We start from the raw sequence: 113,928 nt of genomic DNA, 5'->3' as shown, positions 1-113,928 counted from the left end.
CATCCCGTACAGGTGATCGCCGTGACCGGTGGCAAAGGTGGCGTCGGCAAGACTAACGTTTCAGTGAACCTGTCGCTGGCGCTGGCCGAACTCGGCCGCCGGGTGATGCTGCTGGACGCCGACCTTGGCCTGGCCAATGTCGACGTGCTGCTGGGGCTGACCCCCAAGCGCACCCTGGCCGATGTCATCGAAGGCCGCTGCGAGCTGCGCGATGTACTGTTGCAGGGGCCGGGCGGGGTGCGCATCGTGCCGGCCGCCTCCGGCACCCAGAGCATGGTGCACCTGGCGCCGGCGCAGCATGCCGGGCTGATCCAGGCGTTCAGCGAGATCGGCGACAACCTCGACGTGCTGGTGATCGACACCGCTGCGGGGATTGGTGACTCGGTGGTCAGTTTTGTTCGCGCCGCCCAGGAAGTGCTGCTGGTGGTGTGCGACGAGCCGACCTCGATCACCGACGCCTACGCGCTGATCAAGCTGCTCAACCGCGACTACGGCATGAATCGTTTCCGCGTGCTGGCCAACATGGCCCAGAGCCCGCAGGAAGGGCGCAACCTGTTCGCCAAGTTGACCAAGGTCACCGATCGCTTCCTGGATGTCGCCCTGCAGTACGTCGGCGCCGTGCCCTACGACGAGTGCGTGCGCAAGGCCGTGCAGAAGCAGCGCGCGGTGTACGAAGCCTTCCCGCGCTCCAAGTGCGCCCTGGCCTTCAAGGCCATTGCGCAGAAGGTCGACAGCTGGCCGCTGCCGGCCAACCCGCGCGGGCACCTGGAGTTCTTCGTCGAGCGCCTGGTGCAGCCCACCAGCGCAGGGCCGGTGCTATGAGCGCGAGCGGATTCAAGATGTACAGCAAGGCGTCGAAGGACGCCCAGTACGAGCTGGTCGAGCGCTATGCGCCGCTGGTCAAGCGCATCGCCTACCACCTGCTGGCACGCCTGCCGGCCAACGTGCAGGTCGAAGACCTGATCCAGGCCGGCATGATCGGCCTGCTCGAAGTCGCCAACAAATACGACGCCAGCAAGGGCGCCAGCTTCGAGACCTACGCCGGCATCCGCATCCGCGGGGCGATGCTCGACGAGGTCCGCAAGGGCGACTGGGCACCACGTTCGGTGCACCGCAACACGCGCATGGTCAGTGATGCGATGCGCGCCGTCGAAGCAAGAACGGGCCGCGACGCTAAAGATCATGAAGTTGCTGCCGAACTCCAGTTGAGTCTCGATGATTACTACGGGATTTTGAACGATACCCTGGGCAGCCGCCTGTTCAGCTTCGACGACCTGTTGCAGGACGGCGAGCACGAGGGCCTGCACGAGGATGGCGCCAGTGGCCAGATCGAGCCGTCACGCGACCTGGAGGACGAGCGCTTCCAGGCTGCCCTGACCGATGCGATCGCCAACCTGCCGGAGCGTGAGCGGCTGGTGCTGGCGCTGTACTACGACGAAGAGCTGAACCTCAAGGAAATCGGTGAGGTCCTGGGCGTCAGCGAGTCGCGGGTCAGCCAGTTGCACAGCCAGTGTGCCGCGCGCCTGCGCAGCCGCCTGGGGGAATGGCGGGCGCGTTGAGCCTGGGGTCGTTGCAGTCGTTTTCCACGTACGTTTTCCACGTTGCACCGAATTGAATGAATGCGCGCGCTCGGGGCCGAGCGCGTTTGAGACTGCTTGGAGGTCTACTTGAACAAAGATATGAAAATCCTCATCGTTGACGACTTTTCGACGATGCGGCGGATCATCAAGAACCTGTTGCGTGACCTGGGCTTCACCAACACCGACGAGGCCGACGACGGCACCACCGCGCTGCCGATGCTCGAAAGCGGCCACTACGATTTCCTGGTGACCGACTGGAACATGCCGGGCATGTCCGGTATCGACCTGCTGCGCAAGGTCCGTGCCCACGAGCGCCTCAAAGGCATGCCGGTGCTGATGGTGACCGCCGAAGCCAAGCGTGACCAGATCATCGAAGCGGCCCAGGCCGGCGTCAATGGCTACGTGGTCAAGCCGTTCACCGCCCAGGTGCTCAAAGAAAAGATCGAGAAGATCTTCGAACGCGTCAACGGCTGAGTCGGGTCAGGGGGCGCCATGGAGTCATCAAACACGTCCTTGGGGGAGTTCGAAACGACCCTCAAGAAGCACGCGCAGGAACTGGTCGAGAGCCTCGAAAAGGGGCGCTTCGGCGATGCCGTGCAGCTGATTCATCAGCTGAACCAGACCCGCGACCGTGGCCTGTACCAGGAAGTCGGCAAGCTCACCCGTGAGCTGCACAGCGCGATCGTCAGCTTCCAGATCGACCCGCGCATGCCGCAGGCCGAGGAAGTCTCGCAGATCACCGACGCCACCGAGCGCTTGTCCTACGTGGTCAAGCTCACCGAAGGCGCCGCCAACCGCACCATGGACCTGGTCGAGCAGAGCACCCCGGTGCTCAACGACCTGGCGGCCGAGGCGCAGACCCTGAGCGTCGACTGGCAGCGCTTCATGCGCCGCGAAGTCGCAGCGCCGGAGTTCCGCGAACTGGTCAAGCGCGTCGACAGTTTCCTGACGCACAGTGCCGAGGGCAACCGCCAGGTCGCCGGGCATCTCAACGACATTCTGCTGGCCCAGGACTATCAGGACCTGACCGGCCAGGTGATCAAGCGCGTCACCGCGCTGGTGACCGAAGTCGAAAGCAATCTGCTCAAGCTCGTGCTGATGGCCAGTCAGGTCGACCGTTTTGCCGGTATCGAACATGACCACCAGCAGCTGCGCGCTGAAAAAGATCAAGAAAAACATCCGACTCGGGGTGAAGGTCCGCAGATTCATGCCGATAAGCGTGAAGACGTCGTGTCCGGTCAGGACGACGTCGACGATCTGCTGTCCAGTCTGGGTTTTTAAGGAGCACGTTTAATGAGCTTCGGCGCCGATGAAGAAATCCTTCAGGATTTCCTGGTAGAAGCCGGCGAAATTCTTGAGCAACTGTCCGAGCAACTGGTCGAGCTGGAAAGCCGGCCCGACGATGCCGACCTGCTCAATGCCATCTTTCGCGGTTTCCACACTGTAAAAGGGGGCGCCGGCTTCCTTCAGCTCAACGAGCTGGTGGAGTGCTGCCATATTGCCGAGAACGTGTTCGACATCCTGCGCAAAGGTGAGCGCCGGGTCGACGCGGAACTGATGGACGTGGTGCTCGAAGCACTGGATACCGTCAACAGCATGTTCGGCCAGGTGCGCGAGCGCACTGACGTGACCCCGGCCACGCCCGAGCTGCTGGCGGCGCTGTCGCGCCTGGCGGAACCGGCCAGCGCCGACGCGCCGGCGCCGGTGGTCGCGGCTGCGCCTGAACCTGTGGCCGCCGAGCAGGACATCACCGACACCGAGTTCGAGCAACTGCTCGACTCGCTCGATGCGGTCAAGGCCGAAGCGGCTGCCGCCGAAGTCGATGCGCAGCTGCAGGGCGAGACCCTGGTCGGCGGCGGTGACGACATCACCGATGCCGAGTTCGAATCGCTGCTCGACCAGTTGCACGGCAAGGGCCAGTTCTCGCCGGAAGTCGCGGCGGCCGAACCGGTGGCCTCGGCAACGGCCCCGGCCAGCGACGAAATCACCGACGAAGAATTCGAGTCGCTGCTGGACCAGTTGCACGGCAAGGGCACCTTCCAGGCCGACGTCTTGCCGTCGGCTGCCGTGGTCGCCGAAAGCCCGGCACCCGCCGCTGGCGACGAGATCAGCGAGCACGAATTCGAAGCGCTGCTGGACCAGCTGCACGGCAAGGGCAAGTTCTCCGGCGATGCTGTCACCGCCGAGGCGCCTGCCGCCGTTGCCGCCCCTGTTGCGGCCAAGGTCGACAGCAAGCCGGTCGCCAAGCCGGCTCCGGTTGCCGCTCCTGCCGCCGCCAAGCCGGCTGCCCCGGCTCCGGCCCGCGCCGCGGCCGCGCCTGCCGAGAAGCACGCCAGCGAAGCGGAAACCACCGTGCGCGTCGACACCGCGCGCCTGGACGAGATCATGAACATGGTCGGCGAACTGGTGCTGGTGCGTAACCGCCTGGTGCGCCTGGGCCTGAACAGCGGCGACGAGGCCATGTCCAAGGCCGTGTCCAACCTCGACGTGGTCACCGCCGACCTGCAGACCGCGGTGATGAAGACGCGCATGCAGCCGATCAAGAAAGTCTTCGGCCGCTTCCCGCGCCTGGTCCGCGACCTGGCCCGCCAGTTGAAGAAAGAGATCAACCTGGAACTGGTCGGCGAAGAGACCGACCTCGACAAGAACCTGGTCGAGGCCCTGGCCGACCCGCTGGTGCACCTGGTGCGCAACGCGGTCGACCACGGCGTCGAGATGCCCGACGAGCGCGAGGCCTCGGGCAAGGCCCGGACCGGCCGCGTGGTGCTGTCGGCCGAGCAGGAAGGCGACCACATCCTGCTGTCGATCTCCGACGACGGCAAGGGCATGGACCCCAACATCCTGCGCGCCAAGGCCGTGGAAAAGGGCCTGATGGACAAGGACGCGGCCGATCGCCTGAGCGAATCGGACTGCTACAACCTGATCTTCGCTCCGGGCTTCTCGACCAAGACCGAGATTTCCGACGTGTCCGGCCGCGGTGTCGGCATGGACGTGGTGAAGACCAAGATCTCCCAGCTCAACGGCTCGATCAACATCTACTCGGCCAAGGGCCAGGGTTCGAAGATCGTCATCAAGGTGCCGCTGACCCTGGCGATCATGCCGACCCTGATGGTGATGCTCGGCAACCAGGCATTCGCCTTCCCGCTGGTCAACGTCAACGAGATCTTCCACCTCGACCTGTCGCGCACCAATGTGGTCGACGGCCAGGAAGTAGTGATCGTGCGCGACAAGGCGCTGCCGCTGTTCTACCTCAAGCGCTGGCTGGTCCAGGGCCAGGTGCACGAAGAGCAGCACGAAGGCCATGTGGTGATCCTCTCGGTCGGCACCCAGCGCATCGGCTTCGTGGTCGACCAGCTGGTGGGCCAGGAAGAGGTGGTGATCAAGCCGCTGGGCAAGATGCTGCAAGGCACCCCGGGCATGTCCGGCGCCACCATCACCGGTGACGGCCGCATTGCGCTGATCCTCGACGTGCCGAGCATGCTCAAGCGTTACGCGGCACGGCGTATCTGATTTTCGGCGGCGCACCCTGGCGGGTGGCGCCGCCTAATGGAGTGTTTATGGCAGTCAAGGTCCTGGTGGTGGATGATTCCGGTTTCTTCCGCCGCCGCGTTTCGGAAATCCTCTCGGCGGACCCGACCATCCAGGTCGTGGGTACCGCGACCAACGGCAGGGAAGCGATCGACCAGGCGATGGCGCTCAAGCCCGATGTCATCACCATGGACTACGAAATGCCCATGATGGACGGCATCACTGCGGTGCGGCACATCATGCAGCGCTGCCCGACGCCGGTGTTGATGTTCTCTTCGCTGACCCACGAAGGCGCGCGGGTCACCCTCGACGCGCTGGATGCCGGCGCGGTGGACTACCTGCCGAAGAACTTCGAGGACATCTCGCGCAACCCGGAAAAGGTCAAGCAACTGCTGTGCGAGAAGGTGCACACCATCTCCCGCAGCAACCGCCGCTTCGGCGGCTATTCGAGCTCGGCGCCAGTAGCCGCGCCTGCGCCTGCCAGCAGCCATGCCCCGGCCAGCAGCCTGAGCAGCGCAGCGCCGGCGCGCACTGCCGTGCCTGCCCGCGCGCCGGCAGCGGCGCCTGCCGCGACGCACTCGCCAGCGCCCAAGCGCAAGCCCTACAAACTGGTCGCCATCGGTACCTCGACCGGCGGCCCGGTGGCCTTGCAGCGGGTGCTGACGCAACTGCCGGCCAGCTTCCCGGCGCCGATCGTGCTGATCCAGCACATGCCGGCGGCGTTCACCAAGGCTTTTGCCGAGCGCCTCGACAAGTTGTGCAAGATCAACGTCAAGGAAGCCGAGGACGGCGACGTGCTGCGTCCGGGCCTGGCGCTGCTGGCCCCTGGCGGCAAGCAGATGATGATCGACGGCCGCGGCACGGTGAAGATCCTGCCCGGCGACGAGCGCCTGAACTACAAGCCGTGCGTGGACATCACCTTCGGCTCGGCGGCCAAGTCCTACGGCGACAAGGTGCTGTCGGTGGTGCTCACCGGCATGGGCGCCGACGGCCGAGAAGGCGCGCGTCTGCTCAAGCAGGGCGGCAGTACCGTGTGGGCCCAGGATGAGGCCAGCTGTGTGATCTACGGCATGCCCATGGCCATCGTCAAAGCCAACCTGGCGGACGCGGTGTACAGCCTGGATGAAATCGGCAAACACCTGGTCGAGGCTTGTGTCTGATGGACGTGCTTAGCCTGATAGGCCTGATCCTGGCCTTCGTCGCCATCGTCGGCGGCAACTTCCTCGAGGGCGGCCACGTCGGCGCCCTGCTCAACGGCCCGGCTGGCCTGATCGTGCTCGGCGGCACCCTGGCGGCGGCGCTGCTGCAGTCGCCGCTGTCGGCGTTCAAGCGCGCCTTGCAGATCCTGCGCTGGATCTTCTTCCCGCCGCGGGTGGACCTGGCCGGCGGCATCGACCGGGTGGTCAACTGGAGCCTGGTGGCGCGCAAGGAAGGCCTCCTGGGCCTGGAAGGCGTGGCCGATGCCGAGCCCGACCCCTACGCGCGCAAGGGCCTGCAACTGCTGGTCGATGGCGCCGAGCCGGAGTCGATCCGCAGCATCCTCGAAGTCGACTTCCTGACCCAGGAAAGCCGCGATATCCAGGCTGCCAAGGTGTTCGAGAGCATGGGCGGCTACGCGCCGACCATCGGTATCATCGGCGCGGTGATGGGCCTGATCCACGTGATGGGCAACCTCGCCGACCCGTCGCAGCTGGGCAACGGCATCGCCGTGGCCTTTGTCGCCACCATCTACGGCGTGGCCAGCGCCAACCTGATCCTGCTGCCCGTCGCCAACAAGCTCAAGGCCATCGTCATGCGCCAGTCGCGCTACCGCGAGATGCTGCTCGAGGGCCTGCTGTCGATTGCCGAGGGTGAGAACCCACGCTCGATCGAGTTGAAGCTGCAAGGCTTCATGGAGTAATCATGCGTCGCCGCCGTCATACCGAGGAACACGAGAATCACGAACGCTGGCTGGTGTCGTACGCCGACTTCATCACCTTGCTGTTCGCCTTTTTCGTGGTCATGTACTCGATCTCCTCGATCAACGAGGGCAAGTACAAGGTCATCTCCCAGGCGCTGCTGGGGGTGTTCAACGACCCCGAGCGGAGCATGAAGCCGATCCCCATCGGCGACGAGCAGCCGCTGTCGGTCAAGCCGGCCGAGCCGCTGATCAAGGACAGCGAGCAGACCGACGCGGGCCTGGCGCAGACCAACGTCGACCCGCTCAAGACCATCAGCGACGACGTGCGCGATGCCTTCGGCGACCTGATCAAGTCCGACCAGATGACCGTGCGCGGCAACGAGCTGTGGGTGGAGATCGAGCTCAACTCGTCGTTGCTGTTCGGCAGCGGCGATGCCATGCCCAGCGACCAGGCGTTCAACATCATCGAGAAGGTCGGCAGCATCCTCAAGCCGTTCGCCAACCCGGTGCACGTGGAGGGCTTCACCGACAACCTGCCGATCCGCACGGCGCAGTACCCGACCAACTGGGAGCTGTCGGCGGCGCGGGCGGCGAGCATCGTGCGCCTGCTGGCCATGGAAGGGGTGAACCCGGCGCGCATGGCGTCGGTGGGCTACGGCGAATACCAGCCGGTGGCCAGCAACGACACCGCCGAGGGCCGCGCGCGCAACCGCCGGGTGGTGCTGGTGATTTCCCGCAACCTCGAGGTGCGCCGCAGCCTGACCGGCACCGGCAGCGCCAATGCCACACCGGATGCGGCCCTGCGCCGCGCTGGCACACAAAGTGCACCGGCAGCCCCAGCAGCGACGGCGGCACCGTGAGCCGTCAATTCTCCGTCACCGCGGATTTCTCAATGGGGGCAATTGTCTTGTTAGGTTTATCGAAGCTTACGCGACCATTGTGGGAGCGGGTTTACCCGCGAACACGGGCGAAGCCCGTGCCATCCACCGCGTCGCCTGCTTCGCGGGTAAACCCGCTCCCACAGGGGTTTTGTGTTACCCATCAGACAAGAGTTGTCCTATGAGAGTGTGGGCAGTAGCCAATCAAAAAGGTGGAGTCGGCAAGACCACCAGCACCATCGCCCTGGCCGGCCTGCTGGCCGAGGCGGGCAAGCGCGTGGTCGTGGTCGACCTCGACCCGCATGGCTCGATGACCAGCTATTTCGGGCACAACCCCGACGCCCTGGAGCACAGCTGCTACGACCTGTTCCTGCACAAGGGCAGCGTGCCCGAGGGCCTGCCGGGGCAGCTGCTGCTGCCGACCAGCGACGAGCGCATCTCGCTGCTGCCGTCGAGCACTGCCCTGGCGGTGCTGGAGCGCCAGTCGCCGGGCCAGAGTGGCCTGGGCCTGGTGATCGCCAAGAGTCTGGCGCAGCTGTGGCAGGACTTCGACTTCGCCTTGATCGACAGCCCGCCGCTGCTCGGCGTGCTGATGGTCAATGCCCTGGCCGCCAGCCAGCAACTGGTGATTCCGGTGCAGACCGAGTTTCTGGCCGTCAAAGGCCTGGAGCGCATGATCGGCACCCTGGGCATGGTCAACCGCTCGCGCAGGCAGGCGTTGCCGTACCAGATCGTGCCGACCCTGTTCGACCGCCGCACCCAGGCATCGCTGGGCACCCTCAAGGCGCTGCGCGATACCTATGAAGACCAGGTGTGGCAGGGCTACATCCCGGTCGACACGCGCCTGCGCGATGCCAGCCGCAACGGCGTCACGCCCTCGCAGTTCGACGGCAAGAGCCGCGGCGTGATCGCCTACCGGGCGCTGCTCAAGCACCTGCTCACCTACAAGCCCGCCGTGCAGGTGGCCTCATGAACCGGCCCGTCGGCAGCAAGCCGCAACTGGCCCTGCAGTCGTACCTCGACGGTTTGCTGCAAGAGGCCACCGAGGCCGAAGACATCATCGAGGCGCCGGTGCTCGCCACCGTCGCCGCGCCAGCAGCCAGCGATGAATTCGCCGCTGCCGTGCGCGAAGAACAGGCCCACGATGCCCGCCAGCCCACGCCCGTGCCGCTGGCCCGGCCATTTGCCGAACCGAAACGCCCGGTGCTGACAACCGTCATGCCGGTGGAGAAGCCGGTGGTGACGGTGGTCGAAGCCGAGGTGGTGGCCGAGGCCAGCATTCCGGTACTGACCGAGGTCGAGCCCGCCGTGCCGCTGGTCGAAGTGCACCTGCCAGCGGCCAATGTACCGACGCCACCGGCCACGGTCGATGGCCGCCCGCACTGGGCCGCCGAGCCGTTCGAATGCCTGCTGTTCGACGTTGCCGGGCTGACCCTGGCGGTGCCGCTGGTGTGCCTGGGCTCGATCTACACCCTCGAGGGCCAGGAGCTGACGCCGCTGTTCGGTCAGCCCGACTGGTTCCTCGGCATCCTGACCTGCCAGGCCGGCAACCTGAAGGTGCTGGACACCGCGCGCTGGGTGATGCCCGACCGCTACCGCGACGACTTCCGCCAGGGCCTGAACTACGTGATTTCCGTGCAGGGCTACGAATGGGGCCTGGCGGTGCACCAGGTCAGCCGCTCGCTGCGCCTGGACCCGAACGAGATCAAATGGCGCAGCCAGCGTGGCCAGCGCCCGTGGCTGGCCGGCACGGTCATCGAACACATGTGTGCGCTGCTCGACGTCGCCGAGCTGGCCGAGCTGATCGCCAGCGGCGCGGTCAAGCAGCTGCACGCCAAACAGAAATGACACCGAACACAACCGCCAATGGCGGATTTAGAGGGCTAGGGGAATGAAAAAGTCGTCTGCGCAAGGTTCTGAAGATCCGATCCTGCAGTGGGTAACCTTCCGTCTGGACAACGAGTCCTACGGCATCAACGTCATGCAGGTGCAGGAAGTCCTGCGCTACACCGAAATCGCCCCGGTACCGGGTGCGCCGAGCTATGTGCTGGGCATCATCAACCTGCGCGGCAACGTGGTGACGGTGATCGACACCCGCCAGCGCTTCGGCCTGATGCCATCGGACGTGACCGACAACACCCGCATCGTCATCATCGAGGCCGACAAGCAAGTGGTCGGCATCCTGGTCGACAGCGTCGCCGAGGTGGTCTACCTGCGCCAGTCGGAGATCGAGACCGCGCCGAACGTAGGCAATGAAGAATCGGCCAAGTTCATCCAGGGCGTGTGCAACAAGAACGGCGAACTGCTGATCCTGGTCGAGCTGGACAAGATGATGACCGAGGAAGAGTGGTCCGAGCTGGAGAACATCTGAGTTGATCTTCGAGGTGGCGGTAATCTTCCTGGCCTTGCTGTGGGCCTTGAGCCTGTGGTTCTTCCTCAACTACAGCAAGCGCCAGCGCGAGCTGGCGGCGCAGCAGGCCTTGGGCGACGCCCTGCGCGACCAGCGCATCAAGGACCTGGCCAAGCGCCTGGACGACTACCAGAACGGTACCGTGCGCATGGGCGAGGCCATCCATGAGCTGCGCGCCGCCGTGGCGCCGCTGCCCGAGCGCGTCCAGCAACTGGAGCAGCGCGACCCCAACAGCGTGACCTTCACCCAGGCTGCCAAGCTGGTGGGCATGGGTGCGAGCGTGGCGGAGCTTACCGAAACCTGCGGCCTGACCCAGGCCGAGGCGGAGCTGATGAGCAAGCTGCACCGCAGCGAGTGAACCGACACGCACCCGGCCCTGTTGCTGAAAACCCGCAACAGGGCCAGGTGGCAGTCACAGCACCCAGGATTGGTTGGTGCCGATCTTCGCCAGGCGGTTCAGTGGCAGCAGGTGGCGCATGGCCGCATGGTAGCGTTCGCCATCGACGAACGCTGCGAAGCCGCGCTGGCTCATCGCCCCGGCCTGGCTGATCTGGCGTAGCAGGCGCAGTTCAGCCAGGTGCTGCGTCACCACGTCGGTCAGCAGCCCGGGCCCGGAAATCTGCGACAGCCGTTGGGCATAGGCCCTGAACGCCCATCTGTCGTCCCGCTCGCGGGGCAACTGGTCATAGAACTCCGGCGTCTGGCGGTAGCGGGCCCGCATTTCATTCGAGATCGCGTCCAGTGTCGGGTTGCCGGCATGGCTGCCGATCAGGCTGTTGTTGAACATGTTGCCGTTGGCCATGGTTTCGTTGCACACCGGCGGGAACAGCAGCACGCCGTCCTCGGTGGTCGCCAGGGGAACATTGGCCAGGCCCTCGCCGGGCGGACCGAAGCCTTCGCCGTTGCGGACCTCGGGGTGCTCGCCCGGTTTCAGCAAGGTATCGTCCAGGTCCATGTACAGGCCACCTTCGGCATGCAGCAGGCGGTAGCGCAGCACGTCGGCGGCCGACGCATAATGCGCGGGGCCCTTGCCGTTGCCGGTAAGCGCCGCCTGATACTGTTCGTGGTAGGGCGACTGGCGGAAGTCTTCGAACACGGCCTGCTCTTCCAGCGGCAGGATGCGCAGCGCCGGTGCTTTCGCCTGCAGCAACTGCAGGTTCTGCGCATAGGCATCGGGGTTGGCATTGGACAGGTAGAGGGTGAGCGTGTAGTCGGTGTCGGCCAGTTGCGTGACATTGTGGGCGATATTGTCGACCAGTGACGGGCTCAGTACCTTCTCGCCGATCCACAGGCTGAGGATGTTTTTCGGGATCGGCCGGGCCTCTTCGAGGGGAACCGCCGGCAGGTTCACGGGCAACTGCAGGTCCACGCCCAGGGCGCGCAAGGTGCCCGTGCGCATCTCGTCGGTGACGGGCCGGTTGTCGACGTCAACCGACACCAGGCCGCGGCCTTTCCCTGGCTCCGCCGGCCGGAAATACTCCGGGTCGACTTCGTTTTCGTCGCTGGCGCGCAGGAACGCGTCCGCCTGCACGTCGTAGATCAGGTCGTCGAAGTAACCGGCGATTTCCCCGCGCAGGGTATCCGGTTCGATGGTGTAGGTAGGCGTGCGCAGCACTGCGGCGTGCACCCCAGGGTCGGCACCGGGCAGTGCTGCGACATTGTCGGGGTCATGGAAGAAATGGGCGATGTCATCTGCGGGCAGCCGCGGCGGGTCGAGCGGGCTCATGGCATAGCCGAGCTGGCCGTTGATCTGCCGCGGCACGACGAAGCCCTCATGCCTGAAGCGCCAGAGCCTGACCGCCTTGCCCGCCCATTCGCCTGCCAGTGGCGCGGCGTTGAGCAGGCCGAAGACTACGCCGTCCACGCCACTGGCCTTTTCTGCCAGGGTCTTGCCTTCGATGGCCCGATCCAGCCCGATGCCGAACTGGGCCGCGCCGCCGATGGCGAACAGCGGCGCCAGTGCCGGCACCACCAGCGCCAGGGGCGCCAGGTAGTTGATGGCCGAGCTGATGTAGTTCTGCCAGCGGGCCTTGGTGACCTGGGCATTGCTGGTGATCAGCTGGTCCGCATCGCTGTAGCTGCGCTGTTTCAGGCGCTGGGCCAGGTGCTCGAACAGATCGCCCGCGATCAACGGGTTGTAGGTCTGCTCCTTGTAATTGACATACTCCCGGGGCGGCCAGAACCCTTCGGCGCTGAAGCCAGGCCGGTTCGGGTCCAGGTGGTTGCGTTCGGGGTATGCCGCCAGGCCATCGAGCGCGGTCGCCAGCCCGCTGTAGTCCAACCCGTCAGGCACATCGGCGGCGCTGAAGTGAGCCATCAGCGCGGCGCGCTTGCCCAGGTCCTTGCATTGTGTGGCCACCCAGTCCTGCATCTGGCCAGGGTCGGCGAACTCGTGCAGCGGCGCGGCATTGCCGGGAATGAACAGCAGCGTTCGCGGCTGCTGCTCGCGCCTGAAGTAGAAGATGTCGGTGGCGACGTACCCGTAGACGTTCAGCGCCCGCACCTGCAAGCCCGGGCTTGCCTGGTTCAGGCCCGCCACCTCCCAGGCCAGCGCGGTGCCCTCGGGGCTGAGGCTGCGCTGGCCGGCCTGCAGGTTGCAGGCAGCGACGAAATTGAGCCGGGCGCAGCCGCCGTAGCTGTCGAGCTGGCCGGACCAGTACTGATCGAGCATGGCTTTGTAGTGGCTGTGCAGGTCCAGGTTCCAGATGAACGACTGGAACGCTTCGGCCGGCAGGTCGATCAGGGTGGTGCTGTCATAGACCTGGGGCGTGCTGCGGCGGAACAGGCCATTGAAGACCTGGTAGTCCGAGGCATTGCTCAGCGAGCCGTGGCCGCGCAGGCTGTCGACCAGGTGGATCGTTCCCGGCCAGTGCCCGGCCCAGGGTTCCCGGAACAGGGTGCCGATCAGGTTGCTGTCCGATTCCCCTTGCCAGTTGTCCAGCAGTGCCAGGGTCAGGCTCTGGCGCTGCATGATCACGGCGTCGACAGGGTGGTCGGTGCCCGGCTGGTGATGCAGTGTGACGACATCGACCTGGTCAGGATCGAGTTCGACGCCGCGCTTGGCCGCCCACTGGCGCACGGCATCGGCGGCGGCACGGTCGGGGCGGGGGAAGCTGGCAAGGTGATCGACGACGTGGCGAACACCTTGCGGGTTGAGGTGAGGAATGCGCATGGGAGCTCCTGGCTGACAGTGGAGCCGCCAAGGTGCCACCCGCTGGCGGGGGGCAAGTGTCAATTATGTAGTGCCGACACTTCGGTCTGCTCTGCTCGGGACACGCTCCTGGCCCAGCTGTGCGCACTGCCCATCTTCGCGATCTGGTCCAGCGGCAGCTGTTCGCGCATGACCTGGCTGAACTGGCTCAGGTCGAGCGCGGCATGCAGGTCGTGGATCGGGCTCGCCAACAGGTTGCAGATCTCCCGCAACTGCTTGAGCGCCGGCAGATGCTCGTCGATGATCGCATTGAACATGGCCGGGCCGCTCAGCAGGCTGAGCCGCTTGCCATAGCGGCGGAACAGCGCGGGCTGCAGCATCGGGTCGGGGCGGCGGGCATAGAAATCCGGAACCAGGCTGAAACGCCGGAGCATTTCATCCGAGAAGGCGGTCAGCGTGGGGTTGCCTGGGTGGCTGCCGATCATGCTGCTGTTGAACTGGATGAACATGCCCAGCTGTTCATTGGAAACCGGTGGCGCCAGCAGCAGGCCTTTGGCAGTGGTCTTCAGCGTGAGCCTGGTGATCGGCGCGGGGGTGCCTGCTTTGTTGGCAAGCAGCAGCTGGTCATCGGCGTCCAGGTACAGGCCGCCCTGGTGATGCAGCAAGCGGTAGCGCAGGATGTCGCAGGCCGAGGCAGGGTTGGGCGCGCCGCCGCTCAATGCGGCCTGGTACTGCGCGAAGTAGGGCGAGCGCTGGAAATCCTCGAAAAAGCCCTGGTCCTCCAGGGGCATGAGCAGCGCACCGGGTGCCTGGGTACGCAACGTGTTGAGGTTGAGCAGGTAGCTGGGCCGGTGTTGCCGCGAGAGCAGTATCTGGAAGCGATAGCCGCTGTCCCTCAGCACCTGGGCGTTATGCGAGAGGGCCTCGAGAAATTCGCCGTCAACAGGTTGGTCACCCAGCCAGATGCTGCTGACCACCTTGGGAATGGGGCTGCTTTGCAAGCCGCCGAACGCGGCGTAGTCGATGGGCAGTTTCACATCGATGCCCAGCGCTTGCAGGGTGGCCATGCGTTGCTGGGCGGTGGCGACCTGGGGCGGGCCGCAAGGGCGCAGCGGGGTGTCGCCGCGGCCGGTGGCTTTCCAGCGTGGCGGGTTGGCCTGGCCGGCCTCGCGGCTGCAGATGAAACTGTCGGTGGCGAATTCATATTCGACCGATTCGATGATGACCTGTCGCTCGGTTTGCAGGCGTGCCATGAAGCGGTGTTGCTGGGCGGCGTCCACGCGAATCACCACCCCGCCCACGGGGTGGGGTGAAAGTACCGACTGCTCGTGGAACACCTGTTCTGCCAGCTCCACCTCCTCGGCTACCGGTGCGGCGCCAAGCGGTCTGCCGAGCACTTCCGGCAGGCGCGCAGGGGTGAAGAATCCGCGCCTGACGTAGCGGTACAGGCCGCCAGGTCCGGCTAGCACGCCGCCAGGTACCGCGGCGGCATTCAACAGGCCGTAGAGCTGGTCGCTCACACCTTGGGCCTTGGTGTCCAGGTCCTTGCCGTTGATCGTCTGCTCCAGCGCGAGGCTGAACTGTGCCAGGCCGCCAAGGGCCAGCAAGGGGGAGAGCTCGGGAAACACGATCACCAGCGGCGCGAGCAGGGCGGTGGCCAGGCTGAGGTAGTTGCTCCAGCGCGTTTTATCGATGTCGTGATTGCTGGTGATCTGGCTGTCGGCATCGGCATAGGCGCGCTGTTTCTGCCGCAGCGTCAGGTACTCGAACAGGTTCCCGGTCAGCCGCGGGCTGTATTTCTCAGGCTGATAGTCGATGAACGTCTGAGGGTCCCAGAAGCCGCTGCTGGCAAAACCCGGGTGGTTGCTGCCGAAGCGGTGCGCACGCGGGTACAGGCCCAGGCCTGTCAGCGCAGTGCGCAGGCCGCTGAAGTCGAGGCCGTCCGGCCAGTCGGCGCGGGCGAAATGGGTCATCAGATGGCAGCGCGTCTGCTCGCTGCGGCATTGCTCGGCGAACCAGCGTTTCATGTGCGCGGCATCGTCGAACGCGTGCAGCGGGGCGGCATTGCCAGGGATGTAGAGCAGCACGCGCCCCTGGGCGCCCTCGTCGATGCGCAGGATGCTGGTGGAGCTGTAGCCGTAGACATTCAGCATCGACAGCCGGGTATCGCCCAGGGGCAATACCCCTGCTGCCTTCCAGGCCAACTGGCGTGCCGCTTCCGAGAGCCGGCCCTGGAGCAGCTGCTGATTGCAGGCCGCGAGGAAGGCGATGCGCAGTGCCTGCTGATAGTGCGCCTCGCGGCTGGCCCAATAGCTGTCGAGCTTTGCCTTGAAGCTGTGGTGAAAATGCAGGCTCCAGATGTAGATCTGAAAGTCTTCGGCACGCAGCGCCAGGCGTGTGTCCGGCGCGTAACGGGGCGGGTCGCTGCGCCGGTAGAGGCCATTGAAGACCAGGTAGGGCGAGGTGTTGGCAAACACGCTCACAGGTTCCAGGCGCTCGACCAGGGTCAACGGGCCGGTAGGGGCGACACCTGCCCAGTCACCGTAGTGAAAGCCGCCGTAACCGGCGGCGCTCTCACCTTGCCAGTTGCTCAGCAAGGCTTCGACCAGGTTCATTTTCTGGGTGATGACCGCGACTTGCGTGTGGGCCGGCCCGGGCTGGTGATGGAAGGTGACGACGTCGAGCTGCTGCGGGTCGCCTTCGATCTGCAACTGCTGCAACCAGTTGGCCATTTTCTCCCGGGCCAGTTCATCCGGGCGCGGAAAGCCCTGCAGGACCTGGCGCACCAGGTCCTGGTTTTCGAGGGGGATGGGGGTCATGTGCGGGTAGCCCTGAAGTGGTGGAGGGCTACAGGGTGATGACCGGGGGTTTTATTGGGTATTACATAGATCAACCCATCGTGTGGGCTGGCTATTGTTCAGGTATCAAAGATCCTCGCCAAGTGTGCAAGAGTTCTGCTTGATGTTGATTGTTATTTTGAAGTGAAAGGCTGAAAACCCAAAAAGTTAGATAATGATGTGAATATCCCATAGGATCCAATTGGTAGGGATTGTTCTGGGAGTTAAGTTTATCGTGATGCGCGTAATGGGTTGGGTTGTGTTTAGGTATTGGATGTACCTGTAGTTGCCGAAATCTCGATAGTTCTGAACGGATAATAGCTTCTGATCGTTGTAGAATTGGATGGTGCCTTTGAAGGTGCCTATCGAGTTTATGCTTGCAATTTTTATAAAGCGGACGGGTTGTTTGGGAGTGACTTCAACGACTGACGCTCCTGTTGCATTACCTGTCAGCGTGATTTGACCTTCGTCGGAAGCAGTCGTCATGACGGTGTTGGGGCTAACAAGCGTGAAAGTTGTTGCGTCCAGGACTTCGCCAGGGCGCCATGTCTTCTGCGGAACACCAGCCAGTGTGTTGGTCAACAACTCCATTCCGCTGAACAGCAACGACAATGACAGCGGCGGCAATGCCGCCTGATTTTGCTCGTCATTGGAACCGTCAAATGTCAGTTGCGCCATGATCGTCACCCCACTGTTGATTTTGAGCTTTGCCAACTCCTCCCGCGGCCAGTTGGCCCTGACGCCATTGACCAGGTCCGCAGCTGTCACCACTTGGCCAACGCTGATCGGGAAGACATGCGGAGTGCCGTCGGCCAGAACGCCCGAAGCACTGATCCAGTAGCGCTGGCCCTCGGCGATCAAAGGCCAGGGCGCGATATAGACCTGGGCATCGCCCGGGAACAAGCCCAGGTCCAGCTCGCCGGTTTGCTGATTGGCTTGCGGTACCATCGGCGTGGGCAGCGCAGTTTGTGGCAGTTGCCCCACGTCCAGGATCAGCGGCTGCGAGGGCTGTGCAGGTTGGCCGGTGGGAGTCACCTCATAGGTCACGGTAATGGCCTTGCCCTGGCTGGCCGCTATTACCTTGATCGGGATGGTGAAATCGACATGGCCGGAAGTGCTGCCATCTTGCGGGCCGACCCGCACGCTGTCGGCGCCGCCTTCGCCGGCCCAGGTCACGGTGATGCTGTCGCTGGCCTGCATGCCGGCGTACTGCACACGCACGGTCGCACCGTGGCGTGCCCGAAGCGGATCGAGCAGGTTGTCGTTGGCTTCGATGACGCTAGGTGGGCCTAGTATCTGGGTTTGTTGTCGCACCTGAAACAGCAGTGGAGCTGAGATGGTAGCCATGGCGACTCCTGCGAAGTGTGGGAACACGCAGAAGAGTGTGCATGCAGTGGGAGAAAGCCGAAACTGATAGAAATGCTAGGTATCCATCAGCGGCCGTCAGGCGCGGGCAGGCCCGAAATTGGCGGCGTGACATCGCGCGGCTGCGCCGGCGAGTCGTCGAAGCCTGCAGGCACCTTGCCGCGCAGTTGCCAGGCAAACGCGATGATCTCGGCGATGGTCAGGTACAGCGCCTCGGGGATCTGTTCGCCCAGCTCCAGGCGCGCCAGCAGGCGCACCAGTTCGGCGTTCTCGTAGATCGGCACTTCGTGTTCGCGGGCCAGGGCCAGGATGGCTTCGGCCAGTTCGTCATCGCCCTTGGCCGTGAGCGTCGGTGCCTGCTGGCCGTCGTAGTTGAGGGCGATGGCCTGTCGGGGTTGCTTGTGGGTCATGCGGTTTCGTCCACCCAGCGTTGTTCTACCCGCGTGCGCGGGCCATGGGGAGGAATGCCGGGGTGGCACTCCAGGTTGCCGACCTCCAGGCCGCGGGCCAGCAGGCGTTCACGCAGGGCGCCGAGCTGGCTGTCGATCAGCCGTGCGGTCTGCTCGCGCTCGGCCCATAGCTGGCCGGACAGCCGCCCCTGGGCCAGCTGGGCCTGGACCTGCAGCGGGCCCAGCGGTGCAAGGTCGAATGCCAGGTCGATGCGCCACAATGCCTGCAACGGATCTGGTTGGTCGCGCTGCTGGCGCTCGGCCTGTTGTTCCGGGGTTTCCTCACGCTGCAGTTTCACTTGCAGGGGGATGAACTCCTGGCCATGGCGGATCGGCACTTCGGTCTGCCAGGTGGTCTGCAGGTTGCCGTTTTCCAACGTTCCGGACTGTTGCAGGCTGCTCAAGGCATGGCTCTGCAGGCGCGATATGGCGGCGGCGGCCAGGCGCAGCAGCTGTTGCAGGTCGCCTTCGTTTTCCATGGCCTGCAACAGCCTGGAGGGCAGCGGGAATGCCCCGGGCGGTGTTCTTGGGCTGACCCGGTCGAGCATGCCCAGTGCGCTGCGGGCCAGGGCCGGTAGCGCCTGGGCCAGGACCACGGGCGAGGCGGCTACCAGCGGACTGGCCGGCACGCTTGCCGAGGCCTGGGCGACCAGGCGGATCAATTGCGCCTTGAGGTCGGTGGCTACGGCGCTGCCAAGGCCGCCCAGTAGTTTGGCTTCGAGGAAGGCTCCGCTGTTGTTGAGGGCCTGGCCAAGTGCCTTGCCATCGCTCAATTGACGGGCGTCCGACAGGCTGGCCAGCAGGTTGTTGGCGATGCTGCGCAGTTCGCCATCGCCGGACGGGTTGCTGGCGATCTGTTGCAGGGCGCTGAGCAGGCCGGGCAGGGAAGCCTGGCGGCCTTGCTGGGTCAGCAGTTGCTGGGCGATGTTGAGCTGCTCCTGGCGCCCGCTGAGGGGCACGAAACGCAGCGACTGGTCACCCTGCACCAGGGCGCTGAGCAGGCTGCCGACCGGCAGTGGGCGCGGGCTGTCGATGGTCAGCGTGGCGCCGGCCTGGGCGGTGTTCAGCAGGCTGACCAGGGAGCGGAAGGTGGTTGCCTGGCCCGGCGTGAGCGTCGGCAACGCCTGGTTGGTCAGGACCTTGCCTTGCAGCAAGGTGCCCACCGGGACCTTGCCGGTGTCCAGTTGGGTGAGGGTGGCGACATTGCTGGCGCTGGCCTGCTGCACCAGCACCGCCAGGCGGTTGACCTCGGGTTGGCTGATGGTGATCTGGCTGCCCTGGGGGAACGGCTGGCTGGCCGTGGCCTGCACCTGGGTCTGGCTGCCGTTGGCCTGCAGCACCTGCAACACCATCTGGAAGGTGCTGCCGGTCTGGCGCAGGGTCAGTACCTGGGCCTGGGCGGTTTCGCCGGGCTTGAGCAGGCCGGGCTGGGCCTGGGTCAGGTCGAGCAGCGCGGCGGTCAGCTGGGCCTTGATCGCCTGCGGGTTGAGGGCGGTTTGTGCGCCGAGACTATTGATTTCAGTCATGATTGTATACAACCTGTCGAACCCGTCATCTTGCTGGACGGACAGGCATGTATAATGCCGACCGCACGTCACTGGCCAGTATAACGGCAGCGTGATGGGCGACTTGAGACACAGGGCTCAGGATCGGCGTCGCCTTCTTCGCGGGTAAACCCGCTCCTACAGGGATTCGTGCAGTTCCTGTGGGAGCGGGATTGCCCGCGAAGAGGGCGACGCCGATCCCGAGCCAGGCATAGAAAAGGCGAACCCGTGACCCTTCACCTCCAAGCGGCAGGCCTGGCCTGCGAGCGCGACTGGCGCCTGCTGTTCGAACACCTGGATTTCGAACTGCACCCGGGCGACATGCTGCAGATCAGCGGCCCCAACGGCAGCGGCAAGACCAGCCTGTTGCGCCTGCTGGCCGGGCTGATGCAGCCGACTGCCGGGCAGATCCTGCTCGGCGGCCAGCCGCTGGCCGAGCAGCGCCATGCCCTGGCCAGCATCCTGCTGTGGATTGGCCACGCCGCCGGCATCAAGGACCTGCTGACCGCCGAAGAGAACCTCACCTGGCTCTGCGCCCTGCACCAGCCGGCGACCCGCGATGCCATCTGGGCAGCGCTGCAGGCGGTCGGACTGCGCGGCTTCGAAGATGTGCCTTGCCATACCCTGTCGGCCGGCCAGCAGCGCCGCGTGGCGCTGGCCCGGCTGTACCTGGCCAGCCCGCCGCTGTGGATCCTCGACGAGCCCTTCACTGCCCTCGACAAGCAGGGCGTGGCCCAGCTCGAAGCGCACCTGGCGGCCCACTGCGAGCAAGGCGGCACCGTGGTGCTGACCACCCACCATAGCCTGGCGCGCAAGCCGTCCGGTTACCGCGAACTGAACCTGGGGCAATGGGCGGCATGAGCGTATTCATCCTGTTGCTGCGCCGCGAAGCGCGCCTGCTGTTCCGCCGCCCGGCCGAACTGGCCAACCCGCTGGTGTTCTTTGCCATCGTGGTGGCGCTGTTCCCGCTGGCGGTCGGCCCGGAAAGCCAATTGTTGCAAACCTTGTCGCCTGGCCTGGTCTGGGTCGCGGCGCTGCTGGCCGTGCTGCTGTCGCTGGACGGCCTGTTCCGCAGCGATTTCGAGGACGGCTCGCTGGAGCAGTGGGTACTGTCGCCGCACCCGCTGGCCATGCTGGTGCTGGCCAAGGTGCTGGCACACTGGATCTTTTCCGGCCTGGCACTGGTATTGTTGGCGCCGTTGCTGGCGCTGATGCTGGGCCTGCCGAGCCATTGCCTGCCGGTGCTGCTCGGCTCCCTGCTGCTGGGCACCCCGGTACTGAGCCTGCTGGGCGCGGTGGGCGCGGCGCTGACGGTCGGTCTGAAGCGCGGCGGTTTGCTGCTGGCGTTGCTGATTCTGCCGTTGTATATCCCTGTATTGATCCTGGGCAGTGGCGCGTTGCAGGCGGCATTGCAGAATATGCCGGCTACCGGCCAATTGCTCTGGCTCGCCAGCCTCACGGCGCTGGCGGTGACCCTGGCACCCTTTGCGATAGCGGCCGGCCTGAAGATCAGCGTCGGCGAATAACGAGTTCCGGGCAACCAAGCCCGGCTAATACCCTGGATGTACCTGATGAAAATAAGCTGGACGTGGTTCCACAAACTGGGCTCGCCGAAATGGTTCTACGCCATCAGCGGGCGCATGCTGCCCTGGCTGGCCGTTTCCGCCATCCTGCTGCTGGTCACCGGCGTGGTCTGGGGCCTGGCCTTCGCTCCCGAGGACTACCAGCAGGGCAACAGCTTCCGCATCATCTATATCCACGTGCCGGCGGCGATGCTGGCGCAATCCTGCTACGTGCTGCTGGCGGTGGCCGGGGTGGTGGGGCTGGTGTGGAAGATGAAACTGGCCGACGTCGCCCTGCAGTGCGCAGCGCCCATCGGTGCCTGGATGACCGCCGTGGCGCTGGTCACCGGGGCGATCTGGGGCAAGCCGACCTGGGGCAGCTGGTGGGTGTGGGATGCGCGGTTGACCTCGATGCTGATCCTGCTGTTCCTGTACTTCGGCATCATCGCCCTGGGCCAGGCCATCAGCAACCGCGACAGCGCGGCCAAGGCCTGCGCGGTGCTGGCCATCGTAGGGGTGATCAACATCCCGATCATCAAGTACTCGGTGGAGTGGTGGAACACCCTGCACCAGGGCGCCACCTTCACCCTTACCGAAAAGCCGGCGATGCCGGCCGAGATGTGGCTGCCGCTGCTGTGCACGGCGTTGGGCTTCTATTGCTTCTTCGGCGCCGTGCTGCTGCTGCGCATGCGCCTTGAAGTGCTCAAGCGCGAGGCCCGCGCCAGCTGGGTCAAGGACGAGGTGATGAACAGCCTGGGGCGGAGGGCCGCACGATGAGTTTCGCTACTTTCGGCGATTTCCTCGCCATGGGCCATCATGGCCTGTACGTCTGGTCGGCCTACGGCATCTGCCTGACGGTGCTGGCGCTGAATGTCGCCGCGCCCCTGCTGGCCCGCCGTCGCTACCTGCAAGAAGAGGCGCGCCGTCTGCGCCGGGAGAACAACCAGTGAATCCGCAGCGCAAGAAACGCCTGTTCCTGATCCTCGGCCTGCTGGTCGGGGTCGCGGTGGCCGTGGGCTTTGCCCTGAGCGCCCTGCAGCAGAACATCAACCTGTTCTATACGCCGACCCAGATCGCCAACGGCGAGGCGCCGCTGGACACGCGCATCCGCGCCGGCGGCATGGTCGAGAAGGGCTCGCTGCAGCGCTCGTCCGATTCGCTCGACGTGCGCTTCGTGGTCACCGACTTCAACAAGTCGGTACCCATCACCTACCGCGGCATCCTGCCTGACCTGTTCCGCGAAGGGCAGGGCATCGTCGCCCTGGGCAAGCTCAACGCCGAGGGCGTGGTGGTGGCCGACGAAGTGCTGGCCAAGCACGATGAAAAATACATGCCGCCAGAAGTGTCCAAGGCCCTGAAGGAAAGCGGCCAGGCAGCTGCCGGCGCGGAGGCCAAGCCATGAACGCGGCCCTGCTGATCCCCGAACTCGGCCAGCTGGCGATGATCCTGGCCATCTGCTTTGCCGCCGTGCAAGCCACCGTGCCGCTGCTCGGCGCCTGGCGTGGCGACCGCCTGTGGATGAGCCTGGCGCGCCCGGCGGCGTGGGGGCAGTTCGCCTTCCTGGCGTTTGCCTTCGCCTGCCTGACCCACGCCTTCATGACCGACAACTTCTCGGTCGCGTATGTCGCCAGCAACTCCAACAGCGCCTTGCCCTGGTACTACAAGTTCAGCGCCGTGTGGGGCGCCCACGAAGGTTCGCTGCTGCTCTGGGCGCTGATCCTCGGGGGCTGGACCTTCGCCGTGTCGATCTTCTCGCGCCAGCTGCCGCAGGTGATGCTGGCCCGGGTGCTGGCGGTGATGGGCATGATCAGCGTGGGCTTCCTGAGCTTCCTGATCATCACCTCCAACCCGTTCCAGCGCCTGCTGCCGCAGGTGCCGACGGACGGGCGCGACCTCAACCCGCTGCTGCAGGACTTCGGCCTGATCGTCCACCCGCCGATGTTGTACATGGGTTACGTAGGCTTCTCGGTGGCCTTCGCCTTCGCCATCGCCGCGCTGCTCGGCGGGCGTCTGGACGCGGCCTGGGCGCGCTGGTCGCGGCCTTGGACCATCGTCGCCTGGGCCTTCCTCGGCGTCGGCATCACCCTGGGCTCCTGGTGGGCCTACTACGAACTGGGCTGGGGCGGCTGGTGGTTCTGGGACCCGGTGGAAAACGCCTCGTTCATGCCCTGGCTGGTGGGCACGGCGCTGATCCACTCGCTGGCGGTGACCGAGAAGCGTGGGGTGTTCAAGAGCTGGACCGTGCTGCTGGCGATCGCCGCGTTCTCGCTGAGCCTGCTGGGCACCTTCCTGGTGCGCTCCGGGGTGCTGACCTCGGTGCACGCATTCGCCTCCGACCCTGCGCGCGGCGTGTTCATCCTGATCTTCCTGCTGTTCGTGGTCGGCGGCTCACTGACCCTGTTCGCCCTGCGTGCCCCGGTGGTCAAGAGCCAGGTCGGCTTTGCCCTGTGGTCGCGGGAGACCCTGCTGCTGGCCAACAACCTGATCCTGGTGGTGGTGGCCTCGATGATCCTGCTCGGCACCCTGTACCCGCTGGTGCTCGACGCCCTGACCGGGGCCAAGCTGTCGGTCGGCCCGCCGTACTTCGATGCCCTGTTCCTGCCGCTGATGGCGCTGCTGATGGTGGTGCTGAGCGTGGGCGTGGTGGTGCGCTGGAAGGACACCCCGCGCAAGTGGCTGGCGAGCATGATGACCCCGGTGCTGATCGGCAGCGCGGTGTTGGCGCCGATCGCCGGCTTCATCGTCGACGACTTCGACTGGCCGACCCTGAGCGCCTTCGCCCTGGCCGCCTGGGTGGTGCTGGGCGGCGTGCGCGACATCCTCGACAAGACCCGCCACAAGGGCCTGGCCAAGGGCATGCGTGGCCTGACCCGCAGCTACTGGGGCATGCAGCTGGCGCACCTGGGCCTGGCGGTGTGCGCCCTGGGCGTGGTGCTGTCGAGCAACAACAGCGCCGAGCGCGACCTGCGCATGGCGCCGGGCGAAAGTGTGGAACTGGGCGGTTACCAGTTCCTGTTCGAAGGCGCCAGGCACTTCGAGGGGCCGAACTTCATCTCCGACCGGGGCACCATCGTGGTCAGCCGTGACGGCCGTGAAGTGACCACCCTGCACCCGGAAAAGCGCCTGTACACCGTGCAGCAGTCGATGATGACCGAGGCCGGCATCGATGCCGGCTTCACCCGCGACCTCTACGTCGCCCTCGGCGAGCCGCTGGAAAACGGCGCCTGGGCGGTGCGTGTGCATATCAAGCCTTATGTCCGCTGGATCTGGCTGGGTGGTCTGCTGACCGGCCTGGGCGGGTTGCTGGCGGCCCTCGACCGGCGCTACCGCGTCAAGGTCAAGACCCGGGTGCGTGAGGCCCTGGGCGTGTCTGGAGCAGCTGCATGAAGCGTTGGATCATGGTGGTGCCACTGGCGGTATTCCTGCTGATGGCGGTTTTCCTCTACAAGGGGCTGTTCCTCAAGCCTGAAGAACTGCCTTCGGCAATGATCGGCAAGCCGTTCCCGGCGTTTTCCCTGGCCTCGACCCAGGGTGACCGCACCCTGACCCAGGCCGACCTGCACGGGCGCCCGGCGCTGGTCAACGTGTGGGCCACCTGGTGCCCGTCGTGCAAGGTCGAGCACCCGTACCTGAACCAGCTGGCCGGGCAGGGCGTGGTGATCCTCGGGATCAACTACAAGGACGACAACGCCGCCGCGCAGAAGTGGCTGGCCGAGTTCCACAACCCCTACCAGCTGGACATCCGCGACGAGCAGGGCAGCCTGGGCCTGGACCTGGGTGTGTACGGTGCGCCGGAAACCTTCCTGATCGATGCCAAGGGCATCATCCGCTACAAGCACGTCGGCGTCGTCGACGCCACGGTGTGGCGCGAGCAGCTGGCGCCGCTGTACCAGGGCCTGGTCGACGAGGCCACGCCATGAAGCGCTGGCTGGCAGCTGCCGTGCTGGGCATGAGCCTGGCCGGCGTGGCCAGGGCGGCCATCGACACCTACCAGTTCCGCGACGACGCCGAGCGCGAGCGTTACCAGCAACTGACCAAGGAACTGCGCTGCCCCAAGTGCCAGAACCAGGACATCGCCGACTCCAACGCGCCGATCGCCGCCGACCTGCGCCGGGAGATCTTCCGCATGCTCGGCGAGGGCAAGAGCAACACCCAGATCGTCGACTTCATGGTCGACCGCTATGGCGACTTCGTGCGCTACAAGCCGGCGCTGAGCAGCCGCACCTGGCTGCTGTGGTTCGGCCCGGGCATCCTGCTGGCCGGTGGTTTCGTGGTGCTGGCGGTGATCGTCCGCCGGCGCCGTGGGCCGGCGGCCCTGGGTGCGGAGGCACTGTCCACCGACGAACGCGAGCGTCTCGCCAAACTGCTGGAAAAAGAACAGACCCATGATTGAATTCTGGCTTGGCGCGGGCCTGCTGCTGCTCGCCGCCCTCGGCTTTCTGCTGATCCCGATCCTGCGTGGCCGTCGCCAGCAGCAGGAAGAAGACCGCACCGCCCTGAACGTGGCGTTGTACCAGGAGCGTATCGATGAGCTCGCCGCGCAACAGGCCGCCGGCGTGCTCGACGACGCGCAGATGGCCAAGGGCCGGGACGAAGCCGCGCGCGAGCTGCTGGCCGACACCGAGGGCGCCGAGCCGGCGCGCCAGGGCAACCTGGGCAAGGCCTTGCCATTGCTGGCTGCGGTACTGGTACCGTTGCTGGCGCTGGGGCTGTACCTGCACTTCGGTGCTGCGGACAAGGTCGAGCTGACCCGGGAGTTCGCCGCCGCGCCGAAGACCATGGAGGAGATGACCACGCGCCTGGAGCGCGCCGTCGAGGCCCAGCCGGACTCCGCCGAGGGCCTGTACTTCCTCGGCCGCGCCTACATGGCCGAGCAACGCCCGGCGGATGCCGCCCGTGCCTACGAGCGCGCCGTGGCCCTGGCCGGTCGCCAGCCCGAACTGCTGGGCCAGTGGGCCCAGGCGCTGTACTTCGCCGCGCAGAAGCAGTGGAGCCCGCAGGTGCAGGCGCTGACCGACGAGGCGCTCAAGGCCGACCCGCACGAAGTCACCAGCCTCGGCCTGCGGGGCATTGCCGCGTTCGAAGGCCAGCGTTACCAGGAGGCGATCGACTACTGGCAGCGCCTGCTGGCGCAACTGCCGCAGGGCGATGCCTCGCGGGCCGCTTTGCAGGGCGGCATCGACCGCGCCGCCGAGCGTCTGGGTGGCGCGCTGGCCAAGCCGGCGGCCACCGACACCGCGCGGCTGAAAGTGCGGGTGGAACTGGCGGCGGCGCTCAAGGACAAGGTCAAGCCCGACGACACCGTGTTCATCTTCGCCCGTGCCAGCAACGGCCCGCCGATGCCGCTGGCGGCCAAGCGGGTGACCGTGGCGCAGTTGCCGCTGGAAGTGGAACTGTCCGACGCCGACGCGATGATGCCGCAGATGAAACTGTCCGATTTTGCCGAAGTCCAACTGGTTGCACGTGTCTCCCGCGCCGGTCAGCCGACCCGTGGCGAATGGATTGGCCAGGGCGCGCCGCTGGCGAGCAAGACCCAGGCCACCCAGCACCTGACCATCGACAGCCCTGACCAGTAAGAGAGCCCTGCCATGCACAGCACCGTACGCCTGACCCTCATCACCCTGGCCCTGGGTTTGTCCGCGTGTACGGTGCAGCAGCCGTATGAACAGCCATCGCCGCCGATCGAACGCCTGCCACCGCACCCGGGGCCGGCGGTCAAGCCGCTGCCGGGCGGGCAGCCGGCAGGGCAGCCGAGCAAGCCGGCGGCGATTCCCAAGCCGATGCCGCGCACCTCTGCCAGCTTCGCCCCGCCTCCGGGTGGCGCCAGCCATTGGGACCCGAAGATGGGCGTGTATGTGCTGGAGAAGAAGCCCAACACCTTCTACCGCCAGCGTACCTACTATCGCTATGACGGTGGCTGGAGCTGGTCGCTGAGCCCCGACGGGCCATGGCAGGAAACCGACAGCAGCGGCGTGCCGGGCGGGTTGGGGCGGGCGTTCGCGCAATAAGCCCGTACAGCACAGTTGGCCGCTGTTTTTCCGATTGACTGTACCGCCTGCCGACTCCGCATAATGCCCCTCTGACATCAAAGGAGGGTGGCATGCGCAAGACAGTCCTGGTACTGGTCGAAACCGTCGACGATTACCTGTCGTTACTCGAACAGGCCGGTTATCGGCTGATCCGTGCCCAGTCACCGCAGCTGCGCAGCGAGGCCATCCAGCGCCACGCCGGCGAGATCGACGCCGTGCTCACCCGCGGCCCGCTGGGCCTGACCGCCGCTGAAATCCAGGCGTTGCCCAAGCTGCAGATCATCTGCGTGATTGGCGCCGGTTACGAACAGGTCGACCTGGCTGCCGCCGCCGCCCGTGGCATCACCGTCACCAACGGTGCCGGCGCCAATGCTGCGGCCGTTGCCGACCACACCCTGGCCCTGCTGCTGGCGCTGCTGCGCGACATCCCGCGCGGCGATGCCAGCACCCGCCGTGGCGAGTGGAACCGGGTCATCAGCCCTTCGGTAAGCGGCAAGCGCCTGGGGCTGCTCGGCCTCGGCGCCGTCGGCCAGGCCATCGCCAAGCGCGCCAGCCTCGGCTTCGACATGAACATCAGCTACCACAGCCGCACCCCACGCCAGGACGTGCCCTACACCTGGTACGACAGCCCGCTGCACCTGGCCGATGCGGTCGACATCCTGGTGGTCGCCACCCCCGGCGGTGCCAGTACCCGCCACCTGGTCGATGCCCAGGTGCTCGCTGCGCTGGGCGCCGAGGGCTACCTGGTGAACATCGCCCGCGCCAGCGTGGTCGACACCCAGGCCCTGGTTGCCGCCTTGCAGCAGGGCCAGCTGGCCGGCGCCGCGCTCGATGTGTTCGATGACGAGCCACAGGTGCCCGTCGCCCTCAAGGCCCTCGGCAATACCGTGCTGACCCCTCACGTGGCCGGCCAGTCGCCGGAGGCCGCGCGCGACACCGTGTCCCTGGTGCTGCGCAACCTGCAGGCCTTCTTCGCCGGCGAGCCGGTGCTCACCCCGGTCCAGCCCTGATCCATTCGATAGCGCCCGGCAGGTGCCGGGCTACAAGGAGCGTTTGCATGCAACTCGAGATCTTCCAGGTCGATGCGTTTTCCGCCGAACCCTTCGGTGGCAACCCGGCAGCCGTGATTCCACTGGACCGCTGGCTGCCGGACGACGTGCTGCAACGCATCGCCGAAGAGAACAATCTCTCGGAAACCGCCTACTTCGTGCGTAATGGCGAAAGCTACGACCTGCGCTGGTTCACCCCCACGGTCGAGGTCGACCTGTGTGGCCATGCCACCCTGGCCTCGGCTTACGTGCTGTTCGAGCAACTGGGCGAGCAGGCGCAAGTGCTGCGCTTCAACACGCGTAGCGGTGAGCTGCGGGTCAGCCGCGGCGCCGACGGCCTGCTGGCGATGGACTTCCCGGCCAAGCAGCCGGTGGCGGTGGAGGCGCCGTCGGGCTTGTTGGAGGCGTTGGGCCTGGAGAGTGCCAAGGCCGTCTACCGCTCCGACGATTACGTGGTGGTGATCGACGACGTGACGTCGATCGCCTCGCTCAAACCTGATTTCGTTGCCCTGTCGGCATTCGACGTGCGCGGCATCGCGGTCACCGCCGCTGGCCGTGGCTACGATTTCGTCACCCGCTGGTTCGGCCCGCGGGTAGGGGTCAACGAAGACCCGGTGACCGGTTCGGCGCATACCTCGCTGGCGCCGCTGTGGGCCGGGATGCTGGGCAAGTCGGTACTGGCCTGCGAGCAGGGCGGGGCGCGCAAGGGGCAGTTGCACTGCGAAGTGCCGGGCAATGGCCGGGTGATCATCAGCGGGCGTGCGGCACTGTACCTGCGCGGCAGCGTCTTCATCTGACGGCGAGGCGGCGTTCGACCGGTCCGATCGGGCCGGGCGAACTTGCCAAACCCGCGCATTCCTGAGAAAACGGCGCCCTCGAATCACAGCTTGGAGCCTGCCCATGAGCAGCGAACTGCAGATCACCGACCTCGTCGAAGGCGACGGCAAGGCCGCCGTCAAAGGCGCCCTGATCACCACCCAGTACACCGGCTGGCTGGCCGATGGCAGCGAGTTCGACTCGTCCTGGTCGCGCGGCAAGCCGTTCCAGTGCGTGATCGGCACCGGCCGGGTGATCAAGGGCTGGGACCAGGGCCTGATGGGCATGCGCGTGGGCGGCAAGCGCCGGCTGCAGGTGCCGGCGCACCTCGGTTATGGCGAGCGCAGCGTGGGCAAGATCCCGCCCGGGTCGGACCTGACCTTCGAGATCGAGCTGCTGGAAGTGCTGACGCGGGATGATTGAGGGCGGTTGTGCGGGCGGGTGCCTGCCTTGAGGGTCGTAGCGTCCATGAGATCGAGCGCCGCCCGCGCGGCGCATCGCGAGCAAGCTCGCTCCTACGTTTGTTTCGGGCCAATGTTTCCTGGGGAATTTGCGCGCGAACGCCTTGGCGCATGGCGCTATATCGTGTCGTACTAACAAGGCGGTCGCGCGCGCCATTCACAGGCGTTACTGGCCTGAAGCAAACGTAGGAGCGAGCTTGCTCGCGATGCGCCGCGCGGGCGGCGCTCGATCTCGAAAACGACACAGCGCCCAAGGCGAACACTTCAGGCTTTACATAATTGTGCAACTTAGTTGCTTTAACGTGAGCCTTGCCTAGGGAACGGCATCCACACCCAGGGATGAACCAAACGGGTTGCGAGCACTCTGACTCCTACGCGTTGCCAGGGACGGCATTCACTACAGGGACGCCCTGCGGCTTCGGCCGCGGGGCTATGTGGCGGGTGAACCCGATTCCCAATGCCTCAAGAGCCTGCCCCGATGAAGTTGCTCCGTTTCTTCCGGCGTCCTCGCCACCTGTTGCCGACGCTGGCGCTCATTGCTGCTGCCGTGCCATTGGCCCTTGATATCGTCGAAAGCCGGACGCAACCGGTCGACGGGACTCAGACGCTGGTTTTCCTGCGTCACGCCGAGAAGCCCGGTGAAGGCCTGGGGCAACTTAACTGCCAAGGGCTCAACCGCGCCATCGACCTCTCCACGCTGCTGCCCGAACGGTTCGGCAAGGCCGATTACGTCTTCGCGGCCAATCCCTCGCGGCATGTGCAGGAGGGTAGCCAGGACCGGAGCTACAGCTACATCCGCCCGTTGATGACCATCACCCCGAGCGCCATTCGCCTGGGCCTGCCGGTGAACATCGACTACGGCGCCAACGACACCGGTGCCCTCGCCGACGAACTGCTCAGCGAGAAGTACCGCAACGCCACGGTCTACACCGCCTGGTCCCACGGCTACCTGCCCGAGCTGATCAACACGGTCGCCGGCAAGGCGCTGGGTGACGACCGGGTCATCACCCAGGACTGGAACGGTGACGATTTCGATACGCTCTACGTGCTGACCCTCACCTGGCACAACGGCAAGGCCAGCCTGCTCAGCCGCAACGTGCGCCAGGGCCTCGATGGCGGTGCCCATAGCTGTCCGACCTGACTGGCGGCCGGTACAGCTCAAGCAGCTCTACCGCCCGAAGCGCATCGGCCAGCCCACCACCTTCTTCGCCCGCGGCGTGGCATAGGTGCGCACCTTGGAGGTGCTCAAGCCCATCCGCACCAGCGACTCGGCAATGGTCACCGCCGCGCTGACGCCATCCACCACCGGCACCCCGGTGCGTTGGCGGATCTGTTCATCCAGCCCGGCCATGCCGCCGCAACCCAGGCAGATCACCTCGGCCTTGTCATCGCGCACGGCACGTTCGGCCTGCTCGACGATGGCTTCCACGGCGCGCAGCGGGTCTTCTTCCAGTTCCAGTACCGCCAGGCCGCTGGCGCGCACCGAAGCACAGCGGTCATACAGCCCGGAAAGCTTCAGGCGGTCCTCGATCAATGGCACGGTGCGGTCCAGGGTGGTCACCACCGAATAGGCGTGCCCCAGGTACATGGCGGTGCTGGCGGCGGCGTCGGTGATGTCCACCACCGGCACGTTCAGCAACTCCTGCAGGCCTTCGCGGCCATGTTCGCCGTAGCCGGCCTGAATCACCGCATCGTACGGCCCCTCGTAGGCCAGCACGCGGTCCATCACGGCGATGGCGGCCAGGTAGCTTTCGAAATTGCCTTCCACCGACTCGGCGCCGAACCAGGGCGTCAGGCCGATGATTTCGGTGCCAGGCGCGGCCACGCTGCGGGCCTGCTCGGCAATGGCTTCGGTGATGGCTTCGGTGGTGTTGACGTTGGCGATCAGAATTCGCATGGACAGTCCTCCCTGATCAATGGTTGCTGTGGTCGACGGCGATGCACTCGCCGCTGACGTCGTGATAGAGGCGTTTGCGTGGCGCGATCAACAGGTAGACCGCCGCCGCGATGCCGGCACCGATCAGCCAGGAGAACGGCGCGATGCCCTGGAAGTTGGGCACCAGTGCGAGGACGATGGCCAGCAGTGCGGCCGGCACGAAGGCGGCCACGGCGCGCAGGTTGATGCCCTTGCTGTAGTGGTAGGCGCCGGCCGGGTGTTCGGTGTACAGCTCCGGCACGTTGATGCGGCCTTTGCGCAGCAACCAGTAGTCGGCCATGATCACCCCGTACAGCGGGCCGAGCAGGGCGCCCAGGCCGGACAGGAAATACACGATCACCAGCGGGCTGTTGTACAGGTTCCAGGGCAGGATCAGCACCGCCAGGGTGGCGCTGATCAACCCGGCGCGGCGGAAGTTCAGGTGGCGTGGCGCCAGGTTGCTGAGGACGAAGGCCGGGGCGACGAAGTTGGCCATGATGTTCACCGCCACGGTGACGATGAGGAAGGCCAGGCAGCCGAGCACCAGGAATGGCGTGCTGGGGATGCTGGCGACGATCTGGGTCGGGCTGTCGATGATCTGGCCGTTGATCTGGAACTGCGCGCCGCACAGCACCACGGTGATCATGGCGAACACCAGGATGTTCACCGGCAGGCCCCAGAAGTTGCCGACGCGGATGGTCCTGCGGCACGGCGAGGAGCGGGCGAAGTCGCAGAAGTTCAGCACCAGGGTGCCGTAGATCGCCAGCCACAGGGCGCCGCCGGCGAAGATGTTGCGCCACATCTCATAGCCGCTCAGCGGCTCGGCCACCGACCAGGCAATGCGCGCATCGGCCTTGAAGTACATGAACACTGCCAGGCTGGCCACGGTCAGCAGGATCACCGGGCCGGCGAAGGCCTCGTAGCGGCGCACCATCTCCATGCCGTAGGCGAGGATCACCAGCTGTACCAGCCAGATCGCCACGAAGCACACCCAGCCCAGGCTCGACAGGCCGAGGATGCTGTCGTGGTCATAGGCCGCCACTTGCGGCCACACGGCGCTCAGCAGCACGCGCAGCACCACCGAGGCCAGGTAGGTCTGGATGCCGAACCAGGCGATGGCGATCACCGCGCGGATCAGCGCCGGCACCTGTGCGCCGTGGATCCCGAAGGCGATGCGGCTGATCACCGGGAACGGTACGCCGGTCTTCTGCCCCATGTAGCCGGACAGGTTCATGAAGAAGTACACCAGTGCCGCGCCGATGGCCAGCGACAGGAGGATCTGCCAGCCGCCCAGGCCGAGGGCGAAAAGGCCCATGGCGAACGAGTAGTTGGCGATGTTGTGCACATCGTTGGTCCACAGGGCGAAGATGCTGTAGCCGCCCCAGCGGCGGCCCTGCGCCTTGGTCGGCGCGAGGTCGCGGTTGTGCAGGCGCGGGCTGAGGCCGAGTTGCGGCATGTCGCCGGCAAGTGTGGCGCTGGGGTGGGTGCTGGCGACGGATAGTTCAGGGGCAAGGTCGAGGCTGGTACTCATTCCGGCAGGCTCCTGATGCACGTGGACTGCGATGAGCGGGCATGCGCACGGGCTCGCCATCTCGTCGGTGCAGCTTGGCATCACTGGGTTCTGGGCGCGGCGGCCAGCGTGGGCTGGCGTCGCGGGTTCTTGTGTATTTATGTTTTGCTTGGTTTGTATACAAAACACGAACACACAAAAGCGAGTTCCATGCCAGGGGAAAAGCGATGTTTAGATGGTCATTGTTTTGAATCTAACTAGTTGAGATATAAGTTAATGAAAAGAATGGAATATAACTTGACCAATTGAACAGGTATTAATTTCAAATGGTTCTTTAGTTGATCGTTTGGTCAGAATTTATTTAGCTATCGGTGTAACGTATTGGGGCGTAATTTTGTAAAGTGCACACAAAAATGGCACTTAAGGTGACATTTGTGTGTACAAAAATTAGTCAGCTTTTTCAGGCCTGGCCTTTTCGCGGCTAAAGCCGCTCCTACAGGTGTTTCGCAGTACCTGTGGGAGCGGCTTCAGCCGCGAAGAGGCCGGTGCAGGGAAAACTCAATCCATCGGCGGCAACCGCCGCTTCACCGGGCTCTTCTTGATGATCGCGGTATTGGTCTCGGCCAGCACATTGATCCGGTCGAGCAAGGTGTCGAGCTGCTCCATCGAGCGCACATGCAGACGCGCGATGAAGCAGTCCTCGCCGGTCACCTTGTCGCACTCGGTGAACTCGGGGATGGCGATGATCTGCCGTTCCACCTCCTGCAACTGCCCCGGCAACGGGCGGATGCGCACGATGGCCTGCAGCTGGTAGCCGAAGCAGCGCGGGTCGACCTCGACGGTGTAGCCGCGCAGCACGCCGCGCTCTTCCAGGCGGCGCAGGCGTTCGCTGACGCTGGGGGCGGAGAGGCCGCTGAGCTGCGCCAGCGCCTTGAGCGAGCGGCGCGAGTCTTCCATCAGGGCGTTGATCAATAGTTGGTCGATGGCATCGGTCATGTGCACCTCGTCAGGCATTTGTCTGAGTTTGCCTTGATAGTAAAGGTGATCTTGCCGATTGACCTTTCTTATCCGCTGGAAGGTACGGGCCGACCCTCCGCATACTGTTGCCATCGTCAACGGGAGGTGTGAGATGGACAGTTCGATGCGCCGCGGTTCGCTGGAAATGGTCGCTGCCATGCTGATTTCCGGGACCATCGGCTGGTTCGTGCTGGTGTCCGGGCAGCCGGTGCTGGAGGTGGTGTTCTGGCGCTGCGTGTTCGGCACCGGAACCTTGCTGGTGATCTGCGCACTGTTCGGCTTCCTCAAGCCGGGCGTGATCAGCCGCCCGGCTTTCCTGCTGGCGATCGCCAGTGGCGTGGCCATCGTCGGCAACTGGGTGTTGTTGTTCGCCTCCTACTCGAAGGCATCGATCGCCATCGGCACGGCGGTGTACAACGTCCAGCCGTTCATGCTGGTGGGGCTGGCGGCGGCGTTTCTGGGCGAGAAGATCACGCTGGTCAAGGTCACCTGGCTGAGCGTGGCGTTTCTCGGCATGCTGGCGATCGTCAGCGCCCATGGCGCGGGGCAGGGCAGTGGCGAGGATTACCTGCTGGGCATCGCCCTGGCCCTGGGCGCGGCGTTCCTGTATGCCATCGCTGCGTTGATCATCAAGCGCCTGAAAGGCACGCCGCCGCACCTGATCGCGCTGATCCAGGTGGCCACCGGCGTGTTGCTGCTGGCGCCCTGGGCCAGGGTGGGCGGATTGCCGGGCGAGCCGTCGGCGCTGGCCAGCCTGCTGACCTTGGGTGTGGTGCACACCGGCGTGATGTACGTGTTGCTCTACAGCGCCATCCAGCGCCTGCCGACCGCACTCACCGGGGCCTTGTCGTTCATTTACCCGATCGCGGCGATCCTGGTCGACTGGGTGGCCTTCGGGCATCGCCTGGCGCCGCTGCAATGGCTGGGGGTGGTGCTGATCCTGCTGGCGGCGGCGGGGATGCAGCAGGGCTGGTGGTTTCGTTCGGCGCAGGTGACGGCCAAAGGGTAGAATGGCGGTTTTTACCAGCTTGCGACCCGCCATGACCTCGCCGATCCAGACCCTCGAGCAGCACTTGCTCACCGCCCTCGACCCCGCCCCCGTGGAAACCCGCCGCCTGTTCCACGGCCGCGGCCGTTGCTGGGAGGGCCTGGAGCAGGTCACGGTGGACTGGTTGCAGGGCGTGCTGTCGGTGGCGCTGTTCCGCGAGCCGCCCGAGGGCCAGCTGGCTGAACTGGAATCCATGCTGCGCAGCCTGGCCGAACGCCCGCAGTGGGCCGGCCAGGCGATCCTCATCCAGCACCGCTACCTGCCCGACAGCCCGGGCCAGTGGCTGCTGGGCGAGCCCTGCCAGCAGCGCGAGGTGGTCGAGGACGGGCTGACCTACCTGCTCGACCTCGGCGTGCGGCAGAACAACGGCCTGTTCCTCGACATGCGCTACGGCCGCCGCTGGGTGCGCGAGCAGGCGGCAGGCAAGCGTGTGCTCAACCTGTTCGCCTACACCTGTGGCTTCTCGGTCGCGGCGATTGCCGGCGGTGCCGAGCAGGTGGTCAACCTGGACATGGCCAGGTCGGCGCTGTCGCGCGGGCGCGACAACCACCGCCTCAACGGCCATGATGCGTCGCGGGTGGCCTACCTGGGGCACGAGCTGTTCAAGTCGTGGGGCAAGGTGCGCAAGTACGGGCCTTATGACCTGGTCATCATCGACCCGCCGACCTTCCAGCGCGGCAGCTTCGTGCTGACTCAGGATTACGCGAAGATCCTGCGGCGCCTGCCGGAGTTGCTCAACGAGGGCGGGACGGTGCTGGCGTGCGTCAACGATCCGGGGATCGGGCCGGAGTTCCTGATCGAAGGGATGGCCGAGCAGGCACCATCCTTGGCCTATGTCGAGCGGCTGGAGAACCCGCCGGAGTTTCCCGATGTGGACCCGGCGGGGGGGCTTAAAGCCTTGGTATTCCGCCAGGTGTGATGTCGCCTGGGCCGGCCCTTTCGCGGGCAAGCCCGCTCCCACAGGTACGGTGCAAGGTTTGAATGCTGTGCGGTCCCTGTGGGAGCGGGCTTACCCGCGAAGAGGCCGGCACAGGCTGACATCAGGCTGAGATCCCGCGCACCGGCAGCGGATACACCTGGGCAAAACTCACATTCTCCGTCTGGTCCACGCGCTTCTTCAGCCGCTCGTTGAATGCCCGGCTCACCGCATACTGCCCGCCGGAAATGGTGCGGAACTGCGCCGTCAGCACGAACCCGTTCAAGTCCATGCGATCGACCCCGAACACCTGCAATGGCCCTTGCAGGTTGATGCGCAGCAGCGGGTCCTGGCTGATCGACTGCCCCACCTCATGGATCAGCCCCAGCGACTCATCCACGTCGCTGTCGTAGGTGAACTGCACCGAGAAGAACGCATAGGCGAACTGCCGTGACTGGTTGGTGACCGCCTTGATCTGCCCGAACGGCACCGAGTGCACGAAGCCCTTGCCATCGCGCAGACGCAGGGTGCGGATGGTCAGGCTCTCGACGGTGCCGGCGTGGCCGGAATCGAGCACCACCCAGTCACCGATCGAGATGGTGTCCTCGATCAGGATGAACAGCCCGGTGATCACGTCCTGCACCAGCTGCTGCGAGCCGAAGCCGATGGCCAGGCCGATCACCCCGGCACCGGCCAGCAGGGGCGCGACGTTGATGCCCAGGTTGGCCATGGTGGTGATGGTGCAGATGACGATCAGGATCACCTTCAGCGCATTGCGCAGCATCGGCAGGATGGTCCGTACCCGGGTGCTCGGCTGGCGCGTGGCACGGCGGCCGACCGCGGGCTTGAGCGCCTCTTGGATGGCGGTGTCGAGCACCACCCAGAGCAGCCAGGTGACCAGCAGGATCAGGCCGATGCTCGACAGCGAATTGCTGATCGCCTGGCCCAGGCTGTTGCTCAGGGCGAAGTCGATCACCGAGAAGCCCCAGATGCGCCCGAGCAGTTCGATGAAGGCGATTGCCATGGCAATGCGCAACAGCGCGTGGGCGAGGCTGCGCAGCAATTCCTTGTAGGGCCGAACCCGCTGCGCCGGGTCGCTTTCGTGCGGCGCCAGCAGGTGTTGCAGCAAGGTGCTGAGGAACACGGTCGAGACCAGCAGCACGGTGGTCAGCAGGGCTTTCTGCAGGGCCTTCTGGCTTTCTTCGCCGGCACCGACCAGGTGGACGGCCGAAACCAGGATCATCAGCAGAATCGGCAGGTACCACACGGCCGAGAAAATGCGCAGGGTCTCCTGCACAGCGCGGTGCTGCACCCGGTCCTTGTAGCGGCGGTTGCGGATCAGCTGGGCCACCGGGCGGCGCAGGCGGATCACCAGGCTGGCGAAGATGAACGTGGCGGTGAGGCCGGTGAGCACGGCGATGCTGGCGGTGATGTTGCCGCCCAGTTGGCGGGCGATCTGCGGGCTGGTCAGGGCGTCGCTCCAGGCCGCGAGAAAGCCGATCAGGAACAGCGGACGCGGCGCCAGGCGCTTGATCGCCGCGACGGCCGGGCGCTTGTGACCGGCGTCGAACAGGGTGATCAGGCAGAGGATGATCGAGGTCGAGAACAGGCCGCTGCTGGTGGCGTAGGCCAGGCTCAGGCCCAGTGCGCGGGCCACCGAGGGGTCGAGGAAGCGGCTGACGTAGAGGGTCAGCGGCAGGCTGGCCAGGGCTGGCAAGGTGTAGCGCAGCAGGTAGCCGAGCAGGCTGCTGGCGCGTTTGCGTGCGCGTAGCCAGGGGGTGTCGGCGGTACGCCGGGCAACCCAGCGGCCGAGAGTGGTGAGCAGAGCGAAGCTGGCGGCCCAGCTGAGGGTCAGGAGGATGAAGTTGCCGGCCAGTTGCAGCGAATCGGTGGCCGAATGGCGGTCGACCAGGCGTTCCACCTCCTGGGCGGCGCGGTCGGTGCGCAGGCGCCAGGCGTCGACCAGGTGGGCGTCGAGGTCGAGCTCCTGGGCGGCGTTGTCCAGGCTATCGGCCAGGGCGCCGAGCAGGCCGCCTTGCAATACTGGCTCCGGTTCGCTGGAGGGTTCGTCGACGGGGGCGGGGTCTGCGGCCAGCAGGTGGGTGCTCAGCAGGCAGCCGAGCAGCAGGGTGGAGAGGAAGCGCAGCACTGGAGTACTCCTTGGGCCGGGTGAGCGGGGCAGGGGTTACTCAAGGAACTGAGGAGAGATGGCTGGGAAAGTTCGATTGGTATTGTCTGTGCCGGCGTCTTCGCGGGTAAACCCGCTCCTACAGGGGGCGTGCAAACCCCTGTAGGAGCGGCTTTAGCCGCGAAGAGGCCGGGCCTGGTTACATCATTTACTGCTGGTTGGTGTAGATCTGGTCGAACACCCCACCATCATTGAAGTGGGTCTTCTGCACGGTACGCCAGTCACCAAAGGTCTTCTCCACTGACAGGAAATCCACTTTCGGGAAGCGGTCGGTGTACTTGGCCAGCACTGTCGCATCGCGCGGGCGCAGGTAGTTCTGCGCGGCGATCTCCTGGGCCGCCGGCGACCACAGGTACTTCAGGTATTCCTCGGCCACGGCCTGGGTACCTTTCTTGGCGACTACCTTGTCGACCACGCTCACCGGCGGCTCGGCCTCGGCCGACACGCTCGGGTAGACCACTTCGAACTGGTCGCGGCCGAACTCGCGGGCGATCATTTCGGCTTCGTTCTCGAAGGTCACCAGCACGTCGCCGATCTGGTTGGTCATGAAGGTAGTGGTGGCGGCGCGGCCGCCGGTGTCGAGCACCGGTGCCTGCTTGAACAGCTTGCCGACGAAGTCGCGGGCCTTGGCTTCGTCGCCGCCTTGCTTGAGCACGTAGCCCCAGGCCGACAGGTAGGTGTAGCGGCCGTTACCGGAGGTCTTGGGGTTGGGCACGATCACCTGCACGCCGTCCTTGAGCAGGTCGGGCCAGTCCTTCAGCGCCTTGGGGTTGCCCTTGCGCACGATGAACACGGTGGCCGAGGTGAACGGCGCGCTGTTGTTCGGCAGGCGGCTGACCCAGTTGTCCGGCACCAGCTTGCCGTTGTCGGCCAGGGCATTGATGTCGGTGGCCATGTTCATGGTGATGACATCGGCCGGCAGGCCGTCGATCACCGCCCGCGCCTGCTTGCTCGAGCCGCCGAAGGACATCTGCAGGTTGACCTTCTCGTTGTGCTCGGCTTCCCAGTGTTTCTGGAACGCCGGATTGTAGTCCTTGTAGAAATCGCGCATCACGTCATAGGAAACGTTCAGCAGGGTCGGGGCCGCCTGGGCCAGGTTGCCCAGGGCCAGGCCGGCGGTCAGCAGCGAGGCGGAGAGGAGTCTTTTCACATTGCGTCCTTGTTATTGATTAGAAGTTGGCAGTTTGATGGCGACTATAGCGGGTGGGTTTATGTGGGCTAAAGAACAAAAATGACTTTGGTTATGCTGTTGCCTGTTCAGGCCTCTTCGCGGGTAAACCCGCTCCCACAGGTACGGTGCAAGGTTTGAATGATGTGCGGTCCCTGTGGGAGCGGGTTTACCCGCGAAGAGGCCGGCACGGTCAAGCATCACTGTTTGGGAAACAGCGCATTGCCACAGCGTGAGCAGAACGCCGCGCCATGTTCGTGGGTTTTCTTGTTGCAGGTCGGGCAGTCGTGCTGCAGCTGTTCGCCGCGCATGGCGTTGGCCAGTTCGGCGGTGAAGATCCCGGTCGGCACGGCGATGATCGAGTAACCGGTGATCATCACCAGCGACGACAGCACCTGCCCCAGCGGCGTCTTCGGCACGATGTCGCCGAAGCCCACCGTGGTGAGGGTGACGATGGCCCAGTAGATGCCCTTGGGGATGCTGGTGAAGCCATGCTCCGGCCCTTCGACCACGTACATCAAGGTGCCGAACACGGTCACCAGAGTCGACACGCTGACCAGGAACACGATGATCTTCTGCTTGCTGCCGCGCAGCGCATCGAGCAGGTAATGGGCCTGCTTGAGGTAAGGGCTGAGCTTGAGCACGCGGAAGATCCGCAGCATCCGGATCACCCGGATGATCAGCAGGTACTGGGCGTCGCTGTAGTACAGGGCGATGATCCCCGGCACGATCGCCAGCAGGTCGACCAGGCCGTAGAAGCTGAAGGCATAGCGCAGCGGTCTGGGCGAACAGTAAAGGCGGCTCAGGTATTCGACCAGGAAGATTGCGGTAAAGCCCCATTCGATGGCGGCCAGCAGGCCGGCGTAGCCCTTGTGCACGTCGTCGATGCTGTCGAGGATCACCGTGACCAGGCTGGCGAGGATGATCAGCAGCAGCACCTTGTCGAAGCGTCTTCCAGCCACGGTGTCGGTCTGGAAGACGATCACGTAGAGCCGCTCGCGCAGGCTCGCAGGGTTGTTCATTGGCTCGTTCCACAGTGGCGATGGGCTGAGCCTAGGGGCTGCGTTTCAGCTGTGCAAGCGGCGGGCGTTGCCCTGCCGGGGCTGGGCCAGGTGGCTGCCCAGGTGCATCAGCCAGCAGGCCGCGACGAAGGGCGCGGTCAGGCCTGCCACCGGCAGCAGCTTGAACAGCGGTTGCAGCAGCAGGGCCAGGGCGATCGCCAGCAGGGTCACCCAGGGTTTCTCGCCCTGGCGGCTGAAGGCCAGCGCCGCGAGGGCAGCATTGAAGCCGTACAGCCCCAGCCACGCCGCCTGGGGCTGGTCGGCGAGCAGCGCCACGCCACCGCCGATGGCCGAGGCCAGCACCGCCCACAGTGCGGCATAGGGGTTGGCGATGCACATGCCGACGATGATCAGCAGGCCGGCCAGCGGCTGGTCGAGCAGGAAGATCTGCCCGACGCCGCGGGCCAGGGCATACAGCGGGTCCGCCTCGACGAAGCCGCTGGGCGCGGGGCTGGCGAACAGCAGGGCAACCCAGCCGAGCAGCACGAACGGCGCGGTGTAGGCGACCAGCAGCTTGCCGCCGCGCTTGCGCCATTGGTGGGTGATGATGCTCGACAGTCCGCCGGCGGCGATGATCAGCGGCGGCAGGATCGCCGACCAGGGCAGCACGGCGCTGATCAGGATGCCGATCAGCACGCCGTTGTAGCAGTACAGCCCGGCCTGGCGGTCGGCCCGGTCGTAGCCGCGACGCTGGGCGGTGAGCAGGCCGGCGAGGGCGCCGAGCAGGGCGCCGCCGACCAGGTCGGGGGCGGTGAGCAGGATGGCCAGCAGGCAGCACAGGCCGCACAGGGGGTTGCGCAGCAGCAGCACCTGGCTGAAGCCGTTGAGCAGTGCCGTGGCCCAGTCGGGGCACGGGTTGGTGAAATTCTTGGTGTACATGGGCAGTCAGTGAGGTGGGTGGGAGAGCGGTGGGCCTCTTTGGGCCTCGGTTTTCCGCAGGTTCGGTTTAGTTGGGAGGGCTTTGCCCTCCTTTCGCGACACAAGGCCGCTCCTACAAGGGATCGAGGTTTCTGTAGGAGCGGCCTTGTGTCGCGAAAGGGGCGCAAAGCGCCCCCGGCGATCTCAGACCAGGGTCTCGATCCGCAAGGTATTGGTCGAACCCGGCTTGCCGAAAGGCACACCGGCGGTGATCAGCAGCGTGTCGCCACGGCTGGCCATGCCTTGCGCCTGGGCAATCTCCAGGGCGGTGGAGACCACCTCGTCGACCTGGCGCAGGCGGTCGTTGACCACCGAGTGCACGCCCCAGGCCACGCTCAGGCGGCGGGCGGTCTTCAGGTTCGGCGTCAGGTTGAGGATCGGCGCCCGTGGCCGTTCGCGCGCCGCACGCAGGGTCGAAGTGCCCGACTCGCTGTAGTTGACCAGCACCGCCACCGGCAGGATGCCGCTGATGCGGCGGATCGCGCAGCTGATGGCGTCCGACACGGTGGCCTCGGCCTTCGGCCGGCCGACGTCGAGCTGGGCCTGGTAGTCCGGGCCGTTCTCCACCTGGCGAATGATCTTGCTCATCATCTGCACGGCTTCCAGCGGGTAGTCGCCGGAGGCGGTCTCGGCCGACAGCATCACCGCGTCGGCGCCTTCGGCCACGGCATTGGCCACGTCGGTGACTTCGGCGCGGGTCGGGGCCGGCGAGAAGCGCATGGATTCGAGCATCTGGGTCGCCACCACCACCGGCTTGCCCAGCTGGCGGCAGGTGCCGATGATGCGTTTCTGGATCTGCGGCACGCTCTCGGCCGGCACTTCCACGCCCAGGTCGCCGCGGGCGACCATGATCGCGTCGGACAGCTCGGCGATCGCCTGCAGTTGCTCGACCGCCGAAGGCTTCTCGATCTTGGCCATCAGGTAGGCGCGATCGCCGATCAGCTGGCGCGCCTCGACGATGTCTTCAGGGCGCTGCACGAACGACAGGGCCACCCAGTCCACGCCCAGTTCCAGGCCGAAGCTGAGGTCGCGGCGGTCCTTTTCGGTGAGCGGGGAGAGGTCGAGCACCGCCTGTGGCACGTTGACGCCCTTGCGGTCGGACAGCTCGCCACCGTTGAGCACTTCGGTGTCGATGGCGTCGCTGTGCTTGGCGGTCACCCGCAGGCGCAGTTTGCCGTCGTCGAGCAGCAGGTCCATGCCCGGCTGCAGCGCGGCGATGATTTCCGGATGCGGCAGGTTGACCCGGCGGCTGTCGCCCGGGGTCTTGTCCAGGTCCAGGCGCAGGGCCTGGCCGCGTTGCAGCTGGACCTTGCCTTCGGCGAAGCGGCCCACGCGCAGCTTCGGCCCTTGCAGGTCCATGAGGATGCCCAGCGGGTAGTTCAGCTGCTGCTCGACTTCGCGGATCCACTGGTAGCGCAGGGCGTGGTCGGCGTGCTCGCCGTGGCTGAAGTTGAGGCGGAAGATGTTCACCCCGGCTTCGACCAGCTGGCGGATGTCGTCGATGCCTTCGATCGCAGGGCCGAGGGTGGCGAGGATCTTTACTTTTTTATCAGGCGTCATGATTGGGCAGTCTCGAGGATCAGGATGGCGCGGAAGTCGTTGACGTTGGTGCGGGTCGGTTCGGTGACGATCAACGCATCGAGCGCGGCGAAGTAGCCGTAGCCGTTGTTGTTGTCGAGCTCGTCGCTGGCCGACAGGCCGAGGGCTTCGGCGCGGGCATAGCTGGTTGGCGTCATCAAGGCGCCGGCGTTTTCTTCCGAGCCGTCGATGCCGTCGGTGTCACCGGCCAGGGCGTACACGCCCGGCAGGCCCTTGAGGCTTTCGGTGAGGCTGAGCAGGAACTCGGCATTGCGCCCGCCACGGCCATTGCCGCGCACGGTCACGGTGGTCTCGCCGCCGGAGAGGATCACACACGGTGCCTTCAGTGGCTGGCCGTGCAGGACGATCTGCCGGGCGATGCCGGCATGCACCTTGGCCACTTCCCGCGACTCGCCTTCCAGATCGCCGAGGATCAGCGGGCTGAAGCCGGCCTGGCGGGCTTTCACCGCGGCGGCCTCGAGCGACTGCTGAGGTTTGGCGATCAGTTGGAAGTGGCTGCGGGCCAGGGCCGGGTCATCGGCCTTGACGGTTTCCGAAGCGGGGTTGTTGAGCCAGTCGATGACGGCTTTCGGCGCGTCGATGTCGTAGCGCTTGAGGATCGCCAGGGCATCGGCCGAAGTGCTCGGGTCGGCCACGGTCGGGCCGGAAGCGATGACGGTGGCCAGGTCGCCCGGCACGTCGGAAATGGCATAGGTGTAGACGCTGGCTGGCCAGCAGGCCTTGGCCAGGCGGCCGCCCTTGATCGCCGAGAGGTGCTTGCGCACGCAGTTCATCTCGCCGATGGTGGCGCCGGACTTGAGCAGGGCCTTGTTGATCTGTTGCTTGTCGGCCAGGGTCAGGCCTTCGGCGGGCAGCGCAAGCAGCGCGGAGCCGCCGCCGGAGAGCAGGAAGATGACGCGGTCGTCTTCGTCGAGGTTGCTGACCAGTTCCAGCACGCGCTTGGCCACGGCCAGGCCGGCGGCGTCGGGGACCGGGTGGGCGGCTTCGACCACCTCGATCTTCTGGCAGTTGGCGCCGTGGCCGTAGCGGGTCACGACCAGCCCGGAGACTTCGCCCTGCCAGCACTTTTCGACCACTTCGGCCATGGCGGCTGCGGCTTTGCCGGCGCCGATGACGATAACCCGGCCGCTACGGTCGGCGGGCAGGTAGGGTTCGAGGACTTGGCGTGGGTGGGCGGCGGCGATGGCTGTGTCGAACAGGTCGCGGAGAATTTTTTGCGGATCGACCGACATGGCAGGCTCCCAGTTATTGTTGTTCTGCGGAATCGAAAACGCCCCTGGAACTGCCTCCGTGCAGGCCGAACCAGGGGCGGGTGTTGCTCGGGTTCACCGCTGGGCCTGTGGTCGCAGGTTCAGCGGTGTGGGATCTGGAATTTTGGGGGCGCTTTGCGCCCCTTTCGCGACACAAGGCCGCTCCTACAGGAGACCGCGATCTCCTGTAGGAGCGGCCTTGTGTCGCGAAAGGGCTGCGCAGCAGCCCCAGGATTCAAATCACTGCTCGTCGCGGATCGAGAAGTTGGCCATGTGCTCCAGGCCTTTGATCAGCGCCGAGTGGTCCCAGTTGCCGCCGCCCAGGGCCTGGCAGGTGTTGAACACTTGCTGGGCATTGGAGGTGTTGGGCAGGTTGATGCCCAGTTCCTTGGCGCCTTGCAGGGCCAGGTTCAGGTCCTTCTGGTGCAGGTTGATGCGGAAGCCTGGGTCGAAGGTGCCCTTGATCATGCGCTCGGCGTGCACTTCGAGGATCTTCGACGAAGCGAAGCCACCCATCAGCGCTTCACGCACCTTGGCCGGGTCGGCGCCGTTCTTGGCGGCGAACAGCAGGGCTTCGGCAACGGCCTGGATGTTCAGGGCGACGATGATCTGGTTGGCCACCTTGGCGGTCTGGCCGTCGCCGTTGCCACCGACGCGGGTGATGTTCTTGCCCATGGCTTCGAACAGCGGCAGGGTGCGCTCGAAGGCTTTCGGGCAGCCACCGACCATGATGCTCAGGGTCGCGGCCTTGGCACCGACTTCACCACCGGACACCGGGGCGTCCAGGTAGGCGGCACCGGTAGCCTTGATCTTCTCGGCGAAGGCTTTGGTGGCGGTAGGGGAGATCGAGCTCATGTCGATCACCACCTTGTTCGGGCCGACACCCTCGGCGACGCCGTTTTCACCGAACAGGACGCTTTCGACCTGAGGGGTGTCCGGGACCATGACGATGATGAACTCGGCTTCCTGGGCAACCTCTTTCGGGTTGGCCAGGGCCACCGCGCCCGCGGCGATCAGGTCGGCCGGGGCTGCGTCGTGGTGGGTGGAGACGAACAGGCTGTGACCTGCTTTCTGCAGGTTCTGCGCCATGGGCTTGCCCATGATGCCGGTGCCGATGAAACCGATTTTAGCCATGAGAACTTACCTCTTTGTATTTGTTCGCAGTCCCAGTGGGAGCAGTGATTCAGATCGCGTTGTGCGTTTTCAGCCAGCCCAGGCCCGCTTCGGTGGTGGTCAGCGGCTTGTACTCCGCGCCCACCCAGCCCTGGTAACCGATGCGGTCCAGGTGCTCGAACAGGAAGCGGTAGTTGATCTCGCCGGTGCCTGGCTCGTTGCGGCCGGGGTTGTCGGCCAGCTGCACGTGGTTGATCAGTTTCAGGTTGGCTTCCAGGGTGCGGGCCAGGTCACCTTCCATGATCTGCATGTGGTAGATGTCGTACTGCAGGAACAGGTTGTCGCTGCCGACTTCGGCCTGGATTTCCAGGGCCTGTTTGGTGGTGTTCAGGTAGAAGCCGGGGATGTCGCGGGTGTTGATCATTTCCATGACCAGGCGGATCCCGGCGGCCTTGAGCTTGTCGGCGGCATAGCGCAGGTTTTCCACGAAGGTCTTGCGCACGTCGGCGCACTGCAGGCCTTGTGGGCGAATGCCGGCCAGGGCGTTGACCTGGGTGTTGCCCAGGACCTTGGCGTATTCGATGGCCTTGTCGACACCGGCGCGGAATTCCTCGACGCGGTCGGGGTGGCAGGTGATGCCGCGTTCACCCTTGGCCCAGTCGCCCGCCGGCAGGTTGAACAGCACCTGGGTCAGGCCGTTGGCGTCCAGCTGCTGCTTGATTTCGGCGGCGCTGAAGTCGTACGGGAAGAGGTATTCGACGCCGCTGAAGCCAGCGTCGGCGGCAGCCTTGAAGCGGGCCAGGAAGTCCTGTTCGGTGAACAGCATGGACAGGTTGGCAGCGAAGCGAGGCATGGGTTGTCTCCTTGCGATGAAGGCCCCCGGGGCAAACCCGGGGGCGTCAGGCGATCAGTCCAGCAGCGAGATGGCGGTTGGCGCGTCGTTGCCGACCAGGGCCAGGTCTTCGAACTCGTTGACCGCGTTGATCTCGGTGCCCATGGAAATGTTGGTCACACGCTCGAGGATCACTTCGACCACCACCGGCACGCGGAACTCCTCGGCCATCTTCTGTGCCTTGAGCAGGGCAGGGGCAATCTCGGCCGGCTCGAACACGCGGATGGCCTTGCAGCCCAGGCCCTCGACCACGGCGACGTGGTCGACCCCGTAGGTGGCGGCGTCGGTCGAGTTGATGTTCTCGAACGCCAGTTGTACACAGTAATCCATGTCGAAGCCACGCTGCGCCTGACGGATCAGGCCCAGGTAGGCGTTGTTCACCAGCACGTGGACGTACGGCAGGTTGAACTGCGCGCCCACGGCCAGCTCTTCGATCATGAACTGGAAGTCGTAGTCACCCGACAACGCCACGACCTTGCGCTTCGGATCGGCCTTGACCACGCCGAGGGCGGCAGGGATGGTCCAGCCCAGCGGGCCGGCCTGGCCGCAGTTGATCCAGTGGCGTGGCTTGTACACGTGCAGGAACTGCGCGCCGGCGATCTGCGACAGGCCGATGGTGCTGACGTAGCAGGTGTCCTTGCCGAAAACCTGGTTCATCTCTTCGTAGACGCGCTGCGGCTTGACCGGCACGTTGTCGAAGTGGGTCTTGCGCTGCAGGCTGGCCTTGCGCTGCTGGCAGTCTTCCAGCCAGGCCTTGCGGCACTTCAGCTTGCCGGCGGCTTTCCACTCGCGGGCCACTTCGAGGAACACGTCCAGTGCCTTGCCGGCATCGGAAACGATCCCCAGGTCCGGGGTAAAGACGCGGCCGATCTGGGTCGGTTCGATGTCCACGTGCACGAACTTGCGGCCTTCGGTGTAGACGTCGACGGAACCGGTGTGGCGGTTGGCCCAGCGGTTGCCGATGCCGAACACCAGGTCGGACTTGAGCAGGGTGGCGTTGCCGTAGCGGTGCGAGGTCTGCAGGCCGACCATGCCGACCATGAGGGCGTGGTCATCGGGGATGGTGCCCCAGCCCATCAGGGTCGGGATCACCGGCACGCCGGTCAGTTCGGCGAACTCGACCAGCTTGTCGCTGGCGTCGGCATTGATGATGCCACCACCGGCCACCAGCAGTGGGCGCTCGGCGTCATTGAGCATGGCCAGGGCTTTTTCGGCCTGTACGCGGGTGGCGGACGGCTTGTTGACGGCCAGTGGCTCGTAGGCGTCGATGTCGAATTCGATTTCGGCCATCTGCACGTCGAACGGCAGGTCGATCAGCACCGGGCCCGGGCGGCCGGTACGCATTTCATAGAAGGCCTTCTGGAAGGCGTAAGGCACCTGGCCTGGCTCCAGAACGGTGGTCGCCCACTTGGTCACCGGCTTGACGATGCTGGTGATGTCGACGGCCTGGAAGTCTTCCTTGTGCAGGCGGGCACGTGGGGCCTGGCCGGTAATGCAGAGAATCGGGATGGAGTCGGCCGAGGCGCTGTACAGGCCGGTGACCATGTCGGTGCCGGCAGGGCCTGAGGTGCCGATGCACACGCCGATGTTGCCCGGGTTGGCGCGGGTGTAGCCCTCGGCCATGTGCGAGGCGCCTTCGACGTGGCGAGCGAGGACGTGATCGATGCCACCGACTTTCTTCAGGGCCGAGTACAACGGGTTGATGGCAGCCCCCGGGATGCCGAACGCGGTATCTACACCTTCACGGCGCATGACCAGAACGGCTGCATCGATTGCTCTCATTTTGCTCATGGTTTGTGCCTCATCGATTTTGTAATTGTATACAACTTTCTTTGTGCCAGAGTGTATTCACGGCTGGCGGCTCAGGTCAACGGGTTTTCGTCGGGTAAGCCCGCTTTCGTCCGAGCACCCGAGAAAACGGCTGTTTGCGCACTCGCATACGATCGTTTCAATTTATTGTATACAAAATTATCTGTAGTTGTGTTCTATTGAGCTATCGGTTTTCAACTGCCCTCAGGGCTTCTCACAACAAGAAGAGGACCTTTCCATGAACGCTTTGAACCTGAAAGTCGCTGTCGGCCTGGTGAATGCCGCGCTGGCGGCCGGTCGCAAGATCAACGCAGCGCCGCTGACCGTGGCGGTGCTGGATGCCGGCGGGCACTTGCTGGCCTTGCAACGCGAGGACGGCGCCAGCCTGATTCGTCCGGAGGTGGCCACCGGCAAGGCCTGGGGTGCGATTGCCCTGGGCAAGGGTTCGCGCCTGCTGGCGCTGGACGCGCAGCAACGGCCGGCGTTTTTCGCGGCGTTGAACGGCTTGGGCGAGCGGCCGGTGGTGCCGGCGCCAGGGGGCGTGTTGATTCGTGATCAGGACGGCAAGGTGCTGGGTGCGGTGGGGATCAGCGGCGATACGTCGGATATCGACGAGCAGTGTGCGATCAGTGCGATCGAGGAGGTGGGGTTGAAGGCGGATGCGGGGGTAGCAGCGTAAGGTTCGAAATTGCTGGGGCCGCTATTCGGCCCTTTCGCGACACAAGGCCGCTCCTACAGGACTACACCATCCTTGTAGGAGCGGCCTTGTGTCGCGAAAGGGCTGCAAAGCAGCCCCACCGGTCGGCTCAGGCCACCTCGGGCTCACAGCCCTTGAGCACCAGGCGGATGATGGTCTCGGCCGCCGCTTCGTAATCACTGTCGGCCAGCTTGGCCTTGCCGGTGATCACCGAGATCTGCCAGTCGAAGTCGGCATAGGTCTGGGTCGCCGCCCAGATGCTGAACATCAGGTGGTGCGGGTCGACCTTGGCGATCTGGCCACGTTCGATCCAGCGCTGGATGCACTCGATGTTGTGGTGCGCCTGGGCGTTCAACTGCTCCACCTGGCTCGGCGACAGGTGCGGCGCGCCGTGCATGATCTCGCTGGCGAACACCTTCGAGGCATGGGGCAGGTCGCGCGAGATGCGGATCTTCGAGCGAATGTACCCGCTCAACACCTCTTTCGGATCACCGTCGGCATTGAACGGCGTCGATGCCTGCATGATCGGCGCGATGATGCTTTCCAGGACCTCGCGGTAGAGGTTGTCCTTGGACTTGAAGTAGTAATACACGTTCGGCTTGGGCAGGCCGGCCTTGGCGGCAATGTCGCTGGTCTTGGTGGCGGCGAAGCCCTTGTCGGCAAATTCTTCACTGGCTGCGCGCAGGATCAGTTCCTTGTTGCGCTCGCGAATGGTGCTCATGGTCAGGGATCTTCCTCGTGTCTGGCCACCTCAAAGAGGGATCGGGCATGGTATCACCGCGCCCGATGGGCGCTCAAGGCAGCGGCTTTGGGCTAGAATCCGGCAAATTGACTCATTTGGATACAAGCAAACATGGCAGGAAGCAGTCTACTGGTACTGATCGACGACATCGCCACGCTGCTCGACGATGTGTCGTTGATGACCAAGGTAGCGGCGAAGAAGACCGCCGGCGTGCTCGGTGACGACCTGGCGTTGAATGCCCAGCAGGTCACGGGCGTGCGTGCCGACCGTGAGTTGCCGGTGGTCTGGGCGGTGTGCAAGGGCTCGCTGGTGAACAAGGCGATCCTGGTGCCGGCGGCGCTGTTGATCAGCGCGTTCATCCCGTGGGCAGTGACCCCGCTGCTGATGCTCGGTGGCGCCTACCTGTGCTACGAAGGCTTCGAGAAGCTGGCGCACAAGTTCCTGCACAGCGAGGAAGAGGACCAGGCGCAGCATGCGGCGCGCAAGGAGGCGGTGGCGGATGCCAGCGTCGACCTGGTGGCGTTCGAGAGCGCCAAGATCAAGGGCGCGGTGCGCACCGACTTCATCCTGTCCGCCGAGATCATCGCGATCACCCTGGGCACCGTTGCCGATGCGCCGTTGAGCCAGCAGATCATCGTGCTCTCGGGGATCGCCATCGTCATGACCCTGGGTGTGTACGGGCTGGTCGGGGGAATCGTCAAGCTCGATGACCTGGGGCTGTGGATGACGCAGAAGTCGTCGAGCCTGGCGCGTACGGTGGGCAACGGCATCCTGCGTGCGGCGCCGTACATGATGAAGAGCCTGTCGGTGATCGGCACCGCCGCGATGTTCCTGGTCGGGGGTGGGATCCTGGTGCACGGTGTGGCGCCGCTGCATCACGCCGTCGAGGCGTTCAGCGACGGGCGCGGCGGGGCGCTGACCAGTGGCTTGCTCAATGGCGTGGCGGGTGTCGTGGCCGGGGCGGTGGTGCTGGCGGTGGTGGCGGTTGCCGGGAAGCTGTGGCGCCTGGTCCGGCCGGCCAACTGAGGCGGTATGGCCGGGGCTTCGCCCCGGTTCGCGGGTAAACCCGCTCCCACAGGGATTCGCGCCAGCTTTTAGAAATTGAGCAAGACAGTTGCTCCCACATTCTGGACTGCCCCCAAGGGTTGGATTGGTGTCCAGCTTCTTGGGGGCAGTCCATTGATCTGTGGGAGCGGGTTCACCCGCGAACACCGGCGTAGCCGGTGCCATCCCTCGCGTTCAGTTGCAGTGCATCAGAAGTGCACTTTGACCAGCAGACTGGCGGTGTTCTGGTCGGTGGTGAAGGCATCGCTGTCCTTGATGCCGTACTTGTTCTTCCAGTAGTCGTATTCGAAACCGACATACAGCTGCTTCTCACCCAGGTGCAAGGCCTTGCCCAGGTCGTACTTGACCTGCGGGTTGAAGTGCAGGTTGGCCTGGTAGGTGCCGTGGCGGTTTTCGTCGTTGTCCACCACCCAGTCCATGAAGCCATCGATCAGGATGTCGGACGAGCCCACAGGAATGGTGTAGGACCATACCGGGGTGATCTGCCAGACATTCCGGCCAGCGCGGCTGCCTTCGGGCATGCGGTTGTAGAAGTTCAGCTGGAAGTAGTCGAAGCCCGGGATGGCCAGGTCGAAGCCCGGGCCGATCAGGTAGGCCTCGGTGTCACCCTCGCCGAACTCGTAGGTCGCGGCCAGCAGCACGTCCTTGACCGGGCCGAATTCGAGCTTCTGGTCGAAGATCTTGCCGAACGACAGGCGCGGGCTGAACTCGCCATAGTAGGTGTTGGGGCCGTTGCCGGCGTCTTTCTTGCCCTGGTAGAAGATCTTGTCGATGAACAGGAAGTTGTCACCGTACTTCCACGCGTCGGCGTGCTCGAAGGTGAAGGTCTGCTGGGTATCGGGGTTGACCTTGAAGTTCTTGCCCCACAGGTAGGTCAGGCTGTTGTTCTGCCACTGCAGCAGGTCACCGGCGAAGGTGGTGCCGCAGGCCAGCAGGCCGCCGGCAAGCATCAGGCTTTTGATGGTACGCATTGCGAGTGTCGCTCCCTTGATTGATCTGTTGTCAGCGCTCGTGATGGCGCCTGTTTTGTTGTCTTTTGAGTCAGCTTTTTACGATTGCCCACAGTTGTTTGGCAAGAGCTGCGCCAACTTTCCGGGTTGGCTACAACCTTCCTGCTCGACTCGTTCTGAACGTTTGAAAATGGGTATTTCAGGCTGGCAACACGTTGGCCAACCGCCCGAATTCATTGACTGAGCGGTCAGTAAACGCAGGCAGAATCCATCCTGCCCTGATCGAGGGGGCGCGCAGATTACTGGCTTGCGCGCCACGCCTCAAGTGCTCTGTCCTGGAGCACGGTGATTCATACCTGGGCATTCGATCAGGTTTTCAGAAATGCACCTTGATCAGCGCACTGGCGACACTCTGGTTGCTCTCCAGGTTGCCGCGGCTGTCGATGCCGTACTTGTCCTTCCAGTAGCTGTATTCGAAGCCGACGTAGAGCTGTTTGGCGCCGATGTTCAGGGCCTTGCCCAGGTCGTACTTGACCTGCGGGTTGAAGTGCAGGTTGGCGTGGTAGGTGCCGCGGCTGTTCTGGTCGTTGTCGGGTACCCAGTCCATGTAGCCGTCGATCAGAATGTCGGATTTGCCCACCGGGATGGTATAGGACCAGCCGGGAGTGATCTGCCAGACATTGTCACCGGGGCGGCCGCCTTCGGTGTTGCGCAGGTAGAAGTTCAGGGTGAAATAGTTGAAGCCGGGAATGTCCAGGTCGAAGCCAGGGCCGATCAGGTAGGCCTCGTTGTCGCCTTCACCACGTTCGTAGGTCATGGCCAGCAGCACGTCCTTGACCGGGCCGAAGGCCAGCTTCCTGTCGAGGATCTTGCCGAACGACAGGCGCGGGCTGAACTCGCCGTAGTAGGTGTTCACGCCTTTGCCCGGGTCTGCCTTGCCGTTGTAGAAGATCTTGTCGATGAAGAGGAAGGTGTCGCCGTACTTCCACTTGTTGGCGTGCTCGAAGGTGATGGTCTGCTGGATATCGGGGTTGATCTTGAAGTCCTTGCCGTACAGGTACGTCAGGCTTTCGCCGTGCCACAGCAGCCAATCGCCTGCATGCGCGGGGAGGGTGGCCAGCAGGCTGCTGCCCAGCAGCAGGGATGAGGTGATGCGCTTCATGTTGTGATTCCCGGACTTATTGTTTTTGTTGGCGGTTTTTTCGGCGCGCAGGCGCCCCGAGCGGCCCATTCCGGCGGGTCGACGGTGAAGCGTTTACTGCAAGAACAAGAAGGGGCGGCAGGATGCGCCGCCCCTGGACGGGCTCAATGGCCGTGGCAGGCGTCGTTGTGCACGGCGCGCTCGGCACCACCGAGGATGTTGAACAGCACGTTCAGTACCAGGGCACTGATCGTGGCCATGGCGATGCCGCTGTGGGTGATCGGTTCCATCCACTGGGGCATCTGCGAGAAGAACTCCGGCTTCACCACCGGGATCAGGCCGAAGCCTACGCTCACCGCCACCAGCAGCTGGTTGCGGCGATCGCCGATGTCGGCTTCCTGGAGGATCTTGATCCCGGTGGCGGTGACCATGCCGAACATGGCGATGGACGCGCCGCCCAGTACCGCAGGCGGGATCGAGGCGATCAGGAAGGCCGCCTTGGGCAGCAGGCTGAGGAGGATCAGCAGGCCGCCGGCGGTGACCGTGACGTAGCGGCAGCGCACGCCGGTCATCTGCACCAGGCCGATGTTCTGGGCGAACGAGGAGTGGGTGAAGGTGTTGAAGAAGCCGGCAATGAACGATGCACCGGCATCGCACAGCAGGCCGCGACGCAGCATCCCTGGCGTCACTTCACGGTCCGTCACCTTGCCCAGGGCGAGGAACATGCCCGTGGACTCGACGAAGATGATCACCACCACCAGGCACATCGACAGGATCGGCGCCAGGCTGAAAGTCGGCATGCCGAAGTGCAGGGGGGTGACCACCTGCAGCCACGGCGTTGCGGCCAGGCCCGACAGGTCGACCATGCCGATGGAACCGGCCAGGATGTAGCCCAGGCCCATGCCCACCAGCACCGACACGTTGACCCAGAAACCGCGCATGAAGCGGTTGATCAGCAGGATCACCGCCAGCACCAGGCTGGCCACCAGCAGGTAGATCGGCGAGCCGAAGTTGGGCGCCTGTTGGCCGCCACCGGCCCAGTCGACCGCCACCGGGAACAGCGACAGGCCGATGGAGGTGATCACCGTGCCGGTGACCAGCGGCGGGAAGAAGCGCACGACCTTGGACATGAACGGCGCGACCAGCATGCCGAAGAACCCGGCAGCGATGGTCGCGCCGAAGATCCCCTGCAGGCCGACGCCGGGCATGCCGGCCATGGCCACCATGCTGCCGACGGCCGCGAAGCTGGCACCCATCATCACCGGCATGCGGATCCCGACCGGGCCGATGCCGAACGACTGGATGATGGTGGCGACGCCAGCAACCAGGAGGTCGGCGTTGATCAGGAAAGCGACTTCTTCGCGAGACAATCCCGCGGCCTGGCCGATGATCAGCGGCACGGCAATCGCGCCTCCGTACATCAGCAGAACATGTTGCAGGCCAACCAGGATCAGTTGGAACAGGGACAGAGGCTGTCGCGGCGGCGCAACTGGGATGTACGCCTTGCGTGACTCGGACATGCAGCACCTCGAGTTTTGTTTTTATTCTCGGATCCAAGCGCCGGTTGCAGGCGGCAGGCCCGGTGAAGGCAGCCTGGGGTTCCCGCTTGCGGTCGAACGCTCGATGCTTGCTTGTTGCGTATGTCTTGAAACAGAGGCCGGATTTACCGGCCTCTTCGCGGGCAAGCCCGCTCCCACAGGGTGGGGCGGGATGCCCGATTCATCAGTTGACCTGGGCGCCCTTGGCGATCCAGTCACCGACGAGCTTGCGCTCTTCGGCGGTCATCTGGGTGATGTTGCCCAGCGGCATGATCTGGCTGGCGACCGCTTGCGCCTGGATGCGCGCGGCCTGGGCCTGGATCTGCTGCGGGGTGTCGAACATCACGCCGGCAGGGGCTGCGCTGAACAGTGGGCTGGTCGGTTTCGACGAGTGGCACACGCTGCAGCGTTCCTGGATGACCTTGTGGATCTTGTCGAAGTCGCCACCGGCGGCCTGCGCGGTCGCCTGGGCCGGAGCCTCGGCTGGCGCGGCTGGGGCTTCGGCGGCCTTGGCGGCTTCCTCGGCGCGCAGCTCGGCGGCGGTCTTGCCACCCACGGCGGTGGCTGGCAGTGGCTGGTACTCGACCTTCGCCGCGGCCTGTTCAGGGCTTGTGGCCAGCGGTTTCGGACCGGTGACGTAGGCCAGGCAGATCATCGCCAGGGCACCGACCGGCAGGGTCCAGGCGTACTTGGCGCTGTCGTGGCGGGTGTTGAAGTAGTGGCGGATCAGAACCGCGGCTACAGCGATACCGGCCAGGATCAGCCAGTTGTACTGGCTACCGTAGGTGCTCGGGAAGTGGTTGCTGATCATGATGAACAGCACCGGCAGGGTGAAGTAGTTGTTGTGGCGCGAGCGCAGCAGGCCCTTGGCCGGCAGCACCGGGTCGGGGGTCTGGTTGTTCTCGATCGCCGCCACCAGCTGGCGCTGGGCCGGCATGATGATGCGGAACACGTTGCCGACCATGATGGTGCCGATGATCGCGCCGGTGTGCAGGTAGGCACCACGGCCGCTGAACACCAGGCTGAAGCCGAAGCAGGCAGCGATGATCAGCACGAACAGCACGGCGCCGAGCAGGGCAGGGTGCTTGCCCAGTGGCGAGTCGCACAGGAAGTCGTAGATGAACCAGCCGGCCACCAGCGAACCGATACCGATGGCCACGCCCTCGGCACCGCTCAGGGTGCTGCCGGGTGCCAGCAGGTACAGGGTCGGGTTCCAGTAGAACACCACGCACAGCAGGGCGATACCGGACATCCAGGTGAAGTAGGCTTCCCATTTGAACCAGTGCAGGTTCTCGGGCATTTTCGGGGGCGCGAGCTTGTATTTCTCCAGGTGGTAGATACCACCGCCGTGAATCGCCCAGAGATCACCCGACAACCCATCGCGCGGGTTGCTGCGGTTCAGGTGGTTCTCCAGCCAGACGAAGTAGAACGATGCACCGATCCAGGCGACACCGGTGATCATGTGAACCCAGCGAATGCTCAGGTTCAGCCATTCGTGAAGGTGTGCTTCCACAGTATGTACCTCTGCCGACCACCGTGAACGATGATCGACCTTTTCTTATTGGTGGGGATTGAGGATCAGCATCTGTTCCTCGGTGAAGTAATGCTCATCGCAGTTGTTGCCAGAACCGCTGCGATCAACCACCAGGAAGTCATCCCGCTTTTCGATCGTCAGCACCGGGTGGTGCCAGACGCCGCGATGGTAATTGATGCCCTGCCTGCCGTTACTGCGGAAGGCGCGGACCAAGCCTGATACAGGTGCATCGCCAACGGGCGCGACCACGATCAGAAAGGGGTTGCCGAGCAGCGGGATGAAAGCCTGGCTGCCCAGCGGATGGCGTTCCAGCATGCGCACGGTCAGCGGCATGTCCAGCGCGTCGGCGCGGAAGATGCTGATGATCGCCTTGTCTTCAGGCTCGGCGGTCTCGACCGTGGCGAGCTTGTGAAAGCGCATGGTCGAGCCGTTGTTGATCATGAAGTGGTCGCTGCCATCGGTTTCGATCACGTCTCCGAAGGGGGCGAAGGCTTCTTTGGTCAGGGGCTCGATCATCAGGGTGCGCATGCGGTTATCTCTTCTATTGTTCGTTGTTCTGAATGACGTTCGGCTGTTGCTTACAGCTGCAGCAGGCGGAACAGGGCGATCAGGTTGATCTGCGCCAGGGCTTCCTTGAATTCGGCATCGCTGTCGTTGTGGATGCGTTTTTCGAAGGCGGCGAGGATCTGGTGCCGGTTGCTGCCTTTCACCGCCATGATGAACGGGAACTGGAACTTGGCCTTGTAGGCGTCATTGAGCTCGGTGAAGCGGGCAAATTCTTCGGCGGTGCACTGGTGGATGCCGGCGCCGGCCTGCTCGTTGGTGCTCGATTCGGTCAGCTCGCCCTGGATGGCGGCCTTGCCGGCGAGGTCCGGGTGAGCGTTGATCAGGGCCAGCTGGTCGGCAGGGTTGGCGCTGAGCAGGATGTCGCTCATGCGCTGGTGCAGCACCTCGATCTCGTCCAGCTCGCCCAGCTGGCCCAGGTCATAGGCTTTTTCGGCGACCCACGGCGAGTGCTCGTAGATGTCGGCGAAGGCCGCGACGAAAGCGTCACGGCTCAGGGCGGAGGGCTTGAGGGTGTTGAAGGCGGTCATCAGGCGTTCTCTTTCTTGTACGGGTGGGTGGCGTGCCAGTGGCGGGCGATGTCCACGCGACGGGCGAACCAGACCTGGTCATGGCTTTTGGCGTAGTCGACGAAGCGCTTCAGCGCGGCCAGGCGCGCCGGGCGGCCGACCAGGCGGCAGTGCAGGCCGATGGAGAGCATCTTCGGTGCTTCGGCGCCTTCGGCGTAGAGCACATCGAAGGCGTCCTTGAGGTACTGGAAGAACTGCTCGCCGCAGTTGAAGCCCTGTACCTGGGTGAAGCGCATGTCGTTGGTGTCCAGGGTGTAGGGGATCACCAGGTGCGGCTTGTCGGTGGGGTTGTTCGGCTCCCAGTAGGGCAGGTCGTCGTCGTAGGTGTCGCTGTCGTAGAGGAAACCACCTTCCTCCATCACCAGGCGGCGGGTGTTCGGGCCGGTGCGGCCGGTGTACCAGCCGACCGGGCGCTCGCCGGTGATTTCGGTGAGGATGCGGATGGCTTCGAGCATGTGCTCGCGCTCCTGGGCCTCTTCCATGTTCTGGTAGTCGATCCAGCGATAGCCGTGGCTGCAGATTTCATGGCCGGCTGCGGCCATGGCGCGGATCACGTCGGGGTGGCGCTGGGCGGCCATGGCCACGGCGAAGATGGTCAGCGGCACGCCGCTGTCCTTGAACAGCTTGAGCAGGCGCCAGACGCCGGCGCGGCTGCCGTATTCGTAGAGCGATTCCATGCTCATGTTGCGCGCGCCCTGCAGTGGTTGGGCGGCTACCATTTCGGACAGGAAGGCTTCGGATTCCTTGTCACCGTGCAGGATGTTGCGCTCGCCGCCTTCTTCGTAGTTGAGGACGAAAGACAGGGCGATGCGGGCATTGCCCGGCCATTGCGGGTGAGGAGGGTTGTTGCCGTAACCGATCAGGTCGCGAGGGTAGTCAGCGCTCACTGCAGTCTTCCTTCTTGTGCGTTTGTGCGAGGGTGGGCGGGCCGCGTCGGGATGTCGCACCACCGGATGGGCTGATTGTATACAACTTCTGAAATCTTTTGTAAGCCTGTTTTTCCGCATTTCTTCCCATTTGTCGCCTGAGAATGCATTGCAAGAAACCTGCCTGATTGGTCAGATAAGAGCGTTGGCCTCTTTATGGCGCCTGTATTTGCGATTGGTGGCGTGATTGCGGGGGTGACGACGGAATGGATCAAAAAATTGTGTACAATCTGGCATTGAAATGTCTTAATGGTGTCATTCCCGCACATCGCACGCCCTGTTCCGGGGCACGAGCTGTGTATTTTTTGCCCATAGATTGAACAAGAGGCGACAAGCAGATGGGACGTTTGACCACACACGTACTGGATGCCGCGCATGGCTGCCCAGGCAGCTCGATCAAGGTCGAGCTGTATCGCGTCGAAGGCCAGCAGCTGGAGCTGGTGAACACTGCCCTGACCAACAGCGATGGCCGTGTCGACGCGCCACTGCTGCAAGGGGATGACTACCGTACCGGCGTCTACCAGCTGCAGTTCAGTGCTGGCGCCTATTACCGTGCCCGCGGCGTGCAGCTGCCGGACACGGCGTTCTTGGATGTTGTCGTGCTGCGCTTCGGCATCGATGAACAGCAGGAGCACTACCACGTGCCGCTGTTGATCTCGCCGTACAGCTATTCGACCTATCGCGGAAGCTAGTTGGTCGCTAGAAGAATCTTCGTAGGTCCTTTGGCCCGCTCCCACACTGGCGGGCTTTTTTTCGTCTGCTGTTTTTGTATGGCCAGTGCCGGCCCTTTCGCGGGCAAGCCCGCTCCCACAGGATGTGTGGTGACCCTGTGGGAGCGGGCTTGCCCGCGAAAGGGCCGGTACAGGTCTGTCAATAAAGAAAGGGCGCCTAGGCGCCCTTGGTGGGTGAAGCAGGGTTCAGAGGAACACGAACTTGGCGATGAAGATCGCGCAAAGCACCCACAGACTGGCCGAGATTTCCTTGTACTTGCCGGTACCCGCCTTGAGTGCCACGTAACTGATGAAGCCCAGGGCAATGCCATCGGCCACCGAGAAGGTCAGTGGCATCATGATCACCGTGACGATCGCCGGAATGCTGTCGGTGGCTTCGTCCCAGTGGATGTGCGCCATGCTGCCCATCATCAGCATCGCCACGTAGATCAGCGCGCCCGCCGTCGCGTAGGCCGGGATCATCCCGGCCAGCGGGGCGAAGAACATCGCCGCGACGAACAGCAGGCCGACCACCACGGCGGTCAGCCCGGTGCGCCCGCCCGCCGCCACGCCGGCAGCACTTTCCACATAGCTGGTCACTGGCGGTACACCGACCACTGCACCGAACACGCTGGAGGCACTGTCGGCCTTCAAGGCCCGCGACAGGTTTTCGATGCGCCCGTCCGGTGCTACCAGGTTGGCCCGCTGGGCCACGCCCATCAGCGTGCCGGCGGTGTCGAACATGTGCACGAAGAGAAACGCCAGCACCACGCTGATCATGCTGACATTGAACACCCCGGCCACGTCCATGGCCATCCAGGTCGGTGCCAGGCTCGGCGGCATTGACATCACCCCGCCGAACTTGACCAGGCCGAGGCCCCAGCCGGCCAGGGTGACGCCAATGATGCTGATGAGGATCGCGCCGAACACCCGCTTGTAGCTGAGGATGGCGATCAGCAGGAAGCACAGCGCCGCCAGGAGTGGCCCTGGCTCATGCAGCGAGCCCAGCTTGATCAGGGTGGCCGGGCTGGCGACGATGATGCCGGCGGTCTTCAGGCCGATCAGCCCGAGGAACAGGCCGACGCCGGCGCCCATGGCATGGCGCAGGCTCACCGGAATGCTGTTGAGCAACCATTCGCGCACCCGTGACAAGGTCAGGAACATGAACAGCACGCCCGAGACGAACACCGCCCCCAGCGCCGTTTCCCAGTTGTAGCCCATGGTGCCGACCACGGTGTAGGTGAAGAAGGCGTTCAGCCCCATGCCCGGCGCCAGGCCCACCGGCCAGTTGGCGTACAGGCCCATCAGCAGGCAGCCGAGGGCGGCGGCGATGCAGGTGGCGACGAACGCCGCACCATGGTCGATGCCGGCGTCGGCCATGATGTTGGGGTTGACGAAGATGATGTAGGCCATGGTGATGAAGGTGGTCACCCCGGCGATCAGTTCGGTTCTGACGGTGCTGCCGTGTTGCTTGAGTTTGAAAATCCGTTCCAGCCAGCTCGTTTCGAGCGGCGGGGCGAGATCCAGCGTAGGGGCTTCGGATTTGCGGCTTTCCACAGCGAGTACTCCTCAAGTCTTTCTTGTTGTTGTTGGAGCCAGGTTCCTGCGCAATGCACTTGGCGGCTCCACGAGGGAAGGCAGACGTCTGACCGCTTGTTGACTCGCGGGTCAAGAAGTTGCTCGATGGATTATGCTTTTGTGTACAAAGAAAGCAAATAATGTTTTATCTTTTGTGTGCGCAATGCGTCGTACAACGGCTATATAGCTAAAACGCCTCCTGCGGAATCGCCTCAGCCTGTGTACAATGGCGCCATACTTTCTCTTCGTGCCTCGAGAGCCCATGAACGAACAGCTGCAACCTCTGAAGAAACCTGCGCGTGCCGGCAAGGCTGGCCGCAGTGGTACCCAGGACGACATCGTCTACGCGCACATCTTCGAGGCGATCCTCGAGCAGCGCCTGGCACCAGGCACCAAGTTGAGCGAGGAAGCGCTGGGCGAGATCTTCGGCGTCAGCCGCACCATCATCCGCCGCGCCCTGTCGCGCCTGGCCCATGAAAGCGTGGTGCTGCTGCGGCCCAACCGCGGCGCGGTGGTGGCCAGCCCGACGGTGGAGGAGGCGCGCCAGGTGTTCTTCTCGCGGCGCATGGTCGAACGGGCCATCACCGAGCTGGCCGTGCAGCACGCCACCGCCGAGCAATTGAACGAACTGCGCCAGATGGTCCGCGAGGAGCGCGACAGCTTCTCCCGGGGTGATCGCGGTGCCGGCATCCGCCTGTCCGGCGAATTCCACCTGAAACTGGCCGAGGCGGCGGGCAACGCACCGCTGGTGAGTTTCCAGCGCAGCCTGGTGTCGCAGACCTCGCTGATCATCGCCCAGTACGAAAGCGGCAACCGCTCGCACTGCTCCTATGACGAGCACATGCAGCTGATCGACGCCATCGAGGCGCGCAATGCCGAACAGGCAGTGAGCCTGATGATGCACCACATGGATCATATCGACAGCAAGCTCAACCTCGACGAGGAGAGCGCTTCGGACGATCTGCACGCGGTGTTCTCGCACTTGCTGAAAAAGCCCAAGGCGTCCGCCAAGGGTTGATCGTTTGCCTAGCTGATCTGGGGCCGCATAGCGGCCCCTTGCGCTATCAGCGCTGATGCACGCAACGCCCGGCAGCGTAAGTCTCGCGCACGGTGCGGTCATCCCCCAAGGTCGTCAGCACGAACAACGTCTCCTCGATGCTGCTGGACTGCTGAATACGGTAGTCCAGCAGCGGCGTGGCCTTGTAGTCGAGCACCACGAAGTCGGCGTCGTTGCCCGGGCGCAGGCTGCCGATGCGGTCGTCCAGGCGCAGCGCGCGGGCGCCGCCGAGGGTGGCCAGGTACAGCGACTTGTACGGGTGCAGGCGTGCGCCCTGCAGCTGCATCACCTTGTACGCTTCGTTCAGGGTGTTGAGCAGCGAGAAGCTGGTGCCGGCGCCGACATCGGTGCCCAGGCCCACGTTGACCTTGAAGCGCTCGGCCTGGGGCAGGTTGAACAGGCCGCTGCCGAGGAACAGGTTGGAAGTCGGGCAGAACGCCACGGCCGAGCCGGTTTCGGCCAGGCGCTGGCATTCGCTGTCGCACAGGTGCACGCCATGGGCGAACACCGAGCGCTCGCTCAGCAGCTCGAAGTGGTCGTACACGTCCAGGTAACCGTTCTGCTCGGGGAACAGCTCCTTGACCCAGTCGATCTCCTTGAGGTTCTCGGAGAGGTGGGTGTGCATGTACAGCCCTGGATATTCCTTCAGCAGCTGGCCGGCCAGGGTCAGCTGCTCCGGCGTGCTGGTAGGCGCGAAGCGTGGGGTAACCGCATAGTGCAGGCGGCCCTTGCCGTGCCAGCGCTCGATCAGCTGCTTGCTTTCGGTGTAACCGGACTCGGCGGTGTCGGTCAGGTAGTCCGGGGCGTTGCGGTCCATCATCACCTTGCCGGCGATCATCCGCAGGTCCAGGCGCTCGGCTTCTTCGAACAGGGCATTGACCGACTGCGGGTGCACGCTGCCGAACACCAGGGCGGTGGTGGTGCCGTTGCGCAGCAGTTCCTGCACGAAGATCTTCGCGACCTTGTCGGCATGGTCCTTGTCGGCGAACTGTTTTTCGCAGGGGAAGGTGTAGGTATTGAGCCAGTCCAGCAGTTGCTCGCCGTAGGAGCCGATCATGCCGGTCTGCGGGAAATGGATGTGGGTATCGATGAAGCCCGGGGTGATCAAGGCGTCCTGGTAGTGCACCACCTCGATGTCGGCGGCCAGGGTCGGCAGCAGCTCGCTGGCCGGGCCGACGGCGCTGATGCGGCCGTCGTCGATCACCAGCAGGCCGTCCTCGAAGTACTCATGGGAAGCTTCCAGGCCCACCTCGGCCGGGTCGGCGATGCTGTGCAGGATGGCGGCACGGTAGGCTTTGCGGGTAACGGTCATAACTCACTCGTCAAATGGCTGGGCTGCGCCGGGAGGGCGGCAGCAACTGGGCAATGGGGCCGGCGTTCACGGCAGCGTCGTGCTGGCCGAAGCAGGCGTTGTAGGTGGCAATGATTTCACCGGCGATGGACACGGCGATCTCGATCGGCAGCTTGCCCTTGACCTCGGCCAGGCCCATCGGGCAGCGCATGCGCGCCAGGGTTGCGTCGTCGTAGCCGCGCTCGCGCAGGCGGTGCTCGAACTTGACCCGTTTGGTCTTCGAGCCGATCAGGCCGAACCAGGTGAAATCGTTGCGCTTGAGAATGGCGGCGGTCAGTTCCAGGTCGACCTGGTGGTTGTGGGTCATGACGATGCAGTAGCTGCCTGGCGGCAGGTCCGCGACCTCGTCGACCGGCTCCTCACTGACCACCTTGGTCACCCCGTTGGGGATGAGCTCGGGGAATTCCTGTTCGCGCGAGTCGATCCAGCGCACCCGGCAGGGCAGCGCGGCGAGCAAGGGTACCAGAGCGCGGCCGACATGGCCCGCGCCGAACACGGCGATGTGCGCCTGCACCGCGGCCATCGGCTCGAACAGCAGCACGGTGGCGCCGCCGCAGCACTGGCCGAGGCTGGCGCCGAGGCTGAAGCGCTCCAGGTGCGGGGTGCCGCGGTGCTCCTCGAGCATCTGCCGGGCGATGTGCAGGGCCTTGTATTCCAGATGGCCGCCGCCGATGGTGTCGAACAGGCCGGTGGCGCTGACGACCATCTTCGAGCCGGCATTGCGCGGGGTCGAGCCGCGCTCCTCGATGATGGTCACCAGCACGCAGGCTTCGCCACGGGACTGGTGGTCGGCGAGGGCGTTGATCCATTCATGCATGATTTAGCCTCTCTCGGTCCATGTGGGAGCGGGTTTGCCCGCGAAGGCGGCGGTAAGGCCTCAATCGCATTCGCGGGTGAACCCGCTCCCACAGGGTTCCTCGCTGTCAGTGGGTGACGGTTTCCAGTTCGTGTTCGGTCGGTTGCTGTTCGGCCAGCGCCTTGCGCATCTGTTCGCAGCCCCACAACACCCGCTCCGGTGTTGCCGGCGCATCCACCTGCGGCTGCACGCGGTAGTCGGCGAGGCTGGCCACGGCGTCCTTGATCGCACACCAGGCGGCGATGCCGAGCATGAACGGCGGCTCGCCCACGGCCTTGGAGTGGAACACAGTGTCTTCCGGGTTCTTGCGGTTCTCCACCAGCTTCACCCGCATGTCCAGTGGCATGTCGGCCACCGCCGGGATCTTGTAGCTGGCCGGGCCGTTGGTCATCAGCTTGCCCTTGGCGTTCCACACCAGTTCCTCGGTGGTCAGCCAGCCCATGCCCTGGATGAAACCACCTTCGACCTGGCCGATGTCGATGGCCGGGTTCAGCGAGTCGCCCACGTCGTGCAGGATGTCGGCGCGCAGCATCTTGTACTCGCCGGTCAGGGTGTCGACGATCACCTCCACGCAGGCGGCGCCGAAGGCAAAGTAGTAGAACGGCCGGCCGCGGGCCTGGCTGCGGTCGTAGTAGATCTTCGGCGTGCGGTAGAAGCCGGTGCTCGACAGCGACACCTGGCCGAAGTAGGCCTGCTGCACCAGTTGTTCGAAGCTGAGGATCTGCTCACGCACGCGCACATGGCCGTTGCGGAACTCGACGTCTTCCTCGGTCACCTGGTAATGCCGGGCGGCGAATTCGGTGAGACGCTTCTTGAGGATCTCGGCGGCGTTCTGCGCCGCCTTGCCGTTCAGGTCGGCGCCGCTGGAGGCCGCCGTCGGCGAGGTGTTGGGCACCTTGTCGGTATTCGTGGCGGTGATCTGGATGCGACTGAAGTCGACCTGGAACACCTCGGCCACCACCTGCGCGACCTTGGTGTTCAGACCCTGGCCCATCTCGGTGCCGCCGTGGTTGAGGTGGATGCTGCCGTCGGTGTAGATGTGGATCAGTGCGCCGGCCTGGTTGAGGAAGGTGGCGGTGAACGAGATGCCGAACTTGACCGGGGTCAGCGCCAGGCCCTTCTTCAGGACCGGGCTGTTGGCGTTGAAGCGGCGGATCGACTCTCGGCGCTCGGCATAATCGCTGCTGGCCTCCAGGTCCGCGGTCATCTCCTCGAGCATGTTGTGCTCGACGGTCTGGTAGTAGTGGGTGACGTTGCGCTCGGTCTTGCCATAGTAGTTGGCCTTGCGCACTGCCAGCGGGTCGCGGCCCAGGTGGCGGGCGATATGGTCCATCACCTGCTCGATGGCGACCATCCCCTGAGGGCCGCCGAAGCCGCGGTAGGCGGTGTTGGAAGCGGTGTTGGTCTTGCAGCGGTGGCCGTGCACGGTGGCATCGCCCAGGTAGTAGGCGTTGTCGGAGTGGAACATGGCGCGGTCGACGATCGAGCCGGACAGGTCGGGCGAATAGCCGCAGTTGCCGGCCAGGTCGAAATTGATGCCGTGCAGACGGCCATCGTCGTCGAAACCGACGTCATATTCCACGTAGAACGGGTGGCGCTTGCCGGTCATGGTCATGTCTTCGACCCGGGGCAGGCGCATCTTGGTCGGCTGGCCGGTCAGGCGCGCGATCACCGCGCACAGGCAGGCCGGGCTGGCGGCCTGGGTTTCCTTGCCGCCGAAGCCGCCGCCCATGCGGCGCATGTCCAGCACCACCTTGTTCATCGGCACGTCGAGCACTTCGGCGACCAGCTTCTGCACTTCGGTGGGGTTCTGCGTGGAGCAGTAGACGATCATGCCGCCGTCCTCGGTGGGCATCACCGAGGAAATCTGCGTCTCCAGGTAGAAATGCTCCTGGCCGCCGATGTGCAGGGTGCCCTGGATGCGGTGCGGGGCCGTGGCCAGGGCGGCGGCGGAGTCGCCACGCTGGTGGGTGTGGCTGTCGAGCACGAAATGCTTCTTGCGCAAGGCGTCGACCACGTCGAGCACCGGCTCCAGGTCCTCGTACTCGACGATCGCGGCCATCGCCGCGCGGCGTGCGGTTTCCAGGTCGCAGGCGGCCACGGCAAGCACCGGCTGGCCGAAGAACTCGACCTTGTCGATGGCCAGCAGCGGGTCGCCGGCGACCACCGGGCCGATGTCCTTGAGGCCGGGGATGTCTTCATGGGTGATGGCGATGCGCACCCCCTCGAAGGCATAGCACGGCGAGGTGTCGATGCGCAGGATGCGCGCATGGGCGCGGTCGGCGGTGCGTGCATAGACGTGCAGCTGGTTGGGGAACTCCAGGCGGTCATCGATGTACAGCGCTTCGCCGGCGACGTGCTTGTCGGCACTGTCGTGCTTGATGCTGCGGCCGACCCCGGTGGCCAGGTCCTGGCGGAACAGTTCGGCCATTTCGGCCTGGCTCTTGGCTACGTGATGATTAGACATAGTCGGTCACCCGGGTCTCGATGTAGGGCGTTTGCTGTTCGATGAAGTACTTGCGCAGCAGGTTCTGCGCGGTCAGCAGGCGGTATTCCTTGCTGGCGCGGAAGTCGCTGAGCGGGGTGAAGTCCTCGGCCAGGGCCTGGCAGGCGCGCTCGATGCTGGCCGGGTTCCAGGGCTTGCCGCGCAGGGCGGCTTCGCAGGCGCGGGCGCGCTTGGGGATCGCCGCCATGCCGCCGAAAGCGATGCGCACGCCGCTGACCACGCCGTTCTCGATGCTCAGGTTGAAGGCCGCGCAGACCGCGGAAATATCGTCGTCCAGGCGCTTGGACACTTTATAGGCGCGGAAGGCCCAGTCGTGGCTGGCACGTGGCACGATGATCTTCTCGATGAACTCGCTGTCCTGGCGGGCGGTGATGCGGTAGTCGATGAAGTAGTCTTCCAGTGGCATCACCCGCTGGCGCTCGCCCTGGCGCAGGACGACCTGTGCATCCAGGGCGATCAGCAGGGGCGGCGAGTCGCCGATCGGCGAGGCGTTGCCGATGTTGCCGCCGAGGGTGCCCTGGTTGCGGATCTGCAACGAGGCGAAACGGTGCAGCAGGTCGCCGAAGTCCGGGTATTCGGCGTTGAGCGCGCCGTAGCAGTCGGTCAGCGGGGTGGCGGCGCCGATTTCCAGGTGGCTGGCGGTCTTGTCGATGCGCTTGAGCTCGGCGACGTGGCCGACGTAGATCATCACCGGCAAGGTCTTGTGGAACTGGGTGACCTCCAGTGCCAGGTCGGTGCCACCGGCCAGCAGGCGGGCTTCGGGGTGCGAGCTGTAGAGGTCGGCCAGGTCGGCCACGGTGAGCGGCACCAGGCAGCGCTTGTCGCCGCTGTTGAGTTCGCCGGTCTGGGTCGGGGCGATGGCCTTGAGGCGGGCGATGGTCTGCGCCTGTTGAGCGTCGAACTGGTCGCGGCAGGGCTGGCGGCAGCTCTGTTCGGCGGCATCGAGGATCGGCCGGTAGCCGGTGCAGCGGCACAGGTTGCCGGCCAGGGCTTCCTGGGCCTGGTGCAGGTCGTGGCCCTGGCTGTTCTTCTGCAGGGCGAACAGAGACATGACGAAACCGGGGGTGCAGAAGCCGCACTGGGAGCCATGGCAATCGGCCATGGCCTGTTGCACGCTGTGCAGTTCGCCCTGGTGCTTGAGGCCCTCGACGCTGATCAGTTGCTTGCCATGCAGGGACGAGACGAACGTCAGGCACGAGTTCAGGCTGCGGTAGCGCAGGGTGTCCTGGCCGTCGTCATCCTGGGTCAGCTCGCCGACCACCACGGTACAGGCGCCGCAGTCGCCGCTGGCGCAGCCTTCCTTGGTGCCGGGTTTGCCCAGGTGCTCGCGCAGGTACTGCAGCACCGTCATGTTCGGGTCCAGGGCGTGCTCGCTGCGCAACGCCTGGTTGACGAGAAACTGGATCACGGGGATGGCCTCGCAATGGTTTTATTGTTGTTGAGCGGACAATAAGCAGACCTGTCACAGGGGTCAACAATTTTCTGACTCAAAGGTCAGAAAAGTGCTCGTGCTCATGCCCAGCCCAACGCAGTGCCCATACTCCAAGCATAGATCGCGCCGCCTTGTGGGTTGTCTGGCGGGTCAAATAAAGCGCTGCGTCCCTCTGCGCCAGCGCTGGCCAATTACGCTACAATCGCCCCCTTGTGCCCAGTTCAATGATTTTGAAGGAAAACCATGACGTTCAAGGCGCCGGACAGCCTCTCCGAGCAGATTGCCGACTACCTGGCCGAACGCATCATCCGCGGCGAACTTGCGCCCGGTGAGCGGATCCAGGAGCAGAAGGTCACCCAGGCCCTCAGCGTCAGCCGCGGCTCGGTGCGCGAGGCATTGCTGATCCTCGAACGTCGCCATCTGATCGCGATCCTGCCGCGACGTGGCGCCCATGTCACCGAACTGGACGAGCGCGGCGTGCGCAGCCTGTGCACGCTGATGAGCGAGTTCTACATCCTGCTGGGCAACGCGGTTGCACAGCAATGGCGCCTCGAGGCCGACCTGCGCCCGTTCCTGGACATCCAGCAGCGCCTGCGCCAGGCCCGCGAACAGCAGGACATCAAGGTTTTCGTCGCCGACAGCTTCGCAGTGATGCGCGCCGCCTATCCCTTCGCCGACAACCCCTACCTGCAGGAAACCGTCGAGAACCTGCAGCCGGCCATGAGCCGCGCCTACTACCTGGCCCTGGACCAGCGCCAGGCCAACATGGACGACTACCTCGACCTGTTCGCCCGCCTGCTCGAAGCCGTGGTCGCCCGCGACCTGCCGCGCATCCGCGAGGTGCTCACTGCCTATGGCCAGCGCAGTTGCGAACTGGTGCTGGCGGCGCTGGCGCGGGGCTGACCGATGCGCCTGAAGTGCATTCGCCTGGCCGGGTTCAAGTCGTTCGTCGACCCGACCACGGTCAACTTCCCCAGCAACATGGCGGCCGTGGTCGGCCCCAACGGCTGCGGCAAGTCCAACATCATCGACGCGGTGCGCTGGGTGATGGGCGAAAGCTCGGCGAAGAACCTGCGCGGCGAGTCGATGACCGACGTCATCTTCAACGGCTCCACCAGCCGCAAGCCGGTGAGCCAGGCCAGCATCGAGCTGGTGTTCGACAACAGTGAAACCACCTTGCTCGGCGAGTACGCCGCCTATGCCGAGATTTCCATCCGCCGCAAGGTCACCCGCGACGGCCAGAACAGCTATTACCTGAACGGCACCAAGTGCCGCCGCCGGGACATCACCGACATCTTCCTCGGTACCGGCCTGGGCCCGCGCAGCTACTCGATCATCGAACAGGGCATGATTTCCAAGCTGATCGAGGCCAAGCCCGAGGAGCTGCGCAACTTCATCGAAGAAGCGGCCGGCATCTCCAAGTACAAGGAGCGCCGCCGCGAGACCGAGAACCGCATCCGCCGCACCCAGGAGAACCTGGCGCGCCTGACCGACCTGCGCGATGAGCTGGAGCGCCAGCTCGAACGCCTGCACCGGCAGGCCCAGGCCGCTGAAAAGTACCGCGAGTACAAGGCCCAGGAACGCCAGCTCAAGGCGCGCCTGTCGGCCCTGCGCTGGCGCGATCTGGACGAGCGCGTGCGCCAGCGCGAGGCGGTGATCGGCGACCAGGATGTCGCCCACGAGGCGCTGGTCGCCGCGCAGCGTAGTGCCGATGCCAGCATCGAGCGCCTGCGCGACGGCCACCATGAGTTGTCCGAGCGCTTCAACCAGGTGCAGGGCCGCTTCTACTCGGTGGCCGGTGACATCGCCCGGGTCGAGCAGAGCATCCAGCATGGCCAGCAGCGCCTGCGCCAGTTGCAGGACGACCTCAAGGAGGCCGAGCGCACCCGTCAGGAAACCGAGTCGCACCTGGGGCACGACCGCACCCTGCTGGCTACCCTCGGCGAAGAGCTGGCCATGCTCGAACCGGAGCAGGAAATGACCCTGGCCGCTGCCGAAGAGGCCGCGGCCACCCTCGAAGAAGCCGAACTGGGCATGCACGGCTGGCAAGAACAGTGGGACAGCTTCAATACCCGTTCCTCCGAACCGCGGCGCCAGGCCGAGGTGCAGCAGGCTCGCCTGCAGCAGCTCGAAAGCAGCCTGGAGCGCCTGGCCGAACGCCAGCGCAAGCTCACCGAAGAAAGCGAGCAGCTGGCGGAGGATCCGCAGGACGCCAGCATGCTCGAGCTTTCCGAGCAGGTCGCCAGCAGCGAGATGCTGCTGGAAGAGCTGCATCTGCAGGAGCAACAGGTCGTCGAGCGCCTTGAAACCGTGCGCGAGCAATTGCAGCAAGCCACCCAGGCCCAGCAGCAACAGCAGGGCGACCTGCAGCGCCTGGGCGGCCGCCTGGCCTCGCTGGAGGCGTTGCAGCAGGCCGCGCTGGAGCCGGGCGCCGGTGCCGCCGACTGGCTGCGCGAGCAGGGCCTGGAGCAGCGTCCACGCCTGGCCGAGGGGCTGCGTGTGGAGCCGGGCTGGGAGCTGGCGGTGGAAACCGTGCTCGGCGCCGATTTGCAGGCCGTGCTGGTCGATGATTTCAGCGGCCTGGCCTTCCAGGGCCTGGAGCAAGGCGAGCTGCGCTTGCTGCTGGCCTGCGGCAGCAACGTGCGCCAGCCCGGCAGCCTGCTCGACAAGGTCGAGGGGAGCACCGATCTGACGGCCTGGCTGGGCAATGTCCTGCCGGTCGAAGACCTCACCGAAGCCCTGGCCAGGCGTGCTTCGCTCGGCCCAGGGCAAAGCCTGGTCAGCCGTGACGGCTTTTGGGTCGGCCGCCACTTCCTGCGGGTCAGCCGTGGCGGCGAGTCCCAGGGTGGGGTGCTGGCCCGTGGCCAGGAAATCGAACGCCTTGGCCAGGAACAGCTGGAGCAGGAGGCGGCGCTGGAGCAGCTGGAGGAGCAGCTTCGAACCTCCCGCGAACAGCAGCACGGCCTGGAAGAGCAGCGCGAACACCTGCGCCGTCGCACCCAGGAAGAAAGCCGCCAGCATGGCGAGTTCAAGGCCAGCCTGTCTGCCGGCCGCGCCCGCGCCGAACAGGTCGAGCTGCGCCGTCGCCGGCTTCAGGAAGAACAGAGCGAACTCCAGGAGCAGCGCGCCCTGGAGCATGAGCAACTGGGCGAAGCCCGCCTGGTCTTGCAGGAAGCCCTGGACCTGATGGCCCAGGACACCGAGCAGCGCGAGCAATTGATGGCCCGTCGCGACACCCTGCGCGAAGGCCTCGACCGCATCCGCCAGGAAGCCCGCCTGCACAAGGACCATGCCCACCAGCTGGCCGTGCGCCTGGGGTCGCTGCGGGCCCAGCACGATTCCACCCGCCAGGCGCTGGAGCGTCTGGAGCAGCAGGCCGCGCGCCTGAGCGAGCGCCAGGAGCAGTTGAGCCTCAACCTGGAGGAGGGCGAGGCGCCGCAGGAAGAACTGCGCCTGAAGCTCGAAGAGTTGCTGGAGCGGCGCATGAGCGTCGACGAGGAAATGCGCCAGGCCCGCCTGCACATGGACGAGGCCGACCGCGAACTGCGCGATGCCGAAAAGCGCCGTACCCAGGCCGAGCAGCAGGCCCAGATGCTGCGCGGCCAGCTGGAGCAGATGCGCCTGGAGAACCAGGGGCTGGACATCCGTCGTAAAACCCTACAGGAACAATTGCTGGCGGACGGCTACGATTTGCAGGGTGTGCTCGCCACGGTCGAAGCCGAGGCCACCGAGCAAGGCACCGAACAAGAGCTGGAGCAGGTCGAAGGCCGTATCCAGCGCCTGGGCGCGATCAACCTGGCGGCCATCGAGGAGTACGAGCAGCAGTCCGAGCGCAAGCGTTATCTGGATGCCCAGGACGCCGACCTGGTCGAGGCCCTGGAGACCCTGGAAAACGTCATCCGCAAGATCGACAAGGAGACCCGCAACCGCTTCAAGGATACCTTTGATCAGATAAATGCCGGATTACAGGCACTTTTCCCGAAAGTTTTCGGTGGTGGCAGCGCCTATCTGGAACTGACGGGCGAAGATCTACTCGATACAGGGGTGACGATCATGGCGCGTCCGCCGGGCAAGAAGAACAGCACCATCCACTTGCTGTCCGGCGGCGAGAAGGCACTGACCGCATTGGCGCTGGTGTTTGCCATCTTCAAGTTGAACCCCGCACCGTTCTGCATGCTCGACGAGGTCGATGCGCCGCTGGACGATGCCAACGTCGGCCGGTACGCCCGGCTGGTCAAGGAAATGAGTGAAACCGTGCAGTTCATCTACATCACCCACAACAAGATCGCCATGGAGATGGCGGATCAGCTGATGGGGGTCACCATGCACGAGCCCGGTTGTTCACGTCTTGTTGCAGTTGATGTCGAGGAGGCACTGGCCATGGTAGACGCCTGATGAGCGAAGATAAGGCGGATTCTGCAGGCAAATGCCCCCGTCAGGTGCGACAGACGGTGTAAAGTTGTCTTTGGTCGTGCTAGCTTAATGTCACTCGTTTTTTGCGTGGGTAAAACGCCTGTCAGAACATAGAGTTGGCGCCACGTGTTAAAGGGCTTTGAAGCCTTTGTTTTCAAGCATATTTTTATAGAGGCACGGGATTACATGGAAATCGGTCTGCGCGAGTGGCTGATCGTCATCGGCATCATTGTCATCGCCGGTATTCTTTTCGACGGCTGGCGCCGCATGCGCGGCGGCAAGGGCAAGTTGAAATTCCGTCTGGATCGCAGTTACTCCAACCTGCCGGACGAAGAGGGCAGCGCTGAAGTGCTCGGCCCGTCGCGGGTGCTGGAGACCCAGAAGGAGCCGGAACTGGACGAAAGCGACCTGCCTTCGCTCAGCGCCCCGGCGCGTGAGCGCGAACGTGAGCGTGAGGCGAAGCCGGTCAAGGCCAGCAAGCGCGGCAAGCGTGTGGCTGAAACCCAGCACCAGGGCGACCTGAACCTGGCAGCCGAGCCACGCGAGCCCGACCTGTTCGCCGACGCCGAGGACGACTTCGCCGCCGACAACAATCGCAACAACCCTGCCACGGCCAGTGCCAACGTCGCCAAGGAGCTGCCACCGGCCGAGGAAGTGCTGGTGATCAGCGTGATCTCCCGCGACGAGGGTGGCTTCAAGGGCCCGGCGCTGCTGCAGAACATCCTCGAGAGCGGGCTGCGTTTCGGCGAGATGGACATTTTCCACCGCCACGAAAGCATGGCCGGCCACGGCGAAGTGCTGTTCTCCATGGCCAACGCCGTGAAGCCTGGCATCTTCGATCTGGACGACATCGACCACTTCAGCACCCGCGCGGTGAGTTTCTTCCTCGGCCTGCCAGGCCCGCGTCACCCGAAGCAGGCCTTCGATGTGATGGTGGCCGCGGCGCGCAAGTTGGCCCATGAGCTCAATGGCGAACTGAAGGACGACCAGCGCAGCGTGCTGACCGCCCAGACCATCGAGCACTACCGCCAGCGCATCGTCGAGTTCGAGCGCCGTGCGCTGACCCAGAAGCGCTGATAGATCCAGACGAAAGAGCAGCCTGTGGGGTTTGCTGGTTGGTTCAGGACTTGTTTTACCTGTGCCGGCCCTTTCGCGGGTAAGCCCGCTCCCACAGGTACGGCACCGGCCCCAAGGCCTGCACCGTACCTGTGGGAGCGGGTTTACCCGCGAAAGGGCCGGCACAGGCGATAAGGAATCCTGAACCCCACGCAACCTCCCAGGCTGCTCTTTTGCTTTGCAAGAGAACCTGAAAAATGACCGCCGAAACCCGAATCCACGCCCTGCGCGCCGAACTCGACCAGCATAACTACCGCTACTACGTGCTCGACGAGCCCAGCGTGCCCGACGCCGAATACGACCGCCTGTTCAACGAGCTCAAGGCGCTCGAAGCTGAAAACCCGCATCTGGTCACCCCCGACTCGCCGACCCAGCGCGTCGGCGGCGCTGCCCTGGCCGCGTTCAGCCAGGTGCGCCACGAAGTGCCGATGCTCAGCCTGGGCAATGCCTTCGAGGAAGCCGACCTGCGTGAATTCGGCCGCCGCGTGGTCGACGGCCTGGACCAGCCAGGCGCCGTGGATTTCAGCTGCGAGCCCAAGCTCGACGGCCTGGCGGTAAGCCTGCTGTACCGCGATGGCCAGCTGGTGCAGGGCGCCACCCGTGGCGACGGTACCACCGGCGAAGACATCAGCGCCAACGTGCGCACCGTGCGCAATATCCCGCTCAAGCTGCAGGGTGAAGGCTGGCCCGCTGTGCTCGAAGTACGCGGCGAGGTGTACATGAGCAAGGCCGGTTTCGACCGCCTCAACGCCGCCCAGGCCGAGGCCGGTGGCAAGACCTTCGCCAACCCGCGCAACGCCGCCGCCGGCAGCCTGCGCCAGCTGGACTCGAAGATCACCGCCAGCCGCCCGCTGGAGTTCTGCTGCTATGGCGTGGGGCAGGTCAGCGAGAGCATCGGCGAAAGCCATATCGGGATTCTCGAACAGCTCAAGCAGTGGGGCATGCCGATCAGTCGCGAGCTCAAGCACGCTGCCGGCATCGAGGAATGCCTGGCGTACTACCGTGATATCGGCGAGCGACGCAATAGCCTGCCGTACGAGATCGATGGCGTGGTGTTCAAGGTCAACAGCCTGGCCGCCCAGCGCGAACTGGGCTTCCGCGCCCGCGAGCCGCGCTGGGCCATCGCCCACAAGTTCCCGGCGATGGAAGAACTCACCGAAGTGCTCGACGTGGAGTTTCAGGTCGGCCGAACCGGTGCCGTCACCCCCGTGGCGCGCCTGAAGCCGGTCAAGGTGGCCGGCGTGACCGTCTCCAACGCGACACTGCACAACATGGACGAAATCGCCCGCCTGGGCCTGCGCATCGGCGACACGGTGATCATTCGCCGCGCCGGTGACGTGATCCCGCAGGTGATGCAGGTGGTGCTCGAGCGCCGTCCGGAGGATGCGCGCCCGGTCGAAGTGCCGACCGCATGCCCGGTGTGTGGCTCGCAGGTCGAACGTACCCAGCTGGTCAAGCGCAGCAAGGGCAAGGAGACCACCAGCGAGGGCGCGGTGTATCGCTGCGTCGGCCGCCTGGCCTGCGGCGCTCAGCTCAAGCAGGCGATCATCCATTACGTTTCCCGCCGTGCCATGGATATCGATGGCCTGGGCGAGAAGAGCGTCGAGCAGTTGGTGGACGAAGGCCTGATCGGTTCACCGGCGGACCTGTACAAGCTGGAGTTCGATCAGATCGTTGGTCTCGAAGGTTTTGCCGAGGTGTCCAGCAAGAAGTTGTTGGATGCCATTGAGGCCAGCAAGCGCCCGGGCCTGGCGCGCTTCATCTACGCATTGGGCATCCCGGATGTGGGCGAGGAGACCGCCAAGGTCCTGGCCCGCTCGCTGGGCAGCCTGGCGCGGGTGCAGCAGGCATTGCCGCAGGTGCTGACCTACCTGCCGGACATCGGTCTGGAGGTGGCGTATGAGATTCACAACTTCTTCGAGGACGAGCACAACCGCAAGGTTATCGAGCAGTTGCTGGCCAGCGGCATGCAGCTGCAGGACGAAGGCGAGCTGGCGGCCGAGTTTGCTGCAAGCACCACCCTGGCCGGTATGATCGCCAAGCTCGACATCCCTTCGGTCGGCCCGACCGGCGCGGAAAAGCTGGTGGCCAAGCTCGACAGCCTGGACAAGATCATCGCCGCCGACGGCATCGACCTGCGCCAGGCCCTGGCGGCGAAGCAGGCCGAGGCCGTGCGCGAATTCTTCAAGGACGAGGCCAACCAGAAGCTGGCCCGTGATATCGAGGCGCAGTTGCTGGCCTTCGGCATGCACTGGAGCAGCGAGAAGAAGGTGGCCGAAGGGCTGCCGTTGGCGGGCCAGACCTGGGTGCTGACCGGGTCCCTGGAACGCTTCAGCCGCGACATTGCCAAAGAGAAGCTGGAAGGCCTGGGCGCCAAGGTGGCCGGGTCGGTGTCTGGCAAGACCCACTGCGTGGTGGCGGGGCCGGGGGCGGGTTCCAAGCTGGCCAAGGCCAGTGAGCTGGGGGTGAAGGTGATGGATGAAGAAGCCTTCGTCGCATTCCTGGCGGAGCAGGGCATCACCGTCTGATCTGATCCGTTCCTGCAGGCATGCGCAGTCACTGTGGGAGCGGGTTTACCCGCGAAGAGGCCGGCCCTGCCGGCACAGCTCAGACAAGTCATTGAGAAATGATGACTTTTTCTCCGCTTAGAGGTTGTATCTTCGCCCCAGACCGGTACAATGGCGCGGCTCGCTGCTTGGCGAGCCGTGTAGTGGTGGCCCCATCGGTCCCCCCGCATTGATTACCCGTTAACCTGGTCAGGCCCGGAAGGGAGCAGCCATAGCGGGAACATCGAGTGCCGGGGTGTGGCTGGTGGGGCCGCCTCCATTACGCAAGTCCTTGAATTCTCAAGGATTTCTCGCTCAAAATTCTCGAAGTGGACCAGTACCGTAGTACACCTAAGTGGTGCATTGTGGTGAGCATTCTAGCTTCGTCATCTTGCCGCTCCAATACCTCTCTCGTTACGCCAATCTCGGCGCTGCCCTCTCATCCGCTTATGTGGCGGTTTCCGCTTGTCTCCTGCTGTGATTTGCAATTGCCAGTACGGTGGCTGTGCTACTAGGATGTGGCATCTGAGCGAGGAGCGAGACATGGAATTCGTAGAGCGACTGAACGCATTATCAGCCAAGATCCGCCAGCAGGGACCTGCTATCCAGACAGAAGAGGCGACCAAGATTGCCTTCGTAATGCCCTTCATCAACTCGGTCCTAGGCTACGACGTCTTTGATCCCTCAGAGGTTACGCCAGAGTACGTCTGCGACGTGGGGACGAAGAAGGGCGAGAAGATCGACTACGCCATCATGAAGAACGGCGAGATTCAGATCCTTATCGAGTGCAAGAAGATAGGCGAGCCGCTGCATATCAATCACGCGAGCCAGCTCTTCCGGTACTTCCACGTCACCACCGCCCGTATCTCGATCCTTACCAATGGCCAGGTCTACCGATTCTTCACCGACCTCGATGCCCCGAACAAGATGGATGAGAAACCGTTCTTGGAGCTAGACCTTCTCGATCTGGACGAGCACGCCCTCCCGGAACTTCAGAAGCTAACCAAGTCTGCGTTCGATGTTGACTCGATCATCAGTGCTGCTGGAGAGCTTAAGTACGTTGGCCAGATCAAGAAAGAGATGGCTTCGCAGTTCAGTCAGCCTAGTGACGAGTTCGTGAAGTTCTTCGCTACTCGGGTCTACGACGGGATCATTACCCAGAAGGTGAGAGAGCAATTCACCACCTTGACTAGGAAGGCGGCAATCCAGTTCCTAGGAGATCAAATTAACGACAGGCTGAAGTCGGCTATGAGCGGTGCAGTCGAGCCGTCTTATGCGATGATGGCTGTTCCGGCAGCAACGGCGACAGAGTCCGCTGAGGAGGCCGATGACGACCGTATCCAGACTACTCTTGAAGAGCTTGAGGGCTTCCATATCGTCAAGGCAATTGTGCGGGCGGTTGTGGATGCAAAGCGGATCGTTCACCGTGATACTCAGAGCTACTTTGGGATTCTGCTGGACGATAACAATCGTAAACCGATTTGCCGCTTGCACTTCAATCGCAGTCAGAAGTACATAGGTGTCTTCGATGCTGAAAAGAACGAAACGCGCCATCCAATTGCATCTGTGGATGATATTTACGGGTTTGCGGAACAGTTGAAGGGGACTATCTCGTTGTACGAGTAGGGCGTGTTAGCTCGTTTGATATGCATCATATTGCTTTGGTTGTGGTGGCTCAGTGTTAAGAACCATTTCCTTGCCGGGAATGTGCTGGCCACCACAAACGTAAAATGTCTACAGGTAAAGGAAGGTCTGATGTTAGCTTTGCTATATCCGTAGCCAGTCTATCTCTAAGACAATAGCGTCGGAATTAGTGTCGAAGGCTTCTGGGAATGCTGAACCAACAATCAGAGGGGTGATGGGTTGAAATTTCGGTCACTGTGGCGCTGGCGTGTGGCTGGTGGAGTCGCCTGCATTATGCAAGTCCTTAGATTCTCAGGTATTTATCTCAAAAAATCTCGAAGTGGTCCAGTGCCTTAGTATGCTAAAGCGGTGTACCTTGTTGGCAATCCTACCTTGTCTTTTCGAAGAAAGCTCGCGTGTTGGCAGAAAGCATCCCTGCGTCGTTTAGCATTGGTACGAGGCGAGAGGTTTTGTTGCGGTAATATTCAATGACTGGGGTGTGTTCACCGTCTTGCTGCAAGGGATAGCGCTTCAGTAAGTCGCTCATCATTTTTACGTGATCGGCCATTTCTCGCACCGCCATACCAATCATGCTGCCCGACGATTTCGGGTGTTCCAGAAACTCAATGTAGATGTCCTCGGCAGCCAAAAAATTGGGGGTAGTAGGGTCCTGTTCGTTGATGCGCTTCGATTCGGCGGCCATATGGCTAATGAGAACCTTGCGGCCAGGGATGTCAGCTACCACTGTTTTTGAGAGTTCACTTAGATTGGTGTCGATGTCTCGGACTGCTTGCAAGATTTCATCTGCATGCCTGTCCATTCCAAGCTGCTTGATCTGCTTCATTTGTAGGTCAAGAGACCAGAGGACGCCGATGAATGCGAACAGTGCGAAGATTGGATTGAGGATGCCGCCGAAATAGTCTCCGAACGTACCCCAGTCGGCTTGGTTGTGAGAGCGGGTTAGTCCAAACGTACTGATGTAAATGGAGACAATGATGATAACTGCGGCGATTGCTATGCCAGTTATAAACATGAGCAGCTTTCTATTCACTTGGCATCTCCTTGGTTGGCGGTATGTAATTCATTGCCACTCGCCCTCTTCCTGGGTCCTTACGCGAACGCCCTTGCTACTGTTGTGAAGGCGCTGATCTGCTCGTTAGAGCTCTCGCGCGTGCCACTAACCGGCTGAGATCTCTCGTCCTTTGGTCGGTGCATGGATATAGGTGGGCGAGTGAACGAGGACTGCTAGGCTCCTGTTCAGAAGATGGTCTTGATTACCTTGGTTGTCCCGGCGATTAGTTCGCTCACCTCATCTGCGGTGGGGTCTGTGCCATTTTTGTGACTGCATTTGTTGCGGATGTCGCCGAGGTACTGCAGGTGACGATGCTGAGGCAGTTCAATGATGCCTTCGCTCTTCATTTTGTCGATTATCGGCGCAATCGTTTTTAAATTGCTTCCAAGGTCATGTCTGTCCCGGATCTCCTTGAGGTGACCCTCCAAGACGACGCCGGAAATGACACCTGCCGCTCGCGAAAAGCCCGCGTCAAGGAGATGCTGGGCGCTATCCAACTCTGAGTCGAAAAGATCGGCTTGCACCGTCTGCTTGATCTCGAAAAGTGAGCTCTCGAATCGGCGTTTGATTGCCTCTACGATTGCTACCTGCTGCTCCAGGAGGGAGCCTGCGGAGGATGTATCTGCCACTACTCTACCGCTTGGTGCTGTCACGCGAAGCCCTTGGCAAGCATCCTCAAGCTTATAGTTCTCGTAGCTTATATCCTTTCGAGTCTTAGGTTTTTCGTACAGTCTGACGAAGTCTTGTAGCCGGTCAGGTAATAGCTGCTTAACGAGCGGGAGCGCCTCGGAGTACCAATGTTGGTACGCTGATGGGAATGGCTTTATCTTTTTCATCAAGGCTTTCGCCTCTTTCTCGTCGTGAGCGAGAGCTTCTACTAGACGCAGGAAAAACTCGGTATCACCCAGCGCCTGTCGTTGAAGCGATTGTCTGACCCCATCTGCCTCGTCAAGAAGCTTCTCTAGGTCATTTCGATATCTCACTAAATTCGTTACGTCCATGCCTTTCTGTCTCTTTGCTTGGCTAATGGTAGTTCAAGGGAGGGTAATGGCATTTAGCCTTCTTGGACAAGTGGTGGCTGAAGCTTGATGGATGGTGTCGTATTGTCAGTCAGGCTACTCGGTGGTTGGTATTGGCTAGCGGCGCCGATTTCCAAGATGCTGGGTGCGCGCGAAGGCCGTTCTAGCAATTCTACGAACGTAGGCGCTTCAGGGCGGAGGTGATGGCATCTGCGTTCGTATCGAGCGTCTGTAGGGCGATTAGCACATTGTCGTGAATGTGGGTCGATCCACGCTGACCGATCCACAGCGACAGTTCTTCCAGGGATGCTCTGATGGCGGCTTGATTCATCATCAGCAATTCAAGAGTGTCTGCGGCTACTGCGGCCTTGTCGTCGTCCATTGGTATTCTCGATGTGAGCACTAGAGTTGAGCGGCTTGCTGCTGAGGCTGTTCGGCCTCGCCACTGTGTTTGAGGGTGGGGAAGGTTTCACTACCATTTTGGCAGATGCCTGCAACTTTCTACATCGACCATCAACTGCCGTCGAATATCATGTGTGGGGCGGGGAAGGGAATATCGTAGTTGGCGAGGTAGAGCGAGCCGGATGTGGCGCGGTGCCTAATGCGTCTGGCCTCCACGGGTGTCCTTGACAGCTATGAAATCAAAATATCATGGGGTTGTTAACGTTGCTGTAGTAGCTCCCTGCGAGCCTAGAGACGTTGTCAGTTACTTAAGGAGAAGGACAGTCCGAGGCGAGTCATCAAGCGGGATACCGTCATGGGTTGAAATGTACTGCCCCGTGCTGTGGTCACGCCCTTGGAGTTGAGGCACTGCGCAATGGCAGCAAACGACGTGCAACCATCGTACAAGCACGCCTTGATGTGGTGAGCGATAGCATCAGCCCGAACGTCTGCATTCACCTGCTTAGCCTTTACAGCGGCACCGTTGCCTACTGCCCACGCCTTCGCACGGCCAGCGTCGCGACGGGCTATCTTTTCCTGAGCTTCAGTATTGCCACTGGCGGCGAGCTTCTTCAGTTCGGCCAGACCAGCCTTTGTACGGGCACGGATTTTCAGCAGCTCTTCTTCAGCGAGTAGTGACTTAATGTTTCGCAGCAGGCCACTGCTATGAACGTCTTCTGCCTCGATGAAGGTGTACTTCTTCTGCAGGGTAACGAAGTGTGCATGATCGCGTGTGAGACGGTCGATTCGATGCACGACAACCGGGCAATCCAAGCCTTTCGCCATGGCGAGGGCAAGGCGGCATTGAGGGCGGTCCTGGGGATCGACGGCACCTGATACACCTTCGTCAGTGAACTGGGCGACAATCTCCCATCCGTGCGTCTCGGCTGCGATCTTGATGGCTGCGAACTGACCACCTATCGACAAGCATTGGTCGTCTGTACTCATCCTTGCATACGCTATTACCTGCATCGCTTCCTCGTCGCATCAGTGATCTGAGCTCATTTTAACATATTACTGACGACCGTCTACAATATGTTATTTGGTGGGATAGCTGGCAGAACACAAGAAATCGTACTGAGCATTTGTGTATGCAGGGATGCAAGTCTCTCCCTCTACTTCTCATGGTTTCGGGCGACCCCGGTCAATGAAGTGAGAGGAGGGCGGTATCTTGGACCCCAGTTTTTGCCTTATTGTATGATAAATGGTGAGTCTCGAAGGCCGGAGGGCGTTTAGCTTAGCGCCGATGGTCTCAATGCCAGGTAGGACGAGGAGAGACTACATCAATAGGCGCGCTGGAATTGAGTGAGTTCAATTAATTGCCTATATAAAAAATAGTTTTATCATTAGTAATGGCTTGGTAGGTTAGCTAGAAACGCGGCCTCAGCCAAAGCGCTCATCCTCGAGATGTTAGGCTTGAGCGCTTCGGGTGCAGGGCTATTTAATCTGCCATCGTTTCAATCAACGACTTGATTCCGCCTTTGCAGTCATTTTCTTCGCAAAGTGCAAAAGCATCTGCTTGGTGATCTGCCCTGACACTATAGGTTCCCGTTTCCTGATCCAGCGACAATATTCCTGAGCGACAAAGCTCGCCAAGAAGCTGCTCGTAGCTCTTGCTGCTGAGAAGGCTAGTATTTTGCTTGATTTTATTCATGCTTTTCGGATTGAATCCTAACCCTAAGCGCATAACTTTCAAAACTTGCTTGATGTCGTTGCGAATCCTAGCTTCACGACCTTCTTTCCTTTCTAGGCCAGATGCAATGGCGAGCTTCATTGGTTCGTCTAGGAAACACTCCTCGTCAAACATATCTGCCTTGAACAAGGATTCAGAATAAAGTTCGGAAGAGTTTACAATTCGGCATTTTTTAAAGTTGGTTTTAGTGTCGATTTTGCATCGTAGGAATTTTCTATAGCCGATGAGTTCGCAGGACTCTAAAACCTTGTTTGTTAGATCCAAAGCAGGGAAGTCACCCAGGATATACATGTTGCTAAATTTGGTTGGGCTATGAAGTAATTCGAGTACTTCCGTGGCCTCAGTCGCGCTTTTGGGGCGATTCAGTCTTATAATGAAATCGTGGAGGGAGTAAATGGCATTTTTCGCACGGGGAATTTTGCTGCTGATGAATCCCCGAAACCCTTCGAAGAGTTTAGCTAGGTTTGAATTTGCTAAATGGATGTCATCCGTTTTAGATAGCATCATCTGAATGACATGCTCCCTGACCCCAAGTGAGTCGTTCAGATCTTCGCCAAAAACAGCCATGGCTCGGCTAATGTCTTGCGCGTTAAGTTGTGAGCTGTCTGTAATTATGTTGTATAAACCTTTGGCTCGGATCAGAGCTACATACTCTTCTTGGTCGACTACTACTCGTTGCTCCGATACTCTAAAGAGTAGGCACTTTAGGTAGTTGGCTGATAGGGTTTCCGGTGAAAGGCCAGCGGGACACAGCATGGTCTCAATGTAGCCTTGGAAATCTTGCAAAGATAACGAGTTTTCACATTCAATAATAATGTAGTCGAGTAGCTCGTAGTAGCTATCTACTGGCACGCCTAGCGATTGTTTCTCAATTTCGCGACCTAGCATTCTCGCGAGAATGTATTCAAATGGCTCGTTACTGTCCAATAAGGTAGTATGGATGTCGTCGCTGCCGTCTGAGTCTACGAAAACGCGTACGGCAATGCTCAAAAGGTAAGGGTTAACGAAACCTGTCGGAGTTTGAATTTGTGTTACTATCTTTCGGATCCGTCGGTGTAGCTGTGGGTCGAGATGATCAAGGTACTCATTTACATCATCGGAATTGAACCCTTTGAGTTCCAGTACGTCAGAATTTTCCAGCGAGCGGAACCTGTCTGCTCCAAGATGCCTGGATGTCAGAAATACTTTGCAGGATCCAAGAGTGTCGTTGAGACTTCCAATGGAGTCGATAAACCCTACCATATTGAAGTTTGGGCCAATGGCAGACTCTATTTCGTCGATGCCATCTACCATAACAACAAGTGACCCTGAGCTCAATGCGATTTCGAAACTGCGGTCTCCAATGACACTAGGTGCGTCGCCATTTTCATTGCGGTATTCGCGATATAGGTCTGTAATTGAGTTGATTGGTAAGCCGGAATACTTGTTCAGGATGTCTGATTTTGTGATTAGTAAAAGATATTCATTTTGCTCAGACTGACGAGAAAAGTAGCTGGCGATGCTTTTGCATAACGTCGTTTTCCCGATGCCACCTTGTCCTAAGATTACACTGATCGGCTTGAGGATAACCGAAGAGTTGGATCGCGGCCTGATGAAGGATGCTGCATAGGTTTTGCTCGAAAGGGACGAAGCTCCTTCTCTGTACACTTTTTGATCAACGTAGCGCTCTTCGGGAATAACGCGAACTTCTGGAACGAAACCTTTTACTACGCGATCATAAATAAATTTCTTAACTGGGTTTACGTAAATTTTCTTACACCCAGCTTCTGAGAGTTGTTCAGAGTAGTTACTGAGCTGAGCGTCGGTAATTAATTCTCTGGAAACAATGCAGAGATCAATTCTGACTGGTGGGGTTTCTAGGTGCTTGAGAAGTGCTCTGAGCGCTTCTGGTACGCTCTTGGCTTTATAGAGATATACAATAATCCATGCGCCTTCCATGTCGGGGTGGTGATGGATGTGTAGGCCAAAGTTGTTGCGGTGAAGTGTCTCGGCTTTGAAGTTCTTCTTGCTAGTTATCTCTTGTGTAATGCCCTCGAAGAAAGTTTTATCTGTATCTGTGTCTACCTCCATTTTGCTTTCAGAGGTTGTTGTGTTTAGGCTGGCTAGGAAGTCGCTGGTAAATTTTGCAGCGTTGTTTGCCGCTCTTTCTTGGTCGTCATCATGTTTGTTGACGCCGTCGTCAGAGGAAGCTTTAACTACGCACCATGGAACATTTTTTTCATCGCAAACTAACGCTAAGGCATAGGACTCCATGTCGCCTGCAACAACATCTGGGATCGCTTTAATTATCGCTTTTTTCAACTCGGTGTCGTTTACGACCTTATCTCCGCATGCGTAATTTCCAGTTCGAATTGCGAAGTCTGAGTTGTAGTGAAGTGAGAAGTGAGACAGTTTCGTGAATATTTCTTTGGAGGCATGGATGTGGCGGAGTCTGTTATGTATTACTCCACTTTCAACTTTTTGGTATTCGTAGTCGAACGTTAATTTGCTGATGCAGACATCGCCTATTTTGAAGTCTTTTTTCAATCCAAAGCAAATTCCCACCTCAAGAACCAGTGTGGGTTTGACGCGATCAATCACGGTCGCAAGTGCCGAACCTACGGAACCCTGAGTTTTACTCCCCATATCCCCCATTTTGCATAGCGTAACTTCCTTTCCGGCGATAAAGCCATCTTGTATAGTTACAAGGCCGATGTGTTCGGGCTCGCCCTGGGAAGTGAAGTGCGGGTAAATAGATTTGTATTCAGTGTCAGTAATAACCACTAGTAGGATTTTGTCCATTATCCTTATTCCTAATGTCGGCAGGGTTGAATTTGTGGGGGGGTAATGATGCCTATGAGTGTGTCGCCAGGCCTGTGGGCCGGGCAGTATCACGCAGATAATGCCATATTGCCATCCTCGGCGCTATGTCTCTAGCACTCTTTGGTGGATAACAATATTAAGGCGACACTTCAATATAGTGGGTGCAGGCATGGCCCCCCAGGTTAGAGCAGGAGTTAGTTCTGCTCTAGCTGGTTCACATTCCTTCGAACAGCGTTGAGATGCTCACACCTAGAGCATCAGCCAGCACCTTGATGGCGTTGATGGACGGGTTCGCTACCCCCGTCTCGATGCGTGACATGTAGGTCCTTGCGAAACCACACCGATCAGCGAATGCCTCCTGGCTCATGCCCATAGCGACACGCAGCTCCCTGATGCGGGTGCCGAACTGGTGCTGAAGCGCTGGGGAGGGAGGTGGTGCGGGCATTCCCTCATGGTCCAGAGATGTGATCTAATCGGACACACACTAATCGTGACATTCGTTGAAGGACCAGCCTTCGCGGGTGCATAAGGATCGAGATGATGACCGAGATAGCTTCAAATCCCCCTGCATCTCAGGGCTCCGTGTACTTCACGCCTGACGCCATGAGGTGCGCCCTTAAGCTGGTGCTTTCACACCGTTCTTGTGGTGCAATCCTTCTTGCGCTTTGGTCGAACGTGGGAGAGGGCGGAGTAGTGCGGGTGTCACAGGCTGCTATCGCCCATGAGTGCGATGTTACCCTCCGTAAGCTCACCAAGGAGCTCGCTCACCTTGTCGATGGCGGCTGGATCGAACTGGTAAATGTGAGTATCGAACCGGGCGGTCCGCTTGAGTGCGTCATTAGCCCTCTTGTTCTTCAGACGATCAGGCCCTAAGAACGAGTTTGAGTGTGCCGTAGCGGCTGGGCAAGAGTTGTCACTCTTGGCTGCTGGTTGTTGTCTTATCAGAATAGAGGTGGGTGGGGACGCACCACACCGTCTTGCATGGTTAGAGATTCCTCCAATGCCTGCGGCATAATAGTTACAGAGGGGCAGAGGTGAAAGCCCCCGATCAGCCTGATTCAACTGTAGGGTTAAATGTAACGTATCGTTACTAGATTAACTGATACACGGTAGAAGCAAGATTAAGAGCGGGGGGCAGTGCAGCCCCACTCTCCCTCTACTACCTAGAGGCACGCCTGTAATCAGGGGGGCAGGGCAGAAAAGCCCCCCGGAGCTTTTGATTCGAACTGTACCGATACATTGTGACGTTCCGTCACATCGTAGTAACCTCTGCAGTTCTCAGTAAGGTTGAAAGCAAGATCAAGAGCGGGAAGGGGCTTGCTTGCCCCTTTTTTTCCCTGCTTAATAGAGTTGTTAATCGTGCTTCAGGCACATGTGATCCTAATGTGGCGTTCACGCCACGAATTCATAAGTGTAAGTAGTTAATCTCAAAGCTTCCGCTTTGGCGATTGTGCCCCATTCCGCCCTTTGGCGGAAGTTGGCACTTGCCTTTGATACATGCGGCCGAATTACTCCCCCCCTTGCGGGGCGGAGGTCGCTTATGCGGCTTTCAGTTCTACCTGTGCAGCCTGTAATTCTTCCCGCCACTTTCGGATAGTCTTCGCTGAAACGCCCGTTCCTCGCTCGATGGACTTAACGCTTTGGCCTTGTGCCAACATTTCCAACGCCTGTGGTTTCTTAAGATGCTGCCGCTGTTGGTGTGCATGGCAATTTGGGAAGGCTACGATAGCGACTGTCCCTGGCTGAGGCGGGTAGTCTGCTTCGTACTCTTCTGCCGAATTGAACTCGGTCAAAGTGCGAAGATCGTAGTGCAGCTTGGTTAACACTTCTGGGCTTGGAGTGCACGCATTATCACTATCTTCCCATTCGCAAGCTTTCGGTGCAGGCTCGATGCCCTCCATTTCATTGATGAGTGCTTGAGGGCGGTTCTCCATCATGGCGCGAATAATGAGTTGCATTGCTTTAAAGTAACGGCGGGCGTGCCGCTCTCCCAGTTGCAACAAATCTTCAACCGCTTCATTGGAGATAACTGGCAGGCTTTCCAGAATAACGGCGATGTTACGTACAGACAATGGCATGGATTTTCCACCCTTACCGATGGGTCTATCATGCCAGTCCAGTCGTGCAACGCCTTCGATGATGCTTTCTGCAAATACTGGGTAGCGACCCCAATGCGATGTACAGTCAATAAATCCGAAGAAAGGATTTTCAATTACCTTTGGCTTTCTGCCACGATTACTCTTGGACTTACGTGTGGCCTTGCTCTTGGTCTTTGGTGCGTGATCTTTAAGCCATTTGTCTGCGTTGGCTGCGATTCGTGCGTCTAGCTCGTTAAGTTCTGATTGGGAGAGTAGTTCGATAGTGTCGCCATCAAGTCGGTTCTGTTTCATGTGTTTCTTGTCTGCGTGTTTTCAGTTTGTATGCAGGCCCTCAGTTGTGATCCGTTTGCCAGGAACTTACAGCAAAGTTGCAGGTGGCAAGAATTCCGCTCTGCTCAATGATCGATTGGTTTTGAGTGGCGAGCTAATGGTATTTGAAATCTGGCTCTAGGCGATGGCTGGTTTGATTGCGCCAGCCACCTTCAAGGTGTATTTCGTCCAGAATGGTGCATTATTGGTCCTGGTCTACATACGTCCGTGCTGTCTGAGCTTGATTGTTATGACTTGGGCTTAATTATAAGCTTGTAAGTTTGGTCTAGGGTTCTTAAAGTCCAATGCGGCCATTTTTTTCGATGAATTGCTGAAGCCAGATCAAGCCTTTGCCAGTAAGGAGGGGTAGTGCTTTAAACTCACGCTTGCCCGTCTTATGGTTATAGCATGCGCACTCCTTCACTTCGAAGTACCCTGCATCGAGATACTTCTGATAAGGCATGTTCTGTTGGTGTGGGCGACTCATCAAGATTTTGTGGTCACGGAGGTATTCGAGATAACGATTCCGCCCAGTGTCGAGAAGCTTAGCGGCCTTGGTTGGATTTAGTAGGTCGTCCCGTTCGTAAATCTTGTTGTAGAAATCAACCTTTTCAGAGTCTTCGGCAAGCTGTTGCTCCAGGGCTTCGACTTGGTGCGTCAGCATGGTCTGCTCTTCCTTCAAAGTGAGAACGAGTTTCAGGGTGCCTACCAGATTGTTTGGGATCTCAATTACGCCAAGTTTCTTCTCCGCTTCCAGTACGTGCCAACGATCAACTACTGCGGCTCGCATCTTCGTGTTGTAGCCGGAGAGCAGGATATCTACCTCTCGTCGGGGCAGGTTGAAGCAAGGCTTACTGCGGTTGTAGAAGTCCTGATAGTTACCCTGAAATTCCAGGGCATCTTGACCAAGTTCCTCAAGCTGCTGGCGTATGTCGTTCATCACATTGTCATGACGTTTACCTGTCAGTTTCGCGATCTCCAAGCTGCTCATGGTAACGGGGTTGTCTTCGATGTGAGCAAGGCTTTGCTGCAGGAGAGTAGTGAACGAACTCTCCATAACAGCGGTGATAGCGTTGGGGGTAGCATCCTGGGTGGTGTTGGTATTCATGGTTTTAATGTCCATATAGTATGTATGTCTTAAATTTAGGGTGTAACTGCCCATCGCTATGACTTCGTAGCGATTAGAGTGGGTGGATATTGAGTTTTCTAGCACATTATTTGAGCGCTGGGCGAGGTCAGTGCAGATTGGTCTGGGCTAAGTCATAGTATTTCCTGTGATTAACTGTTCGCGTTTGTTGTATGGCAGAAGGCTGGTGCCGAGACTTAGGGTGTCGCGCTCGTAATGTGTGGGCGTCTAACTTTTCAAGTAGTCCTATGCTGCTTCTTGCTGGTCCCAGTAGCACATGATTTCTTCGATTCGTCGGGCTTTACATTGTTCACGGTGCTCGTGGAATAGCGGCATACGCTCCCGCAAGTCGTCCGCAAAAAAGTACAAGTCTTTGCCATGGATAACGGCTTCGATCACTTCATCCTCGCAGAGAAAGCCGTTATATGTTCGTTCGATCCATTCCCGGTTGAGTCGTTCTGTATACTCCACTCTCGACCGGATATCCGACTCCTTCCCATACCCGGGTGAATACGAACAGGAGTGAATCATCATGGTGCTGCTGTCGTAAATTACCCAGTCATCGGCTTGTAGGGCGATTGCCGAGGCTGCTGATGCGCAAGTCATGCCGATCTCCACAATAATGTGAGCTGCGCATTCTTCCATTCGGCGGCATAGATAGTCGCATGTCTCCAGACTTCCACCGGGGGATGAAAGCTGGATGTATACCTGGTCTTCCTCTCCAGCATGGGCAAGAATGTTGACGAGTTCCCCGTACTCATGGATTTCTCCAATAGGGCCGGTGAGCGGGACGACGTATTGCGTCGAAACTCGCTGCTTGGCAAGGATGTTCTTCGGATGGAAAGGGCTTTCCAGTTCTGCGGGGTTGTTGCTTGTTTGGTGTTTCATCTAGTTGTCTTCCTTTACGGATTTTGGGCGATAGGTGGCCGTCGCTCGAAAGTAAGAGCTGGTACTGGGACGGTCTATTGATAAAAATTGGGTGGTGCATGATGAGGCGTTTGGTCGTAGTTTGCTCGTTGTTAAACTCCTCTGTTGGTTGTTGGCGAATTCTGGGCAATAGGGTGCCGTAACGTAAACTCTAAGTTTCGTCGGATTTATAGTAAGTGTGGCGAATGGGCGGACTGGCCCTATGCTCAGGAAAGTATCAGGAGTTCTGTATTAAGTCATGTAGTTGCCTTTAATGTTGAGAGTGAGGGCGGATTACGGGCACGGAATTATCTTGCGATCATGGCATGGTGGTTACTCGGGTAGTTGAAACTAGGGCTGATGCGGTTGAGTTTTCCTGAATCTCGGGCACGACAAAACCTCCGTGCTAACCATTCATTCTTTCGAGTGAATCCGCAGGGAGGTAAAGTTCAATCCGGCAATTTTGGCCGATGTTTCACCGGTGACTTGGTGATGGCAGGTAATGTATGCGAGCCGATTCAGAGAGTCAACCCCCAGATGTGAAAATAATTCGGTCATTCTCTGGCGTTCGAACTGACGCATCTGGTTGGGTTGCTCGGGCGGGCATCCTTCTATACGCGGCAGCTCCAGCAAGCTGGCCTGCAAGCTTGGTCTCACGCAATCATCGAGCGGGTATCGCAATATGGCGGATCGCATCGAGCATCGCCTTCAGCGGGCTTCTGCTCCCGTAGACGCTGAACGTAACGGCCCCGTCTTCATGGCCGACGATCCGCTTGATCAACGAGTCTTGTACGCCTGCATCCGGGAGGTCGTCGATGAGCGTGTGACGGAAGCTATGGAATGTCTTCCTGGTGTCAGTGACCCCCTGGCGGGTCCTGTAGCGACCGAACCACTTAGATGGGGCGTGGCCGAGCTTGCCTCGTACTGCTTCCAGCTCAGGGAACACGCGATCAGCCCCTGATGCCTTGACTGACTCAACGTGCTGAAGCAGGCCCAGCTCTAAAAGGGCAGGATGTATAGGGAGGATGCGACGGCTGCTAGCGTTCTTGAGGTTCTGGCCTTTACCGCTGTCATCAATGCGTATGCACGGGATTCCCTGTTGCTCGATGACGTCATCAACCCGCAATTGGCAGAGCTCTTCCAGTCGTGCCCCGGTGGCTCGCCCCATTAAGGGCAGCCAGTAGCGCCATGGGTGCTTGCGTGCTTCCTTTCGCAGCGCTTCATGATCCAGCAGTGCAGTCAGATCATCGCGTTCAAATGACAGGCGTGCTTCCTTTGCTGATCCCGTCATGACTTTCATTCCAGCAAGAGGGTTGTCTGCGACATACCCGTTTGCCTTGCACCAGCTCATGAAGGCCGTGAGCTTGCGGAGCCGGTTGTTCACGGTGACAGCGGTGATGGTCTTGTAGCTGCTACCTGACTCGACCACCTGCTTCAGGGTCTTACCCTTGAACTCTGGGCGTAAGCCGAAGTACTGGGGGCAGCGGCTAAGGCGCTCCTTTAGCAGGCGAGCTTGCTGAGCGTCGAAGGCTACCGCAGGCATATCACCCATCAGCTCGAACAGTTCTGCTAGGGCACGCTCAACGTCATCGGTGCTGCTTTGCCGCCATGTGCCACCACGCTTCCCTTCTTCTATATACAGCTTGGAGAGGGTGGCCAGTGTGGAGCCTTCACCTCTTGGCTTCAGCGTGGCTGCTGGAGCTGTCCATGGTGCGGTTGCAACTGCTGGCTGGGGTGGCGCTACTCGCCATTGCTCACACAACGCACGCAGCGTCTCAGGGGCTGTTAGCGGGTGTTCGCTCAGGTGGCTGTTCACCTGCTGAGCTAAGGCAGAGGCGAGGAAGAGGGCTGCCCGACGCTCACGTACATGCAGAGAAATTCGAAGTGTGTGCCGGTTGGGAAACAGGTGCTTTGGCAGTCGAAGGTTGAGGTAGTAAACGGACTGGCGGCGGACGATGTAGGCCATGAATGAGCACCATAGTGGACCAGTAGAGTGGACCAATTGAGTGGAACAATTCTGGTCACACCCCAAGCTCTGCGAGTCCGTGCTGAATGTCTGCACGTGTAGGTGGCATGCTACCTCATCAGCCTGAAACCCTCGCCCCATAAGGCTCGCATTGATTCCCGAGCATGCTCGCATGCGACCTGGTCAGGCCCGGAAGGGAGCAGCCATAGCGGGAACATCGAGTGCCGGGGTGTGGCTGGTGGGGCCGCCTCCATTTCCGGGGTCGAAAAGTCTCGTTCGGCCCCGCGCATCGCCTCTATTCAGCTTCTGATCACGGTTTACAGTTGTCGCATGATCCAGGTGCCGACCACGATCACGATCAACGAAAACCCTGCCCCCATGCCGAGCGGTATCAGCACTTCCCAAGGGGAGGCGTTTCTGGCTTTGCGGATGTCCTCTTGCAGTGCGTCGATCTCGAGGTACATTTCTTCGCGGATTTCCTGAATCGAGCGTCGCATGATTGTTCCTCTGCGTGATTACTTGGTCACAAGGCTGATGATTCCGCTCAGGGCTGCCAATACGGTTGACCCGACTATGAAGGGGTAGCAAAACGTCTCCCGCCTGAGCTTGCTTATTTCAGCCACGAATTTTCGGGTCTCGGCGCTGAGCCTTTGCTTTTCGATCAGCGGCTTGTCGAGTTCCAGGTTGTCTCGTTCGTCCTGGCGCATGGGGCTTCCTTGTCCGCTGCGGCGAGCACGCCTTGGGTGAAGTCAGTTTGGGCTGTTTGGCTGCTTAGGGAAATCGTTCTCTTCGGAACGCGTTGTAGGTCGGGCGACTTGGAATCGTTGTATTTCAAGGGCTGTAGGGGTATGGCTAGAATCTTCCTCGATCAAAAGGGAATGCTCCTACACGCATTCCTGTCCTGTTGAAATATCCTACGCAACCTGTCGGCTGCCGTCTGATTGTCCCTGGAAACTCCGCCGTTTAGCCTTTTGCGGTCGCTGTAGGTTCAGCGATCGGGTGTGGAAGCCCAGCGGTATGGTGGTTGTCGTCATGACAGTTGTGCGTGGGAGGCCCTTGGGCCTGCCGGGCTCACCGTACCCTGGTCTTCCACCCCGCGTACAACTGTCACCCTAATGCGTGGAAGCAACATGGGCGGCCTCAACTCGGTACGGTGATTTCATGAAGAAAATTGTCCCCGATCCACCTCAGTTCTATGGCCTGAAACCAGGCAAGCCCCTGTCGCGCGCCATTTGCGAAGGCGTCGGTCCCATGGAGTATGTATTGATGAACATCTCCCACTATCTGATGTTCGCCTACAGCGACAGCCGTCGGGCGCTTGAACGCATCGAAGACGAAGAGACGCGGCAGTTGCTCGAGCATGGGCTGCGGGCGATGCAGATTGCCTGGGGGCAGGCGGATGCGGTGGTGGCGTCTGTGGAGGGGGAGGGTGCTGCGTGAGGGCTGGCAGGTGTTCGCCACGACAGTTGCAGCGCCTGTGAAATCGAGCGCCGCCCGCGCGGCACATCGCGAGCAAGCTCGCTCCTACGTCTGTTTCGGGCCAGTTATTCCTGGGGGATTTACGCGCGTACGCCCTGGTGCATGGCACATCATCGCGTCGTACCAACAAGACGGTCGCGCGCGAATCCCACAGGCGTTACTGGCCCGAAACAAACGTAGGAGCGAGCTTGCTCGCGATGCGCCGCGCGGGCGGCGCTCGATCTCCCAGGCGCTGCAACTGTCGTGGCAAGCACCTGGTGGCCCTGACACATTCCCGAGAAAAATCACCTCCCAGCCATACCGCCACCCTCAACGCCTCACCCCCTCACCCCCAAAACCTCCCCCGAACTCTGGCCATACCGCCCGATAATCCGCTCAATCTCCTCCGACTGCTTCATCCGCACCAGCGCCCTGAGCAACGCCTGCGTCGGCACCGCCGGGTCATTCCTCACCATGCACCCCAGCGCCTGCTCCTCCAGCACCGCCAGTACCTGCAGCCGCCGCTCCACCGGCAACCGCTGGTTGAACCAGCGCAACGACAATTCATTGCTCACTGCATACCGATACCGCCCGGCCTGCAACTTCTGCAACGCCAGCTCCTGGCTGCGGCTGTCTTCACGCCGCAACCGCCCCTCGGCGAAAAAGGCCTCCAGCGTCGAATAGGTATACCCAAGCACTGTGCCAACGGCCTGCGGCGCCAGCTGCTCGGGCTGCACCGGGCTGCTGTCTGCGGCGCGCCCGACCAGCACATCGCGCTGCTGGATCAGCGGCACGCTCCACACATAGTTCCCCGGCCGATCGTTGAGCCAGCGCGTGCTCACGTAGCAACGCACATCGATGTCGCCATCCTCCATCGCCTGTTGCAAACGCAGGCGCGCCATCACGTGGTAAGCCGGCCGCACGCCGGCTTCCCGGGCCATGGCCTGCATCAGGTCATACAGCAGACCCTCTACCGGCTGGCCGCCCTCGAGGCGCATCAGCGGCATGCTCCAGCTCTCGGCGACGGAAAATCGCAGCACCGGCTGGTCGGCCAGGCTGTACGTGGTCAAGAGCATTAGCAGGGCCAGCAATCTTCGCAAGGCACTTCCTCCTTGAACAGCGCGCCAGTTGCTTAGCTTAGACGAGCTGCGCAGGGTGCAATTTCGGCCCCGCTCCGCTAGGATTAGCGCTCTTTCCGCTGGATCAGGCTGCGATGGTTTTTCGATGAGTTATCAGGTTCTTGCACGTAAATGGCGTCCGCGCTCGTTCCGCGAAATGGTCGGCCAGACCCATGTGCTCAAGGCCTTGATCAATGCCTTGGACAATCAGCGCCTGCACCACGCCTACCTGTTTACCGGTACCCGCGGCGTGGGCAAGACCACCATCGCGCGGATCATCGCCAAATGCCTCAACTGCGAGACCGGCATCACCTCGACGCCCTGCGGCACCTGTTCGGTGTGCCGGGAGATCGACGAGGGCCGCTTCGTCGACCTGATCGAGATCGACGCCGCCAGCCGCACCAAGGTCGAAGACACCCGCGAACTGCTGGATAACGTGCAGTACGCGCCGAGCCGTGGGCGCTTCAAGGTCTACCTGATCGACGAAGTGCACATGCTTTCCACCCACTCGTTCAACGCCTTGCTCAAGACGCTGGAAGAGCCGCCGCCCTACGTCAAGTTCATCCTCGCCACCACCGACCCGCAGAAGCTGCCGGCCACCATCCTCTCGCGCTGCCTGCAGTTCTCGCTGAAGAACATGAGCCCGGAGCGGGTGGTCGAGCACTTGAGCCATGTGCTGCAGGCCGAGAACGTGCCATTCGAGGCGGATGCCCTGTGGCTGCTCGGGCGCGCCGCCGACGGTTCGATGCGTGACGCCATGAGCCTGACCGACCAGGCCATCGCCTTTGGCGAAGGCAAGGTGCTGGCCGCCGATGTGCGCGCCATGCTCGGCAGCCTCGATCACGGCCAGGTCTACGGCGTGTTGCAGGCGTTGCTGGAAGGGGACGCGCGGGCGCTGCTCGAAGCGGTGCGCAACCTCGCCGAGCAAGGGCCGGACTGGAGCGGGGTGCTGGCCGAAATGCTCAACGTGCTGCACCGGGTGGCCATCGCCCAGGCCCTGCCGGAAGCGGTGGACAACGGCCAGGGCGACCGCGACCGGGTGCTGGCGCTGGCGTCGGCGCTGCCGGCCGAAGACGTGCAGTTCTACTACCAGATGGGCCTGATCGGTCGTCGCGACCTGCCATTGGCGCCGGACCCGCGGGGCGGTTTCGAAATGGTCCTGCTGCGCATGCTGGCGTTCCGCCCGGCCGATACCGACGATGCGCCCAAGCCAGTGCTAAAGCCAGTGGGGATCAGCCAGGCCACAGCTGATCCGGCAACCCCGGTGGCAGCGCCTGCGGTTGCCGCAGCGCCTCCAGCGCCCGTGGCGCCTGCCCCGCAGGTCGAAGCCGCGCCAGTAGTCGAGCAGGCGCCTGAGCCTGTACCGGAGCTAGAGCCCGAGCCTGAAGTTGCCGCGCCTGATCCGGTGGCAGTGGAGGAGGTGGTCGACCTGCCGTGGGAGGAGCCTGCCGCTGCGCCCATGCCCGCCGCGGTAGCGCCTGAGCCCGCTGCAGCGCCATCCCCTGTCGCTGCGCCGCACGTTGCCCAGCCAGATTACGACGAACCGCCGTTCGACCCGTCGGCCTACGCCGCCGCAGGCATGGACCGCGATGACGAGCCGCCGATGGACGAAGACTACTACGGCGGCGAAAGCGACCCGGTCGGCTTCAGCTACCTCGACGAGCTGGCCGAGCACGTCCAGGAAGAAAAACCCGTCGTCGCGCCTCAGCCTCTGCCGGCTGCCAAGCCCGCGACCGGCCTGGCCCTGCAATGGCTGGAATTATTCCCGCAGTTGCCTGTGTCCGGCATGACAGGCAACATCGCTGCAAACTGTACGCTGATCTCGGCAGATGGCGATGACTGGCTGCTGCACCTGGACCCGGGCCAGGGCGCACTGTTCAATGCCACCCAGCAACGCCGCCTGAACGAGGCACTGAACCAGCACCTGGGGCGCACCCTCAACCTGCGCATCGAGCTGATTCTCCCCGAACAGGAAACCCCGGCCCAGGCCGGCGCCCGCAAGCGTGCCGAGCGCCAGCAGGACGCCGTGACCTCGATCGAGCAGGATCCGCTCATCCAGCAGATGATCAAGCAGTTCGGGGCCAAGGTGCGACAGGATACTATTGAGCCTGTAGACGCCCTGGTCAGCCAGGGCCAGTAATCGACAACCATGCGGCCGGCCCCGTGTCGGGCCGCATCACATGACCCAATCGAGGTATACCCCCATGATGAAAGGTGGCATGGCCGGCCTGATGAAGCAGGCCCAGCAGATGCAGGAAAAGATGCAGAAGATGCAGGAAGAACTGGCCAACGCCGAAGTTACCGGCCAGTCCGGTGGCGGCCTGGTGAGCGTGGTGATGACCGGTCGCCACGACGTCAAGCGTGTGAGCATCGACCAGAGCCTGATGTCGACTGAAGAAGACGACAAGGAAGTGCTGGAAGACCTGATCGCCGCCGCGCTGAACGACGCCGTGCGCAAGATCGAGCAGAACAGCCAGGAGAAAATGGGTGGTATGACCGCTGGCATGCAACTGCCGCCGGGCTTCAAGATGCCGTTCTAAGGCGCTTGCCATTCGAGAAGCCGCCTTCCGGAAGCTCCGGTTGGCGGCTTTTTATTTGAATGGTTGAATAATCTGGAATTCGATCAGGCGCCTTGCGACAACTCCACTGATCGTCGATGGGCAGCACAAGTTGCCGCCGCCACCAACTCTCGAAGTTGCCCCTGTGCTTCAAATACCTCGATGGCTGCTGCGGTAGTGCCATTGGGCGAAGTGACGGCGACCCGAAGTTCGGTGAAATCGGCATGTGCCTGATGTTGTAGTGTCGCCGCGCCAAATGCAGTTTGTGCGGCCAGTTGGCGCGCAAGATCCAGATCCAGGCCCAACTTCACGCCGGCGTCGGCCAGTGCCTCGCTGAACAGGTGGTAATACGCCGGGCCGCTGCCGCTGATGGCCGTGACCGCATCCAGCTGGCCTTCTTCGTGTACCCAATAGGCGGCGCCGACCGCTTCGAACAGGCGACCGATCAGGGCCTTGCGTTGGTCGTCCAGTTGCCCGCAGGCAAACAGCCCGGTGCAGCCGGCCCCCAGCAGCACGGGAGTATTAGGCATGGCCCGCACCACCGGGCAGCGCTGGCCAACGGCCTGGCTCAAGGTGCTTTCGGTCACGCCGGCCGCCACCGACACCACGGTGGCCTGGCGGCACTGGCGCTCGCTGAGCCCGGCGAGCGCGCTGCTGGCATAGGCGGGTTTCACCGCCAGGACGATCAACGTGAACGCCTGGTCGGCAGGCACATCCTCCAGCCGTGCATAACGCCGTTGCCCGGCATCGGCCTTCAGCCCAGGGTCGACGATGCTCAGCTGCTCCACCAGCCCGGCCTTCAGCCAGGCATCGCCCAATGCGCCGCCCATGCGCCCATAACCAATAAAAAGCACGTTCATCGGTAGCCTCGAGTTAGTTTTGTTGTTGTGTCTCTTTTTAGAGTAAGGCTATTTCCAAAAAAGGTGCAACCTGGTGCAACTCAAAAAAGCCTGCTGTGGTTTCGGTAATGAAACAGGTAATTCATGACCGACCAGTCATCAATGCACTGTTTTGGTGAGGCAGTAATAATTTGTCGTTTCATTGATTCAAAACAGGGCATTTCTGTCGCCGTTTCTAATTATTTGAAGATTAAACGTTTAAGTTGGGTTGCACCTATTTTCAAAGTTTTACTAAGATCCGCTCGCAAGGGTGCAACCTGGTTGCTCTTTTGCGCCAATGAACACTGTGCTCGCCGACATAACATCAAAAAAACGGAGACTCGAATGACGCCATCCAGTGCAACCCCTTCAGCAGCCCAGGGGCGTGGCCGAGCCTTGGTCGCCAGCCTCACCGGCAGCTCCATCGAATGGTTCGACTACTTCCTCTACGGCACCGCCGCCGCCCTGGTATTCAACAAACTGTTCTTTCCCACCTTCGACCCGGTGGTCGGCCTGCTGCTGGCCTACCTGTCGTTTTCCCTGACCTTCTTCGTGCGGCCCATCGGTGGCGTGCTGTTCGCCCACATCGGCGACCGCATCGGGCGCAAGAAGACCCTGGTGATCACCCTGTCGCTGATGGGCGGCGCCACGGTGCTGATCGGCTGCCTGCCCACCTACGAGCACATTGGCGTGTGGGCGCCGGTCCTGCTGATTACCCTGCGGGTGATCCAGGGCCTGGGTATCGGTGGCGAGTGGGGCGGCGCACTGTTGCTGGCCTACGAGTACGCCCCAGCCAAGCGCAAGGGCCTGTTCGGCAGCGTGCCGCAGGTGGGGGTGACCGTCGGCATGCTGCTGGCGACCATGGCAGTGAGCCTGATGGCCATGCTGCCGGACGACCAGTTCATGAGCTGGGGCTGGCGCGTGCCGTTCGTGCTCAGCGCCGGCCTGGTGTTCCTCGGCCTGTGGATCCGCCATGGCCTGGATGAAACACCGGACTTCAAGAAGGCCAAGGAAAGCGGCAACGTGTCGAAGATGCCGCTGGTCGAGACCTTGCGCGACCACTGGCGCGAAGTGCTGATCGCCGCCGGCCTGAAAGTGGTGGAGACCGCGCCGTTCTACATCTTCTCGACCTTCGTGGTCAGCTACGCGGTGACCACCTTGGGCTACGACAAGGTCAGCACCCTCAACGCGGTGATGGTCGGCGCGGCGGTCGCTTCGCTGATGATCCCGGCCATGGGCTGGCTGTCGGACAAGGTCGGGCGCAAGGCGGTGTATATCGCCGGCATCCTGCTGATCGCGGCGTTCATCGTGCCGTACTTCAAGCTGCTCGATACCCGCACTACCTGGGGCCTGATGCTGGCCACGGTGATCGCCTTCGGCGTGCTCTGGGCACCGGTCACCGCAGTGCTCGGCACCATGAGTTCGGAGATCTTCTCCACCCGGGTGCGCTACACCGGCATCACCCTGGGCTACCAACTGGGCGCCGCCCTGGCTGGCGGTACCGCGCCGCTGATCGCCACCTTCCTGCTCAGCCGCTACAACGGCAGCTGGCAGCCGGTTGCGCTGTACCTGTTGGCCACGGTTGCCATTTCGTTGCTGGCGGTGCTTTCGGTGCGTTCCGGCAAGGGTGACAAGCCTGGCGAGCAAGCGTTGATTTGACGCAAAAGGCGGTGGTGGGTATAAACCGCCTCTTATTGATTTGTCAGGCCTTTCCCATGAGCTTCAGCCCCCTGATCCGCCAACTGATCGACGCCCTGCGTACCCTCCCGGGCGTCGGCCAGAAAACCGCCCAGCGCATGGCGCTGCAGTTGCTCGAGCGCGACCGCAGCGGCGGCCTGCGCCTGGCCCAGGCGCTGAGCCAGGCCATGGAAGGCGTGGGCCACTGCCGCCAGTGCCGCACCCTGACCGAGCAGGAGCTGTGCCCGCAGTGCAGCGACCCGCGCCGTGACGACACCCAGCTGTGCGTGGTGGAAGGGCCGATGGATGTATATGCGGTGGAGCAGACCGGCTATCGCGGGCGCTACTTCGTGCTCAAGGGGCACCTGTCGCCGCTCGACGGCCTGGGGCCGGAGGCGATCGGCGTGCCGCAGCTGATGGCGCGGATCGAGGAACAGGGGACATTCACCGAGGTGATCCTGGCGACCAACCCGACCGTGGAAGGTGAAGCGACGGCTCATTACATCGCCCAGTTGCTGGGCGAGAAGGGGCTGGTGGCATCGCGGATTGCCCATGGGGTACCGCTGGGTGGGGAGCTGGAGTTGGTGGATGGTGGCACCTTGGCTCACGCGTTTGCCGGGCGCAAGCCGATCTCGCTTTGAATCGCCGGGGCTGCTTTGCAGCCCATCGCGAGCAACGCTCGCTCCTACACGGACCGCGCTGCCTTCAGGCCTACGGTGATTCTGTGGGATGCTGCGCTGTCGCGTAGATAACCGTATTCGTTAGCGCGCCGCGTACCCTGTGGGAGCGGGTTTACCCGCGAAGAATGCGACGCGGTGCATGGCACCGGCTTCGCCGGTGTTCGCGGGTGAACCCGCTCCCACAGGCCCCGCTAAATCACTGAGTTGCGTGTTGTTCTGTGGGAGCCGGCTTGCCTGCGAGTGGGCCGCAAAGCGGCTCCCGGCTACAACTCAATATTCGCTCAGGGAAAACTCGGTCAGGCAGAAGGTCGGCACGCCCGCCGCCTGCAGCCGGCGCGAGCCGTCCAGCTCCGGCAGGTCGATGATCGCTGCCGCCTCGAACACCTCGGCCCCGGTGCGACGCACCAGGTTGGCCGCCGCCAGCAGCGTGCCGCCGGTGGCGATCAGGTCATCGAAAATCAGCACCGAATCGCCTTCGCACAGGCTGTCGGCATGCACTTCCAGGAAGGCCTCGCCGTACTCGGTCTGGTAACCCTCGCTCAACACGTCGGCCGGCAGCTTGCCCTGCTTGCGGAACAGGATCAGCGGCTTGTTCAGCTGGTGGGCGATGATCGAGCCGATCAGGAAGCCCCGCGCGTCCATCGCACCGATGTGGCTGAACTCGGCCTCGACATAGCGCTCGATGAACTGGTCGGCCACGTAACGCAGCCCGCGCGGCGACTGGAACAGCGGGGTGATGTCGCGAAAGATCACGCCCGGCTTGGGGAAGTCCACTACCGGGCGGATCAGGGCTTTGAGGTCGAAGGCGTCGCTGTGCATTGTTGCGGGTATCCTGGGAAAACGAATGCGCCAGTATACCTGCTAACGCCAGGTTTCAGGCTTCCATTGCGCCACCGGCCAGCGCGCACAGCTGGATCGGGTCGAGGATGTGCACTTCCTTGCCTTCGGCGCGCAGCAGGCCGTTCTGCTGGAAGCGGGTGAACACCCGCGACACGGTCTCCACCGCCAGGCCCAGGTAATTGCCGATTTCGTTGCGCGACATGCTCAGGCGGAACTGGTTGGCCGAGTAGCCGCGGGCGCGGAAGCGCGCGGACAGGTTGACCAGGAAGGTGGCGATCCGTTCGTCGGCGGTTTTTTTCGACAGCAGCAGCATCATCTGCTGGTCGTCGCGGATCTCGCGGCTCATCACTCGCATCAACTGGCGACGCAGCTGCGGCAGCTGCACCGAGAGTTCATCGAGGCGTTCGAAGGGGATTTCGCACACCGAGGTGGTTTCCTGGGCCTGGGCCGACACCGGGTAGGCCTCGGTGTCCATGCCCGACAGCCCGACCAGCTCGCTGGGCAGGTGGAAGCCGGTGATCTGCTCCTCGCCACCGTCGCTGAGGCTGAAGGTCTTGAGGGCGCCGGAACGTACTGCGTAGACCGAGCCGAAATTGTCACCCTGGCGGAACAGGAACTCGCCTTTCTTCAATGGCCGCCCGCGTTTGACGATTTCATCCAGTGCATCCATGTCTTCCAGGTTGAGCGAAAGAGGCAGGCACAGGGGGGCCAGGCTGCAATCCTTGCAATGGGCCTGGCTGTTGGGGCGCAGTTTGACTGGCTCGGACATTTGAATCGATCCTTGTGGGAAAGCACACATAAGTCGTAAGGGTAACCCACGACATAGGGTGTAGGCCAGTTGCGCAGTTTTGCTGCGCACCGGCGAAATCCCGGCGGGCAGGTTGCCGGGAGTCCTTGTGGGCTCATGGTGTGCCTGGCCGGGTGGGGTTGTCCATGCGGTCGTTCGCCTCGGCGCTCAGATCACCCGCGAGAAGCGCTGGCGGTTGTGCAGCGCCAGGTAGGCGTCGAACACCATGCACACCGAGCGCGCCAGCAGGCGCCCGGCCGGCAGGATGCGGATGCCCTGGTCGTCGAGGCTGATCAGGCCGTCGCGCTGCATGGCTTGCAGCTCGGGCCACAGGTCTTTGAAGTAGCCGCGAAAGTCGATGGTGAAGGCCGTCTCGATCGGTGCGAAGTCCAGCTCGAAGTGGCAGATCAGCTGCTGGATCACCGCGCGCCGCAGGCGGTCGTCCTGGGTGCAGATCAACCCGCGCTGGGTCGCCAGCTGGGCATTGGCGAGGGTTTCCTGGTAGGTGTTGAGGTCGCTGCTGTTCTGGCAGTAGAGGTCGCCGACCTGGCTGATCGCCGACACCCCCAGGCCGATCAGGTCGCAGTGGCCGTGGCTGGTGTAGCCCTGGAAGTTGCGCTGCAGGGTGCCTTCTTCCTGGGCGATGGCCAGCTCGTCGTCGGGCAGGGCGAAGTGGTCCATGCCGATGTAGCGGTAGCCGGCGGCGGTCAGTTGTTCGATGGTGCCGTGCAGCATCTCCAGCTTGGCCGCCGCGGTCGGCAGGTCGTTGCTGTCGATGCGCCGCTGGGGCATGAAGCGCTCGGGCAGGTGGGCGTAGTTGAACACCGACAGGCGATCGGGTTGCAGGCGGATGACTTCTTCGACGGTGCGGGCGAAGCCTTCCACGGTCTGCTTGGGCAGGCCGTAGATCAGGTCGAGGTTGACCGAGCGGAACTGCAAGGTGCGCGCCGCCTCGATCAGGGTGCGGGTCTGCTCCAGGCTCTGCAGGCGGTTGACCGCGCGTTGCACGGCCGGGTCGAGGTCCTGCACGCCGAGGCTGACACGGTTGAAACCCAGTTCGCGCAGCAGACCCATGGTCGACCAGTCGGCTTCGCGCGGGTCGATTTCGATGCCGTAGTCGCCGGAATCGTCTTCCACCAGGTTGAAGTGCCGGCGCAAGGTGGCCATCAGCTGACGCAGTTCCACAGGGCTGAGGAAGGTTGGCGTGCCGCCGCCGAAATGCAGCTGCTCGACCCGTTGTTCAGGACCCAGGTGGCAGGCGATCAGCTGGATTTCCTGCTCCAGGCGCTGCAGGTAGGGGGTGGCGCGGCCGCGGTCCTTGGTGATGACCTTGTTGCAGGCGCAGTAGTAGCAGATGTTGGCGCAGAACGGCACGTGCAGGTACAGCGACAGCGGGCGTGCGGCCCGGCGGCTCTCGCGCAGGGCGTGGAGCAGGTCGAACGAACCGACCTCGGCGTGCAGTTGCACGGCGGTCGGGTAGGAGGTATAGCGCGGGCCGGCCTGATCGTAGCGACGGATCAGGTCGGCATCCCAATGTAGGTCGTCGAGCATGTGGGCAATCCCCGGATGATGCAGCAGTGATCCGGAGTCTATGGCCGTATGTAGTAAAGTGTTTTGATTTGTATCAAGGCACCTCGGGGCCGCTTTGCGGCCCTTCGCGGGCAAGCCCGCTCCCACAGGTAGCGTGCAAGCCCGAAGCCTGAGGTGCTCCTGTGGGAGCGAGCTTGCTCGCGAAGGGCTGTAAAGCAGCCCCGTTCAATGCCCCATGAGCCAATGCTGGTGCGGCCCGGGCAATGTCCAGATACCGAACAGGATCACCAGCACCCCGCCTGCCACGCGCACGCTGCGTTTTCTCAACAAGGCATTCACCCGCTCTGCGGCCAAGCCCGTGGCCAGCAGTACCGGCCAGGTCCCCAAGCCGAACGCCAGCATCAACGCCGCGCTGTACCCCGCATTACCCTGGCTCGCCGCCCACAACAAGGTGCTGTACACCAGCCCGCACGGCAGCCATCCCCAGAGAGCCCCCAGCAGCAGCGCCCGGGGAATGCTGGATACCGGCATCAGCCGCGAAGCCACCGGCTGGATATGCCGCCACAGCCCGCGCCCCAGCGCCTCGACCCGGGTCAGGCCGCTCCACCAGCCCGCCAGGTACAGCCCCATGGCGATCAGCAGCAGCGCCGCCACCACCCGCAAGCCCAGGGCCGCCGGGCTGCTGGCCAGCGCCCAGCCGGCCAGGCCGAGCAGCAGCCCGGCGCAGGCGTAGCTGAAGATGCGCCCCAGGTTGTAGGCCAGCAGCAGGCGCAGGCGTCGGCCGCGCTGTTGCGGGGGGATGGCCAGGGTCAGCGCACCCATCAGGCCGCCGCACATGCCCAGGCAGTGGCCGCCGCCGAGCAGGCCGAGCACCAGGGCCGAACCGAGCAGTGGCAGCAGGTCAGGCACGGGGTGGCGGTTCCTTGTCGTCGGCGGGGGCGCTTTCGTCGGCCTGGACCGCGGCCTGGTGGCGAGGGTCCTGGTCGTCGAAGAGGATGCTGTGGGCGGGGCCTTCCAGGTCGTCGTACTGGCCGCTGTCCACCGCCCAGAAGAAGATGTACACGGCAACGCCGACGAGCAGCAGCGCGGCCGGAATCATTACATAGAGGGCGGGCATGGCGACTTCCTTCCATAAGCGGCTGCGTCGAGTGCCCTCACGCCCGATACCCGCGGCAGGCGGGTCAGGCGCAGGGCATTGAGCACCACGATCAGCGAACTGACCGACATGCCGATGGCCGCCCATACCGGGGTGATCCAGCCGAGCGCGGCGAACGGCAACATGACGCCATTATACAAGGTCGCCCACAGCAGGTTCTCGAGGATGTTGCGGCGCGTGCGGCGGGCCAGCTCGAAGGCTTGCACCAGCGCCTGCAGACGGTTGGACAACAGCACCGCGTCGGCGCTGGTCTTGGCCAGGTCGGTGGCGCTGCCCATGGCGATGCTGATGTCGGCGGCGGCCAGCACCGGCACGTCGTTGACCCCGTCGCCGAGCATCAGCACCTTGCGGCCAGAGGTTTGCAGGGCCTTGAGCCGCTCCAGCTTGTCGTCCGGGCGCAGGCCGCCGATAGCCTGGTCGATACCCAGCTGTGCGGCCACCTCGGCGACCATCGGCGAGCTGTCGCCAGACAGCAACACGGTGCGCCAGCCGCGGGCCTTGCAGGCCGCCAGCAGGGCCGGGGCATCCTCGCGCAGGCGGTCGTCCAGGCCGAACCAGGCCAGCGGGCCCTGGCGGTCGCCCAGCAGCAGCCACTGGCCGCGCGGCTCCGGCACCGTGGGGATCTCGGCGCCGCTCAGGGCGCAGACGAAGGTGGCCTGGCCGATGCGCAGGCGCTGGCCGTCAAGCGTGCCTTCCAGGCCCAGGCCGGGCACGCTCTGCACCTCGTCGGCGGGCGTGGCGCTGCGGCCGAAGGCGCGGGCGATGGGGTGCTCGGAGCGGTTTTCGAGGGCTGCGGCCAGGGCCAGGCAGCGGTCGGCGGGCAGGGCGCCGAGCGGGCGGATGTTGCGCAGGGCCAGGCGGCCCTCGGTCAGGGTGCCGGTCTTGTCGAAGATCACCGTGTCGATCTGGTTGAGGCCTTCCAGCACATGGCCGCGGGTCACCAGCAGGCCGAGCTTGTGCAGGGTGCCGGTGGCGGCGGTGAGCGCGGTGGGAGTGGCCAGGGACAAGGCGCACGGGCAGGTCGCCACCAGCATGGCGAGGACGATCCAGAATGCCCGGCCCGGGTCCAGGTACCACCAGCCCAGGCCGATGACGACGGCGGCGAGCAGCGAGAACAACAGGAAGTACTGCGAGGCGCGATCGGCGATTTCCGCCAGGCGGGGCTTCTCGGTCTGGGCGCGCTCCAGCAGGCGCACGATGGCTGACAGGCGCGAGTCGTGGCCCAGGGCTTCGACTTGCACGTGCAACGTGCTCTCGACGTTCAGCGTGCCGCCGGTGACCCGCTCGCCGATTCGCCGTGGTTGTGGCAGGTACTCGCCGGTCAGCAGCGACTCGTCGACGCTGGAGCGGCCTTCGACGATGCGCCCGTCGGCGGGGATCACCGCACCGGGCAGCACCTGCACGGTGTCGCCACGCTGCAGCTCGCCCAGCAGAATGCGTTCGGCCTGGCCTCGGGCGTCCAGGCGCAGGCATGAGGCCGGCAACAGGTTGACCAGCTGCGCGGTGGCTGCGGCGGTGCGTTCGCGGGCGCGACGTTCGAGGTAGCGGCCGGTGAGCAGGAACAGGGCGAACATGCCCACGGTGTCGAAGTACAGCTCGCCGCTGCCGGTGACTGCGGTCCAGATGCCGGCGCCGAAGGCCAGGCCGATGGCCAGCGACACCGACACGTCCATGGTCAGGTGACGGGTACGCAGGTCGCGGGCGGCGCCCTTGAAGAACGGCGCGCAGCTGTAGAACACGATGGGGATGGTCAGGAACAGCGCCACCCAGCGCAGGATGGTGTGCAGCTCGGCGGACAGGTCGATGTTGAATTCCGGCCAGGTGGCCATGGTCGCCATCATCGCCTGGAACCACAGCAGCCCGGCCACGCCCAGGCGGCGCAGGGCGCTGCGGTTGTCGCGGGCCAGTTGTTCAGCGGCCTGGTCGGGCTGGTAGGGGTGGGCGGCGTAGCCGATCTGGCGCAGCTCGGCGAGCAGGCGCGACAGCGGCAGTTGCCGGTCGTCCCAGTTCAGCAGCAGGCGGTGGTTGGACAGGTTCAGCCGTGCCTCGGCAATGCCCGGGACGTTGCGCAGGTGTTTCTCGATCAGCCAGCCACAGGCGGCGCAGCTGATGCCCTCGACCAGCAGGGTGGTTTCGGCGAGGTTGTCGGCATGGCGGACGAAGGTTTGTTGCACGTCGCTGCGGTCGTACAGGGCCAGTTCGTCCTGCAGCTGTTTTGGCAGGGTCTCGGGGTTGGCGCTGCTGTCGCTGCGGTGCTGGTAGTAGTGTGCAAGGCCGCCGGCGACGATCGATTCGGCCACCGCCTGGCAGCCCGGGCAGCAGAACTGCCGGGGCTCGCCGAGGACCACGGCGGTGAAGCGGCTGCCGGTGGGCACGGGCAGGGCGCAGTGGTAGCAGGGGGTGGGTTGGGTCATAAGGCGAGCACGGTTGCTGGGGCAGATGTAAATCCCTGTGGGAGCGGGTTCACCCGCGAATGCGTCAGATCAGGCAAAGATGTCTACAGGTCTGGCCCATTCGCGGGTAAACCCGCTCCCACAGGGGAAGGTGGTGGTGCGGTTATCGGTGCTCGGCGCCCTGAAGCGCTTCATCGCCCAGTTGCAAGGTCACGCCGTGCTCGACCTTCTCTTCCTCGAACAGCCGCCACACGTGCGCGTCCTGGCTGCCCAGCAGCTCGACGAAACGCCGGCCATCGACCTTGTCGTCCAGCTGCCCCACATAGCGCCCGGCCTCGACCCGGCTGAGCAGCACCTTGCGGTCCTTGTCCGGCTGGGTCGGCGAGATCAGGTTCAGCTCCAGGTTCTGCGGGTCGCTGTTGCCGGTCAGGCGCAGGTCCACTTCGCCGGTCAGTTCGTCGAGGTGCACGCTGGCCTTGAGGTTGAGCGTCTGGGCCAGCAGCTCGCGGTCCAGCGAGCGGTTGATGCCCTTGCCGGCCTCGTAGTAGTTGTCGTTGACCAGGTTGTCCGGGTTGCGCACGGCGATGCTGACCATGCTCAGGCTCAGGCCCACCGAGGTGGCGAGCATCGCGATGATGATCCAGGGCCAGCGGTGTTTGTACCAGGGGCTGGTGGCGGCAGGCATTGTCGTTGTTCTCTCTCAGCGGATCTGTGGGCCGATGAAGCGGCTCTTGGCTTCGACCTCGGCGGCGCTGTCATCGGCGCTCTTGAGGATGAAGGTGATTTCATTGGTGGTCGAGGGCAGTTTTTCCGGGGCCACCGACAGCTGCACCGGCAGGCTGACGATGTCGCCGGCGGCGACGCGGATCTCGCGCTGGCCTTCGAGCTTGAGGTCGGGCAGGCCGGCGGCGTCGAGCACGTAGACGTGGTCGCGCTGGTCCTTGTTCATGACCTTGAGGCTGTACACGTTCTCGATCCGGCCCTGGGCGTTCTCGCGGTACAGCACGCGGTCCTTGCTGACGTCGAAGCCGACCAGCGAGCGGGTGGCGAAGGCGGTGGCCAGGGCGCCGATCATCACCAGCAGCACCACGGCATAGCCGATCAGGCGCGGGCGCAGCATGTGGGTCTTCTGCCCCGACAGGTTGTGCTCGGTGGTGTAGCTGATCAGGCCTTTGGGATAATTCATCTTGTCCATGATGCTGTCGCAGGCGTCGATGCAGGCGGCGCAGCCGATGCATTCGATCTGCAGGCCGTCACGGATGTCGATGCCGGTGGGGCAGACCTGCACGCACATCGTGCAGTCGATGCAGTCGCCCAGGCCCTGGGCTTTGTAGTCCGTGTCCTTCTTGCGCGGGCCGCGGGTTTCGCCACGGCGAGGGTCGTAGGAGACGATCAGCGTGTCCTTGTCGAACATCACGCTCTGGAAGCGTGCGTACGGGCACATGTACACGCACACCTGTTCGCGCAGCCAGCCGGCGTTGCCGTAGGTGGCGAGGGTGAAGAAGCCGACCCAGAAGTAGGCCCAGCCGTCGGCCTGGCCGGTGAAGAAGTCGCCGAGCAGGTCACGGATCGGCGAGAAGTAGCCGACGAAGGTCATGCCGGTGACGAAGCCGATCAGCAGCCACAGGCTGTGCTTGGCCAGCTTGCGCAGGAACTTGTTGCCGCTCATCGGGGCCCGGTCGAGCTTCATGCGCTGGTTGCGGTCGCCTTCGGTGACCTTTTCGCACCACATGAAGATCCACGTCCACACGCTTTGCGGGCAGGTGTAGCCGCACCACACGCGGCCGGCGAACACGGTGATGAAGAACAGGCCAAAGGCGGCGACGATGAGAATGCCCGAGAGCAGGATGAAATCCTGCGGCCAGATGGTGGCGCCGAAGATGTAGAACTTGCGCTCGGGCAGGTTCCACCAGACGGCCTGGTGACCGCCCCAGTTCAGCCACACGGTGCCGAAGTAGAGCAGGAACAGCACGGCCCCGCCGACCATGCGCAGGCGGCGGAAGATGCCGGTGAAGGCGCGGGTGTAGATTTTCTCGCGGGAGGCGTAGAGGTCGACGGAATCCTTTCCTTTGCTGGCAGGCGGGGTGACGTCATGTACTGGAATCTGCTTGCTCATCATCAAGTCCCACGGCAGTGGAGAAACGCCGCGGCCAGTACGTGCCGGCCGTGGTCTGGCGCATGCTGCTAGCGCTCTGCGATCAATGATACGCCGCTGGTGACGATATGGGATCGCACTGCGACCTTTAGTCGCGTTGGGTTGGTGGCGTGAATCGTGTTATGGCGGGTGTCAATTGATCCAGGTCATCTTGTGCTGCTTTTGCTGGCCTCTTCGCGGGCAAGCCCGCTCCCACAGGTGGCGCACAGTACCTGTGGGAGCGGGCTTGCCCGCGAAGAGGCCAGGCCTGCCTTACTCGGCCTGTCGATCCGACTCCGGCTGATGCGACAGGCTGTACACGTAAGCCGCCAGCAGGTGCACCTTGTCATTGCCCTGCAGCTGCTCCTGCGCCGGCATCTGCCCCTGGCGACCATAGCGGATGGTCTGTTGCAGCTGGGCGAAGCTCGAGCCATAGATGAACGCCTGCGGGTGGGTCAGGTTCGGCGCGCCCATGGCCGGCGTACCCTTGCCCTCAGGCCCGTGGCAGGCCACGCAGTTGGCGGCGAACAGCTTCTGGCCGTTCTCGGCATCGGCCTTGGCGCCTTCCGGCAGGGTGCGGCCATCGAGCTTGCTGGTGACGAACGCGGCGACATCCGCCACGCCTTGCTCACCCAGCACCTCGCCCCAGGCCGGCATGACGCCGTGGCGGCCGCCCATGATGGTGGTCTTGATGGTCTCCGGCTCGCCGCCCCAACGCCAGTCCTGGTCGGTCAGGTTGGGGAAGCCATAAGCACCCTTGGCATCGGAGCCGTGGCACACCGAGCAGTTCGAGGCGAACAGCCGGGCGCCCATTTTCAGGGCTTGCGGGTCCTTGGCGACCTCTTCGATCGGCATGGCCGCGAACTTGGCGAAGATCGGCCCGAAGCGCGCATTGGCCTTGGCCATTTCCTTTTCCCACTCGTGCACGCCGGTCCAGCCCGGCTGGCCGTTGGAGAACTCGGTCTGCTTGTCGTTATCCAGGTACGAATAGCCCGGCAGGATGCCTTTCCAGTTGCCCAGGCCCGGGTACAGCACCAGGTAGCCAAGGGCAAAGATGATGGTGCCGACGAACAGCCAGAACCACCATTTCGGCAGTGGGTTGTCGTATTCCTCGATGCCATCGAAGGCATGCCCGACGGTTTCGTCGGTGACCTCTTCGCGCTGGCCCTTGCGGGTCGACAGCAGCAGCCAGGTCAGCGAGAAGATGGTGCCCAGGGTCAGGACGGTAACGTACAGACTCCAGAAGGTTGTCATTGTTGTTTGCTCCCAGACGCTTTTGCTTGCTCGACGTGCTTGCTGGCCCCGGGATCATCCGCGAAGGGCAGTTGGGTCGCTTCGTCGAAGTCCTTCTTGCGCCGCGGGTTGAACACCCACAGCGCCAGGCCCACGAAGGCCACCATCACCACGACGGTGCCCAGGCCGCGAATCATCCCGATATCCATCAGCGTCACCGTTTGCTTTTGATGATGGTGCCAAGACCCTGCAGGTACGCGACCAGCGCGTCCATCTCGGTCTTGCCCTTGACCGCGTCGCGGGCGCCGGCGATGTCGGCGTCGGTGTACGGCGTGCCGAGGGTGCGCAGCACTTCCAGCTTTTTCGCGGTGTCCTTGCCGTCGAGCTTGTTCTCGACCAGCCACGGGTAGGCCGGCATCTTCGACTCCGGCACCACGTTGCGCGGGTTGTACAGGTGCGCGCGGTGCCAGTCGTCGGAGTAGCGGCCGCCGACTCGGGCCAGGTCCGGCCCGGTGCGCTTGGAGCCCCACAGGAACGGGTGGTCCCAGACGCTTTCACCGGCCACCGAATAGTGGCCGTAGCGCTCGGTTTCGGCGCGGAACGGGCGGATCATCTGCGAGTGGCAGCCGACGCAGCCTTCGCGGATGTAGATGTCGCGGCCTTCGACTTCCAGCGCGGTGCGCGGCTTCATGCCTTCGACGGGTTTGTTGGTGACGTCCTGGAAAAACAGCGGGACGATCTGGGTCAGGCCACCGACGCTCACGGCGATGACCATGAAGAAGGCCAGCAGGCCTATGTTCTTCTCGACGGCTTCATGCTTCATCAGTGCGCTCCCACGACGACGATCTTGGCGGCTTCCTCAGCCTGTACCGGGTTGGCGGCACGGACGGTGCGCAACACGTTGTAGGCCATCAGCAGCATGCCGGAGGCGAAGAACGTGCCGCCCAGGGCGCGGACGATATAGCCGGGGTGGCTGGCCTGCAGGGCTTCGACGAAGGAGTAGGTCAGCGTGCCGTCATCGTTGATGGCGCGCCACATCAGGCCTTGGGTGATGCCGTTGACCCACATCGAGGCGATGTACAGCACGGTGCCGATGGTCGCCAGCCAGAAGTGCGCGTTGATCAGGCCGACGCTGTGCATCTGCTCGCGGCCATACAGGCGCGGGATCATGTGGTACACGGCACCGATCGAGATCATCGCCACCCAGCCGAGGGCGCCGGCGTGGACGTGGCCGATGGTCCAGTCGGTGTAGTGCGACAGCGAGTTCACGGTCTTGATGGCCATCATCGGGCCTTCGAACGTGGACATGCCGTAGAACGCCAGGGACACCACCAGGAAGCGCAGGATCGGGTCGGTGCGCAGTTTGTGCCAGGCACCGGACAGGGTCATCATGCCGTTGATCATGCCGCCCCAGCTCGGTGCCAGGAGGATGATCGACATCACCATGCCCAGCGACTGCGCCCAGTCGGGCAGGGCGGTGTAGTGCAGGTGGTGGGGCCCGGCCCAGATGTACAGGGTGATCAGCGCCCAGAAGTGCACGATCGACAGGCGATAGGAGTAGATCGGCCGTTCGGCCTGCTTGGGCACGAAGTAGTACATCATCCCCAGGAAGCCGGTGGTGAGGAAGAAGCCCACCGCGTTGTGGCCGTACCACCACTGGATCATCGCATCGGTGGCGCCGGCGTACGCCGAGTACGACTTGAACAGGCTCACTGGCAGCGAGATGTGGTTGACGATGTGCAGCATCGCGGTGACCACGATGAAGGCGCCGTAGAACCAGTTGCCGACATAGATGTGCTTGGTCTTGCGCTTGACGATGGTGCCGAAGAACACCAGGCCGTAGGTGACCCAGACGATGGCCAGGACGATCGCCAGCGGCCATTCGAGCTCGGCGTATTCCTTGGTGGTGGTGTAGCCCATCGGCAGGGTGATCAGCGCGCCGACGATCACCGCCTGCCAACCCCAGAAGGTGAAGGCGGCCATGCTGTCGGAGATCAGCCGGGTCTGGCAGGTGCGCTGCACCACGTAGTAACTGGTGCCGAACAGCGCACAGCCACCGAAGGCGAAGATCACCAGGTTGGTGTGCAGCGGGCGCAGGCGGCCGAAGCTGGTCCAGGGCAGGTCCAGGTTCAGTTGCGGCCACACCAGTTGCGAGGCGATGAAGACGCCGAGGCCCATGCCAAGGATCCCCCAGACCACCGTCATGATGGCGAACTGGCGGACGACCCTGTAGTTATAAGCAGTCGGACTGATTGCTGTGCTCATGCTAAGGTTCCACGGTTTTGGTGTTCTTGTTGGTTGGGTACCGTCGATTGTACACAAATAAATATTTGTAATGTGTACCGTTTTTCGCCTTTTTCTGATCGATCGGTCAAGCTTTTTCTGGCTCGGCGTCAGGCTGTGCGCCGGGGCTGAATCGGTCCATGTGGAGCGATAGCCACTGAGGCAACAAGCTTAGTTCTGTTCGGAGGGGGTGCAAGCGAGGGGCTGGCGGGGACAGGGGCTGCTCTGCAGCCCTTCGCGGGCAAGCCCGCTCCCACAGAAACTCCGCAAGCCTGATGGCAATGGGGAACCTGTGGGAGCGGGCTTGCCCGCGAAGAGGTCTTACTGGGTGGTCAGGTCTTGCGCAGATTGATCCTGCGACAGGCTATACACATAAGCCGCCAGCAGATGCACCTTGTCGTTGCCCTGGATTTCCGCCTGGGCCGGCATCTGCCCCTGGCGCCCGTAGCGAATGGTCTGCTGCAACTGGGCAAAGCTCGACCCATAGATGAACGCCTGCGGGTGGTTCAGGTTCGGCGCGCCCATGGCCGGTGTGCCATTGCCCTCGGGCCCATGACAGGCCACGCAGTTCCCAGCGAAGATCTCCTTGCCCTTCACTGGGTCAGCCTTGACCCCGTCCGGCAGGCTGCGCCCATCGAGGTTGGTCAGCACGAACGCGGCGACATCCGCCACACCCTGTTCCCCGATCACCTCGGCCCAGGCCGGCATCACCCCATGTCGCCCATTCATGATCGACGCCTTGATGGTCTCCGGCTCGCCACCCCAGCGCCAGTCCTGGTCGGTCAGGTTGGGGAAACCGTAGGCGCCCTTGGCATCCGAGCCGTGGCACACCGCGCAGTTGGAGGCGAACAGGCGCCCGCCCATCTTCAGTGCTGCCGGGTCCCTGGCGACTTCTTCCACGGGCATCGCGGCATACTTGGCGAAGATCGGCCCGAACCTGGCGTCGGCCTTTTCCATCTCCTTTTGCCACTCGTTGGCGCCGGTCCAGCCGTTCTCGTAACCCGGCAGGATACCTTTGAAATTGCCCAGGCCCGGGTACAGCACCAGGTAACCGGCGCCGAACACCAGGGTGCCGACGAACAGCCAGAACCACCACTTGGGCAGCGGGTTGTCGTACTCCTCGATGCCGTCGAAGCTGTGCCCCATGGTCTGGTCGGTGGTGCTGTTGCTCTGGCCCTTGCGGGTCGACAGCAGCAGCCAGGCCAGGCCGATCAGGCTGCCGAGGGTCAGTACGCTGATGTACGTACTCCAGAAGGTGGTCATTGCCGATTACTCCTGATAGCAGCAGGTTCCTGCCCGGCAGGGGGCAGGCGGTCGTCGACGAAGGGCAGCAGGCGCGCTTCGGCGAAATCATGGTCGCGGCGGCGGTTGAACACCCACAGCGAGAGGCCGATGAAGGCGACCATCACCACCAGGGTGCCCAGGCCGCGGATCATGCCGATGTCCATTTCCATGGCGGTTACCTCTTGTTCTTGATGGCGGTGCCGAGCACCTGCAGGTAGGCGACCAGGGCGTCCATCTCGGTCTTGCCCTTGACGGCCTCGCGGGCAGCGGCGATGTCCTCGTCGCTGTAGGGCACGCCGAGGGTGCGCAGGGTGCGCATCTTGGTGTCGGTATGGCTGTTGTCGACCGTTTCCGCGACCAGCCACGGGTAGGCTGGCATCTTCGATTCCGGCACCACGTTGCGCGGGTTGTACAGGTGCGCGCGGTGCCAGTCGTCCGAGTAGCGCCCGCCGACCCGGGCCAGATCCGGTCCGGTGCGCTTGGAGCCCCACAGGAACGGGTGGTCCCAGACGCTTTCGCCGGCTACCGAGTAATGGCCATAGCGCTCGGTTTCGGCGCGGAACGGGCGGATCATCTGCGAGTGGCAGCCGACGCAGCCTTCGCGGATGTAGATATCGCGGCCTTCCAGTTGCAGCGCGGTGTAGGGCTTCATGCCCTCGACCGGCTTGTTGGTGACGTCCTGGAAGAACAGCGGGACGATCTGGGTCAGGCCGCCGATGCTCACGGCAAACACCATCAGCAGGGCCAGCAGGCCGACGTTTTTCTCGATGACTTCATGTTTCATCAGGCAGGTCTCCTCAAGCCAGCTGGGCGTTCGCAGGGGCGATGTCGAGCGCCGGCGAACGCACGGTGCGCCAGGTGTTCCAGGCCATCAGGAACATGCCGCTGAGGAAGATCGCGCCGCCGACGAAGCGCACGATGAAGCCTGGGTGGCTGGCCACCAGGGTTTCCACGAACGAATAGGTGAGCGTGCCGTCGCTGTTGACCGCGCGCCACATCAGGCCCTGGGCGATGCCGTTGACCCACATCGAGGCGATGTACAGCACGGTGCCGATGGTCGCCAGCCAGAAGTGCGCGTTGATCAGGCCGAGGCTGTGCATCTGCTGCTTGCCGAACACTTTCGGAATGGTGTGGTACAGCGCGCCGATGGAGATCATCGCCACCCAGCCGAGGGCGCCGGCGTGGACGTGGCCGATGGTCCAGTCGGTGTAGTGGGACAGGGCGTTGACCGTCTTGATGGCCATCATCGGGCCTTCGAAGGTGGACATGCCGTAGAACGCCAGGGACACCACCAAAAAGCGCAGGATCGGGTCGCTGCGCAGTTTGTGCCAGGCCCCCGACAGGGTCATCATGCCGTTGATCATGCCGCCCCAGCTCGGTGCCAGCAGGATCAGCGACATCACCATGCCCAGCGACTGGGCCCAGTCGGGCAGGGCGGTGTAGTGCAGGTGGTGCGGGCCGGCCCAGATGTACAGGGTGATCAGCGCCCAGAAGTGCACGATCGACAGGCGATAGGAATACACCGGGCGCTCGGCCTGCTTGGGCACGTAGTAGTACATCATCCCGAGGAAGCCGGCGGTGAGGAAGAAACCCACCGCGTTGTGGCCGT

Annotated in this window: 102 protein-coding genes and 1 other RNA gene (2 of these 103 running past the window's edge); 43 read left to right on the top strand and 60 right to left on the bottom strand. The window is 63.0% G+C overall.

The annotated features are described in order from the left end of the window. The 12 genes from fleN to ACIP21_RS23040 all read left to right on the top strand — a co-directional run. Positions 1–822, top strand: partial view of a flagellar synthesis regulator FleN gene (gene fleN / locus ACIP21_RS23095; protein WP_400692687.1) — the 3' portion only. The gene continues 21 nt to the left of window position 1, outside the view; only the last 822 of its 843 coding nucleotides appear in the window; its start codon lies off the left edge, out of view; the stop codon is at positions 820–822. Then, positions 819–1,559 (top strand): RNA polymerase sigma factor FliA, encoded by a 741-nt coding sequence (fliA, locus tag ACIP21_RS23090; RefSeq protein WP_400692564.1) that lies wholly within the window; start codon positions 819–821, stop codon positions 1,557–1,559. The genes fleN and fliA overlap by 4 nt, the downstream gene beginning before the upstream one ends. A gap of 120 nt (positions 1,560–1,679) precedes the next feature. Further along, positions 1,680–2,054 carry a chemotaxis response regulator CheY gene (locus ACIP21_RS23085; RefSeq protein ID WP_133328372.1) on the top strand — a complete coding sequence of 125 codons (375 nt, stop codon included), beginning with the start codon at positions 1,680–1,682 and terminating at the stop codon, positions 2,052–2,054. Between the two features lie 18 nt (positions 2,055–2,072). Then, a complete protein-coding gene (locus tag ACIP21_RS23080) occupies positions 2,073–2,861 on the top strand; it encodes a protein phosphatase CheZ (RefSeq protein WP_400692561.1) in 789 nt (262 codons plus the stop codon). A 12-nt stretch (positions 2,862–2,873) separates the two neighbouring features. Then, positions 2,874–5,090: a chemotaxis protein CheA gene (locus ACIP21_RS23075; RefSeq protein ID WP_400692558.1), complete on the top strand. Its 2,217-nt coding sequence runs from the start codon at positions 2,874–2,876 to the stop codon at positions 5,088–5,090. A 47-nt stretch (positions 5,091–5,137) separates the two neighbouring features. Then, the gene (locus ACIP21_RS23070) at positions 5,138–6,268 is read left to right on the top strand and encodes a chemotaxis response regulator protein-glutamate methylesterase (RefSeq protein ID WP_400692556.1); all 1,131 of its coding nucleotides are present in this window, start codon (positions 5,138–5,140) and stop codon (positions 6,266–6,268) included. Further along, positions 6,268–7,008: a flagellar motor protein gene (locus ACIP21_RS23065; protein WP_400692554.1), complete on the top strand. Its 741-nt coding sequence runs from the start codon at positions 6,268–6,270 to the stop codon at positions 7,006–7,008. Before ACIP21_RS23070 ends, ACIP21_RS23065 begins: the two co-directional genes overlap by 1 nt. Further along, positions 7,008–7,868: a flagellar motor protein MotD gene (gene motD, locus ACIP21_RS23060; protein WP_400692684.1), complete on the top strand. Its 861-nt coding sequence runs from the start codon at positions 7,008–7,010 to the stop codon at positions 7,866–7,868. The genes ACIP21_RS23065 and motD overlap by 1 nt, the downstream gene beginning before the upstream one ends. A gap of 199 nt (positions 7,869–8,067) precedes the next feature. Next, a complete protein-coding gene (locus tag ACIP21_RS23055; protein WP_400692551.1) occupies positions 8,068–8,859 on the top strand; it encodes a ParA family protein in 792 nt (263 codons plus the stop codon). After that, positions 8,856–9,734: a chemotaxis protein CheW gene (locus ACIP21_RS23050; RefSeq protein ID WP_400692548.1), complete on the top strand. Its 879-nt coding sequence runs from the start codon at positions 8,856–8,858 to the stop codon at positions 9,732–9,734. The genes ACIP21_RS23055 and ACIP21_RS23050 overlap by 4 nt, the downstream gene beginning before the upstream one ends. A 43-nt stretch (positions 9,735–9,777) precedes the next feature. Next, entirely contained in the window at positions 9,778–10,257 is a 480-nt protein-coding gene (locus ACIP21_RS23045; RefSeq protein WP_016393802.1) for a chemotaxis protein CheW, read from the top strand. Position 10,258: 1 nt separating this feature from the next. Further along, positions 10,259–10,654, top strand: a complete 396-nt coding sequence (locus tag ACIP21_RS23040) for a DUF2802 domain-containing protein (protein ID WP_400692545.1) — start codon at positions 10,259–10,261, stop codon at positions 10,652–10,654. A gap of 54 nt (positions 10,655–10,708) precedes the next feature. On the opposite strand, the gene ACIP21_RS23035 is transcribed toward ACIP21_RS23040, so the two are convergent. From ACIP21_RS23035 to ACIP21_RS23015, 5 genes are all read right to left on the bottom strand, one after another. Beyond that, a complete protein-coding gene (locus tag ACIP21_RS23035; protein WP_400692543.1) occupies positions 10,709–13,468 on the bottom strand; it encodes a dermonecrotic toxin domain-containing protein in 2,760 nt (919 codons plus the stop codon). A 59-nt stretch (positions 13,469–13,527) separates the two neighbouring features. Next, positions 13,528–16,266, bottom strand: a complete 2,739-nt coding sequence (locus ACIP21_RS23030; RefSeq protein ID WP_400692542.1) for a dermonecrotic toxin domain-containing protein — start codon at positions 16,264–16,266, stop codon at positions 13,528–13,530. A 186-nt stretch (positions 16,267–16,452) separates the two neighbouring features. Further along, a complete protein-coding gene (locus ACIP21_RS23025; RefSeq protein ID WP_400692539.1) occupies positions 16,453–17,631 on the bottom strand; it encodes a hypothetical protein in 1,179 nt (392 codons plus the stop codon). Between the two features lie 86 nt (positions 17,632–17,717). Then, positions 17,718–18,059, bottom strand: coding sequence for an EscU/YscU/HrcU family type III secretion system export apparatus switch protein (locus ACIP21_RS23020; protein ID WP_400692536.1), 342 nt, complete (start codon positions 18,057–18,059; stop codon positions 17,718–17,720). Next, entirely contained in the window at positions 18,056–19,624 is a 1,569-nt protein-coding gene (locus ACIP21_RS23015; RefSeq protein ID WP_400692533.1) for a flagellar hook-length control protein FliK, read from the bottom strand. The genes ACIP21_RS23020 and ACIP21_RS23015 overlap by 4 nt, the downstream gene beginning before the upstream one ends. 246 nt (positions 19,625–19,870) lie before the next feature. On the opposite strand from ACIP21_RS23015, the gene ccmA reads away from it, so the two are divergent. The 14 genes from ccmA to ACIP21_RS22945 all read left to right on the top strand — a co-directional run bounded on the left by ccmA (position 19,871) and on the right by ACIP21_RS22945 (position 30,700). Next, a complete protein-coding gene (ccmA, locus tag ACIP21_RS23010; RefSeq protein ID WP_400692530.1) occupies positions 19,871–20,503 on the top strand; it encodes a cytochrome c biogenesis heme-transporting ATPase CcmA in 633 nt (210 codons plus the stop codon). Continuing rightward, positions 20,491–21,168 (top strand): heme exporter protein CcmB, encoded by a 678-nt coding sequence (gene ccmB / locus ACIP21_RS23005; protein ID WP_400692527.1) that lies wholly within the window; start codon positions 20,491–20,493, stop codon positions 21,166–21,168. Before ccmA ends, ccmB begins: the two co-directional genes overlap by 13 nt. 45 nt (positions 21,169–21,213) lie before the next feature. Then, positions 21,214–21,981 carry a heme ABC transporter permease gene (locus tag ACIP21_RS23000; protein ID WP_400692524.1) on the top strand — a complete coding sequence of 256 codons (768 nt, stop codon included), beginning with the start codon at positions 21,214–21,216 and terminating at the stop codon, positions 21,979–21,981. Then, positions 21,978–22,154, top strand: a complete 177-nt coding sequence (gene ccmD / locus ACIP21_RS22995; RefSeq protein ID WP_051100802.1) for a heme exporter protein CcmD — start codon at positions 21,978–21,980, stop codon at positions 22,152–22,154. The genes ACIP21_RS23000 and ccmD overlap by 4 nt, the downstream gene beginning before the upstream one ends. Beyond that, positions 22,151–22,606 (top strand): cytochrome c maturation protein CcmE, encoded by a 456-nt coding sequence (gene ccmE, locus ACIP21_RS22990; protein WP_400692522.1) that lies wholly within the window; start codon positions 22,151–22,153, stop codon positions 22,604–22,606. Before ccmD ends, ccmE begins: the two co-directional genes overlap by 4 nt. A gap of 11 nt (positions 22,607–22,617) precedes the next feature. Next, positions 22,618–24,591 (top strand): heme lyase CcmF/NrfE family subunit, encoded by a 1,974-nt coding sequence (locus ACIP21_RS22985; protein WP_400692681.1) that lies wholly within the window; start codon positions 22,618–22,620, stop codon positions 24,589–24,591. Then, positions 24,588–25,124, top strand: a complete 537-nt coding sequence (locus ACIP21_RS22980) for a DsbE family thiol:disulfide interchange protein (protein ID WP_400692520.1) — start codon at positions 24,588–24,590, stop codon at positions 25,122–25,124. The genes ACIP21_RS22985 and ACIP21_RS22980 overlap by 4 nt, the downstream gene beginning before the upstream one ends. After that, positions 25,121–25,597: a cytochrome c-type biogenesis protein CcmH gene (locus ACIP21_RS22975; protein ID WP_400692517.1), complete on the top strand. Its 477-nt coding sequence runs from the start codon at positions 25,121–25,123 to the stop codon at positions 25,595–25,597. Before ACIP21_RS22980 ends, ACIP21_RS22975 begins: the two co-directional genes overlap by 4 nt. Beyond that, on the top strand, positions 25,590–26,780 hold the full coding sequence (gene ccmI / locus ACIP21_RS22970; protein ID WP_400692514.1) for a c-type cytochrome biogenesis protein CcmI: 1,191 nt from the start codon (positions 25,590–25,592) through the stop codon (positions 26,778–26,780). The genes ACIP21_RS22975 and ccmI overlap by 8 nt, the downstream gene beginning before the upstream one ends. Before the next feature lie 12 nt (positions 26,781–26,792). Then, positions 26,793–27,212 (top strand): hypothetical protein, encoded by a 420-nt coding sequence (locus ACIP21_RS22965; protein WP_400692511.1) that lies wholly within the window; start codon positions 26,793–26,795, stop codon positions 27,210–27,212. A gap of 92 nt (positions 27,213–27,304) precedes the next feature. After that, the gene (locus ACIP21_RS22960) at positions 27,305–28,243 is read left to right on the top strand and encodes an NAD(P)-dependent oxidoreductase (protein ID WP_400692508.1); all 939 of its coding nucleotides are present in this window, start codon (positions 27,305–27,307) and stop codon (positions 28,241–28,243) included. Between the two features lie 47 nt (positions 28,244–28,290). Continuing rightward, positions 28,291–29,079 (top strand): PhzF family phenazine biosynthesis protein, encoded by a 789-nt coding sequence (locus ACIP21_RS22955; RefSeq protein WP_400692505.1) that lies wholly within the window; start codon positions 28,291–28,293, stop codon positions 29,077–29,079. Between the two features lie 103 nt (positions 29,080–29,182). After that, positions 29,183–29,521 (top strand): FKBP-type peptidyl-prolyl cis-trans isomerase, encoded by a 339-nt coding sequence (locus ACIP21_RS22950; protein ID WP_400692503.1) that lies wholly within the window; start codon positions 29,183–29,185, stop codon positions 29,519–29,521. 516 nt (positions 29,522–30,037) lie between these two features. Then, complete coding sequence (locus tag ACIP21_RS22945) at positions 30,038–30,700, top strand: histidine phosphatase family protein (RefSeq protein ID WP_400692500.1); 663 nt, start codon at positions 30,038–30,040, stop codon at positions 30,698–30,700. A gap of 27 nt (positions 30,701–30,727) precedes the next feature. Here the strand turns inward: ACIP21_RS22945 and ACIP21_RS22940 are convergent, their stop codons facing one another. The 3 genes from ACIP21_RS22940 to ACIP21_RS22930 form a co-directional block, all read right to left on the bottom strand. Further along, positions 30,728–31,456, bottom strand: coding sequence for an aspartate/glutamate racemase family protein (locus ACIP21_RS22940; protein ID WP_400692497.1), 729 nt, complete (start codon positions 31,454–31,456; stop codon positions 30,728–30,730). Positions 31,457–31,472: 16 nt separating this feature from the next. After that, positions 31,473–33,005 carry an NCS1 family nucleobase:cation symporter-1 gene (locus tag ACIP21_RS22935; RefSeq protein ID WP_400692495.1) on the bottom strand — a complete coding sequence of 511 codons (1,533 nt, stop codon included), beginning with the start codon at positions 33,003–33,005 and terminating at the stop codon, positions 31,473–31,475. Between the two features lie 537 nt (positions 33,006–33,542). Further along, the gene (locus ACIP21_RS22930) at positions 33,543–33,980 is read right to left on the bottom strand and encodes an Lrp/AsnC family transcriptional regulator (protein ID WP_400692493.1); all 438 of its coding nucleotides are present in this window, start codon (positions 33,978–33,980) and stop codon (positions 33,543–33,545) included. 133 nt (positions 33,981–34,113) lie between these two features. On the opposite strand from ACIP21_RS22930, the gene ACIP21_RS22925 reads away from it, so the two are divergent. Both ACIP21_RS22925 and ACIP21_RS22920 read left to right on the top strand, forming a co-directional pair. Next, positions 34,114–35,010 carry a DMT family transporter gene (locus ACIP21_RS22925; RefSeq protein WP_400692490.1) on the top strand — a complete coding sequence of 299 codons (897 nt, stop codon included), beginning with the start codon at positions 34,114–34,116 and terminating at the stop codon, positions 35,008–35,010. A gap of 1 nt (position 35,011) precedes the next feature. Beyond that, a complete protein-coding gene (locus tag ACIP21_RS22920) occupies positions 35,012–35,968 on the top strand; it encodes a class I SAM-dependent methyltransferase (protein WP_400692487.1) in 957 nt (318 codons plus the stop codon). 121 nt (positions 35,969–36,089) lie between these two features. Here ACIP21_RS22920 and ACIP21_RS22915 read toward each other — a convergent pair whose 3' ends face one another. From ACIP21_RS22915 to gcl, 9 genes are all read right to left on the bottom strand, one after another. Then, a complete protein-coding gene (locus tag ACIP21_RS22915) occupies positions 36,090–38,114 on the bottom strand; it encodes a mechanosensitive ion channel family protein (RefSeq protein WP_400692484.1) in 2,025 nt (674 codons plus the stop codon). 187 nt (positions 38,115–38,301) lie between these two features. Further along, positions 38,302–39,303, bottom strand: coding sequence for a sulfate ABC transporter substrate-binding protein (locus ACIP21_RS22910; protein ID WP_400692481.1), 1,002 nt, complete (start codon positions 39,301–39,303; stop codon positions 38,302–38,304). Between the two features lie 218 nt (positions 39,304–39,521). Further along, complete coding sequence (locus tag ACIP21_RS22905; protein WP_400692478.1) at positions 39,522–40,343, bottom strand: ion transporter; 822 nt, start codon at positions 40,341–40,343, stop codon at positions 39,522–39,524. Positions 40,344–40,388: 45 nt separating this feature from the next. Then, entirely contained in the window at positions 40,389–41,261 is an 873-nt protein-coding gene (locus ACIP21_RS22900) for an urea transporter (protein ID WP_400692475.1), read from the bottom strand. Positions 41,262–41,444: 183 nt separating this feature from the next. After that, entirely contained in the window at positions 41,445–42,860 is a 1,416-nt protein-coding gene (gene pyk, locus ACIP21_RS22895) for a pyruvate kinase (protein ID WP_400692472.1), read from the bottom strand. Beyond that, positions 42,857–44,131 carry a glycerate kinase gene (locus ACIP21_RS22890; RefSeq protein ID WP_400692469.1) on the bottom strand — a complete coding sequence of 425 codons (1,275 nt, stop codon included), beginning with the start codon at positions 44,129–44,131 and terminating at the stop codon, positions 42,857–42,859. Before ACIP21_RS22890 ends, pyk begins: the two co-directional genes overlap by 4 nt. A 258-nt stretch (positions 44,132–44,389) precedes the next feature. Next, positions 44,390–45,283 carry a 2-hydroxy-3-oxopropionate reductase gene (locus ACIP21_RS22885; RefSeq protein WP_400692467.1) on the bottom strand — a complete coding sequence of 298 codons (894 nt, stop codon included), beginning with the start codon at positions 45,281–45,283 and terminating at the stop codon, positions 44,390–44,392. Between the two features lie 49 nt (positions 45,284–45,332). Then, positions 45,333–46,115, bottom strand: coding sequence for a hydroxypyruvate isomerase (gene hyi, locus ACIP21_RS22880; RefSeq protein WP_400692464.1), 783 nt, complete (start codon positions 46,113–46,115; stop codon positions 45,333–45,335). 54 nt (positions 46,116–46,169) lie between these two features. Continuing rightward, positions 46,170–47,945, bottom strand: a complete 1,776-nt coding sequence (gene gcl, locus ACIP21_RS22875; RefSeq protein ID WP_400692462.1) for a glyoxylate carboligase — start codon at positions 47,943–47,945, stop codon at positions 46,170–46,172. A gap of 256 nt (positions 47,946–48,201) precedes the next feature. On the opposite strand from gcl, the gene ACIP21_RS22870 reads away from it, so the two are divergent. Then, entirely contained in the window at positions 48,202–48,642 is a 441-nt protein-coding gene (locus tag ACIP21_RS22870; RefSeq protein ID WP_400692460.1) for a heme-binding protein, read from the top strand. Between the two features lie 127 nt (positions 48,643–48,769). On the opposite strand, the gene ACIP21_RS22865 is transcribed toward ACIP21_RS22870, so the two are convergent. Continuing rightward, a complete protein-coding gene (locus ACIP21_RS22865) occupies positions 48,770–49,381 on the bottom strand; it encodes a TetR/AcrR family transcriptional regulator (RefSeq protein ID WP_400692458.1) in 612 nt (203 codons plus the stop codon). 132 nt (positions 49,382–49,513) lie between these two features. Here ACIP21_RS22865 and ACIP21_RS22860 point away from each other — a divergent pair, with 132 nt between their 5' ends. Beyond that, positions 49,514–50,428, top strand: a complete 915-nt coding sequence (locus tag ACIP21_RS22860) for a DUF808 domain-containing protein (protein WP_400692456.1) — start codon at positions 49,514–49,516, stop codon at positions 50,426–50,428. Between the two features lie 227 nt (positions 50,429–50,655). Here the strand turns inward: ACIP21_RS22860 and ACIP21_RS22855 are convergent, their stop codons facing one another. From ACIP21_RS22855 to puuE, 7 genes are all read right to left on the bottom strand, one after another. Then, positions 50,656–51,438: an outer membrane protein OmpK gene (locus ACIP21_RS22855; RefSeq protein WP_400692453.1), complete on the bottom strand. Its 783-nt coding sequence runs from the start codon at positions 51,436–51,438 to the stop codon at positions 50,656–50,658. Positions 51,439–51,793: 355 nt separating this feature from the next. Beyond that, positions 51,794–52,579 (bottom strand): outer membrane protein OmpK, encoded by a 786-nt coding sequence (locus ACIP21_RS22850; RefSeq protein ID WP_400692450.1) that lies wholly within the window; start codon positions 52,577–52,579, stop codon positions 51,794–51,796. 143 nt (positions 52,580–52,722) lie between these two features. Then, entirely contained in the window at positions 52,723–54,078 is a 1,356-nt protein-coding gene (locus tag ACIP21_RS22845; protein WP_400692448.1) for a nucleobase:cation symporter-2 family protein, read from the bottom strand. Between the two features lie 202 nt (positions 54,079–54,280). Beyond that, positions 54,281–55,609, bottom strand: coding sequence for a urate hydroxylase PuuD (locus tag ACIP21_RS22840; RefSeq protein ID WP_400692446.1), 1,329 nt, complete (start codon positions 55,607–55,609; stop codon positions 54,281–54,283). A gap of 45 nt (positions 55,610–55,654) precedes the next feature. Further along, entirely contained in the window at positions 55,655–56,158 is a 504-nt protein-coding gene (locus ACIP21_RS22835) for an ureidoglycolate lyase (protein WP_027592958.1), read from the bottom strand. Between the two features lie 50 nt (positions 56,159–56,208). Continuing rightward, positions 56,209–56,724 carry a 2-oxo-4-hydroxy-4-carboxy-5-ureidoimidazoline decarboxylase gene (uraD, locus tag ACIP21_RS22830; RefSeq protein ID WP_400692443.1) on the bottom strand — a complete coding sequence of 172 codons (516 nt, stop codon included), beginning with the start codon at positions 56,722–56,724 and terminating at the stop codon, positions 56,209–56,211. Further along, entirely contained in the window at positions 56,724–57,650 is a 927-nt protein-coding gene (gene puuE, locus ACIP21_RS22825; protein ID WP_400692440.1) for an allantoinase PuuE, read from the bottom strand. The genes uraD and puuE overlap by 1 nt, the downstream gene beginning before the upstream one ends. Before the next feature lie 377 nt (positions 57,651–58,027). On the opposite strand from puuE, the gene uraH reads away from it, so the two are divergent. Continuing rightward, positions 58,028–58,381, top strand: a complete 354-nt coding sequence (gene uraH / locus ACIP21_RS22820) for a hydroxyisourate hydrolase (protein ID WP_008091641.1) — start codon at positions 58,028–58,030, stop codon at positions 58,379–58,381. 225 nt (positions 58,382–58,606) lie between these two features. Here the strand turns inward: uraH and ACIP21_RS22815 are convergent, their stop codons facing one another. Continuing rightward, complete coding sequence (locus ACIP21_RS22815) at positions 58,607–59,956, bottom strand: NCS2 family permease (RefSeq protein ID WP_400692437.1); 1,350 nt, start codon at positions 59,954–59,956, stop codon at positions 58,607–58,609. Positions 59,957–60,239: 283 nt separating this feature from the next. Here ACIP21_RS22815 and ACIP21_RS22810 point away from each other — a divergent pair, with 283 nt between their 5' ends. After that, the gene (locus tag ACIP21_RS22810; protein ID WP_400692435.1) at positions 60,240–60,995 is read left to right on the top strand and encodes a GntR family transcriptional regulator; all 756 of its coding nucleotides are present in this window, start codon (positions 60,240–60,242) and stop codon (positions 60,993–60,995) included. A gap of 46 nt (positions 60,996–61,041) precedes the next feature. Here the strand turns inward: ACIP21_RS22810 and guaD are convergent, their stop codons facing one another. From guaD to xdhA, 4 genes are all read right to left on the bottom strand, one after another. Then, on the bottom strand, positions 61,042–62,346 hold the full coding sequence (gene guaD, locus ACIP21_RS22805; RefSeq protein ID WP_400692432.1) for a guanine deaminase: 1,305 nt from the start codon (positions 62,344–62,346) through the stop codon (positions 61,042–61,044). 10 nt (positions 62,347–62,356) lie between these two features. Further along, the gene (xdhC, locus tag ACIP21_RS22800; RefSeq protein WP_400692429.1) at positions 62,357–63,202 is read right to left on the bottom strand and encodes a xanthine dehydrogenase accessory protein XdhC; all 846 of its coding nucleotides are present in this window, start codon (positions 63,200–63,202) and stop codon (positions 62,357–62,359) included. Between the two features lie 106 nt (positions 63,203–63,308). After that, entirely contained in the window at positions 63,309–65,708 is a 2,400-nt protein-coding gene (xdhB, locus tag ACIP21_RS22795) for a xanthine dehydrogenase molybdopterin binding subunit (RefSeq protein ID WP_400692426.1), read from the bottom strand. Further along, complete coding sequence (gene xdhA, locus ACIP21_RS22790; protein ID WP_400692424.1) at positions 65,701–67,155, bottom strand: xanthine dehydrogenase small subunit; 1,455 nt, start codon at positions 67,153–67,155, stop codon at positions 65,701–65,703. The genes xdhB and xdhA overlap by 8 nt, the downstream gene beginning before the upstream one ends. Positions 67,156–67,422: 267 nt before the next feature. Here xdhA and ACIP21_RS22785 point away from each other — a divergent pair, with 267 nt between their 5' ends. The 6 genes from ACIP21_RS22785 to ACIP21_RS22760 all read left to right on the top strand — a co-directional run bounded on the left by ACIP21_RS22785 (position 67,423) and on the right by ACIP21_RS22760 (position 76,880). After that, positions 67,423–68,082: a GntR family transcriptional regulator gene (locus ACIP21_RS22785; RefSeq protein WP_400692421.1), complete on the top strand. Its 660-nt coding sequence runs from the start codon at positions 67,423–67,425 to the stop codon at positions 68,080–68,082. Between the two features lie 3 nt (positions 68,083–68,085). Continuing rightward, the gene (gene smc / locus ACIP21_RS22780) at positions 68,086–71,574 is read left to right on the top strand and encodes a chromosome segregation protein SMC (protein ID WP_400692418.1); all 3,489 of its coding nucleotides are present in this window, start codon (positions 68,086–68,088) and stop codon (positions 71,572–71,574) included. Between the two features lie 204 nt (positions 71,575–71,778). Continuing rightward, positions 71,779–72,669, top strand: coding sequence for a cell division protein ZipA (zipA, locus tag ACIP21_RS22775; RefSeq protein WP_400692415.1), 891 nt, complete (start codon positions 71,779–71,781; stop codon positions 72,667–72,669). Positions 72,670–72,905: 236 nt separating this feature from the next. Then, complete coding sequence (ligA, locus tag ACIP21_RS22770; protein WP_400692412.1) at positions 72,906–75,236, top strand: NAD-dependent DNA ligase LigA; 2,331 nt, start codon at positions 72,906–72,908, stop codon at positions 75,234–75,236. A gap of 192 nt (positions 75,237–75,428) precedes the next feature. Next, an RNA gene (gene ffs, locus ACIP21_RS22765) (signal recognition particle sRNA small type) lies at positions 75,429–75,525 on the top strand. Between the two features lie 272 nt (positions 75,526–75,797). Then, a complete protein-coding gene (locus tag ACIP21_RS22760) occupies positions 75,798–76,880 on the top strand; it encodes a type I restriction endonuclease (RefSeq protein WP_400692409.1) in 1,083 nt (360 codons plus the stop codon). Between the two features lie 385 nt (positions 76,881–77,265). Here the strand turns inward: ACIP21_RS22760 and ACIP21_RS22755 are convergent, their stop codons facing one another. From ACIP21_RS22755 to ACIP21_RS22700, 12 genes are all read right to left on the bottom strand, one after another. Then, positions 77,266–77,928: a hypothetical protein gene (locus ACIP21_RS22755; protein ID WP_400692406.1), complete on the bottom strand. Its 663-nt coding sequence runs from the start codon at positions 77,926–77,928 to the stop codon at positions 77,266–77,268. 206 nt (positions 77,929–78,134) lie between these two features. Next, complete coding sequence (locus ACIP21_RS22750; RefSeq protein ID WP_400692403.1) at positions 78,135–78,950, bottom strand: hypothetical protein; 816 nt, start codon at positions 78,948–78,950, stop codon at positions 78,135–78,137. A gap of 190 nt (positions 78,951–79,140) precedes the next feature. Further along, positions 79,141–79,350, bottom strand: a complete 210-nt coding sequence (locus ACIP21_RS22745) for a hypothetical protein (RefSeq protein ID WP_400692400.1) — start codon at positions 79,348–79,350, stop codon at positions 79,141–79,143. Between the two features lie 320 nt (positions 79,351–79,670). Next, positions 79,671–80,381, bottom strand: a complete 711-nt coding sequence (locus tag ACIP21_RS22740) for a recombinase family protein (RefSeq protein ID WP_400692397.1) — start codon at positions 80,379–80,381, stop codon at positions 79,671–79,673. Between the two features lie 469 nt (positions 80,382–80,850). Beyond that, positions 80,851–83,883 (bottom strand): NACHT domain-containing protein, encoded by a 3,033-nt coding sequence (locus ACIP21_RS22735; RefSeq protein ID WP_400692394.1) that lies wholly within the window; start codon positions 83,881–83,883, stop codon positions 80,851–80,853. A 235-nt stretch (positions 83,884–84,118) separates the two neighbouring features. Further along, positions 84,119–84,349 carry a helix-turn-helix domain-containing protein gene (locus ACIP21_RS22730; protein WP_400692391.1) on the bottom strand — a complete coding sequence of 77 codons (231 nt, stop codon included), beginning with the start codon at positions 84,347–84,349 and terminating at the stop codon, positions 84,119–84,121. A 1,093-nt stretch (positions 84,350–85,442) separates the two neighbouring features. Beyond that, entirely contained in the window at positions 85,443–86,294 is an 852-nt protein-coding gene (locus ACIP21_RS22725; protein WP_400692389.1) for a helix-turn-helix domain-containing protein, read from the bottom strand. A gap of 313 nt (positions 86,295–86,607) precedes the next feature. Next, positions 86,608–87,420, bottom strand: coding sequence for a phage antirepressor KilAC domain-containing protein (locus ACIP21_RS22720; protein ID WP_400692387.1), 813 nt, complete (start codon positions 87,418–87,420; stop codon positions 86,608–86,610). A 264-nt stretch (positions 87,421–87,684) separates the two neighbouring features. Further along, positions 87,685–88,326, bottom strand: coding sequence for an ATP-dependent Clp protease proteolytic subunit (locus tag ACIP21_RS22715; RefSeq protein WP_400692384.1), 642 nt, complete (start codon positions 88,324–88,326; stop codon positions 87,685–87,687). 679 nt (positions 88,327–89,005) lie between these two features. Continuing rightward, on the bottom strand, positions 89,006–90,310 hold the full coding sequence (locus ACIP21_RS22710) for a site-specific integrase (protein ID WP_400692382.1): 1,305 nt from the start codon (positions 90,308–90,310) through the stop codon (positions 89,006–89,008). A gap of 317 nt (positions 90,311–90,627) precedes the next feature. Then, positions 90,628–90,807, bottom strand: coding sequence for a hypothetical protein (locus ACIP21_RS22705; RefSeq protein ID WP_400692379.1), 180 nt, complete (start codon positions 90,805–90,807; stop codon positions 90,628–90,630). An 18-nt stretch (positions 90,808–90,825) separates the two neighbouring features. Further along, positions 90,826–91,017 carry a hypothetical protein gene (locus ACIP21_RS22700; protein ID WP_400692377.1) on the bottom strand — a complete coding sequence of 64 codons (192 nt, stop codon included), beginning with the start codon at positions 91,015–91,017 and terminating at the stop codon, positions 90,826–90,828. 454 nt (positions 91,018–91,471) lie between these two features. On the opposite strand from ACIP21_RS22700, the gene ACIP21_RS22695 reads away from it, so the two are divergent. Beyond that, a complete protein-coding gene (locus tag ACIP21_RS22695) occupies positions 91,472–91,750 on the top strand; it encodes a hypothetical protein (protein WP_400692375.1) in 279 nt (92 codons plus the stop codon). Positions 91,751–92,106: 356 nt separating this feature from the next. On the opposite strand, the gene ACIP21_RS22690 is transcribed toward ACIP21_RS22695, so the two are convergent. Further along, positions 92,107–92,868, bottom strand: a complete 762-nt coding sequence (locus tag ACIP21_RS22690; RefSeq protein ID WP_400692373.1) for a substrate-binding periplasmic protein — start codon at positions 92,866–92,868, stop codon at positions 92,107–92,109. Between the two features lie 124 nt (positions 92,869–92,992). Here ACIP21_RS22690 and dnaX point away from each other — a divergent pair, with 124 nt between their 5' ends. Together dnaX and ACIP21_RS22680 are read left to right on the top strand one after the other, a co-directional pair. Further along, positions 92,993–95,026: a DNA polymerase III subunit gamma/tau gene (dnaX, locus tag ACIP21_RS22685; protein ID WP_400692370.1), complete on the top strand. Its 2,034-nt coding sequence runs from the start codon at positions 92,993–92,995 to the stop codon at positions 95,024–95,026. 64 nt (positions 95,027–95,090) lie between these two features. Further along, positions 95,091–95,426 carry a YbaB/EbfC family nucleoid-associated protein gene (locus tag ACIP21_RS22680; RefSeq protein ID WP_400692367.1) on the top strand — a complete coding sequence of 112 codons (336 nt, stop codon included), beginning with the start codon at positions 95,091–95,093 and terminating at the stop codon, positions 95,424–95,426. An 83-nt stretch (positions 95,427–95,509) separates the two neighbouring features. Here the strand turns inward: ACIP21_RS22680 and proC are convergent, their stop codons facing one another. After that, complete coding sequence (proC, locus tag ACIP21_RS22675) at positions 95,510–96,304, bottom strand: pyrroline-5-carboxylate reductase (protein WP_400692364.1); 795 nt, start codon at positions 96,302–96,304, stop codon at positions 95,510–95,512. Between the two features lie 363 nt (positions 96,305–96,667). On the opposite strand from proC, the gene ACIP21_RS22670 reads away from it, so the two are divergent. Together ACIP21_RS22670 and recR are read left to right on the top strand one after the other, a co-directional pair. Further along, positions 96,668–97,981, top strand: a complete 1,314-nt coding sequence (locus ACIP21_RS22670; protein WP_400692362.1) for an MFS transporter — start codon at positions 96,668–96,670, stop codon at positions 97,979–97,981. 56 nt (positions 97,982–98,037) lie between these two features. Next, positions 98,038–98,640, top strand: coding sequence for a recombination mediator RecR (gene recR, locus ACIP21_RS22665; RefSeq protein WP_400692359.1), 603 nt, complete (start codon positions 98,038–98,040; stop codon positions 98,638–98,640). Between the two features lie 309 nt (positions 98,641–98,949). Here the strand turns inward: recR and ACIP21_RS22660 are convergent, their stop codons facing one another. From ACIP21_RS22660 to ccoN (ACIP21_RS22585), 16 genes are all read right to left on the bottom strand, one after another. Beyond that, the gene (locus tag ACIP21_RS22660) at positions 98,950–99,498 is read right to left on the bottom strand and encodes an adenine phosphoribosyltransferase (RefSeq protein WP_016393740.1); all 549 of its coding nucleotides are present in this window, start codon (positions 99,496–99,498) and stop codon (positions 98,950–98,952) included. 55 nt (positions 99,499–99,553) lie between these two features. Further along, entirely contained in the window at positions 99,554–100,288 is a 735-nt protein-coding gene (gene fnrA / locus ACIP21_RS22655) for a Crp/Fnr family transcriptional regulator FnrA (RefSeq protein WP_400692356.1), read from the bottom strand. 186 nt (positions 100,289–100,474) lie between these two features. Then, positions 100,475–101,857, bottom strand: a complete 1,383-nt coding sequence (gene hemN, locus ACIP21_RS22650) for an oxygen-independent coproporphyrinogen III oxidase (protein WP_400692354.1) — start codon at positions 101,855–101,857, stop codon at positions 100,475–100,477. 204 nt (positions 101,858–102,061) lie between these two features. Beyond that, positions 102,062–102,745, bottom strand: a complete 684-nt coding sequence (locus tag ACIP21_RS22645; RefSeq protein WP_400692351.1) for a sulfite exporter TauE/SafE family protein — start codon at positions 102,743–102,745, stop codon at positions 102,062–102,064. After that, positions 102,738–102,953, bottom strand: coding sequence for a cbb3-type cytochrome oxidase assembly protein CcoS (ccoS, locus tag ACIP21_RS22640; protein WP_400692348.1), 216 nt, complete (start codon positions 102,951–102,953; stop codon positions 102,738–102,740). The genes ACIP21_RS22645 and ccoS overlap by 8 nt, the downstream gene beginning before the upstream one ends. Next, complete coding sequence (locus ACIP21_RS22635) at positions 102,935–105,406, bottom strand: heavy metal translocating P-type ATPase (RefSeq protein WP_400692345.1); 2,472 nt, start codon at positions 105,404–105,406, stop codon at positions 102,935–102,937. Before ACIP21_RS22635 ends, ccoS begins: the two co-directional genes overlap by 19 nt. A 142-nt stretch (positions 105,407–105,548) precedes the next feature. Continuing rightward, complete coding sequence (locus tag ACIP21_RS22630; RefSeq protein WP_400692343.1) at positions 105,549–106,070, bottom strand: FixH family protein; 522 nt, start codon at positions 106,068–106,070, stop codon at positions 105,549–105,551. Positions 106,071–106,085: 15 nt separating this feature from the next. Beyond that, positions 106,086–107,501, bottom strand: a complete 1,416-nt coding sequence (gene ccoG / locus ACIP21_RS22625; protein WP_400692340.1) for a cytochrome c oxidase accessory protein CcoG — start codon at positions 107,499–107,501, stop codon at positions 106,086–106,088. Positions 107,502–107,792: 291 nt separating this feature from the next. Continuing rightward, positions 107,793–108,773: a cytochrome-c oxidase, cbb3-type subunit III gene (gene ccoP, locus ACIP21_RS22620; RefSeq protein ID WP_400692337.1), complete on the bottom strand. Its 981-nt coding sequence runs from the start codon at positions 108,771–108,773 to the stop codon at positions 107,793–107,795. After that, positions 108,770–108,961 carry a CcoQ/FixQ family Cbb3-type cytochrome c oxidase assembly chaperone gene (locus tag ACIP21_RS22615; protein ID WP_027921276.1) on the bottom strand — a complete coding sequence of 64 codons (192 nt, stop codon included), beginning with the start codon at positions 108,959–108,961 and terminating at the stop codon, positions 108,770–108,772. Before ACIP21_RS22615 ends, ccoP (ACIP21_RS22620) begins: the two co-directional genes overlap by 4 nt. Before the next feature lie 5 nt (positions 108,962–108,966). Continuing rightward, positions 108,967–109,575 (bottom strand): cytochrome-c oxidase, cbb3-type subunit II, encoded by a 609-nt coding sequence (gene ccoO, locus ACIP21_RS22610; RefSeq protein WP_400692334.1) that lies wholly within the window; start codon positions 109,573–109,575, stop codon positions 108,967–108,969. After that, positions 109,575–111,017 (bottom strand): cytochrome-c oxidase, cbb3-type subunit I, encoded by a 1,443-nt coding sequence (ccoN, locus tag ACIP21_RS22605; protein ID WP_400692331.1) that lies wholly within the window; start codon positions 111,015–111,017, stop codon positions 109,575–109,577. Before ccoN (ACIP21_RS22605) ends, ccoO (ACIP21_RS22610) begins: the two co-directional genes overlap by 1 nt. Before the next feature lie 339 nt (positions 111,018–111,356). Next, positions 111,357–112,298, bottom strand: coding sequence for a cytochrome-c oxidase, cbb3-type subunit III (gene ccoP / locus ACIP21_RS22600; RefSeq protein ID WP_400692328.1), 942 nt, complete (start codon positions 112,296–112,298; stop codon positions 111,357–111,359). Beyond that, on the bottom strand, positions 112,295–112,489 hold the full coding sequence (locus ACIP21_RS22595) for a cbb3-type cytochrome oxidase subunit 3 (protein WP_400692326.1): 195 nt from the start codon (positions 112,487–112,489) through the stop codon (positions 112,295–112,297). Before ACIP21_RS22595 ends, ccoP (ACIP21_RS22600) begins: the two co-directional genes overlap by 4 nt. Before the next feature lie 5 nt (positions 112,490–112,494). Continuing rightward, on the bottom strand, positions 112,495–113,103 hold the full coding sequence (gene ccoO / locus ACIP21_RS22590; RefSeq protein ID WP_400692324.1) for a cytochrome-c oxidase, cbb3-type subunit II: 609 nt from the start codon (positions 113,101–113,103) through the stop codon (positions 112,495–112,497). 13 nt (positions 113,104–113,116) lie between these two features. Then, positions 113,117–113,928, bottom strand: the 3' portion of a protein-coding gene (gene ccoN / locus ACIP21_RS22585; RefSeq protein WP_400692321.1) for a cytochrome-c oxidase, cbb3-type subunit I. 613 nt of this gene lie beyond the right edge of the window; the window shows 812 of its 1,425 coding nt (coding positions 614–1,425); the start codon falls outside the window, past its right edge; its stop codon occupies positions 113,117–113,119.

The sequence above is a fragment of the Pseudomonas sp. NPDC089401 genome (assembly GCF_044749485.1).
Lineage (GTDB): Bacteria > Pseudomonadota > Gammaproteobacteria > Pseudomonadales > Pseudomonadaceae > Aquipseudomonas.
Note: the sequence above shows the minus strand (reverse complement) of the source record. Positions and strands in the feature narration are given on the sequence as shown.

Excerpts from the sequence above, each read along its gene's own strand:
- fliA (WP_400692564.1), top strand. The coding sequence starts at position 819 with ATGAGCGCGAGCGGATTCAAGATGTACAGCAAGGCGTCGAAGGACGCC.
- ACIP21_RS23085 (WP_133328372.1), top strand. The coding sequence starts at position 1,680 with ATGAAAATCCTCATCGTTGACGACTTTTCGACGATGCGGCGGATCATC.
- ACIP21_RS23080 (WP_400692561.1), top strand. The coding sequence starts at position 2,073 with ATGGAGTCATCAAACACGTCCTTGGGGGAGTTCGAAACGACCCTCAAG.
- ACIP21_RS23075 (WP_400692558.1), top strand. The coding sequence starts at position 2,874 with ATGAGCTTCGGCGCCGATGAAGAAATCCTTCAGGATTTCCTGGTAGAA.
- ACIP21_RS23070 (WP_400692556.1), top strand. The coding sequence starts at position 5,138 with ATGGCAGTCAAGGTCCTGGTGGTGGATGATTCCGGTTTCTTCCGCCGC.
- ACIP21_RS23065 (WP_400692554.1), top strand. The coding sequence starts at position 6,268 with ATGGACGTGCTTAGCCTGATAGGCCTGATCCTGGCCTTCGTCGCCATC.
- ACIP21_RS23055 (WP_400692551.1), top strand. The coding sequence starts at position 8,068 with ATGAGAGTGTGGGCAGTAGCCAATCAAAAAGGTGGAGTCGGCAAGACC.
- ACIP21_RS23050 (WP_400692548.1), top strand. The coding sequence starts at position 8,856 with ATGAACCGGCCCGTCGGCAGCAAGCCGCAACTGGCCCTGCAGTCGTAC.
- ACIP21_RS23045 (WP_016393802.1), top strand. The coding sequence starts at position 9,778 with ATGAAAAAGTCGTCTGCGCAAGGTTCTGAAGATCCGATCCTGCAGTGG.
- ACIP21_RS23035 (WP_400692543.1), bottom strand. The coding sequence starts at position 13,468 with ATGCGCATTCCTCACCTCAACCCGCAAGGTGTTCGCCACGTCGTCGAT.
- ACIP21_RS23030 (WP_400692542.1), bottom strand. The coding sequence starts at position 16,266 with ATGACCCCCATCCCCCTCGAAAACCAGGACCTGGTGCGCCAGGTCCTG.
- ACIP21_RS23025 (WP_400692539.1), bottom strand. The coding sequence starts at position 17,631 with ATGGCTACCATCTCAGCTCCACTGCTGTTTCAGGTGCGACAACAAACC.
- ACIP21_RS23020 (WP_400692536.1), bottom strand. The coding sequence starts at position 18,059 with ATGACCCACAAGCAACCCCGACAGGCCATCGCCCTCAACTACGACGGC.
- ACIP21_RS23015 (WP_400692533.1), bottom strand. The coding sequence starts at position 19,624 with ATGACTGAAATCAATAGTCTCGGCGCACAAACCGCCCTCAACCCGCAG.
- ccmB (WP_400692527.1), top strand. The coding sequence starts at position 20,491 with ATGGGCGGCATGAGCGTATTCATCCTGTTGCTGCGCCGCGAAGCGCGC.
- ACIP21_RS23000 (WP_400692524.1), top strand. The coding sequence starts at position 21,214 with ATGAAAATAAGCTGGACGTGGTTCCACAAACTGGGCTCGCCGAAATGG.
- ccmD (WP_051100802.1), top strand. The coding sequence starts at position 21,978 with ATGAGTTTCGCTACTTTCGGCGATTTCCTCGCCATGGGCCATCATGGC.
- ACIP21_RS22980 (WP_400692520.1), top strand. The coding sequence starts at position 24,588 with ATGAAGCGTTGGATCATGGTGGTGCCACTGGCGGTATTCCTGCTGATG.
- ACIP21_RS22975 (WP_400692517.1), top strand. The coding sequence starts at position 25,121 with ATGAAGCGCTGGCTGGCAGCTGCCGTGCTGGGCATGAGCCTGGCCGGC.
- ccmI (WP_400692514.1), top strand. The coding sequence starts at position 25,590 with ATGATTGAATTCTGGCTTGGCGCGGGCCTGCTGCTGCTCGCCGCCCTC.
- ACIP21_RS22965 (WP_400692511.1), top strand. The coding sequence starts at position 26,793 with ATGCACAGCACCGTACGCCTGACCCTCATCACCCTGGCCCTGGGTTTG.
- ACIP21_RS22960 (WP_400692508.1), top strand. The coding sequence starts at position 27,305 with ATGCGCAAGACAGTCCTGGTACTGGTCGAAACCGTCGACGATTACCTG.
- ACIP21_RS22955 (WP_400692505.1), top strand. The coding sequence starts at position 28,291 with ATGCAACTCGAGATCTTCCAGGTCGATGCGTTTTCCGCCGAACCCTTC.
- ACIP21_RS22950 (WP_400692503.1), top strand. The coding sequence starts at position 29,183 with ATGAGCAGCGAACTGCAGATCACCGACCTCGTCGAAGGCGACGGCAAG.
- ACIP21_RS22945 (WP_400692500.1), top strand. The coding sequence starts at position 30,038 with ATGAAGTTGCTCCGTTTCTTCCGGCGTCCTCGCCACCTGTTGCCGACG.
- ACIP21_RS22940 (WP_400692497.1), bottom strand. The coding sequence starts at position 31,456 with ATGCGAATTCTGATCGCCAACGTCAACACCACCGAAGCCATCACCGAA.
- ACIP21_RS22935 (WP_400692495.1), bottom strand. The coding sequence starts at position 33,005 with ATGAGTACCAGCCTCGACCTTGCCCCTGAACTATCCGTCGCCAGCACC.
- ACIP21_RS22930 (WP_400692493.1), bottom strand. The coding sequence starts at position 33,980 with ATGACCGATGCCATCGACCAACTATTGATCAACGCCCTGATGGAAGAC.
- ACIP21_RS22925 (WP_400692490.1), top strand. The coding sequence starts at position 34,114 with ATGGACAGTTCGATGCGCCGCGGTTCGCTGGAAATGGTCGCTGCCATG.
- ACIP21_RS22920 (WP_400692487.1), top strand. The coding sequence starts at position 35,012 with ATGGCGGTTTTTACCAGCTTGCGACCCGCCATGACCTCGCCGATCCAG.
- ACIP21_RS22905 (WP_400692478.1), bottom strand. The coding sequence starts at position 40,343 with ATGAACAACCCTGCGAGCCTGCGCGAGCGGCTCTACGTGATCGTCTTC.
- ACIP21_RS22900 (WP_400692475.1), bottom strand. The coding sequence starts at position 41,261 with ATGTACACCAAGAATTTCACCAACCCGTGCCCCGACTGGGCCACGGCA.
- pyk (WP_400692472.1), bottom strand. The coding sequence starts at position 42,860 with ATGACGCCTGATAAAAAAGTAAAGATCCTCGCCACCCTCGGCCCTGCG.
- ACIP21_RS22890 (WP_400692469.1), bottom strand. The coding sequence starts at position 44,131 with ATGTCGGTCGATCCGCAAAAAATTCTCCGCGACCTGTTCGACACAGCC.
- ACIP21_RS22885 (WP_400692467.1), bottom strand. The coding sequence starts at position 45,283 with ATGGCTAAAATCGGTTTCATCGGCACCGGCATCATGGGCAAGCCCATG.
- hyi (WP_400692464.1), bottom strand. The coding sequence starts at position 46,115 with ATGCCTCGCTTCGCTGCCAACCTGTCCATGCTGTTCACCGAACAGGAC.
- gcl (WP_400692462.1), bottom strand. The coding sequence starts at position 47,945 with ATGAGCAAAATGAGAGCAATCGATGCAGCCGTTCTGGTCATGCGCCGT.
- ACIP21_RS22870 (WP_400692460.1), top strand. The coding sequence starts at position 48,202 with ATGAACGCTTTGAACCTGAAAGTCGCTGTCGGCCTGGTGAATGCCGCG.
- ACIP21_RS22865 (WP_400692458.1), bottom strand. The coding sequence starts at position 49,381 with ATGAGCACCATTCGCGAGCGCAACAAGGAACTGATCCTGCGCGCAGCC.
- ACIP21_RS22860 (WP_400692456.1), top strand. The coding sequence starts at position 49,514 with ATGGCAGGAAGCAGTCTACTGGTACTGATCGACGACATCGCCACGCTG.
- ACIP21_RS22855 (WP_400692453.1), bottom strand. The coding sequence starts at position 51,438 with ATGCGTACCATCAAAAGCCTGATGCTTGCCGGCGGCCTGCTGGCCTGC.
- ACIP21_RS22850 (WP_400692450.1), bottom strand. The coding sequence starts at position 52,579 with ATGAAGCGCATCACCTCATCCCTGCTGCTGGGCAGCAGCCTGCTGGCC.
- ACIP21_RS22845 (WP_400692448.1), bottom strand. The coding sequence starts at position 54,078 with ATGTCCGAGTCACGCAAGGCGTACATCCCAGTTGCGCCGCCGCGACAG.
- ACIP21_RS22835 (WP_027592958.1), bottom strand. The coding sequence starts at position 56,158 with ATGCGCACCCTGATGATCGAGCCCCTGACCAAAGAAGCCTTCGCCCCC.
- uraD (WP_400692443.1), bottom strand. The coding sequence starts at position 56,724 with ATGACCGCCTTCAACACCCTCAAGCCCTCCGCCCTGAGCCGTGACGCT.
- uraH (WP_008091641.1), top strand. The coding sequence starts at position 58,028 with ATGGGACGTTTGACCACACACGTACTGGATGCCGCGCATGGCTGCCCA.
- ACIP21_RS22810 (WP_400692435.1), top strand. The coding sequence starts at position 60,240 with ATGAACGAACAGCTGCAACCTCTGAAGAAACCTGCGCGTGCCGGCAAG.
- guaD (WP_400692432.1), bottom strand. The coding sequence starts at position 62,346 with ATGACCGTTACCCGCAAAGCCTACCGTGCCGCCATCCTGCACAGCATC.
- xdhC (WP_400692429.1), bottom strand. The coding sequence starts at position 63,202 with ATGCATGAATGGATCAACGCCCTCGCCGACCACCAGTCCCGTGGCGAA.
- xdhB (WP_400692426.1), bottom strand. The coding sequence starts at position 65,708 with ATGTCTAATCATCACGTAGCCAAGAGCCAGGCCGAAATGGCCGAACTG.
- ACIP21_RS22785 (WP_400692421.1), top strand. The coding sequence starts at position 67,423 with ATGACGTTCAAGGCGCCGGACAGCCTCTCCGAGCAGATTGCCGACTAC.
- smc (WP_400692418.1), top strand. The coding sequence starts at position 68,086 with ATGCGCCTGAAGTGCATTCGCCTGGCCGGGTTCAAGTCGTTCGTCGAC.
- zipA (WP_400692415.1), top strand. The coding sequence starts at position 71,779 with ATGGAAATCGGTCTGCGCGAGTGGCTGATCGTCATCGGCATCATTGTC.
- ligA (WP_400692412.1), top strand. The coding sequence starts at position 72,906 with ATGACCGCCGAAACCCGAATCCACGCCCTGCGCGCCGAACTCGACCAG.
- ACIP21_RS22760 (WP_400692409.1), top strand. The coding sequence starts at position 75,798 with ATGGAATTCGTAGAGCGACTGAACGCATTATCAGCCAAGATCCGCCAG.
- ACIP21_RS22750 (WP_400692403.1), bottom strand. The coding sequence starts at position 78,950 with ATGGACGTAACGAATTTAGTGAGATATCGAAATGACCTAGAGAAGCTT.
- ACIP21_RS22745 (WP_400692400.1), bottom strand. The coding sequence starts at position 79,350 with ATGGACGACGACAAGGCCGCAGTAGCCGCAGACACTCTTGAATTGCTG.
- ACIP21_RS22740 (WP_400692397.1), bottom strand. The coding sequence starts at position 80,381 with ATGCAGGTAATAGCGTATGCAAGGATGAGTACAGACGACCAATGCTTG.
- ACIP21_RS22735 (WP_400692394.1), bottom strand. The coding sequence starts at position 83,883 with ATGGACAAAATCCTACTAGTGGTTATTACTGACACTGAATACAAATCT.
- ACIP21_RS22730 (WP_400692391.1), bottom strand. The coding sequence starts at position 84,349 with ATGCCCGCACCACCTCCCTCCCCAGCGCTTCAGCACCAGTTCGGCACC.
- ACIP21_RS22725 (WP_400692389.1), bottom strand. The coding sequence starts at position 86,294 with ATGAAACAGAACCGACTTGATGGCGACACTATCGAACTACTCTCCCAA.
- ACIP21_RS22720 (WP_400692387.1), bottom strand. The coding sequence starts at position 87,420 with ATGAATACCAACACCACCCAGGATGCTACCCCCAACGCTATCACCGCT.
- ACIP21_RS22715 (WP_400692384.1), bottom strand. The coding sequence starts at position 88,326 with ATGAAACACCAAACAAGCAACAACCCCGCAGAACTGGAAAGCCCTTTC.
- ACIP21_RS22710 (WP_400692382.1), bottom strand. The coding sequence starts at position 90,310 with ATGGCCTACATCGTCCGCCGCCAGTCCGTTTACTACCTCAACCTTCGA.
- ACIP21_RS22705 (WP_400692379.1), bottom strand. The coding sequence starts at position 90,807 with ATGCGACGCTCGATTCAGGAAATCCGCGAAGAAATGTACCTCGAGATC.
- ACIP21_RS22700 (WP_400692377.1), bottom strand. The coding sequence starts at position 91,017 with ATGCGCCAGGACGAACGAGACAACCTGGAACTCGACAAGCCGCTGATC.
- ACIP21_RS22695 (WP_400692375.1), top strand. The coding sequence starts at position 91,472 with ATGAAGAAAATTGTCCCCGATCCACCTCAGTTCTATGGCCTGAAACCA.
- dnaX (WP_400692370.1), top strand. The coding sequence starts at position 92,993 with ATGAGTTATCAGGTTCTTGCACGTAAATGGCGTCCGCGCTCGTTCCGC.
- ACIP21_RS22680 (WP_400692367.1), top strand. The coding sequence starts at position 95,091 with ATGATGAAAGGTGGCATGGCCGGCCTGATGAAGCAGGCCCAGCAGATG.
- proC (WP_400692364.1), bottom strand. The coding sequence starts at position 96,304 with ATGAACGTGCTTTTTATTGGTTATGGGCGCATGGGCGGCGCATTGGGC.
- ACIP21_RS22670 (WP_400692362.1), top strand. The coding sequence starts at position 96,668 with ATGACGCCATCCAGTGCAACCCCTTCAGCAGCCCAGGGGCGTGGCCGA.
- recR (WP_400692359.1), top strand. The coding sequence starts at position 98,038 with ATGAGCTTCAGCCCCCTGATCCGCCAACTGATCGACGCCCTGCGTACC.
- ACIP21_RS22660 (WP_016393740.1), bottom strand. The coding sequence starts at position 99,498 with ATGCACAGCGACGCCTTCGACCTCAAAGCCCTGATCCGCCCGGTAGTG.
- fnrA (WP_400692356.1), bottom strand. The coding sequence starts at position 100,288 with ATGTCCGAGCCAGTCAAACTGCGCCCCAACAGCCAGGCCCATTGCAAG.
- hemN (WP_400692354.1), bottom strand. The coding sequence starts at position 101,857 with ATGCTCGACGACCTACATTGGGATGCCGACCTGATCCGTCGCTACGAT.
- ccoS (WP_400692348.1), bottom strand. The coding sequence starts at position 102,953 with ATGCCCGCCCTCTATGTAATGATTCCGGCCGCGCTGCTGCTCGTCGGC.
- ACIP21_RS22635 (WP_400692345.1), bottom strand. The coding sequence starts at position 105,406 with ATGACCCAACCCACCCCCTGCTACCACTGCGCCCTGCCCGTGCCCACC.
- ACIP21_RS22630 (WP_400692343.1), bottom strand. The coding sequence starts at position 106,070 with ATGCCTGCCGCCACCAGCCCCTGGTACAAACACCGCTGGCCCTGGATC.
- ccoG (WP_400692340.1), bottom strand. The coding sequence starts at position 107,501 with ATGAGCAAGCAGATTCCAGTACATGACGTCACCCCGCCTGCCAGCAAA.
- ccoP (WP_400692337.1), bottom strand. The coding sequence starts at position 108,773 with ATGACAACCTTCTGGAGTCTGTACGTTACCGTCCTGACCCTGGGCACC.
- ACIP21_RS22615 (WP_027921276.1), bottom strand. The coding sequence starts at position 108,961 with ATGGATATCGGGATGATTCGCGGCCTGGGCACCGTCGTGGTGATGGTG.
- ccoO (WP_400692334.1), bottom strand. The coding sequence starts at position 109,575 with ATGAAGCATGAAGCCGTCGAGAAGAACATAGGCCTGCTGGCCTTCTTC.
- ccoN (WP_400692331.1), bottom strand. The coding sequence starts at position 111,017 with ATGAGCACAGCAATCAGTCCGACTGCTTATAACTACAGGGTCGTCCGC.
- ccoP (WP_400692328.1), bottom strand. The coding sequence starts at position 112,298 with ATGACCACCTTCTGGAGTACGTACATCAGCGTACTGACCCTCGGCAGC.
- ACIP21_RS22595 (WP_400692326.1), bottom strand. The coding sequence starts at position 112,489 with ATGGAAATGGACATCGGCATGATCCGCGGCCTGGGCACCCTGGTGGTG.
- ccoO (WP_400692324.1), bottom strand. The coding sequence starts at position 113,103 with ATGAAACATGAAGTCATCGAGAAAAACGTCGGCCTGCTGGCCCTGCTG.